125 protein-coding genes and 4 tRNA genes (2 of these 129 only partly in view) are annotated in these 108,495 nt (G+C 53.4%); 44 read left to right on the top strand and 85 right to left on the bottom strand.

The features are described from left to right. The 3 genes from PYCH_RS09395 to psmB form a co-directional block, all read right to left on the bottom strand. On the bottom strand, positions 1–1,186 hold the 5' portion of the coding sequence (locus tag PYCH_RS09395; RefSeq protein ID WP_013906628.1) for a hypothetical protein. 239 nt of this gene lie to the left of the window's left edge; the window shows 1,186 of its 1,425 coding nt (coding positions 1–1,186); its start codon is at positions 1,184–1,186; its stop codon lies beyond the left edge, outside the window. Positions 1,187–1,266: 80 nt separating this feature from the next. Continuing rightward, positions 1,267–2,322: a hypothetical protein gene (locus PYCH_RS09390; RefSeq protein WP_013906627.1), complete on the bottom strand. Its 1,056-nt coding sequence runs from the start codon at positions 2,320–2,322 to the stop codon at positions 1,267–1,269. Next, a complete protein-coding gene (gene psmB, locus PYCH_RS09385) occupies positions 2,307–2,900 on the bottom strand; it encodes an archaeal proteasome endopeptidase complex subunit beta (RefSeq protein ID WP_013906626.1) in 594 nt (197 codons plus the stop codon). The genes PYCH_RS09390 and psmB overlap by 16 nt, the downstream gene beginning before the upstream one ends. A gap of 70 nt (positions 2,901–2,970) precedes the next feature. On the opposite strand from psmB, the gene PYCH_RS09380 reads away from it, so the two are divergent. The 3 genes from PYCH_RS09380 to PYCH_RS09370 all read left to right on the top strand — a co-directional run bounded on the left by PYCH_RS09380 (position 2,971) and on the right by PYCH_RS09370 (position 6,325). After that, positions 2,971–4,338: a TldD/PmbA family protein gene (locus PYCH_RS09380; protein WP_013906625.1), complete on the top strand. Its 1,368-nt coding sequence runs from the start codon at positions 2,971–2,973 to the stop codon at positions 4,336–4,338. Beyond that, on the top strand, positions 4,335–5,627 hold the full coding sequence (locus PYCH_RS09375; protein ID WP_013906624.1) for a TldD/PmbA family protein: 1,293 nt from the start codon (positions 4,335–4,337) through the stop codon (positions 5,625–5,627). The genes PYCH_RS09380 and PYCH_RS09375 overlap by 4 nt, the downstream gene beginning before the upstream one ends. Before the next feature lie 92 nt (positions 5,628–5,719). Next, positions 5,720–6,325, top strand: coding sequence for a DUF257 family protein (locus tag PYCH_RS09370; RefSeq protein WP_048058421.1), 606 nt, complete (start codon positions 5,720–5,722; stop codon positions 6,323–6,325). On the opposite strand, the gene PYCH_RS09365 is transcribed toward PYCH_RS09370, so the two are convergent. Beyond that, the gene (locus PYCH_RS09365) at positions 6,322–6,879 is read right to left on the bottom strand and encodes an ECF transporter S component (RefSeq protein ID WP_048058317.1); all 558 of its coding nucleotides are present in this window, start codon (positions 6,877–6,879) and stop codon (positions 6,322–6,324) included. The genes PYCH_RS09370 and PYCH_RS09365 overlap by 4 nt on opposite strands. Positions 6,880–6,995: 116 nt before the next feature. Here PYCH_RS09365 and PYCH_RS09360 point away from each other — a divergent pair, with 116 nt between their 5' ends. After that, complete coding sequence (locus PYCH_RS09360) at positions 6,996–8,192, top strand: cysteine desulfurase (protein ID WP_013906621.1); 1,197 nt, start codon at positions 6,996–6,998, stop codon at positions 8,190–8,192. A gap of 90 nt (positions 8,193–8,282) precedes the next feature. Then, on the top strand, positions 8,283–9,110 hold the full coding sequence (locus tag PYCH_RS09355) for a hypothetical protein (RefSeq protein WP_148236240.1): 828 nt from the start codon (positions 8,283–8,285) through the stop codon (positions 9,108–9,110). An 87-nt stretch (positions 9,111–9,197) separates the two neighbouring features. Here PYCH_RS09355 and serK read toward each other — a convergent pair whose 3' ends face one another. Further along, entirely contained in the window at positions 9,198–9,926 is a 729-nt protein-coding gene (gene serK, locus PYCH_RS09350) for an L-serine kinase SerK (protein ID WP_013906619.1), read from the bottom strand. Between the two features lie 152 nt (positions 9,927–10,078). Between serK and PYCH_RS09345 the strand changes: the two genes are divergently transcribed. The 5 genes from PYCH_RS09345 to pfdA are packed head-to-tail and all read left to right on the top strand — an operon-like array spanning position 10,079 to position 11,957. After that, the gene (locus PYCH_RS09345; RefSeq protein ID WP_013906618.1) at positions 10,079–10,234 is read left to right on the top strand and encodes a 50S ribosomal protein L39e; all 156 of its coding nucleotides are present in this window, start codon (positions 10,079–10,081) and stop codon (positions 10,232–10,234) included. 10 nt (positions 10,235–10,244) lie between these two features. After that, positions 10,245–10,526, top strand: coding sequence for a 50S ribosomal protein L31e (locus PYCH_RS09340; RefSeq protein ID WP_013906617.1), 282 nt, complete (start codon positions 10,245–10,247; stop codon positions 10,524–10,526). 22 nt (positions 10,527–10,548) lie between these two features. Then, a complete protein-coding gene (locus tag PYCH_RS09335) occupies positions 10,549–11,232 on the top strand; it encodes a translation initiation factor IF-6 (protein ID WP_013906616.1) in 684 nt (227 codons plus the stop codon). Between the two features lie 10 nt (positions 11,233–11,242). Next, entirely contained in the window at positions 11,243–11,479 is a 237-nt protein-coding gene (gene rpl18a / locus PYCH_RS09330) for a 50S ribosomal protein L18Ae (RefSeq protein ID WP_013906615.1), read from the top strand. 37 nt (positions 11,480–11,516) lie between these two features. Next, on the top strand, positions 11,517–11,957 hold the full coding sequence (gene pfdA, locus PYCH_RS09325) for a prefoldin subunit alpha (RefSeq protein WP_013906614.1): 441 nt from the start codon (positions 11,517–11,519) through the stop codon (positions 11,955–11,957). A gap of 4 nt (positions 11,958–11,961) precedes the next feature. Here the strand turns inward: pfdA and PYCH_RS09320 are convergent, their stop codons facing one another. Together PYCH_RS09320 and PYCH_RS09315 are read right to left on the bottom strand one after the other, a co-directional pair. Next, a complete protein-coding gene (locus PYCH_RS09320; RefSeq protein WP_013906613.1) occupies positions 11,962–13,155 on the bottom strand; it encodes a redox-regulated ATPase YchF in 1,194 nt (397 codons plus the stop codon). 51 nt (positions 13,156–13,206) lie between these two features. Then, positions 13,207–14,175 carry a metal ABC transporter solute-binding protein, Zn/Mn family gene (locus PYCH_RS09315; RefSeq protein WP_013906612.1) on the bottom strand — a complete coding sequence of 323 codons (969 nt, stop codon included), beginning with the start codon at positions 14,173–14,175 and terminating at the stop codon, positions 13,207–13,209. 62 nt (positions 14,176–14,237) lie between these two features. Here PYCH_RS09315 and PYCH_RS09310 point away from each other — a divergent pair, with 62 nt between their 5' ends. Next, on the top strand, positions 14,238–15,017 hold the full coding sequence (locus PYCH_RS09310) for a BtpA/SgcQ family protein (protein ID WP_048058420.1): 780 nt from the start codon (positions 14,238–14,240) through the stop codon (positions 15,015–15,017). Here PYCH_RS09310 and PYCH_RS09305 read toward each other — a convergent pair. Both PYCH_RS09305 and PYCH_RS09300 read right to left on the bottom strand, forming a co-directional pair. After that, positions 14,998–15,504 (bottom strand): MogA/MoaB family molybdenum cofactor biosynthesis protein, encoded by a 507-nt coding sequence (locus PYCH_RS09305; protein WP_013906610.1) that lies wholly within the window; start codon positions 15,502–15,504, stop codon positions 14,998–15,000. The genes PYCH_RS09310 and PYCH_RS09305 overlap by 20 nt on opposite strands. A gap of 139 nt (positions 15,505–15,643) precedes the next feature. Then, positions 15,644–15,937, bottom strand: a complete 294-nt coding sequence (locus tag PYCH_RS09300; RefSeq protein ID WP_013906608.1) for a hypothetical protein — start codon at positions 15,935–15,937, stop codon at positions 15,644–15,646. 118 nt (positions 15,938–16,055) lie between these two features. Between PYCH_RS09300 and PYCH_RS09295 the strand changes: the two genes are divergently transcribed. Beyond that, a complete protein-coding gene (locus tag PYCH_RS09295; protein WP_013906609.1) occupies positions 16,056–16,421 on the top strand; it encodes a hypothetical protein in 366 nt (121 codons plus the stop codon). 82 nt (positions 16,422–16,503) lie between these two features. Here the strand turns inward: PYCH_RS09295 and PYCH_RS09290 are convergent, their stop codons facing one another. Genes PYCH_RS09290 through PYCH_RS09280 form a run of 3 tightly spaced genes read right to left on the bottom strand, consistent with a single transcriptional unit; the run spans position 16,504 to position 19,307 of the window. After that, the gene (locus tag PYCH_RS09290; RefSeq protein ID WP_013906607.1) at positions 16,504–17,268 is read right to left on the bottom strand and encodes a sulfite exporter TauE/SafE family protein; all 765 of its coding nucleotides are present in this window, start codon (positions 17,266–17,268) and stop codon (positions 16,504–16,506) included. Between the two features lie 28 nt (positions 17,269–17,296). Beyond that, positions 17,297–18,292 carry a M42 family metallopeptidase gene (locus tag PYCH_RS09285; protein WP_013906606.1) on the bottom strand — a complete coding sequence of 332 codons (996 nt, stop codon included), beginning with the start codon at positions 18,290–18,292 and terminating at the stop codon, positions 17,297–17,299. Between the two features lie 13 nt (positions 18,293–18,305). Further along, positions 18,306–19,307: a 2-hydroxyacid dehydrogenase gene (locus PYCH_RS09280; RefSeq protein ID WP_013906605.1), complete on the bottom strand. Its 1,002-nt coding sequence runs from the start codon at positions 19,305–19,307 to the stop codon at positions 18,306–18,308. Between the two features lie 128 nt (positions 19,308–19,435). On the opposite strand from PYCH_RS09280, the gene PYCH_RS09275 reads away from it, so the two are divergent. The 3 genes from PYCH_RS09275 to PYCH_RS09265 are packed head-to-tail and all read left to right on the top strand — an operon-like array spanning position 19,436 to position 22,508. Beyond that, positions 19,436–20,314: an ABC transporter ATP-binding protein gene (locus PYCH_RS09275; RefSeq protein WP_013906604.1), complete on the top strand. Its 879-nt coding sequence runs from the start codon at positions 19,436–19,438 to the stop codon at positions 20,312–20,314. Then, complete coding sequence (locus PYCH_RS09270) at positions 20,307–21,014, top strand: hypothetical protein (protein ID WP_013906603.1); 708 nt, start codon at positions 20,307–20,309, stop codon at positions 21,012–21,014. The genes PYCH_RS09275 and PYCH_RS09270 overlap by 8 nt, the downstream gene beginning before the upstream one ends. Before the next feature lie 51 nt (positions 21,015–21,065). Then, a complete protein-coding gene (locus tag PYCH_RS09265; protein WP_013906602.1) occupies positions 21,066–22,508 on the top strand; it encodes a bifunctional ADP-dependent NAD(P)H-hydrate dehydratase/NAD(P)H-hydrate epimerase in 1,443 nt (480 codons plus the stop codon). Here PYCH_RS09265 and glnA read toward each other — a convergent pair. The 5 genes from glnA to pcp all read right to left on the bottom strand — a co-directional run bounded on the left by glnA (position 22,505) and on the right by pcp (position 26,936). After that, positions 22,505–23,827: a type I glutamate--ammonia ligase gene (glnA, locus tag PYCH_RS09260; RefSeq protein WP_048058419.1), complete on the bottom strand. Its 1,323-nt coding sequence runs from the start codon at positions 23,825–23,827 to the stop codon at positions 22,505–22,507. The genes PYCH_RS09265 and glnA overlap by 4 nt on opposite strands. 172 nt (positions 23,828–23,999) lie before the next feature. Beyond that, on the bottom strand, positions 24,000–24,272 hold the full coding sequence (locus tag PYCH_RS09255; protein ID WP_013906600.1) for a hypothetical protein: 273 nt from the start codon (positions 24,270–24,272) through the stop codon (positions 24,000–24,002). A gap of 6 nt (positions 24,273–24,278) precedes the next feature. After that, on the bottom strand, positions 24,279–24,686 hold the full coding sequence (locus PYCH_RS09250) for a DUF61 family protein (protein WP_013906599.1): 408 nt from the start codon (positions 24,684–24,686) through the stop codon (positions 24,279–24,281). A gap of 3 nt (positions 24,687–24,689) precedes the next feature. Further along, a complete protein-coding gene (locus tag PYCH_RS09245) occupies positions 24,690–26,297 on the bottom strand; it encodes a hypothetical protein (RefSeq protein WP_013906598.1) in 1,608 nt (535 codons plus the stop codon). Between the two features lie 21 nt (positions 26,298–26,318). Beyond that, complete coding sequence (gene pcp / locus PYCH_RS09240; RefSeq protein ID WP_013906597.1) at positions 26,319–26,936, bottom strand: pyroglutamyl-peptidase I; 618 nt, start codon at positions 26,934–26,936, stop codon at positions 26,319–26,321. A 65-nt stretch (positions 26,937–27,001) separates the two neighbouring features. Here pcp and PYCH_RS09235 point away from each other — a divergent pair, with 65 nt between their 5' ends. Both PYCH_RS09235 and PYCH_RS09230 read left to right on the top strand, forming a co-directional pair. Then, entirely contained in the window at positions 27,002–28,117 is a 1,116-nt protein-coding gene (locus tag PYCH_RS09235) for a geranylgeranyl reductase family protein (protein WP_013906596.1), read from the top strand. 10 nt (positions 28,118–28,127) lie between these two features. Beyond that, a complete protein-coding gene (locus PYCH_RS09230; protein ID WP_013906595.1) occupies positions 28,128–28,466 on the top strand; it encodes an ASCH domain-containing protein in 339 nt (112 codons plus the stop codon). Between the two features lie 20 nt (positions 28,467–28,486). On the opposite strand, the gene PYCH_RS09225 is transcribed toward PYCH_RS09230, so the two are convergent. The 9 genes from PYCH_RS09225 to PYCH_RS09180 all read right to left on the bottom strand — a co-directional run bounded on the left by PYCH_RS09225 (position 28,487) and on the right by PYCH_RS09180 (position 34,423). Next, on the bottom strand, positions 28,487–28,864 hold the full coding sequence (locus PYCH_RS09225; RefSeq protein ID WP_013906594.1) for a type II toxin-antitoxin system VapC family toxin: 378 nt from the start codon (positions 28,862–28,864) through the stop codon (positions 28,487–28,489). Beyond that, positions 28,837–29,073 (bottom strand): antitoxin VapB family protein, encoded by a 237-nt coding sequence (locus PYCH_RS09220; protein ID WP_013906593.1) that lies wholly within the window; start codon positions 29,071–29,073, stop codon positions 28,837–28,839. Before PYCH_RS09220 ends, PYCH_RS09225 begins: the two co-directional genes overlap by 28 nt. A 915-nt stretch (positions 29,074–29,988) precedes the next feature. Beyond that, positions 29,989–31,488, bottom strand: coding sequence for a carboxypeptidase M32 (locus PYCH_RS09210; RefSeq protein ID WP_013906590.1), 1,500 nt, complete (start codon positions 31,486–31,488; stop codon positions 29,989–29,991). A gap of 115 nt (positions 31,489–31,603) precedes the next feature. Beyond that, on the bottom strand, positions 31,604–32,173 hold the full coding sequence (locus PYCH_RS09205; protein WP_013906589.1) for a site-2 protease family protein: 570 nt from the start codon (positions 32,171–32,173) through the stop codon (positions 31,604–31,606). Continuing rightward, positions 32,170–32,358, bottom strand: a complete 189-nt coding sequence (locus PYCH_RS09200; RefSeq protein ID WP_013906588.1) for a KH domain-containing protein — start codon at positions 32,356–32,358, stop codon at positions 32,170–32,172. Before PYCH_RS09200 ends, PYCH_RS09205 begins: the two co-directional genes overlap by 4 nt. 9 nt (positions 32,359–32,367) lie before the next feature. Then, positions 32,368–32,934 carry a nicotinamide-nucleotide adenylyltransferase gene (locus PYCH_RS09195; protein WP_013906587.1) on the bottom strand — a complete coding sequence of 189 codons (567 nt, stop codon included), beginning with the start codon at positions 32,932–32,934 and terminating at the stop codon, positions 32,368–32,370. Between the two features lie 11 nt (positions 32,935–32,945). Continuing rightward, entirely contained in the window at positions 32,946–33,347 is a 402-nt protein-coding gene (locus PYCH_RS09190; RefSeq protein WP_013906586.1) for a type II toxin-antitoxin system VapC family toxin, read from the bottom strand. Continuing rightward, positions 33,331–33,612: an AbrB/MazE/SpoVT family DNA-binding domain-containing protein gene (locus tag PYCH_RS09185; RefSeq protein WP_237698666.1), complete on the bottom strand. Its 282-nt coding sequence runs from the start codon at positions 33,610–33,612 to the stop codon at positions 33,331–33,333. Before PYCH_RS09185 ends, PYCH_RS09190 begins: the two co-directional genes overlap by 17 nt. Positions 33,613–33,652: 40 nt before the next feature. Further along, positions 33,653–34,423 (bottom strand): SAM hydrolase/SAM-dependent halogenase family protein, encoded by a 771-nt coding sequence (locus PYCH_RS09180; RefSeq protein ID WP_013906584.1) that lies wholly within the window; start codon positions 34,421–34,423, stop codon positions 33,653–33,655. Positions 34,424–34,476: 53 nt separating this feature from the next. Between PYCH_RS09180 and PYCH_RS09175 the strand changes: the two genes are divergently transcribed. Genes PYCH_RS09175 through pgsA form a run of 3 tightly spaced genes read left to right on the top strand, consistent with a single transcriptional unit; the run spans position 34,477 to position 37,164 of the window. After that, complete coding sequence (locus tag PYCH_RS09175) at positions 34,477–36,066, top strand: transglutaminase domain-containing protein (protein ID WP_013906583.1); 1,590 nt, start codon at positions 34,477–34,479, stop codon at positions 36,064–36,066. Between the two features lie 5 nt (positions 36,067–36,071). Further along, positions 36,072–36,629: a tRNA (cytidine(56)-2'-O)-methyltransferase gene (locus PYCH_RS09170; protein WP_013906582.1), complete on the top strand. Its 558-nt coding sequence runs from the start codon at positions 36,072–36,074 to the stop codon at positions 36,627–36,629. After that, entirely contained in the window at positions 36,601–37,164 is a 564-nt protein-coding gene (gene pgsA / locus PYCH_RS09165) for an archaetidylinositol phosphate synthase (RefSeq protein ID WP_013906581.1), read from the top strand. Before PYCH_RS09170 ends, pgsA begins: the two co-directional genes overlap by 29 nt. 76 nt (positions 37,165–37,240) lie before the next feature. On the opposite strand, the gene PYCH_RS09160 is transcribed toward pgsA, so the two are convergent. The 5 genes from PYCH_RS09160 to lonB are packed head-to-tail and all read right to left on the bottom strand — an operon-like array spanning position 37,241 to position 44,551. After that, complete coding sequence (locus tag PYCH_RS09160; RefSeq protein ID WP_013906580.1) at positions 37,241–37,948, bottom strand: TIGR02253 family HAD-type hydrolase; 708 nt, start codon at positions 37,946–37,948, stop codon at positions 37,241–37,243. A gap of 13 nt (positions 37,949–37,961) precedes the next feature. Continuing rightward, positions 37,962–39,926, bottom strand: coding sequence for a glyceraldehyde-3-phosphate:ferredoxin oxidoreductase (gene gor, locus PYCH_RS09155; RefSeq protein WP_048058316.1), 1,965 nt, complete (start codon positions 39,924–39,926; stop codon positions 37,962–37,964). Between the two features lie 47 nt (positions 39,927–39,973). Continuing rightward, on the bottom strand, positions 39,974–41,014 hold the full coding sequence (locus tag PYCH_RS09150; protein WP_013906578.1) for a glycosyltransferase: 1,041 nt from the start codon (positions 41,012–41,014) through the stop codon (positions 39,974–39,976). After that, positions 41,004–41,291, bottom strand: a complete 288-nt coding sequence (locus PYCH_RS09145; protein WP_013906577.1) for a hypothetical protein — start codon at positions 41,289–41,291, stop codon at positions 41,004–41,006. Before PYCH_RS09145 ends, PYCH_RS09150 begins: the two co-directional genes overlap by 11 nt. 5 nt (positions 41,292–41,296) lie before the next feature. After that, positions 41,297–44,551, bottom strand: coding sequence for an ATP-dependent protease LonB (gene lonB / locus PYCH_RS09140; protein ID WP_013906576.1), 3,255 nt, complete (start codon positions 44,549–44,551; stop codon positions 41,297–41,299). Between the two features lie 48 nt (positions 44,552–44,599). On the opposite strand from lonB, the gene PYCH_RS09135 reads away from it, so the two are divergent. Continuing rightward, positions 44,600–44,965 (top strand): Mov34/MPN/PAD-1 family protein, encoded by a 366-nt coding sequence (locus PYCH_RS09135; RefSeq protein ID WP_013906575.1) that lies wholly within the window; start codon positions 44,600–44,602, stop codon positions 44,963–44,965. On the opposite strand, the gene PYCH_RS09130 is transcribed toward PYCH_RS09135, so the two are convergent. From PYCH_RS09130 to PYCH_RS09700, 4 genes are read right to left on the bottom strand one after another with little or no spacing between them, the layout of a single operon-like run. Beyond that, positions 44,962–45,534 carry an ASCH domain-containing protein gene (locus PYCH_RS09130; protein ID WP_013906574.1) on the bottom strand — a complete coding sequence of 191 codons (573 nt, stop codon included), beginning with the start codon at positions 45,532–45,534 and terminating at the stop codon, positions 44,962–44,964. The two genes, PYCH_RS09135 and PYCH_RS09130, sit on opposite strands and share 4 nt — an antisense overlap. Beyond that, the gene (locus tag PYCH_RS09125) at positions 45,521–45,871 is read right to left on the bottom strand and encodes an ASCH domain-containing protein (RefSeq protein WP_013906573.1); all 351 of its coding nucleotides are present in this window, start codon (positions 45,869–45,871) and stop codon (positions 45,521–45,523) included. The genes PYCH_RS09130 and PYCH_RS09125 overlap by 14 nt, the downstream gene beginning before the upstream one ends. A 30-nt stretch (positions 45,872–45,901) precedes the next feature. After that, the gene (locus PYCH_RS09120; RefSeq protein ID WP_013906572.1) at positions 45,902–47,098 is read right to left on the bottom strand and encodes an A24 family peptidase C-terminal domain-containing protein; all 1,197 of its coding nucleotides are present in this window, start codon (positions 47,096–47,098) and stop codon (positions 45,902–45,904) included. Positions 47,099–47,107: 9 nt separating this feature from the next. After that, the gene (locus PYCH_RS09700) at positions 47,108–47,272 is read right to left on the bottom strand and encodes a class III signal peptide-containing protein (protein WP_013906571.1); all 165 of its coding nucleotides are present in this window, start codon (positions 47,270–47,272) and stop codon (positions 47,108–47,110) included. A 73-nt stretch (positions 47,273–47,345) separates the two neighbouring features. Between PYCH_RS09700 and PYCH_RS09115 the strand changes: the two genes are divergently transcribed. Further along, a complete protein-coding gene (locus PYCH_RS09115) occupies positions 47,346–48,017 on the top strand; it encodes a Kae1-associated kinase Bud32 (protein WP_013906570.1) in 672 nt (223 codons plus the stop codon). On the opposite strand, the gene PYCH_RS10325 is transcribed toward PYCH_RS09115, so the two are convergent. The 4 genes from PYCH_RS10325 to PYCH_RS09095 all read right to left on the bottom strand — a co-directional run bounded on the left by PYCH_RS10325 (position 48,014) and on the right by PYCH_RS09095 (position 52,703). After that, complete coding sequence (locus PYCH_RS10325; RefSeq protein ID WP_013906569.1) at positions 48,014–49,297, bottom strand: methyl-accepting chemotaxis protein; 1,284 nt, start codon at positions 49,295–49,297, stop codon at positions 48,014–48,016. The genes PYCH_RS09115 and PYCH_RS10325 overlap by 4 nt on opposite strands. A gap of 70 nt (positions 49,298–49,367) precedes the next feature. After that, positions 49,368–51,062, bottom strand: a complete 1,695-nt coding sequence (locus PYCH_RS09105; protein WP_013906568.1) for a MutS family DNA mismatch repair protein — start codon at positions 51,060–51,062, stop codon at positions 49,368–49,370. A 23-nt stretch (positions 51,063–51,085) separates the two neighbouring features. Continuing rightward, positions 51,086–51,910, bottom strand: coding sequence for a translation initiation factor eIF-2B alpha/beta/delta subunit family protein (locus PYCH_RS09100; RefSeq protein ID WP_048058418.1), 825 nt, complete (start codon positions 51,908–51,910; stop codon positions 51,086–51,088). 37 nt (positions 51,911–51,947) lie between these two features. Further along, positions 51,948–52,703 (bottom strand): molybdopterin-binding protein, encoded by a 756-nt coding sequence (locus PYCH_RS09095; protein WP_013906566.1) that lies wholly within the window; start codon positions 52,701–52,703, stop codon positions 51,948–51,950. 163 nt (positions 52,704–52,866) lie between these two features. Here PYCH_RS09095 and PYCH_RS09090 point away from each other — a divergent pair, with 163 nt between their 5' ends. Continuing rightward, entirely contained in the window at positions 52,867–54,243 is a 1,377-nt protein-coding gene (locus tag PYCH_RS09090) for an alpha-amylase (RefSeq protein WP_013906565.1), read from the top strand. Positions 54,244–54,289: 46 nt separating this feature from the next. Here the strand turns inward: PYCH_RS09090 and PYCH_RS09085 are convergent, their stop codons facing one another. Beyond that, positions 54,290–56,407 (bottom strand): alpha-amylase family glycosyl hydrolase, encoded by a 2,118-nt coding sequence (locus tag PYCH_RS09085; protein ID WP_013906564.1) that lies wholly within the window; start codon positions 56,405–56,407, stop codon positions 54,290–54,292. 97 nt (positions 56,408–56,504) lie between these two features. On the opposite strand from PYCH_RS09085, the gene PYCH_RS09080 reads away from it, so the two are divergent. Both PYCH_RS09080 and PYCH_RS09915 read left to right on the top strand, forming a co-directional pair. Next, entirely contained in the window at positions 56,505–57,278 is a 774-nt protein-coding gene (locus PYCH_RS09080; RefSeq protein ID WP_013906563.1) for an alpha/beta hydrolase, read from the top strand. A gap of 231 nt (positions 57,279–57,509) precedes the next feature. Beyond that, positions 57,510–57,695: a zinc ribbon domain-containing protein gene (locus tag PYCH_RS09915; protein ID WP_148236238.1), complete on the top strand. Its 186-nt coding sequence runs from the start codon at positions 57,510–57,512 to the stop codon at positions 57,693–57,695. A gap of 59 nt (positions 57,696–57,754) precedes the next feature. On the opposite strand, the gene PYCH_RS09075 is transcribed toward PYCH_RS09915, so the two are convergent. The 5 genes from PYCH_RS09075 to PYCH_RS09055 form a co-directional block, all read right to left on the bottom strand. Continuing rightward, complete coding sequence (locus PYCH_RS09075) at positions 57,755–58,774, bottom strand: adenylosuccinate synthetase (protein ID WP_013906562.1); 1,020 nt, start codon at positions 58,772–58,774, stop codon at positions 57,755–57,757. A 63-nt stretch (positions 58,775–58,837) separates the two neighbouring features. Next, positions 58,838–59,860: an L-threonylcarbamoyladenylate synthase gene (locus PYCH_RS09070; protein ID WP_013906561.1), complete on the bottom strand. Its 1,023-nt coding sequence runs from the start codon at positions 59,858–59,860 to the stop codon at positions 58,838–58,840. Positions 59,861–59,899: 39 nt separating this feature from the next. Further along, positions 59,900–60,922, bottom strand: coding sequence for a glycosyltransferase family 4 protein (locus PYCH_RS09065; RefSeq protein WP_013906560.1), 1,023 nt, complete (start codon positions 60,920–60,922; stop codon positions 59,900–59,902). An 11-nt stretch (positions 60,923–60,933) separates the two neighbouring features. Further along, positions 60,934–61,332: a tRNA (N6-threonylcarbamoyladenosine(37)-N6)-methyltransferase TrmO gene (gene tsaA, locus PYCH_RS09060; RefSeq protein ID WP_013906559.1), complete on the bottom strand. Its 399-nt coding sequence runs from the start codon at positions 61,330–61,332 to the stop codon at positions 60,934–60,936. A gap of 23 nt (positions 61,333–61,355) precedes the next feature. Continuing rightward, on the bottom strand, positions 61,356–62,630 hold the full coding sequence (locus tag PYCH_RS09055) for an adenosylhomocysteinase (protein WP_048058314.1): 1,275 nt from the start codon (positions 62,628–62,630) through the stop codon (positions 61,356–61,358). 89 nt (positions 62,631–62,719) lie between these two features. Here PYCH_RS09055 and PYCH_RS09695 point away from each other — a divergent pair, with 89 nt between their 5' ends. After that, complete coding sequence (locus PYCH_RS09695) at positions 62,720–63,304, top strand: cyclase family protein (RefSeq protein ID WP_013906557.1); 585 nt, start codon at positions 62,720–62,722, stop codon at positions 63,302–63,304. On the opposite strand, the gene PYCH_RS09040 is transcribed toward PYCH_RS09695, so the two are convergent. The 18 genes from PYCH_RS09040 to PYCH_RS08955 all read right to left on the bottom strand — a co-directional run bounded on the left by PYCH_RS09040 (position 63,283) and on the right by PYCH_RS08955 (position 75,430). Beyond that, positions 63,283–63,360, bottom strand: a tRNA-Arg gene (locus PYCH_RS09040). The two genes, PYCH_RS09695 and PYCH_RS09040, sit on opposite strands and share 22 nt — an antisense overlap. A 68-nt stretch (positions 63,361–63,428) precedes the next feature. Beyond that, a tRNA-Gly gene (locus PYCH_RS09035) sits at positions 63,429–63,506 on the bottom strand. 48 nt (positions 63,507–63,554) lie between these two features. Further along, positions 63,555–64,277 (bottom strand): tRNA-binding protein, encoded by a 723-nt coding sequence (locus tag PYCH_RS09030; RefSeq protein ID WP_048058311.1) that lies wholly within the window; start codon positions 64,275–64,277, stop codon positions 63,555–63,557. Beyond that, positions 64,225–65,346: a hypothetical protein gene (locus PYCH_RS09025; RefSeq protein WP_013906555.1), complete on the bottom strand. Its 1,122-nt coding sequence runs from the start codon at positions 65,344–65,346 to the stop codon at positions 64,225–64,227. The genes PYCH_RS09030 and PYCH_RS09025 overlap by 53 nt, the downstream gene beginning before the upstream one ends. After that, positions 65,343–65,678 (bottom strand): hypothetical protein, encoded by a 336-nt coding sequence (locus PYCH_RS09020; RefSeq protein ID WP_013906554.1) that lies wholly within the window; start codon positions 65,676–65,678, stop codon positions 65,343–65,345. Before PYCH_RS09020 ends, PYCH_RS09025 begins: the two co-directional genes overlap by 4 nt. A gap of 41 nt (positions 65,679–65,719) precedes the next feature. Beyond that, positions 65,720–66,712 (bottom strand): DHH family phosphoesterase, encoded by a 993-nt coding sequence (locus tag PYCH_RS09015; RefSeq protein ID WP_013906553.1) that lies wholly within the window; start codon positions 66,710–66,712, stop codon positions 65,720–65,722. Continuing rightward, positions 66,709–67,023 (bottom strand): DUF3194 domain-containing protein, encoded by a 315-nt coding sequence (locus PYCH_RS09010; protein ID WP_013906552.1) that lies wholly within the window; start codon positions 67,021–67,023, stop codon positions 66,709–66,711. The genes PYCH_RS09015 and PYCH_RS09010 overlap by 4 nt, the downstream gene beginning before the upstream one ends. Positions 67,024–67,045: 22 nt before the next feature. Next, on the bottom strand, positions 67,046–67,396 hold the full coding sequence (locus PYCH_RS09005) for a prefoldin subunit beta (RefSeq protein WP_013906551.1): 351 nt from the start codon (positions 67,394–67,396) through the stop codon (positions 67,046–67,048). 72 nt (positions 67,397–67,468) lie between these two features. Next, the gene (gene pcc1, locus PYCH_RS09000; RefSeq protein ID WP_013906550.1) at positions 67,469–67,717 is read right to left on the bottom strand and encodes a KEOPS complex subunit Pcc1; all 249 of its coding nucleotides are present in this window, start codon (positions 67,715–67,717) and stop codon (positions 67,469–67,471) included. After that, entirely contained in the window at positions 67,698–68,354 is a 657-nt protein-coding gene (locus PYCH_RS08995; RefSeq protein WP_013906549.1) for a ribosomal biogenesis protein, read from the bottom strand. The genes pcc1 and PYCH_RS08995 overlap by 20 nt, the downstream gene beginning before the upstream one ends. Positions 68,355–68,406: 52 nt before the next feature. Beyond that, positions 68,407–68,556, bottom strand: a complete 150-nt coding sequence (locus tag PYCH_RS08990; RefSeq protein ID WP_013906548.1) for a DNA-directed RNA polymerase subunit P — start codon at positions 68,554–68,556, stop codon at positions 68,407–68,409. Positions 68,557–68,567: 11 nt separating this feature from the next. Continuing rightward, a complete protein-coding gene (locus PYCH_RS08985) occupies positions 68,568–68,825 on the bottom strand; it encodes a 50S ribosomal protein L37ae (protein WP_013906547.1) in 258 nt (85 codons plus the stop codon). Between the two features lie 58 nt (positions 68,826–68,883). Beyond that, a complete protein-coding gene (locus PYCH_RS08980; protein WP_013906546.1) occupies positions 68,884–69,228 on the bottom strand; it encodes a DUF1667 domain-containing protein in 345 nt (114 codons plus the stop codon). Next, entirely contained in the window at positions 69,225–70,457 is a 1,233-nt protein-coding gene (locus tag PYCH_RS08975) for an NAD(P)/FAD-dependent oxidoreductase (RefSeq protein ID WP_013906545.1), read from the bottom strand. Before PYCH_RS08975 ends, PYCH_RS08980 begins: the two co-directional genes overlap by 4 nt. Next, positions 70,457–71,944 (bottom strand): NAD(P)/FAD-dependent oxidoreductase, encoded by a 1,488-nt coding sequence (locus tag PYCH_RS08970; protein ID WP_013906544.1) that lies wholly within the window; start codon positions 71,942–71,944, stop codon positions 70,457–70,459. Before PYCH_RS08970 ends, PYCH_RS08975 begins: the two co-directional genes overlap by 1 nt. A 57-nt stretch (positions 71,945–72,001) precedes the next feature. Continuing rightward, on the bottom strand, positions 72,002–73,483 hold the full coding sequence (gene glpK, locus PYCH_RS08965; protein WP_013906543.1) for a glycerol kinase GlpK: 1,482 nt from the start codon (positions 73,481–73,483) through the stop codon (positions 72,002–72,004). Positions 73,484–73,526: 43 nt separating this feature from the next. Further along, positions 73,527–74,684, bottom strand: coding sequence for an MFS transporter (locus PYCH_RS08960; protein ID WP_013906542.1), 1,158 nt, complete (start codon positions 74,682–74,684; stop codon positions 73,527–73,529). Next, on the bottom strand, positions 74,681–75,430 hold the full coding sequence (locus PYCH_RS08955; protein ID WP_013906541.1) for a glycerophosphodiester phosphodiesterase family protein: 750 nt from the start codon (positions 75,428–75,430) through the stop codon (positions 74,681–74,683). The genes PYCH_RS08960 and PYCH_RS08955 overlap by 4 nt, the downstream gene beginning before the upstream one ends. 111 nt (positions 75,431–75,541) lie before the next feature. Here PYCH_RS08955 and PYCH_RS08950 point away from each other — a divergent pair, with 111 nt between their 5' ends. From PYCH_RS08950 to PYCH_RS08940, 3 genes are read left to right on the top strand one after another with little or no spacing between them, the layout of a single operon-like run. Then, positions 75,542–76,873 (top strand): SLC45 family MFS transporter, encoded by a 1,332-nt coding sequence (locus PYCH_RS08950; RefSeq protein ID WP_048058310.1) that lies wholly within the window; start codon positions 75,542–75,544, stop codon positions 76,871–76,873. Positions 76,874–76,884: 11 nt separating this feature from the next. Next, entirely contained in the window at positions 76,885–78,195 is a 1,311-nt protein-coding gene (locus PYCH_RS08945; RefSeq protein WP_013906539.1) for an MFS transporter, read from the top strand. Between the two features lie 9 nt (positions 78,196–78,204). Beyond that, complete coding sequence (locus PYCH_RS08940) at positions 78,205–79,071, top strand: alpha/beta hydrolase (RefSeq protein ID WP_013906538.1); 867 nt, start codon at positions 78,205–78,207, stop codon at positions 79,069–79,071. Between the two features lie 197 nt (positions 79,072–79,268). Here the strand turns inward: PYCH_RS08940 and gcvPB are convergent, their stop codons facing one another. From gcvPB to PYCH_RS08915, 5 genes are all read right to left on the bottom strand, one after another. Beyond that, the gene (gene gcvPB / locus PYCH_RS08935) at positions 79,269–80,774 is read right to left on the bottom strand and encodes an aminomethyl-transferring glycine dehydrogenase subunit GcvPB (protein WP_013906537.1); all 1,506 of its coding nucleotides are present in this window, start codon (positions 80,772–80,774) and stop codon (positions 79,269–79,271) included. Between the two features lie 75 nt (positions 80,775–80,849). Continuing rightward, on the bottom strand, positions 80,850–81,050 hold the full coding sequence (locus tag PYCH_RS08930; RefSeq protein WP_013906536.1) for an antitoxin family protein: 201 nt from the start codon (positions 81,048–81,050) through the stop codon (positions 80,850–80,852). Further along, positions 81,050–82,396 (bottom strand): aminomethyl-transferring glycine dehydrogenase subunit GcvPA, encoded by a 1,347-nt coding sequence (gene gcvPA, locus PYCH_RS08925; RefSeq protein WP_048058309.1) that lies wholly within the window; start codon positions 82,394–82,396, stop codon positions 81,050–81,052. Before gcvPA ends, PYCH_RS08930 begins: the two co-directional genes overlap by 1 nt. A 44-nt stretch (positions 82,397–82,440) precedes the next feature. Next, positions 82,441–83,103, bottom strand: a complete 663-nt coding sequence (locus PYCH_RS08920) for an HAD family hydrolase (RefSeq protein ID WP_013906534.1) — start codon at positions 83,101–83,103, stop codon at positions 82,441–82,443. Positions 83,104–83,123: 20 nt separating this feature from the next. After that, positions 83,124–83,201: transfer RNA gene (locus tag PYCH_RS08915), tRNA-Arg, on the bottom strand. Positions 83,202–83,249: 48 nt separating this feature from the next. Here PYCH_RS08915 and dcd point away from each other — a divergent pair. Next, positions 83,250–83,720: a dCTP deaminase gene (dcd, locus tag PYCH_RS08910; protein ID WP_013906533.1), complete on the top strand. Its 471-nt coding sequence runs from the start codon at positions 83,250–83,252 to the stop codon at positions 83,718–83,720. 5 nt (positions 83,721–83,725) lie between these two features. Here dcd and rpl12p read toward each other — a convergent pair whose 3' ends face one another. From rpl12p to PYCH_RS08860, 10 genes are all read right to left on the bottom strand, one after another. After that, a complete protein-coding gene (gene rpl12p, locus PYCH_RS08905; RefSeq protein WP_013906532.1) occupies positions 83,726–84,052 on the bottom strand; it encodes a 50S ribosomal protein P1 in 327 nt (108 codons plus the stop codon). Between the two features lie 44 nt (positions 84,053–84,096). Then, a complete protein-coding gene (locus tag PYCH_RS08900) occupies positions 84,097–85,125 on the bottom strand; it encodes a 50S ribosomal protein L10 (protein WP_013906531.1) in 1,029 nt (342 codons plus the stop codon). A gap of 5 nt (positions 85,126–85,130) precedes the next feature. Then, positions 85,131–85,781, bottom strand: coding sequence for a 50S ribosomal protein L1 (locus PYCH_RS08895; protein ID WP_013906530.1), 651 nt, complete (start codon positions 85,779–85,781; stop codon positions 85,131–85,133). Between the two features lie 88 nt (positions 85,782–85,869). Next, positions 85,870–86,364, bottom strand: coding sequence for a 50S ribosomal protein L11 (locus PYCH_RS08890; RefSeq protein WP_013906529.1), 495 nt, complete (start codon positions 86,362–86,364; stop codon positions 85,870–85,872). A 13-nt stretch (positions 86,365–86,377) separates the two neighbouring features. Beyond that, positions 86,378–86,833, bottom strand: a complete 456-nt coding sequence (locus PYCH_RS08885) for a transcription elongation factor Spt5 (RefSeq protein WP_013906528.1) — start codon at positions 86,831–86,833, stop codon at positions 86,378–86,380. Positions 86,834–86,848: 15 nt separating this feature from the next. Next, the gene (locus PYCH_RS08880) at positions 86,849–87,034 is read right to left on the bottom strand and encodes a protein translocase SEC61 complex subunit gamma (RefSeq protein ID WP_013906527.1); all 186 of its coding nucleotides are present in this window, start codon (positions 87,032–87,034) and stop codon (positions 86,849–86,851) included. Positions 87,035–87,083: 49 nt separating this feature from the next. After that, the gene (ftsZ, locus tag PYCH_RS08875) at positions 87,084–88,202 is read right to left on the bottom strand and encodes a cell division protein FtsZ (protein WP_013906526.1); all 1,119 of its coding nucleotides are present in this window, start codon (positions 88,200–88,202) and stop codon (positions 87,084–87,086) included. A gap of 66 nt (positions 88,203–88,268) precedes the next feature. Then, positions 88,269–88,691 (bottom strand): hypothetical protein, encoded by a 423-nt coding sequence (locus PYCH_RS08870; protein ID WP_013906525.1) that lies wholly within the window; start codon positions 88,689–88,691, stop codon positions 88,269–88,271. 49 nt (positions 88,692–88,740) lie between these two features. Further along, a complete protein-coding gene (locus PYCH_RS08865) occupies positions 88,741–89,007 on the bottom strand; it encodes a hypothetical protein (RefSeq protein WP_013906524.1) in 267 nt (88 codons plus the stop codon). 45 nt (positions 89,008–89,052) lie between these two features. Further along, a complete protein-coding gene (locus tag PYCH_RS08860) occupies positions 89,053–89,871 on the bottom strand; it encodes a D-aminoacyl-tRNA deacylase (RefSeq protein ID WP_048058308.1) in 819 nt (272 codons plus the stop codon). Between the two features lie 88 nt (positions 89,872–89,959). Here PYCH_RS08860 and PYCH_RS08855 point away from each other — a divergent pair, with 88 nt between their 5' ends. From PYCH_RS08855 to PYCH_RS10215, 5 genes are all read left to right on the top strand, one after another. Then, positions 89,960–90,658 (top strand): nucleotidyltransferase domain-containing protein, encoded by a 699-nt coding sequence (locus PYCH_RS08855; protein WP_013906522.1) that lies wholly within the window; start codon positions 89,960–89,962, stop codon positions 90,656–90,658. A 44-nt stretch (positions 90,659–90,702) separates the two neighbouring features. Continuing rightward, positions 90,703–90,780, top strand: a tRNA-Pro gene (locus PYCH_RS08850). A 73-nt stretch (positions 90,781–90,853) separates the two neighbouring features. Then, positions 90,854–91,477 carry a TIGR00296 family protein gene (locus PYCH_RS08845; RefSeq protein WP_013906521.1) on the top strand — a complete coding sequence of 208 codons (624 nt, stop codon included), beginning with the start codon at positions 90,854–90,856 and terminating at the stop codon, positions 91,475–91,477. A 30-nt stretch (positions 91,478–91,507) separates the two neighbouring features. Then, complete coding sequence (locus PYCH_RS10220; RefSeq protein ID WP_237698665.1) at positions 91,508–91,819, top strand: AAA family ATPase; 312 nt, start codon at positions 91,508–91,510, stop codon at positions 91,817–91,819. A 235-nt stretch (positions 91,820–92,054) separates the two neighbouring features. After that, on the top strand, positions 92,055–92,600 hold the full coding sequence (locus PYCH_RS10215) for an ATP-binding protein (protein WP_237698664.1): 546 nt from the start codon (positions 92,055–92,057) through the stop codon (positions 92,598–92,600). A gap of 167 nt (positions 92,601–92,767) precedes the next feature. On the opposite strand, the gene PYCH_RS08835 is transcribed toward PYCH_RS10215, so the two are convergent. Both PYCH_RS08835 and PYCH_RS08830 read right to left on the bottom strand, forming a co-directional pair. Beyond that, positions 92,768–93,268, bottom strand: coding sequence for a CDP-2,3-bis-(O-geranylgeranyl)-sn-glycerol synthase (locus PYCH_RS08835; RefSeq protein ID WP_013906519.1), 501 nt, complete (start codon positions 93,266–93,268; stop codon positions 92,768–92,770). Further along, positions 93,265–95,490, bottom strand: a complete 2,226-nt coding sequence (locus tag PYCH_RS08830; protein WP_013906518.1) for a DHH family phosphoesterase — start codon at positions 95,488–95,490, stop codon at positions 93,265–93,267. Before PYCH_RS08830 ends, PYCH_RS08835 begins: the two co-directional genes overlap by 4 nt. 177 nt (positions 95,491–95,667) lie before the next feature. Here PYCH_RS08830 and PYCH_RS08825 point away from each other — a divergent pair, with 177 nt between their 5' ends. Then, positions 95,668–95,952 (top strand): hypothetical protein, encoded by a 285-nt coding sequence (locus PYCH_RS08825; RefSeq protein WP_013906517.1) that lies wholly within the window; start codon positions 95,668–95,670, stop codon positions 95,950–95,952. Beyond that, positions 95,913–96,251 carry a type II toxin-antitoxin system VapC family toxin gene (locus PYCH_RS08820; protein WP_013906516.1) on the top strand — a complete coding sequence of 113 codons (339 nt, stop codon included), beginning with the start codon at positions 95,913–95,915 and terminating at the stop codon, positions 96,249–96,251. Before PYCH_RS08825 ends, PYCH_RS08820 begins: the two co-directional genes overlap by 40 nt. On the opposite strand, the gene PYCH_RS08815 is transcribed toward PYCH_RS08820, so the two are convergent. The 5 genes from PYCH_RS08815 to PYCH_RS08795 all read right to left on the bottom strand — a co-directional run bounded on the left by PYCH_RS08815 (position 96,248) and on the right by PYCH_RS08795 (position 99,901). Then, positions 96,248–97,243, bottom strand: coding sequence for a TIGR01177 family methyltransferase (locus tag PYCH_RS08815; RefSeq protein WP_013906515.1), 996 nt, complete (start codon positions 97,241–97,243; stop codon positions 96,248–96,250). The genes PYCH_RS08820 and PYCH_RS08815 overlap by 4 nt on opposite strands. A gap of 31 nt (positions 97,244–97,274) precedes the next feature. Beyond that, positions 97,275–97,850: a TasA family protein gene (locus PYCH_RS08810; protein WP_013906514.1), complete on the bottom strand. Its 576-nt coding sequence runs from the start codon at positions 97,848–97,850 to the stop codon at positions 97,275–97,277. 62 nt (positions 97,851–97,912) lie between these two features. Next, positions 97,913–98,917, bottom strand: coding sequence for a DUF1616 domain-containing protein (locus tag PYCH_RS08805; RefSeq protein WP_013906513.1), 1,005 nt, complete (start codon positions 98,915–98,917; stop codon positions 97,913–97,915). 10 nt (positions 98,918–98,927) lie between these two features. Then, positions 98,928–99,170 carry a hypothetical protein gene (locus PYCH_RS08800; RefSeq protein WP_013906512.1) on the bottom strand — a complete coding sequence of 81 codons (243 nt, stop codon included), beginning with the start codon at positions 99,168–99,170 and terminating at the stop codon, positions 98,928–98,930. Beyond that, complete coding sequence (locus PYCH_RS08795; RefSeq protein WP_048058307.1) at positions 99,161–99,901, bottom strand: hypothetical protein; 741 nt, start codon at positions 99,899–99,901, stop codon at positions 99,161–99,163. The genes PYCH_RS08800 and PYCH_RS08795 overlap by 10 nt, the downstream gene beginning before the upstream one ends. Positions 99,902–99,961: 60 nt before the next feature. Between PYCH_RS08795 and PYCH_RS08790 the strand changes: the two genes are divergently transcribed. From PYCH_RS08790 to PYCH_RS08760, 7 genes are all read left to right on the top strand, one after another. Beyond that, complete coding sequence (locus PYCH_RS08790; protein ID WP_148236236.1) at positions 99,962–101,629, top strand: Ig-like domain repeat protein; 1,668 nt, start codon at positions 99,962–99,964, stop codon at positions 101,627–101,629. Positions 101,630–101,700: 71 nt separating this feature from the next. Further along, on the top strand, positions 101,701–102,696 hold the full coding sequence (locus PYCH_RS08785) for a DUF4350 domain-containing protein (RefSeq protein ID WP_158306797.1): 996 nt from the start codon (positions 101,701–101,703) through the stop codon (positions 102,694–102,696). Beyond that, a complete protein-coding gene (locus PYCH_RS08780; protein WP_013906508.1) occupies positions 102,654–103,577 on the top strand; it encodes an AAA family ATPase in 924 nt (307 codons plus the stop codon). Before PYCH_RS08785 ends, PYCH_RS08780 begins: the two co-directional genes overlap by 43 nt. Positions 103,578–103,580: 3 nt before the next feature. Beyond that, positions 103,581–104,873: a DUF58 domain-containing protein gene (locus PYCH_RS08775; protein WP_013906507.1), complete on the top strand. Its 1,293-nt coding sequence runs from the start codon at positions 103,581–103,583 to the stop codon at positions 104,871–104,873. Beyond that, entirely contained in the window at positions 104,870–105,430 is a 561-nt protein-coding gene (locus PYCH_RS08770; protein WP_013906506.1) for a hypothetical protein, read from the top strand. Before PYCH_RS08775 ends, PYCH_RS08770 begins: the two co-directional genes overlap by 4 nt. Beyond that, entirely contained in the window at positions 105,430–107,745 is a 2,316-nt protein-coding gene (locus PYCH_RS08765; protein WP_013906505.1) for an STT3 domain-containing protein, read from the top strand. Before PYCH_RS08770 ends, PYCH_RS08765 begins: the two co-directional genes overlap by 1 nt. Positions 107,746–107,831: 86 nt before the next feature. Then, positions 107,832–108,495 carry the 5' portion of a glycosyltransferase family 2 protein gene (locus PYCH_RS08760; RefSeq protein WP_013906504.1) on the top strand. Its footprint extends 212 nt past the window's final position, so the window shows 664 of its 876 coding nt (coding positions 1–664); it begins with the start codon at positions 107,832–107,834; the stop codon falls past the right edge of the window.

Here is a 108,495-nt window from a genome sequence, read left to right as displayed (position 1 = left end):
TGAGTGTGCTAGCCAGTTTTCCAAGCCTCGGGCTTACTCCAGTAAGATACTTTCCGGCGGCATAGCCTATTGGAATGCTCAGGCTGGAGCTCGATGAGAAGACATCACTTTGAGATTGTCTAACATAAACGGCACTTTTCCAACTCCCAGCACTTATCCACTTCCTTCTCCACTCCGCTTCTTTTGAAATGCTCCAGATGTTGGGGATTGTGGTGATCCTTGGGGGATTATTCCCCCGCGACTCTGTGAAGTAAATGCCCCTTGTTGGAGACTCCCATATCGTGTACTTTCCGGTGCTGTGGATTTTGATGGGGTATGTTTGGACTATTTCTATGTCAACGTATTTCTTTGTGAGCTTATCATATGCGGGAACTTTGGCGTGAACCACGATATACTCAACCCTAATGTTCAGATACCTCTCCCAGGTGTTTGAATTGACTGTTAAGGGTCCCAATGATTGATAGCTTACATCAAGTGCCCATCCTTCGAAGTTGTGTCCTTTAGATACGCTGAGGACTGTAAAAGGCCCAACGTCAATTCCAATCGTCCAGTAGCTGTAGGTGCTCCTGCTGAGTAGGAGATCCCAGTCAAAATCAATCTCTTCTGCAACTCGATTTTCTATTTTTAGCCCCATCACTGAAACCCACTCGTCAAAAGTCTTTGCCTTTGCCCTGCTTTCAAAGTAGAAATCCCAGTTTGAGGCTAGGCAGTACCTTCCCCCAAAGTCCATGTAACCATTTGGACAAGAGCCCGTTGCCTGAACATTGTAGCTTCCCTTCAAGTCGAGAAATTCGCCTTCAAGCCTGATCCTGCTTGAGGTTACGCTTTTCACTCCAAGCCTTCCGTCTTTGGTTATGTAGAGGATTAGGGGAGTTGGTGGGGCGTAGAGAGCTTTCTCAGTAGTTGAGAATTCCTTTATCCATTCCTGCCTGGGCACTTTGACGAAGACTGGGAAGAATCCGCCAGCTTTTCCGATTTTCAGTACTTTAACACTCCCATTGGGCAGAGGGTAGTAGATAACGTAGTTGCCCGAACCTTCAATCTTGTACACATCGTAGCCGAATATTCTACTTACGGAGTCCTCGTTATTCACCATGTAGTTCAAGGCCCCCACAATAGTTCCTCCAAAAAGAATCAATAACCAAACTACCAACAAAAATTCCCTACTCACCATAGTTATTCCCAACAACAATCACCCCACACAAACTTATAAAATTTACTTTTCAATAGATGAATTTGTTGGAACCCCCGCCCTTCAGAGGAATGTCATTTCTCCGCCTCAAGAATCGCGTAGCTTCCCTCAACTCTGATAGAGAACCGTGCGTAATCCTTACCCTCAGCCAGCTCCTTTAGGACGGAAGCGAACTCCCTGGCCCTCTTCTCCGACGAGAAGAGAACCTTCCAGACGAGGGCGTGCCTTCCTTCTTTCTCATACAGTACGGCTTCATCTCCCATCCACGTTCGGGCGAGCTCCATAGCCTTCCCCCAGTTCTCAACCCGCCAGGCTAGGAGGAAGACATAGTAAGCCCCAAGCCGTTCTCTAAGCAATACACGCCCCCGAACTTCAAGGGTCACGTTCTCGGGCTCCCACCCCTCAAGGTACAGGGCCGGGAACATGACAACTTTTGTCGAGATCGGTGGCCTATCGTAAGCCGAGTTCACGAGGGCCCACCCGCCCCTCTCGTAAAGGAACGCTACGAAGCGGTCTCCGAAGACGTAGGGGAAGACGTTAAGGCTCCAATAAGAGTTATCCCGGCTGATGTTCGTTATCTTGACTATCTCTAGGCCGTTCTCCCTGCAGAAGATATCTGCCACGATGTCGGCATCTCCTTCTACGAGGGCCCTCAGGGCGAGGGTCTCGTCGAGGGTATTTCCCACGTATTTCGCGTCGAACCATTCCCTCTGGAGCACGTGGACGAGCTCGTGGGCAGTTGCCCTGAGGGCGATGGAGCCTGAGGAAAGGAAATTCTCTCGTATTACGTATATTCTGTCGCCGACCGTAGCCGCTATCCATCCTGCCTTCCTGTCCCTCTCCTTCCTAAAGAGCTCCACGTCTGGGGGGAGCAGGAGCGTCATCTTGTAGAGTTCTTCCCTTAGGCGGATCTCCTCCGTTACCCTTGTGGGCGCGAAGAGAAGGAGGGCATCCTCCCTCGTTATCACAATGACCTTAGGTCTCTCCTTAAAATCCAGGCCCCGAATCCTTTGAACCTGCTCCATGATCCAGTGGACGTTTTTGAGAACCTGACCCGTGGGCGAGAGGGCGGATGAAGTTGAGAAGAGGAGAAGGAGGGAAAAAAGTATGGCTGCTACTCCTCGAACCAATACTCCCTCATCCCTTCCTTTGTTATTGTCACAACCTGAACCTTTCTGCTTCCCGTGTAGACGTCCCTCTTTCCTGCTACCTTCACAGCCTTGACGGCGAGCTCCTTGGCCTCTTCAATGCCCATATCCTTCCTGTAGCCGTCCTCCAGCACAGCAATCGCGAAGGGGCTTCCTGAGCCGGTGGCGGTGTAGTCGTCAAATATCAGGCCGCCGAGGGGATCGAGGTTCGCTATTACAGGTTCTTCAACGTAACCGCCGATGACTATCTGGACGAGGTAGGGGAACCACTTGTTTTCGTTGAGTATGTTGCTGAGCAGGTTGGCCATAGCCCTGGTGCTCATGGGCCTGCCCCACGTGAATTGATAATATCGAGCTTCCACTTCTAGGATGCGGGCGAGCATCTGGACGTCCCCCACGCTTCCCGCAGTCGTTATCGCTATCCTGTCGGTGATTGGGATTATCTTCCTAATGTTTAGCGTTTCAACCATGTGGTCGAGAGATGCCTGAGTATCGGCCGCCAAGACTACACCCTCGTCAACCCTTATTCCCACGGTAGTGGTTCCAGTTTTCTTCTCCATGCCCACCACCTAAATTGGCCTTCGGCCCCAGACTTTTAAAGGTTGGCTATGAGTTCTTGTAGGGTCGAGGATGGACGTCGAAAGAATTCTGAGGCTTGCCGAAAGGATGGCTGAGAGGTATGGGATTGAATACTTCGAGGTAAGGGTGGCGAGGACGAGGGCCGTCCTTATCGAGATGGAGAACGGGAGCCTCGAAACGCTTGAAGACAACTTAGAGGTCGGCATAGGGGCTAGGGCCTTCGCGGGGGCTTGGGGCTTCTCCTCCTCCAGCGACCTCTCGAAGGCCGAGGAGGTAATAAAGACCGCCATGAAGATAGCGAAAGTTTCAGGGGGGGACTCCAAGATATTCATCGGGGATCCAGTTGTGGATAGGGCTGAGATGCCCGTAAGGGAGCCCTTCACGGATATCGAGATAGGGGACAAGGTGGCCCTAGTGAGGGAGGTGGATGGTCTCCTGAAGGGAAAGGGTATAAGCGCTCGGCGGGTCGTCTATGTGGATGGCCTAAAGGAGCAGATATATTTGAACTCAGTCGGGAGCGAGATACAGACCGTCGTCCCGAGAATAAGGCTGAGCTTCTCCGTGACGGCTAAGGGAAACGGGGGCATGCAGGCATACTGGAAGACGTTCGGCGGAACGGTGGGTTGGGAGCTCGTCGAAGGTATTGACTTCCCACATTGGACCTTCTTCGTGAAGGAAAAGGCCCTTGAACTCCTCAGGGCGAGGACACCGCCCTCGGGCGAGTTCGATGTCATAATGGATCCCGAGCTGACCGGAGTGTTCATTCATGAGGCTCTCGGTCATGCGGCTGAGGCCGACTCCGTGAAGAACGGGGAGAGTATCCTGGAAGGGAAGCTCGGCGAAAAGATAGCCGTAGATGGATTGAGAGTGGTTGATGACCCTACCCTGCCCGGAAAGTTTGGCTCCTACGTCTACGACGACGAGGGAATCAGGGCGAGGCGGGTGGAGATAATAAGGGATGGTATCCTCGTGAACTACCTCAACGACAGGGAAACTGCAGCATTGCTTGGCCTTGAGCCCAACGGACACGGGAGGGCTCAGAGCTATGCCCACCAGCCCCTCGTGAGGATGTCCAACACCTACTTGGAGCCGGGGGATTGGTCCTTTGAGGAGATGGTCAGCGAGGTGAAGCGCGGTCTTTATATGATAGGGGACAAGGGTGGTCAGGTTGATACTGCCAACGGCACCTTCACCTTTGGGGCTAAGGAGGGCTACATAATTGAGAACGGCGAGATAAAGGCTCACGTTAGAGACGTGGCCCTCTCTGGCAAGATACTCGACGTGCTGAGGAACATAAGGGCGATAGGAAAGGACCTCAGGATAGAGTTTCCGGGCTACTGCGGTAAGGGGCAGTGGGTGTCCGTGGATGACGGTGGGCCCCACGTGCTTACAAGGGCAATCGTGGGGGGATTAGGATGATAAATGCAGTGGAGGAGCTCGTCAAAATCCTTGAGGGCAAGAACATCGAGTGGGAGATTTACTGGGAGGAGAGCAGGAGCACGTCCTTCAAAATTGAGAAGGGGAAAATTGAGAGGGTTCAGCAGAAGTTCTCGGCTGGCATAGGACTGAGGGTTGGAGTCGGGGGAAAGCAGGGCTTTTCCTACATAACTGGCTTGGAACACGATAGGAAAACGCTCGAGGAGTTCGTGAAGAGGACGGTGAAGCTGGCGAGGGTCGGGGAAGTAGAGTTCGTGGGCCTTCCGACGCCGAAGGGAGTGCCGAGGGTCAAGGGGCTCTATGACCCCCAGATAGCTCGGCTCGGCTTCGAGGAGGGTCATGAGATGGCGGAAGCCTTCGTCGAGGGGATGGCCGGGAAGGATGCCACCTTTTCGGGGAGTCTCGGCTACGGCGTCGGCAGGGATGGAATAGTCAACTCCAATGGAGTTGAGTTGGAGTGGGAGGGGACCGCATTTACCCTTCACGCCTATGCCGTGAGAAAGGACGGGAGGACGGGAACCGGGAGCGAGTACAAGGCCCTGAGGGAGCTTCCGGGAGAGGAGGTCTTCGATGAGGTCATAGAGAAGGCCCTCTGGGAGCTGGAGCTGAGCTATCAGGCGGGAAGGCTTGATTCCTACGAGGGGGAGATAATCTTTGAGCCCCACGCCCTTGCATCAATCCTCGACGTTCTCCTGCCGAACCTCCATGCGAACACCGTTTACCACGGGAGGAGCAGGTTCAGGGAGACGGATGTCGAGGTTGCCTCCGAGGTCTTTACCCTTCTCGACGATGCGACCCTGCCCGGTGGCGTGGCGAGCTATCCCTTTGACGGCGAGGGCAATCCGGGTCAGAGGACCGTGCTCATAGAAGGCGGAATCCTGAGGAGTTTCCTCTACGACGAGAGGTATGCAAGGCTCATGAACGCGGAGAGCACGGGAAACGCCGTGAGGGACTTCAGGACGGCTCCCTCGATAGGGACTAGCAATGTCGTTGTCAGGGGGAAGGGGGAGAACCTTGAGGATCTCGACAGGGCGATCGTCGTGAGGAAGGTCTACGGGGAGCACACGGCGAATCCTGTCAGCGGGGACTTCTCACTCACCATCGAGCTTGGCTACGTTGTAAAGGGGGGTGAGGTTAGACCCTTCAAGGACAACATGCTTGCGGGAAACATCTTCGAGTTCCTAAAGGACATTGGGGCCGTTGGGAGGAAAGTGGAAGTCATTGGGAGCTTCGTCTCTCCAAGGGTGCTCTCCAGGGCAAGAATCGTATGATAATCTCCGTCCCTGAGGGTGAAGCTTTCAGGCCTATCAAAGCAAAAATCCTATATACTGTCTCATTGCCCCATATTTTGAGGGATGATGCCATGGACGTGCGGGAGTTTCTCTCGGCCTTCAAGCTCGGGGAAACAGTGCTTGTCGAGCACTCCTCCCGTTCGAGACCTGAACTATTGTTCTATCAGCTAGTGGTTGGGAGTTCCCTGCCAGTCGTGGTGGATGATATAATGGACACCCTCTGCGAATACCTCGCAAGGCTGAAGCTTGCAGGCTTTAACACATCCCCCTTAGAAGAAATTTCCGTGGTAAAGGCTGAGGGGTTCAAGAAAGTTGGGAACGTCATCGGGAAGATAGAGATGGGAAAGTACGTGATGGATGTCGGGGAATACAATAAGATTCTCTCAAAGGTAGGTGAAGGTCCATTCGTAAACCCGGTAATCGGCATGCATAAAATGTTTCTCCTTGGAACAATAAAGGAGGGCATGAGGTTAGTGAAGACGATATCTGAGCATGTTGGTAATGAAAGAAGGGTGGCGTTCTATTTTCTGAACATCGACGCGCTCAAACCGGTCCACTCAGAGATAATTGCCCTTCTCGAGGAAATAGCAACGTCGGTGGTTGTTCTAGAGGGTAGGGAAGTGAGGGTAGTTAAAACCATAAAAGAGGACCTGGAAGGTAGGAGCCTGAGGTTTTAAATGATGTGTCCGAGCCTCTTCGCCACAGGAGTAGCGATCCAAGCAGCTCCTAAGATGTCTACCACCGTCTGAATGGCGTTGGGGAGGACTATTGCCAGCCAGAAGGGGAGGCCAGTCATCTCTTCAACCTTTCTTATAAGCAGATCACCTCCAACCCCCAGCCATAAGGGGAGGGCAAAGTAGTAGTTGAGGACGAGCATCAGGGGGCCCCTTATTGCGACCGAGGTAGCATAACCTAGGGCGAAGAACTTTATTCCTACATCGTTGACAAGTCTCTTCGCAACTTCGAGGCCTAAAAGGACGCTTAGCGTCGCGGCGAACTTCATAGATGCCCCAAGGGGACCCGCCGTAGATACGAGGCTTATTCCAAGGGCGAGGACTGCGAGACCAAAGATGGCCGTTCTTAGGCCCGTGAGGAAGTAAAGAAGAACTATGGGCACGGCCACGAGGTCTATGTTCATTCCCCACGGGGTCTTGAACTTGAGAGGACTTACCTGTAGGACGAGCCCGGTGGCCGCCATGAGCGCCGTAAGGGCTACCTCCTTCGCGTTCATGACACCACCCGGGCCCGTATTTGTTCCGAAATTTTTAAGTTTTTGTTCCATAAATGGAACAAGATTCAATGAACAACAGTTTTAAGCAGGAGGTGCAACACCCTTCGGTGATTTCCATGAAGATTCCAGACGACGTGAGGAAGGACATCCCCCTGACAAACGAGGTTATATATTTCGATAACACCGCAACTTCCCTCACACCGAAGCCTGTAATCGAGGCTATGACTGAATACTACCTCAAGTACAGGGCGAATGTTCACAGGGGAGTTCACCGCCTCTCCCAGATGGCGACTCACAAGTATGAGGAGGCCAGGAAGGTCGTCGCAGACTTCATCGGAGCCAAGTTCGAGGAGATAGCCTTCACGAAGAACACGAGCGAGAGCCTAAACCTGGTGGCGCTTGGCCTCGAGCACATTTTCAAGAAGGGAGATAAGATAGTTACGACCCCTTACGAGCACCATTCCAACCTCCTGCCCTGGCAGAGATTGGCTAAGAAGCTTGGCCTAAGGGTGGAGTTTATCGAAGGGGATGACGAGGGCAACCTCGACCTGAGTGACGCTGAGAAGAAAATCAAAGGAGCAAAGCTCGTAGCCGTGCAGCACGTTTCCAACGCCCTCGGCGTCATCCATGAGGTTGAAGAGCTTGGGAAGATGGCAAAGGAGGAAGGGGCAATATTCGTCGTTGATGCTGCCCAGAGCGTGGGCCACATGGGGGTTGACGTTAATAAGCTCCACGCGGACTTCCTAGCTTTCTCGGGACATAAGGGGCCTATGGGGCCGACGGGTATAGGTGTGCTCTACATTAGGGAGGAGTTCTTCGACATCTTCGATCCTCCTCTCATAGGAGGCGGGACAATCGAAGATGTCGACCTCTGCTGTTACACGCTCACCGAACCACCTGAGCGCTTCGAAGCTGGAACGCCCAACATAGGTGGGGCCATAGGGCTGGCCGCAGGCATCCGATACATAGAGAGAATTGGGCTCGACAAAATCGAAAGGCAGGAGAAAAAGCTCGTCAAGAGGACGACGGAGGGCCTCGACGCTCTCGAAATTCCATGGTACGGGCCAAGGGATCTTGAGAAGCATGCTGGCGTGGTCAGCTTCAACGTTCCACCGCTCCATCCACACGATGTAGCTGCAATCCTCGACGAGCACAAGATAATGGTCCGCTCTGGCCATCACTGTGCCCTTCCCGTCATGAAGAGGTTGGGAATAAACGGCACCGTAAGAGCGTCATTCCACGTCTACAACAGCGTGGAGGAAGTCGAGACATTCCTCGGCGTCCTTGAGGACCTCGTCAGATCCCTCAGGTGATTTCTTTTTTCGTTTCTAATCGTTCCTTTCTGAAACCTTCGGAAACGAACGGGTTTCTAATAACTCGAGAGGTCGAAGCATCAATCGGTGATGTCCATGAGGATCGCCGCTGGACTGATGGTGTTGCTCCTGCTCGGCTCTATCGTGCCCCTCGCGACCGCGGACTCGACGGGAGACGGCAGGAACATCTGCATGAAGGCTTCTCACATCCTGGAGCACCTTGAGCGAGTCGATGTACTGACAGCCAGGGTGATGGGTAGGATAAATAACTCGGCGCTCTTGGAGGAATATAGGGCGGCAAAGGAGCTCCTCAAGGAGGCGAAAAACAAGTATGAGGCCGGCGAGTGCGAGGTGGCAGTTTCAACGGCCCTTAAGGCCATGAAGCACTATAGGGCTGTGCTGAAGGTGGTGAGGAAGGAAGGGGCCCCGCGCATATCCCTGAAGAGGATCGAGGATTATCTCAGGAAGGTTGACAAGTTCCTAGACTTTGCTGAGAGGGCGGGAATAGACGTTAGGAAGGCTCGAGAGACCCTTAATGAGCTTCGGAAGGTTTACGGGGATATGAGGGCCCACGCTAAGGAGAGGAATTGGAGGGCCCTCAGGAAGGACATAGAGAAGTTCAGGGAGAGGCAGGAGAAGCTTGAGAGGGAGCTGAGAGAGATAAGGAAGCAGCTTCTTGAGAGAAAGGCTGAGAGGATAGTCAAGGCGTTCCTGATAAAGGGAGGGAGGGCCATCGAGCTGGCCAAGAGTCTGAACGACCCGAACATTGTTGAGCCGCTGGAGGAGTTCTCAAAGCTCTACGAGAGGGTAAAGGAGCTGGCTGAGGCTGGTAAGTACGAGGAGGCCCTGAAGGAGATAAGGGAGAACGCTGCCGTTATTCGTGAGTTCTATCGGGCCCTTAGGGAAGCCCGGGGGTAGTCCTTATTCTTTTATCTTTCCGGCGAGCTTCGAGTGCTTCATGTGATCACCAAAAATTATAAGAAAGGAAGGAATTTACGCCTTTCGTCAGAAGAGGTCCTCGAGCTTGACGTCAATCTTGTCCGGGATGAATGGGAGGACGTGTCTGGTCGTCTTAGGGGAGAACACCTCTCCCCTCTTCACGAGTTCCATGACCTCCTCCTTCGTTGGGGCCTTCCTAATGAAGACGTAGTCGATTTCACCCTTGGCCATATCCGCTTTAGCGTCCTCCTTGAGACCGTAGTAGACGAGCTCGACTTCGCCTGCCTGATCCATCTCATCGAGGACCTTGCTGACCTTCTTCTGCTCCTCGAGCCCACCGGGTATGGCGAAGCTCCTCTTGCCCACGAGGGCGAAAGCTATCTCTCCGCGCTCGGCCTTCTCTTCGGCCTCAGGGTCCTCAACGACATCAAGACCTTCTGCCTTCAGCTTCTCGATGACCTTCTCAAGATCGCCCCTGAAGGCTGGGTACCACGTGTACACCTTGACGCCCTCATCAAAGTAGTCGAGTATCACGGAGGGGGCCCTCTTCGCTCCCAACTTCTGCAAGCCCGCCCACCTGTGGTGTCCATCGACTATAAGGTACTCGTCGGTTCCCGGAATCTTTGCGAGCAGCATCGGCTTCCAGAATATTCCTGAACCCGTGACGCTCTCTATGAAGTCTTCGAGCTCCCTCTGGACGAGTTGCTCATGGGGCTTCATCTTGTCGAGCTCCACGAAGACAAATTCTACTTTTTTAACGGGGATATCGTACTTTGGAACCTTCTCGACGCCCATGTCCACCACCCCAAGTTTCATACGTGTAAAAGTCCCCGCCGGTTAAAAGCTTTCCCTTTGCCTTCGGACGAAAGCCTTTTAAGGCTCCCAAGTGTAGGGAGAGCAGGCGATTTAGCCAGCTCATTCCTCTATCGCTTTAGGGAGGGATAGGCATGGCGAGGAACAAGCCCCTTGCGAAGAAGCTCCGGCTTGCAAAAGCCATGAAGCAGAACAGGCGCGTTCCGGTGTGGGTCATCGTTAAGACGAACAGGCGCGTTATAACACACCCTAAGAGGAGGCACTGGAGGAGGACCAAGCTCAAGGAGTGAGGTGGTGTAAATGATAGAGCCGGGGCAGGAGGTCGTGTTCACCGTCCCGATAAGGAAGATAAAGAAGATAGTTCCAAGGTGGAAGAGGGCTCCAAGGGCAGTTAAGTTCGTCAAGGAGTTCGTGAGGAGACACGCCAAGGTTCAGGAGGTCATAATAGACCCGAAGCTCAATGAAAAGATATGGGAGCGCGGCATCGAGAAGCCCCCGAGCAAGCTCCGTGTCAAGGTTAAGGTTGAGGAGGAGGAGCGCGAGAATGGCAAAGTCAGGATAGCCTACGTTTCCCTTGCCTGATATATTTTCGTGAGGTGGAGGAATGCACATCGAGAGGCTCGACTTTGAGAATTCCCCTTACCTCGGCGTGTTCGGAGTTGCCACGGATAAGGTAGTCCTGATTAGGGAAGGCCTCCAGGAAAAGAAGCTCTCCGTTCTTAGGGAGGTCCTAAAGGTCCCTCTCGTCGAGATTAGCATAATGAAGTCTCGGATAATCGGAATATTTATCGCCGCCAACTCCAACGCAATTGTAGTCCCATGGTACATATGGGACACTGAGCTGGAGGCCCTCAACAGGGCCCTTGACGAACTGGGCCTGGATATAAGGGTGGAGCTCTTCCAGAGCAAGCTGACGGCCCTCGGTAACTTGGTCCTCGTCAACGACAGGGCGGCACTGGTGAGCGCTAAGTTCCCGAGGGAGGAGGCCAAGAAGCTCGAGGACATCCTCGGCGTTGAAGTGGAGAGGGGTGTAATAGCGGGGCACCACGCCGTTGGAAGCGCGGGCGTTGTCACGAACAGGGGCGGTCTCGTGCATCCCGAGGCTACTGATGAGGAGCTCGAGTGGCTGAGGGACCTGTTTAAGGTTGACATCTACGTGGGGACCGCCAACCAGGGTGTTCCCTTCGTGGGCTCCTGCATGCTCGCCAACTCGAATGGCGTCGTCGTTGGCAACCTCACAACGGGTCCCGAAATAGTTAAGATTGAAGAAGCCCTCGGGTTCCTGTGAGGTGGTGGGGATGGACGTCAAGGTCTTCCGCGTTATGGGGTTCTATGAGAAGAACGGGAAGAAGTTCAAGTTCACGAAGGAATACAGGGCCCTCAAGGAGGAGCACGTGAAGGAGCTCGTCTACTCGGAGATAGGTAGCAAGCACAAGGTCAAGAGGAGCAAGATAGTCATCCAGGAGATTAAGGAGATACGCCCCGAGGAGGCCGAGGATATAATCGTCAGGCGCCTCAGCCTCGAGCTTGCCTAAAGCTTTCTTTTTCTTCCTAAACCTAGGGGTGATGGATATGGCCGATGAAAAGGAGCTTGAAAAGCTTGCCTATGAGTACCAGATGCTTCAGGCGCAGGCGCAGCTCCTCGCGCAGAACCTTGACCTCCTGACGCTCGCGAGGAACGAGGTTCAGGCGGTGAAGGAGACTCTCAAAGGTCTCAAGAAGGTCGAGGGCGAGCCCGAAATCCTCATACCGATAGGGGCCGGTTCTTTCTTGAAGGGAGTTATAGTGGACAAGGACAGGGCAATAGTTAGCGTTGGGGCCGGTTACGCCGTCGAGAGGAGCATAGATGACGCCATAACTTTCCTCGAAGGAAGGATAAAGGAATACGACGAGGCCATAAAGAAGACGCAAGAGACCCTGCACGGGCTCGAGCAGAGGATTAAGGAAGTTGCCGTGAAGGTCCAGAAACTCCAGCAGGAGCAGGCCATGAGCTTTAAGGTTCCGAAAAAGTGAAGAATCAGCGGGTCACCGCTACTATCTTTATTATGTCGTTGAACTCCAGCTCGTAGTCCTCGCCGACGCGCCTCTTCGTCTTGGCGTTCACCGCGTAGAGGAAACCCTCTCCGAGGTCTGTGTGGACCTTGTATGCCAAATCCCTGGGGGTGGAGCCTCTCTTCATCAAGTGGACGTGCGGCAGAACGTTGCCAAAGCCGTCGGTCAACTTATTCTCGTCCTCGACGGGATATACTGGTATTAGCCCAAGGAGCTCAAAGACTGCCCTGTTTATGACCTCCTGCACTCCGGTGCTACCGAACCTCTCGAGGACACGCTCTCTTATCAGCTTCAGAGCCTTTTCCTGCTTGGAGCTCATAGGTTTAAGGATTTTGAAGTCGCTTGAGCCCGGCACGTAGTCTATGAACCCCGCCTTAGCGGCCTTCCTCAGGGTAAGCTCGGCTGCTGCACTCGTTGGAACAACGATGTATCCCCTTCTCTCGCCCTCCCGCCTGAGCCTTTCTATCTGCTCATCGCTCGCTGCATCGGCCTTATTGGCCGCTATTATCATGGGCTTATTTATACGCCTGATGGCTGAGGCGAAGGCGAGTAAATCCTCGTCCCTCCACCCCGTTGGGTCGTCGCCCAGGCCGAGGTTGTGTATTGCTGCCCAAACGTCGTTTTCGCTTACGCCTATGCCGCTGAGATGCTCCGCTATTGCCCTCTCCAGGGGGATACGCTGGAGCTTTATCCTCTTGGCGAACTTGTCCCAGTTCTTCTTAAGGATGCCGTAAATCCAGTAGTTTATCTCCTTCTCGAGGAACTCAATGTCATCAACGGGGTCATGGTAATCGGTGGGCTGGCCCTCGGCGTCCGTCTTTCCGGTAGCATCAACGACGTGGATGAGGACAGAGGCCATCCTGAGGTCGTCGAGGAACTTGTTCCCGAGGCCGCGCCCTTCATGCGCTCCGGGAACAAGGCCGGCTACGTCAATCATTTTCACGGGTATCAGGGCGAGGCCGTTCCTGTACTCGTAGTTCTGTGGGTTGGGCTTGCAGCCCAGCTCCTTGCAGGGATGCTCCGCGATGACGTAGGTAACTCCGACGTTTGCTTCTATCGTGGTGAAGGGATAGTTGGCTATGTCAACGTCCACGAGGGTTGCGGCGGAGAAGAAGGTTGACTTTCCGACGTTGGGCTTTCCCACAACACCAATCTCCATGCAACCACCTGGGGAATGTTGGGGGTAGGGTTAAAAGGGATTGCCCTATCCTCAGATGGGGCACTTCCTAATCACGACGCCAATGGCCACCCCGAGTACAACCCCTACGAGAAACGAGAGAAGGGCATACTCGGTTCTCGAATCTTCGGTTGCCAAGCATATGACCTCCCCCTTAAGGGCCGTTACGATGCTCCTAGCGTTCTGGGCCAACACCTCCGTGTAAGGCTTTCCTGTCCACAGGACGGTAATGTTGGTTAGGGGAATCCCCATCCTCCCGGAGAGCTCCTTCGCGGCTCTCTTCAAGGCCTCAGGTGTATTCTCGTCATAAACCACGATGTTGGCGTCAAGGCTGGCGAGCTCGTCTAGGCTTCTCGCCGGAACCTCTGCCTCGGGCTTTATTGAGGCGATAACTTCGAGGCCCATCCATTCAAGGGCGTACTGCTGGGATGGAAGCTCCACGATTGCCCTCTTCCCAGTTGCTATACCTGAATAGGCTTCCATTATTCCCTCGACCTTAGTCTCAAATCGCTCGTAAGAGCCCCAAAGCTCCCCCGCCATCTCCGGGTGCCTTTCCGCGAGGGCCACTACAACGGCCTTCGCGATTGCGAGGGCGTTGGTAGGGTCCAGCCACATCCCGTGGGGATTTGCCTTGTGGCCGTACCATCTCTCGGGCAGGTAGTGGAATCCGAAGCGGGCATAATCCTTTACCCCGAGGACCCTCCCCCCTATTCTCCCCTCCTCCTTCAGCTCGAGTATCCTCTGCTCGGCCGGCAAGTGACCGGTAGTCACGATGACCTCCGCTTCCTCCAGCAACTTTACCTGGTCTGGGGAAAGCTGGTACTGGTGGGGCTCAACGCCGGGTGGAACTAGATAAACTACTTCGATTTGCTCACCTAGAGCCTCCTTGATAATTTCGGCGAGAGGAGGAAGGCTCACAACGACGAGGGGTTTCTCCGCACTCACGGGAGCTACAAATCCGAGTAGAAGGGCGAACATAAAGGTTACTAAAGCCTTCTTCACGCTATCACCCCTCCTCCCTCCTCGGATAATGTTAAAAACCTTCCCTCCCACTCAGAAACATGCTGGATTTTTCAAAAAAGCCCCTCATCGGGATGGTTCACCTCGAGCCCCTCCCCGGATCATACCGCTACGGGGGAGACTTAGAGACCGTGCTTGAGAATGCTCTTAAGGACGCAAGAACGCTGGAAGAGGCGGGCTTCGATGCTCTGATAGTGGAGAACTTCGGCGATGCCCCTTATCCCAGCAAAGCCGAACCTCCGACGGTGGCGGCAATGGCGGTTATAGCGAGGGCTATTGCGGAAGAAGTTTCGATACCCGTTGGCGTCAACGTCCTAAGAAACGATGCCGTTGCCGCCTATTCCATAGCTTATGCGGCAAGGGCGGACTTCATAAGGGTGAACGTCCTGAGTGGTGTCGCCTTCACGGATCAGGGGATTATAGAGGGGGTTGCCTGGGAATTAGCCCGCCTTAGGAAGCTCCTGCCATCGAAAATCGCGGTCTTCGCGGACGTCCACGTGAAGCATGCCGTCCACTTTGGCGACTTCGCTTCAGCCCTTTTGGATACCGTCGAGAGGGGCGGAGCCGATGCTATCATAGTCACTGGCAGGAGGACGGGGGAGCCCGTGGATGTAGGCAGGTTGCGACTCGCGAAGAGGATATCCCCGGTGCCTGTGCTAGTGGGCTCTGGCGTTACGCCTGATAATCTGGGAAAGCTGTGGAGGCACGCTGACGGCTTCATAGTTGGCACGTGGATAAAGGAAGGAGGGAGAGTAAGAGCGGAGAAGGCAAGGAGGCTTTTGGAAGCTACTAAGAGGCTAAGGGCTACTCCCTGGCGTGCTTGAGGATGTGGAACACCTCGGCCTTCAGTATTTCGAGACCCGTCCTCACGGCATTCATACTGCCCGGAAGAACAACTATCAGGACACTCCTGCTCCCTCTGATTATTCCGGCCGTTGCCCTCGTCAGAACAGCGGCCGTTCCGACCTCCTCGTAGCTCTTCAGCCTGAATACCTCGCCGAAGCTCAGCTCCTTATCGAAGAGGGGCCTCAGGCTCTCCACAGTAACGTCCCTGGACGTTATTCCCGTGCCCCCCGTCGTTATCACGACGTCAGCTCCAGCCTTTATTGCCTCGAAGACAGCGGCGAGTATCTCTATCTTGTCGTCGGGCACAACCTTGTAGTAAACATGCTCTCCAAGCCCCTTTAGGGTCTCGATTATCAACTGACCTGCCTCGTCCGTCCTCTCGCCCCTGCTGGCCTTGTCGCTAATTGTCACAACACCAAACCGGAAGCTCTTTGGTGCCTCCTTTCTGTGCTCCTCGACACCCATGATACCACCGGGAAGGACTCGACTTCTGCCTTTAAATCCCTGCCGGAAGGCTTAAATCGCTGGAGACCATTTCAGGTAAGGGGATGGAGGTGAGGAAGGCCCTTGTAATCCTTGCCCTGACGCTCATCATAGTTGCGGCTCAGTGCCTCGGAGGTGAGACGACAACGACTTCTGAGGCCTCTTCCCCAACGCAGTCTACAACTCCACAAACTACCGCAACGATGACGCTCTCAACTGAAACTGAAACCTCGACGATGCCCTCCTTCACCACTCCCTCTACAATCGAAACACCCTCTCCGACGGCGAGCCCAGAGCCAACACCCACACCAGTTACATCCCCCGCAACTACGACGACTACGACAACGATACCGCCCACACCGGTTACATCACCCGCTCCCACGACCACAACCACATCTTCAACGCCGACCGCCACCCCGGCACCAGAGGAGACCTTCCCAAAGCCCTTCCCAAAGTGGACGGGCCAGATAGACGAAGACCTGCTCCACTTTTACCTCTACGGGAGCGACAAATGTGGCAATTGCCTTGATACAATGAAGGCCTTGGCGGAGCGGTTCGGCAAGGACAAGGTTACCTGCTATCTAACCTACAAGGGCAGGAACGCCACGGTTCCCTACGTCTTTTACGAGGCTTACGGGTTTAAGGTAATTCCCGTCGTCGGAATAGCTTACAACGGGACAATAGTTGCCGTTTACAGCGGCAGGCTGGCTCCGGACACGGCTCTCCTCCTCGTCAGGGACGCCCTCAAAATGGGAAGGGTTATAATAATGGGGAGCACGTATTCGACGTCCACGGCGGACCCCGAGGACAGGGAGATATTTGACAGGATATTCATCCTGAACGAGGCGCCCGAGACATACGATGATATCCTAGAACTCGCGGAGGAGCTGAGGCGATGAGGAGCCTCACGGAGCTGAGAGGGTGATGTGGGGCATACTGGCCGAGCCCTTTTCTTTCTCTCTCTCCTTCAAGAGTAAAACATCAGGGGGCCGGATATCCCAGTCCCTTCAGCACCATCCTTAGTGCGAGGAGGGCCATGACAACCGCGAAGGCATTCTTGAGTTGCACCGCCTTCAGCCTCTTTGCCAGCCTCGCACCGAGTTGGGCTCCGAGGATTAGGCCGGGCACGAGTAAGGGTAGCCATTGCACCTCGACGTTGCCGAGAAGGTAGTGCTTTATCGCCCCGCTCGTCGACGTGAAGACTATGGCGAAGCTTGAGGTGGCGACGGCGTAATGTATGGGTAGGCCGAGCCACGTCAGGAACGGCACGTTGATTATCCCTCCGCCGACGCCGAGCAACCCGCTGGCGATTCCCGCGAAGAAGCCGCCGATTGGGACGAGCCTGTAGTCAACCTTCACATCCTCAAGCCTGACCTCTGTAGGCTCCACCGGCTTCTTTCGATAGATCCTCACCGCGACGAGTATCAGCGTCAGTCCGAAGATTATCTTGAGCATCTCGGCGCTGATTAGACTCGTCAGCCAGGCACCGATGTAGGCCCCCACTATGGCGGTGCTCGCCAAAAGAAGGCCTGCCTTGTAGTGTATCCTTCCCTGCCTGTGGTAGGCGTAGGCTGAGCTGAGCGAGGTAAAGACGATTGCCGCGCTCGACGTTCCGACGGCCTTGTGGATTTCAACGCCGAGGAGGTTGAGCGTTGGGACTATCAGGAAGCCTCCTCCGAGGCCGAAGAGAGCCGCTAGGGTCCCAATAACGATGCCGACAGCGAAGTACCCGAGGTATTTGAGCAAGGGATCACCTCCGGTGGAAGTCTAAATTTCAGAGCTCAAAGACTACTGCCTCAATGAGCTTTATCAGGGCCTCGAGGTCGGCGAGATGGAGCATCTCGACCTCGCTGTGGAGATACTTGATGGGAATGCTGAGGGCTAGGACCTCACTCTTGCTCTGGAAGACAGAGGCATCAGTTCCTCCGCCCGTCACGCCTATCTGGATGGGTATCCCGTTCTTCTCCGCAATTGCCCAGACCCTTCTGGCGAGCCTCTTGGTGTAGATTGCGGAGTTGTCAACTGCCCGTATAACGGGTCCGCTTCCCAGCTTAACGTCATCCGTTAGGGATGAGCAGCAGGCGAATGAATCCACGGCGAAGGCATACCTCGGATTATAATGCTCCGCCAGGAACTTGGCTCCCTTCAGCCCTATCTCCTCCTGAACGGTGAAAGCGAAGATGTATTTGCAATCAAGGTCGTGATCCACGAGGTCCTTTATGGCTTCGACGAGGGCGACGACGCCGAAGCGATCGTCGAGGGAGCGAGTGGAGACATAGCGGTTGTTCAGCACGGCGAAGTGCTTCTTGAAGACCGCGAAATCTAAAACTTTAACGCCCATCTCGAGAGCCTCTTCCTTGCTCTCGGCACCGATGTCTATGGCGAGCTTGTTCCAAGGAACGATGTCTCTCTTTCCATCTATGTTGAGGTGCGGGGGAATGGCCCCTATGACGCCATCCAGCCTGCCGCCCTCCGTTATCACGTCGACGTGCCTTCCGTAAAGCAGGCGGTCATCTATACCACCAACCTTCCGGAAGACCAGTTTTCCGTCCTCCCTGATGCCCGTTATCAGGAGCCCAATCTCGTCCATGTGGGCCATGAAGATAGCTTTAAGCTCTCCATCTCCTAGCTCGACGATTAGATTTCCAATTGCATCAATGGTAGCATCGGCATATGGATCGAGCCACTCCCTGAGCTTCTCCCTGACCTTCTCCTCGTAGCCCGAAATTCCGGGGATGGAGGTTATTTCCCTAAGCATTTCAATGAGCATTCCAATCACCTCCTCAGAGCATCTTAACCTCCTCGGGAGGCCTAACCTTAAGAACTTCTCGGTTCACGAGATCCTTTGGCACTTCACCGCGAAGCACGGCGAGCAGGTTCCTAACGGCCTGGAATCCCATGTCCTCCATGGCCTCCTTGCTTAGGCCGGCGTAGTGCGGCGTTAAGACGGTGGTCCACTCCATCCCAAAGAGCTCGTGCTTCGTGACGGGTTCCCTCTCAAAGACGTCGGTTGCATAGCCCTTGAGCTTGCCTTCCTTTAGGGCCCTGACGACGGCCTTCTCGTCCACGAGGGTTCCACGCCCTATGTTGACGAGGTACTTCCCCTCCATAAGCTTAAGCCTCTCCTCGTTGATTATGTGGTAAGTTTCAGGCGTCGCCGGAAGTGCGAGGACGATGATGTCAGCCCTTTGGAGAACCTCTTCTAGGGGAAGATACCTGGCCCCAACATCCTCTTCGATGTCAGGCTTCCTGCTCCTCGACCAGTAAACGACTTCCGTACCGAGGGCCTTGACGCGCCTTGCTATGGCCTTACCTATGGCTCCCATTCCCAGTATCCCGACGGTCTTCCCGTAAACCGTTTCTATCTCCTTGAAACGACTCCACACTACGCGATGACTTTTCCATTCTCCCGCCCTAATAAACCGGTCGGTGTGAGGGATTTTCCTAAGGAGAGCTATCATTAATCCAACGGCGAACTCGGCAACGGCCTCACTCAACCAGCCGGAAACCTTTGTGACGTAGATTCCCCTCTCCGTCGCGGCCTTCACATCAACGTGGTCGTAACCGGCCGAGTGGCAGCTTATCACCTTCAGCCTCTCAGCCTTCTCGATAACCTCGCGCGGGATCGGGTTCAGCGGAGAAACTATTATTCCGTCGAACTCGGCAATCTTCTCCCCGAGCTCTTCAACGCTCGGATAGAGGAGAATTTCAACATCCGTATACCTCTCCAGCTCCTTCAGGGGGCCGCTTTTCATCTTGAAGAGCACAGCGACCTTAGGGCGCATGGGACCACCGTTAAGATATCCGTCGAAAAGGTATAAGAAAGTTGAGGTTGGCCTCAAACCGAACATCCTTGACTCTCGGAAGGAAAGACATCAGGCTTATAAGTTCTCGCATACTCTAAGGGTGTGTCATGCCGACGGTGGAAGTTTACGGTCTAACTAAGCGGTTTGGAAGCGTGACAGCCCTCGAAGACGTTACCTTCGAGGTAGATGGGGACATAGTAGGCCTCATAGGCCCCAACGGTGCCGGGAAGACGACGCTCATAAAAATCTTAACCACCCAGCTGAAGCCCACCTCTGGAACGGCGAGGGTTCTTGGCTTTGACGTTTTAAAGGAGCCAATGGAAATCAAAAGGAGAATCGCCCTCCTGCCCCAAGAGGTCAGAGCGCACTTCTACACCCTCACGCCGAGGGAGTATATCTACCACTACCTCAGAATGCGCGGCCTTCCGAGGAGCAAAGCGAAGGGAAAGGCCAGCGAGTGGGTGGAAAAGCTTAACCTCTATTACGCGGACAGGCCGATCGTCGAGCTCTCGAGTGGGATGGTTAGAAAGGCCCTTCTCGCGATGGTTCTGGCCTACGACGCTGAGCTCTACTTTCTGGATGAGCCGACGGTTGGCCTCGACCCCTCTGCGAGATTCGAGCTCTGGGACGTTCTGAGGGAGAAGTCCGAAAACGCCACGATTTTTCTAACAAGCCACTACGTGGACGAGATCTCCAGGGTATGCGATGAGGTGATGCTCCTCAGGAGGAGGGTTCTCCTGAAGGGGAAGCCGGAGGAGATAGCCAGGCTCTACCTTCCGCACTTCAGAAAGAAGGTGGTGCTCTTTGAGAGCTTTGAGCTAGAGGGTTTCACATCAAAGCGCGCCGGGAGGTACACCTTCGTCTACCCCGCGAGCGAGACCGAGCTGAGGGAGCTTGAAGGCCTTCTCCTCGATAAGGGCGTTCCCTTCAGGGTGGAGGAGCTCACAATCGAGGATCTCTTCCTGATGGGGTGGGAGCATGATTAGCATGCTGGAATACTATGCGAGGGCCTTAACTAAAAACCGCTCCTCTCTCCTCAGCTTCGCGATTCAGCCGCTCTCGTTTATCTTCCTCTTGACAGTCATCAGCGGTGGACGGCTCCTTCCGAATGCTCTAATCGGTGCGATGGTGAGCTTTATCGCCGGCGTCGGAATAACTGACCTGGCCATAGAGTTGGCCGGTCTTAAAACCCGCTCGAAGTTCTACGACATTCTCATAACCCTCCCAGTGCATCCACTCAAGCTAGGACTCGGCATCTCCATTGGAATGAGCCTTCCCGCGCTGCCTTACCTGGTTCTGCTCGTTCTATCCCTGGCTTACCTCGAAGGTCTGTCATTCCCCAAGGTTCTCTCGCTTCTCGCGGCTCTTGCCCTGCTATGGCTCTGGAGCGTCTTCGTAGGCCTTTACCTGGGGGTGAAGCTGAAGGAGCCCATCGTTATTATGCGCGCCTCAAACATAGCGCTAACGCTCCTCACGGTCTTCCTGCCCGTTTACTATCCCGTCGAGGTCCTGCCGAGCGTTCTCCAAAAGCCTCTACTACTGCTCCCCACGAGCGCCTCCGCTTATCTAATAAGGTCGCTCTACGAGCCCCTGCCTTACTGGAATCTCTCCCTCGTCGCCCTGCTCACGTGGGCTGTCCTCTCTGGAATGCTGGCTTTTCGGGAGGGGATTTTCAGGGAGGAGTAGTTCTGTGTTACCTTTTTATTATCAAAGACGGAGTTTCCACTGGTGGTGCCCATGAGAATCGAGGACGTATATATCTGGGACATCAACGCTAGGTGGCTTGGCATAACTCCTCACCAGCTCATGGAGAATGCAGGCGCGGGAGTGGCAAGGGTTATAGAGGAGCGCTTTGGAAGGGGCCTCAGGATAGCCGTCTTCTCTGCAACTGGCAACAACGGCGGCGACGGCTTTGTTGCTGCCAGACACCTCAGCTTCGAGAACGACGTCACGCTCTTCCTCGTCGGTGATGAGGCTAAGATAAGGAGCGAAGAGGCAAAGCACAATTGGGAGATCCTCAAAAGACTGGACTTTGTGAAGATAAGGGTTCTCAAGGATTCGGCTCACATCAAGGAGCTCGATCTCTCCGGCTTCGACGTCATAGTTGATGCCCTACTCGGTGCTGGCACGAAGGGCGAGCCAAGAGAGCCGATAAGGAGCGCGATAGAGAAGATAAACGAATACGCCGGAAGGGCCAAGATAGTGAGTATAGACCTGCCAAGTGGCTACCCATCAACCGTTCGCGTCAAGGCGGATTTTGCCGTCACGTTCCAGTGGGACAAGGATGAGTATGAGGGGTTTGAGAGGGTGGTCGTTAAAATTGGCTATCCGAAGGAGCTCTACAATATCGTTGGGCCTGGTGATGCCAAGTTTGCCCTGAGAAAGAAGGGCGAACACAAGGGACAGAACGGAAGGCTCCTGATAATCGGCGGTAGTGAGGATTATTTCGGTGCCCCCTACTTAGCGGCCAAGGCCGCCTCCTATCTGGTGGACCTGGTCTTCCTAACCATGCCTGAGTACTCGGCCCGGCGCATAGGGGACCCCAATCTAATCCTGAGGCCCGTTGAAGGGAGCAACTTTGCCCTGAAGCATCTTGAGAACGTTCTGACCATTGCGGAAAAGGTCGATGCAGTGGTCATAGGGCCCGGCATTGGCGTCGACGAGAATACGAAGGCCTTTGTCCGAGAATTCATTAGGCGCTGTGGAAGGCCTATGGTTATTGATGCCGACGCTCTGAAGGCTATAGCTGGGGATTTGGACGCCCTAAGGGGGAAGAGGTTCGTTCTAACTCCCCATGCCGGTGAGTTCAGGATGCTCTTTGGTGAACTTCCACCGGCGGGCCTGAAGGAGAGGGCCGCCACAGTTATGAAGAAGGCTAAAGAGATCGGTGGCGTGATACTGCTCAAAGGCTCCTACGATGTCATAAGCGACGGAAAAACGTGGAAATATAACAAAACCGGCAACAGGGGGATGACGACAGGGGGAACCGGCGACGTCCTTGCGGGTATCGTCGGGGCTCTCTTGGCGTTAGGCAACGAGCCGCTAAGGGCGGCTTCCGTTGGAGCTTTCCTCAATGGCCTTGCGGGTGACATGGTGAAGGAAGAGAAGGGGGAGAACTTCACGGCCTTGGATGTTGCGGAAAAGATACCTAATGCCACGAGGTGGGCCTTGGAGTTTTAGACGTGGAAGTATCTTTCCAGCTCCCACTCCGTCACCCTCTTCGTGTCTTTGGGCAGGTGGTTGGCCTCTAGATAGGCAAGGTACTCCTCCCACTCCCTCTCCTTGTACCTCACGAAGTTCTCGTAGGCTCCTCCAAGGGCCTTCCTGACGATTTTATCATTCTTTAGGGCCTCGAGGGCCTCGCCGAGGCTTTCAGGCAGGGTTTCAATGCCGAGCCTTTTCCTTCTATCATCGCTTATCTCATAGAGGTTCTCCTCGACGTAGGCCGAGGGCTCAACCTTGTGTCGTATTCCATCAAGGCCGGCCATGAGAATGGCCGCGAAGGCGAAGTAGGGGTTGGCGCTCGGATCTGGGCACCGATACTCTATCCTTGCTCCATTGCCCCAGAAGGCCGGCACCCTTATTAGGGCGCTCCTGTTCCTGTAGCCCCAGCTCACGTAAACTGGTGCTTCATAGCCGGGGACAAGTCTCTTGTAGCTGTTCACCGTCGGGTTTGTCACTGCAGTTAGGGCCTTGGCGTGCTTAAGCAGGCCGCCTATGAAATATAAGGCAGTATCGCTGAGGCCATCTTCGCCAATGAAAAGATTCTCTCCCTCTTTCCAGAGGCTTATGTGGAGGTGCATTCCGTTCCCGGGCATTCCGTGGAGTGGCTTTGGCATGAAAGTCGCGTAGAGGCCGTGCCTCTCGGCGACGGCTTTCACAACGTACTTGAAGCTGATGATGTTGTCGGCTGTTCTCAGGGCCTCGTCGTAGCGGAAGTCTATTTCATGCTGAGCGTTTCCGACCTCGTGGTGCAGAACCTCTGGTATCAGGCCAAAGGCGGGCATGTACTCTGCGATTTCCCTCTTTATTTCCCTTGCCCTGTCGAGGGAGAGAATGTCAAAGTAGCCGCCTCCATCGGGAAGGTGAAGCTCCCAGGACCCGTTCCTCCGGAGGAGGTAGAACTCAGGCTCCGGCCCTATGTAGGCGGTGAGTCCCTCTTTGGCGAGCTCATCAATAACCTTCTTCAGGACGCCCCTAGGATCCGCGGCGTAGGGCTTTCCGTCTTTGTATATGTAACCGTAAACCCTCGCGATGCCCTCCCAGGGAACTTCGGCGTAGGTGCTCGGGTCGGCCTTGAATATGAGGTCGCTATCCTCTATTCCCTGGAAGCCAGGGATTGAAGAGCCGTCGAAGGATATGCCGTCCTCTATGGCCTCCTCGTATCTCGCTGCTGGAATCTCCATGCCCTTGGGGACACCGTTTATGTCCACGAATATCAGCTGGACGAACCTGACCTTCCTTCCGAAGCCGCTTTCAATCGCTTTGAGACTGTTCATCATATAGCCCCCCTTAATGAACATTAGTTCAATTTCACAACGCAACTGTGAACAAATGTGAAATTTAAACTTTTTGAACTGAACTTTGAACCAATGACAAAAGGGAAGCCGCCGGGCGGACTTTTTGACAAAAATAAGTTGATTTGTGGTGATCAAGCAGGGAAAATTGACATTAAAATGGCAAATACTTGAGGACGATTATAGCTCCAAAGGCCGTGAGTAAGAGGAAGGAAGCGAGAGATATCTTGTAAAGCCAAAGGCCCCCGAAGTGCTCCCTGACAATTAGGGCAATTATCGTGAGCATGAGTCCGTAGAGGAGGGAGAATATTCCGGCGGCTAACCTTATGTCAACCCCCATAATCAGGAGGAGGCCGAAGAGGGTCCCGACAAAAATCGTCACATGGGGGACGGTGAGAGCGTAGTATCTGAGGAGGGTCTCCTCCATTTTCCATCACTCCAGTATGAAGGCGTAAGTTGTGGTCGTCGGGAGGGCTCTCCTAACTTTGGCTAGCAGGTAGCGGGGGAGTTCGAGGACGGATCTCTCCTCAAGGTCCTCTTCGATGCCGAGAACATTCTGTATGACCTTCACCTCAGTCCTTCCCCTGACCCTGAAGTGCTCCCTTGTGACGGTGCTTATCTCAAGGATTATGGGGAGCCTGAGCGTTTCCCTCTCGCCCTCGTCGAGGAGGGACGCTATGAACTGAAGCTCTTCTCGCCTGAAATAGTGCTTGCTTCCATCCTTGAGAGTTATTGAAGGCTCTTCCTCAGAGAGTAGCTGGGCAAGCGTTTTTCTGGCCCTCGGAAGATGGGAGTTTATCCTTGCCACTTCGACCTCTATTATTCTTGTGGCCCTCTCCAAGGCTCACCTCCTCCTAGGGAGCTCCCTCCTCTCCACGGACTTGGGGGGCTTTGGGGGCTTGAACCTGCCCAGAGGTGACGACCTCTTGGGCCTCGGCCTCTGTCTTCTTTTCTTTCCTCTGCCCCCCCTTCCCATGAGGAGAACAACTATCGCGGCAAGTATCACAAAGGCGAGGAGTATCAGGTATTCATATCCTCCCTTCTCCCCTTCAACGGTCTCCGTGACGGTTGTGTTTGTTCCAGGCACCTTGCTCCTGGTTTCGGTTTCGCTCTTCGTAGGAGTGGGTGTAGGGGTCTCGGGAGTTATCTCTATGGTTCCCTTGACCTCTATGGTCTTTCCAAGGGCATCAAGGGAAAGCTCGTAAGTTACGTTTCCGGGCTCCTTTGGCAGGGGGATAACTAATAGGCTCTCTCCTGGCGGTATTCTTACCTCCTCCGTTTCCTTGTAGATTCTGCCGTTTTCCCATGAGAGTCTATAGCTCAGAAGGGCGGCAACCTCGGCGTTATTCCTGTTCTCCACGGTGACTATTAGCTGGGGTCCTTTCTCGTCGAACTCAACATTCTCTATCCTCGGATAAGCTATAACGGTGTACCATCCGGTAGCCGACCCTAGATTAACGTTCCCATAGCTCACCTCAACTTTCACGGTGTTCTTTCCTGGAGAAGACGTGGGAAGAGAGACCTTTATCATGTTAGGCCCCTCGACGAGCAGATATTCCTTTCTCTCGCTCCACACATTGCTCCCGTCTTCTCCATAAACCTCCACGGTTACGTTAACTTTTATCGTCCTTTCGGAAATCACCGTGACGTATCCTACGTTCTCCTCACCTTCGAAGGTAGATGTGCTCTCTACCGAAAATCCCTCAACGCTAACACCGAACTCCACCCAGTATTTTTTCGAATACCTATACTCACCCTTCTCATACCTCAGCTCATAAACGAGCTCGTATTCACCTGCAGGCAGGTCGTAGGGGATTCTAAGCTCAAAGCGTATCAGATTGTCTCCTGGCTCGAGGCTCAGAACCCTTTCCTCTTTCAAGACTACCCCTTGAAAACCAACCAGATATGCTTTGGCCCTAAGGGTAACGTTAGAGCTCTTAAGGTTCGTGACGTGGGAGTAGACCACTATACTCTCGCCGTTGAGGGCGACGTCGGAGAAGGGCCTCTCCTCGATGTAGGAAGTGGCCTCGTGGAAGACCAGGGACTTGTCGGAGACAACAAGGGGAATATTTGCTTTTATCACGTAGATCTTGCCGCCGACGAAACCCCACAGGGTTAAGCTAACGGTGTAGGTGCCCGGGGGAACGTCGGCCTCCGCGAAGGCGATGTACTCCAGCTCCTTGGCTTCTCCCGTTCCCCACGCTCCGAACCTCGTCCTTCTGAAGGTAACGTAGATGCCTTCAACCTCTTTGCCCTCAGAATCGAGAATCGAGTGCTTCCTTATGATGACATAGTCAAAGTTAACGGACAGGTCGTTCTTGAGGAGGACTGAACCCTCGTGGAGGTCGCCCGCTAAAACCCAGATCTCACCCTCAACATCGAAGACAGCGTACTGGGCGGAGACGGCCGGAATGAGGAACAGGAGCAGGAAAAATATCAGGATCCTCTTCACAGCTGAACACCTCTGTATCATTCACCTCTCCGGCCTATATAATTTGTGCTCCACGCTGACCCGCACGGCTATTTCGATAGCTTTGACAATCATATCGAGGGGCATGGAGGGTGCTCCCTTCTCGAGCACCTGCTCCGGAATGTAGGGAACATGGATGAACCCCGCTATGGTGTCCAAGCCGTGCGTCTTGACGGTATGGAGGGCGACGTACATGGCGGTGTTGCAGACGTATGTGCCGGCTGTGTTTGAGACCGCCGAAGGGATTCCGGCATTCCTGTGGGCCTTTATGATGGCCTTAATGGGCAGGGTCGAGAAGTAGGCATCGGGCCCGCCCTCTACCACGGGCTCGTCCTCGGGCTTGTAACCATCATTGTCATCCATCCTCGCGTCCATGACGTTTATGGCCACGCGCTCCACGGTGATGTTGGGCCTGCCTCCCGCGAGTCCAGTTAGTATTACAACATCTGGCCTCTCTTCGAGGATTATGGCGGGTAGTTCCCCCCTTACCCGCTTGAAGCTTACGGGAAGCTTCCTTTTAACGAGCTCAACTCCCTCGACTTCTACTTTTTTCACAGCTTCCCAAGAGGGGTTTATACTCTCACCGCCAAACGGCTCGAAACCTGTAAGCAGGACCTTCATGCCATCACCCCGGGAGGTTAGGTTTTTAGATTTTAAAAATCCACTCAAAACGGTGGGGAGATAATATGAAGTACGACGTGCTCATAATAGGTGGTGGGCCCGTTGGGAACTACCTCGCCTACCTGCTCGCCGGCGATTTCAGGGTCGCAGTCGTCGAGAAAAAGGGTTCTTTTGGGGGAAAGGCTTGCACCGGCATAATTGGGGCCGAAAGTTTTGAGAGGCTGGGGCTCCCGAAAGACGCCATTTTGAACAAGTTCAGGGGTGCGGTCTTCTACTCCAGGATAAGGAGCTTTGAGGTCGAGAGAAAGGCTCCTCAGGCCTATCTCGTTGACAGGAAGATCCTTGAGAAGACATTAGCGGAGAAGGCCATAAGGAGGGGGGCGGAATACTACATGGCGACGACGTTCATCGGCTTCAGGAACGGCAGGGCCGTTCTTCAGCACCTTGGAAAGGAGTTCGAGGTTGAGGCCACCTTTTATATTGGGGCGGACGGCGTGAACAGCGCTGTGGCTAAGGCCATTGGGGCCAGAACTAGGGCCGAGTTCCTCACTGGCTTTGAGGTCGAGGTCGTTGGGGACTTCTCGAGGAAGGACTTCGTGGAGGTCTGGGTGAACAAAGATATGAATCCCGACTTCTTCTTCTGGGTTGCGCCGGTGAATGAGGGCCTAGCCAGGGTGGGCACCTTTGGTAGCGTCGATGCCCTCGCCCGGTTCTTGAAGGTTCGCATGCTAAAGCCGGAGGCCGTCGTGGAGTTTAAAAGCGGTGTCGTGGGCTTTGGAACTAGACGGCCTTGGGTAAGGGGAAATGTGGCCCTCATAGGGGATGCCGCCCTCCAGATTAAGCCGACGACGGCGGGCGGCATAGTCTTTGGAATGGTCTGCGCCCACGCCTTAAAGAATGCCCTCCTCGAGGATAACCTTGACGCCTACGAGAAGGCCTGCTCCTGGATAAGGCGCCAGATATCCTTCGGTCTGAGGTTTAGGAGGTTATTCCGCAGGCTTTCCCAGGACGCTATCGAGGAAATCTTCGACGTACTCGGGAGCGAAGAGGCGAGGGCCATAATAGAGGCACAGGCGGACTTCGACGACCACCTAAAGACCGCTAAGGCTATACTTAGGAGGCCTAGGCTCCTGGCGAAGCTTATAAGGATAAGCCCAAGCATCGTGAGGGCACTGCTATGAGGTGGTGAGCATGGAGTGGGAAATGGGGCTCCAGGAGGAGTATATAGAGCTGATAAGGACCGGGAAGAAGAAGATTGAAGGAAGGCTATACGACGAGAAGAGACGGCAAATAAAGCCGGGCGACATAATTTCCTTCGAGGGTGGGAAGTTGAAAGTCAGGGTGAAGGCCCTACGCGTTTACTCCTCATTCAGGGAGATGCTGGAGAAGGAGGGTTTGGAAAACGTTTTGCCTGGGGTTGATAGCATAGAGGAGGGCGTCAGGGTTTACAGGCAGTTCTACGACGAGGAGAGGGAGAAGAAGTATGGCGTTGTCGCGATAGAGGTGGAGCCGATAGAGGAAGATAAATGACGCTGTCCGTTGAGGGTGGCTTATTGCCTCCTAATTATGTGAACCTCAAGCCCAAAATCTCTCAATATTTTGAAGTCTTCATCGAGAGTTACGAGCGGAATATCGTTGACGAGGCATATTGCCGCTATGAACAAGTCCCTGAGGCTGAGCATATTGCCCATTTCTTTAAGCTTTTTGTGGAGGTAGGCCGCGATTTCAGCGGCTCGCCCCTCGAAGGGCAACTCCTCAAGAATGTTGAACCATAGGAGCTCTTTCTTTCTTGGAATACCGATAAGAATTTCGAACTTCGTCACTGAAGTTATATAAAACGTGCTGTCAATGGAAAGAACATCCCTAAGGACAGTCTCGTTTCCTCGTGCAACTTCAATTATCACATTTGTATCAAGGACTGCCCCCATTTCTCAAACTCCTCCTCAAGCTCTTTCAATTTTTTCTTAACTTCTTTGTATTCCTTCTCATTGAGTATTCCGAATATCCTGAGAAGAACGTGAGAATTTCCCTTTCTCTCCTTCAGCAGCTCCCTCAGAATTTCCGAGAACGACTTGTCTCCTTTAATCCTCACAAGCTCTCTGTAAACATCATCTGAAATCGTTATGGTTTTCGCCATAGCAAGCACCAATACACTGAACACATGCATCATATTTAAGCATTGCCCCCAACATAAAAACATTAAAAACTATTATGCTTTAACCCAAGACGGGGAGCTAAATGACCATCAAGTTAGAAAACGAACATCTTATAGTGAGGGAAACTCACAAAAGCTCCAGAGAAGAGAACACTTTGGATAACGCACAAGGACCTGTCAACACTAGTAAGAAGCAATTTAAATCTACCACTTACTGTGTGGCACCAGTTCTCAATAAAAGACTGGACTGAGGTAGTGTGGGACTATTTCTGGCCAATAATTGACGAGGTCACAAAGAGAATAGCAAACGGCGAGTACGAAGAGGCTGAGAAATTATTGGAGTAAAACTACCCAGAAGTTCTGCGAAAGCTATGAAAGTTCTTGCATCGATGCGTTCTTCCAAAAGAATCCATGTGAAACCTGACATCATGATTTTCAGGGGAGAGTACTACTCAAGGAGGGATATCCTCAAAAATCCACCTAATAGAGCAGTTCTAATAGACGCAAAGGTTGAGATTACACAGAACGATCTAAAACAGCTTTTGGAGTACACATCGGGGCGGCACTCGAAAGAATACCCACGCATTACAGATATGAACTTGAATAGGGTAATAGAGTAGGTGTTCCCAGACAAGCCCGGTGAAAAAGAGTTCCAAGAAACCATCCGGAGTATCATTGGAGCATGGAAGCAGTAAAGAAAACGTAAATATAGGCTTTGCAAAGTCTCTCTTCTATCACTCTCAAGATTTCCTGGGGCATGTTCTTACCTGTAAGCGCTTTGTAATATCCCTGAACCCAGTTCAATGTACTTTCAATAACTTTATCCTCCCTCTCAGGATAACGATTAAGACATTCCTTTGCCCATGCAATTGTGCCCTAGCAAAAAAATAGGAGAAGTCACAGATACCTCTCCTTCACCCACTTCACGAAGTATTCCGGATTTAGGTCTTCGCCGATGGCCTTCTTTATGAGCTCCTTAGGCGAGTAGATTGAGCCCCAGCGGTGTATCCTCTCGCGCAACCAGGCCTTTATGGGTTCGAAATCGCCCTTCGCAATCCTCTCCTCGAAGTCTGGAATATCCCTCTTTACGTGGTAGTAGAGCTGGGCCGCGAGGAGGGTTCCTATGCTGTAGGTTGGGAAGTAACCTATTGTTCCGTGGGCCCAGTGGATGTCCTGGAGGATGCCCTCCCTGTAAGTCTTCGGCCTTATGCCCAAAAGCCTCTCCATCTCCTCGTTCCAGAGCTCCGGCAGATCCTTTGCCTTAACTTCCTCGCTGACCATAATCCTCTCAAGCTTGAAGCGAAGCAGGATGTGGAAGTTGTAGGTGACGACATCCGCCTCAGTCCTTATGTAGTCGGGCCTGACAATGTTGAAGTAAAGGTAGACGTCCTCTGGAGTATAACCAGACATGAAGGGCAGGTTCTCCTTGAGGATTGGATATATCAGCTCGGCAAACTCTCTGCTCCTTCCAATGATGTTCTCCCAGAAGCGGCTCTGGCTCTCGTGAACTCCTAAGGAAACTCCGCCCGCTATTGGGCTGAACATGAACCTGTCATCTTGCTGGAGCTCGTAGAGTGCATGACCGAACTCGTGGACCGTGCTCAAAATAGTTCTCCTGAAGTCGTAGCCTTCGTATCTGGTGGTTATCCTAACATCTCTTATACCAAACTCGGTTGTGAAGGGATGTGCCGAAACATCGAGCCTTGCCCTAACTCCCAGTGGGAAGCCAAACTTCTGGAGAATCCAAATGTTTACCCTCTCCATCTGCTCCCTCTCATACTTCTCCTTCTCAAGTATATGACTTTGTGGAACTTTGCCCTCCTCCATTATCTTTTCGAGGAGCGGTTTGAGATCCTTCTCAAGCTTCTCGAACATTCTCTCAACTTCCCTGGTTGTTAGGCCCTCCTCGAAGAGGTCAAGTAAGGCGTCATAGGGCTCCTTCTCGTAGCCAAGGTACTCGGCGGCCCTTTTAGCGAGATCGATGATTTTGTCGAGCCAGGGCTCGAACTTGGAGTAGTCATCGTCTTTCTTGGCCTCTTCCCAGGCCTTCGTCGCTTGGCTCGTTACCTCGCTCCTCTCCCTGAGGAATTCGGGTGGGAAGGCCTTGCTTATCCTTATGGAGCGGTCTAGGACCCTAACAATTCCGCGCTCGTACTCGTTGAGGTCTTCGATTCCCTTCGCTTTCTCGACAAGCTCGACGAAGTCCGGCTTTAGAAGGAACTCTTGGCTGAGAACGGAAAGCTCTCCTTGAGCTACCGAGCGCTCTAGGATGCCTTCCTTTGGCATGTTGACCTCCATGTCCCAGCCAAGGACGCTCTGAGCATGCCCTATAGCCCAGATACGCCTATACTTAGCGAGAATCTGCTTTATAATCTCGTTCTGGAAAATCCCCTCCATCTTTACCACCCCTTATCTCTACGCCCTTCCTTCGATTGCACGCTTTTAATCTTTTCGATGAATATCTAAACGATATGTGGGTAAAAATAATTACCCAGGCCGCCCCGGGATTTCTTCAGGTGATATTGTAAAGTAGGAAAGCAACGCCCATACCGACGGCCCAGTACGCTAGATTCCACCTCAGAACCTTGAAGCCGTCAAGGGGAGGGACCGGAAGGAGGTTGAAGAACGCCAGCCACGCATTGATTAGGGCGGTGTACCAAGCGATCAGGCCGAAAAATCCACCAAAGAGTTTAGATATCAATAGGCCGATGGTAGCCACCGCGATGTTCGCCAGGGGACCCGCGAGGGATATTAATCCTTCCGCGTACCTGTCCTCCCAGTACTGGTAGGGGGCGTAGATGTGGACCGCTCCAAGGGCGGCGAAGATCCAAGCCCTTCCTGTGGTTAGCTTGGTCAGGACGCCGAGGAGAAGTGCCAGAATTATGCCGGTGTCCCATCGCCTGTAGAAGGCCACGTAGCCGAAGTGTCTCGCAACTTGCCTGTGGGCAATTTCGTGAAAGACGAAGGCGGTGAGAATAGCTGGGGCCACGTAGGGCATTTTAACGGGCTCGAAGTCTGAGAAAAGGAGGAGTAGGACCGCGTATGAAAGTATTAGGTCTTCGAGCTCGCTCCTTCTCGTCACCTGGCTCTCACCTCAATCTTCTTCCTCAGCACGAGCTCTGCCGCCCTGACGGCGCTTCCTCCGGTGCCAACGGCAATTCTGACCTGATCCTTTGGAACATAGACGATTATCTTGTCGCCGTCGAATTCCACGTCGATTATCTCTGACCTAAGCATTTTCCTGAGTTTTTCGTAAATTTCGTCCATGGGCACCACCTAATACTCGGGTATCCTTATCGGCGCCTGTAGCTCCTTCTCGTTCTTCTCAAGGTTCGTGGCAAGCATCTTTATTCTCTCGACACCCTTTATCTCCTTTATGTACTCGGCCACGCTCCTCGGGACGAGCTCCTCCCAAGGTTCCCCTTCAATCATCCTCCTCCTTATTTCGGTGGCGGAGAGGATATCCTTCCTGAACATGGGCTGGACGATGACCTTGTAACCCCTCTCCCTAAAAAGCTGTGCGACGAGGGAATTACCGGTGAAGACCACATGAAAGCGGGGGACCATGCTCTCCACGTAGGGAACCCATATGGCGTTGAAGTTTATGTCGGGAAGCGGGACTAGGTAGTAGCGCTTCTTCGTCAGGCCGGCTTCGTCGAGGGCCCTTATTAGCATCTCCATCCTCTCACCGGTAGTGAAGGGATTCTTGAGTGTGTGGCTGGCCTGGGCGCTTCCAATGCCTATTATAACCTCGTCAACTTGGTCGAAGACAAACTCGAGGGCCTTTATGTGGCCGTTGTGAACAGGTTGGAACCGGCCGACGAATAATCCTCTTTTCGGCATCTCGACCACCCTTAAATCCATATCCTCTTTACAGGCACGTCATCGAAATCACAGTCCTCGGTTACTATGGCCTGAATACCGCTGTTCTCGATTACCGCTAAGTGAAGGGCATCCGATGGCCTGAGCCCGTACTTAAGAATGTTCTGCCGGGCCTTGAGATATTCCATCAAACCTACCGGAAGAACGCTTACATAGGGAATTATTATATCGTCCAGCATGTCAATCGTCTCCTCGTACGGAATCCGATATTTCTTCCATAAGACGTAAATGACCTCATCCAATACGAGGGGGTCCGTGTAGAGCTCTTCATTTTCAACTAGCCTCTTGTAAAGGGCATCTATTTTCTCAGCATCCTCCTCGGGTAGATCAACGTTGAGGTAAATGATAAAGCTGGCATCAAGGAACACCTTCATCGAACTCATCCTCCAGGTCAACACTCCTAAGATCGCCGAGCTTGGCCCGTACACCTCTTCCCTTCATCCTCTTCCTCCTTTCTCTCAGCTTCTCCATGAGCTTTTCTGCGTCCACTGGCGCTCTTATTACAAGGCCTCTCTCGGTTGGCTCTATTATGACCTCCTTTCCCTCCTTAATCCCGTACGCCTCCCTAAAGACCTTTGGAATAACGATCTGCCCTTTGGGTCCGACCTTCAGCCTTATGCTAACCACACGTATCACCATGTTAGACTTGTTGTTTTACTGTTTAAAACCTTGAGGACTACTAAAGGAGCTTCACTCTCACCTCATCCCCAACCTTCAAGTTAAGTCTTTCAGCTGCACTCCCCTGGTTGACCGCTATCTCAAGATAGTCATGACTCCCTGGAAGGGCCAGAAGCTCGCCAGGTTCAACGAGGCCGTAGGTGTCAAGATAGGGAATCGTCAGGCCAAAGTCTGGGAGCTCTACCGCTCTCGGCCTTTCGTAGTTCTCAAGGTTCAGAATGACGTTGCCGAAGTCGTCCACGTATATAACCCTCAGCCTCCAGATGTCCCCTTCCATCCTCGGCTCAAGGTCAAGCCTAACCAGGGAGTCGAGGTCTATCTCGTTGCCGAACTCTTCGGGAGCGTGGCCCGCGTCCAGAAGAGCTCCAACGGGCCCGAATACATCCCGGCCGTGAAACGTGGAGCTTATAGCCCTCCTCGTAAACTTCCTCACCCTCTCGAAGTCTATCTCGTAGGCCCTTCTTGGGCGAAGGTGTTTCAAGGGGAGCGTTGCAAGGCCGTTATCGGGCACGACAAGTAACTGCTCTCCCTCGATTATCACGGCCCTCCTCTTCGTCCCGACGCCGGGGTCGATTACCCCCACGTGGACGGTCCCTTTTGGGGAGTGCTTTACGACCTGCTCCATGACGAAGGAGCCTTCCAAAACAGAGTGGCGGGTTATTGAGTGCGTAACGTCAATTATGATGGCCTTGGGATTGAGTCCCAGCATGACAGCCTTCATCTCCCCCACGTAGGGCCCGCGCAGGCCGAAGTCCGTTGTTAGAGTTATCATCTCTCCCACCCGTAAGGTTAATTAATCCCGGTTTTAAATAACCTTTGGTGGACATGAGGTTCAGGGTATTGCCCTTGCTCCTCCTTTCAGTGGTCCTGCTCTCGGGCTGTCTGATAAAGCCCCCGGCCCAGGTAAAGTTCGAGGTCGACAGGAGTGTTGTTCAGCCGGGGGGTACCTTCCACATAATCGTTACCATAAACAACACCGGGAAGGTAGGGATAAAAGACGTTTACCTCTGGATAGATGATGAGAGGTTCGTGGTCGTGAAGAGCCCTTCTTTTCCCGATGTTCTGAAAGTTGGGGAGGCTAAGAAGCTCGTTTGGATGGTGAGGGCGCCCCTAGTCCCCGGGGACTACCAGCTTAAAGTTTACCTCGAGATAACGGATGAACTTCACAGGGTCTGGAAGGGATTTACCTATGAGACAAGGATAAAGGTTATTGGAAAGCCCATTACCTCTGAGCTGTCCATATACCTTGACGCTCCCAAGGAGGTCCAAGGGGGGACCGAGTTCAAGGTAGGAGTAACCATCGTCAATGGCCTTGGAAAACTCGCTAGGATAACTTCCGTTGAATTAATCCCAGGCCGCTTTGAAGTTGTAGAATCCCCCAAGTTCCCGGAATTTCTAGAAACTAATTCAAGCGTTTCCCTGACCTATGTTTTGAAGGCTCCATATGCCTCGCTTTCTGAGAGGGTTCTCGTTGTAGTGGAGTATTTGACTGCCGGCGAGTCGGGGCGGGCCGTTGCCGAGGCAACCTTTAAGAGCGTGTGGCGGCCCTGGGAGATGAGCAGTGAAGTCCTGAAAACCGCTTACGGGAATAATTCGGAATGGATATGGCTAGACAGGGTCGTGGACGGTTACTGGGAGTGGGTTTATAGAAGTGATTCATCGTTCAACAGGACCGCCCTTAGAGAAGTCGTTCTCCCCGTAGTGAATGAAGCCGAGTCGGATGTTGACGCGGCCAGGGCCCTCTTTAACCTTATTCTCACCAAACACACTCTCGACACAAACACTACAACTCTTAATCCCTCCGATATACTTGAAAGGTCCTCGATAAGCCCGACGGAGGCCAACATACTTATGGTTGCCTATCTTCGCTCCCTCAATATCCCGGCTAGACTTGTAACCCTCTATGATGGCTTCGACTGCACCAGAAAGGCATTCGTCGAGTTCTACGCTTCTGGAAGGTGGTACGTTGTGGACTTCGATACGTCCTTCTTCGGGACGAGGGAAGATTTCATCGCCAGCAGGTGGTTCCCAAGGATCTACCAGCTCATCACGAGGAATGGATACTCCCTGGTCGCCCAGAGGCCGAAAGGGGCTGGCCATGGTCATGTTGATGTTGCGAAGGAGTACGTTGGAAACATTGAAGATGTTCTCCTTGACGTCCTCTCTGAGAGGCTTGACCGTGAGGCCTTCACGAGGCTAACGATACTGGTGGCCGAATTCTCTCCGGAGGAAAAGAGGTTTGCACTCTTCCTATTCGCCTCGGCACCTCCGGAGGAGGCGTCCACTATCCTTAAAAAGCACAACCCTGCCACCCTTAGGGGCAGTGTTGACGCCCTTTACAAGTTCTACGGGGACATGGACTGGGCGGAGGACTTTAGGGCTTATTGGGAGAAGTTCAGTAGCATCTACAGGTGATAGCCATGATAGTGGTGCTCCGTCTTGGTCACAGGCCCGGGAGGGACAAGAGGATAACCACCCACGTGGCGCTGACAGCCAGAGCGTTTGGAGCTGATGGGGTCATAATAGCGGGAGAACCGGACGAAAAAGTCAAGGAGAGCGTGGAGGACGTCGTGGAGAGGTGGGGAGGTCCATTCTTCCTCGAGTTCAACAAAAACTGGAGAAGAGTCATAAGGGAGTGGTCCGGCATCGTCGTTCATCTAACGATGTATGGCCTCCATGTCGATGACGTCATCGAGGAGATAAGGGATGCCTACAGGAGGGGGGAGGATCTCCTGATTGTCGTCGGTGCCGAAAAGGTTCCGAGAGAAGTCTACGAGCTCGCCCACTACAACGTTGCCATAGGAAACCAGCCCCACAGCGAGGTTGCGGCCCTCGCCGTCTTCCTCGACAGGCTTCTTGAGGGGAAGGGTCTCAGGAAAGAATTTAAGGATGCGAGGCTCAGGATAATCCCGCAGGCAAGAGGAAAGAAAGTTGTGGAGGTCAGAAAGGATGCTGAGCAAGCTGAGGCCGGGCATTAGAGGGTGGCTTGAGGCAGCCGCAAGACCCCTTGTCCGTCTTGGCTTTTCCCCTAATCATCTCACCGTTCTGGGTCTTTTACTCTCCCTGGCCGCGGCTTACGCCTTCTACCGCGGTGATCAGAGAGTAGCTGCCTTACTCCTTGCCATTGGAGCATTTTTCGATGCTCTCGACGGCTCTCTCGCGAGGCTCACGGGCAGGGTTACCCGGTTTGGTGGTTTCCTGGACTCTACCCTCGACAGGCTTAGTGACGCCGCTATACTCTTTGGTATAGCCCTCGGCGGCCTTGTTGAGTGGCCCATAGCTTTCCTGGCCCTAATCGGGTCGTATATGGTAAGCTATGCGAGATGCAGAGCAGAGCTGGCCGGTTCTGGGACGCTGGCCGTTGGGATAGCGGAAAGAGGAGAAAGGCTCATAATAATCACGATTGCGGCCCTCGTTGGGAGGGTTTGGCTGGGCGTTTACCTCGTAGTAATCCTTGCTTGGATAACCTTCTTCCAGAGGGTCTGGGTGGCGAGAAGGCTTTTAAGGGGATAGCAGAAGAAGAAAAGAGGATGACGAAAATCGCTACCTCTGAGCTGTGATGAGCCCTGCCGTTACCGACCCTGGAGAGTTAGGATCTGCTTAACTCTTCCAATATCTTTAGAATCTCCCTGAGGTCGCTCACGACGAACTCGCACTCCTTCCAGAGCTCCCTTTTTTCTCCTGTTCTGTCAAGCAGCACGGAAAGCATGTCGAGCTGCCTGGCGCCTCTGCAGTCCTTCAGGGGATTGTCCCCGACATAAAGGGCTTCCTCACCCTTTACTCCTGCCTTCTTAAGTGCAAGCTCGAATATCCTCGGGTGCGGTTTGAAGAAACCTGCATCTTCGCTGGTCGTTATGGAATCGAAGAGCCCAGCTATTCCAAGAGCCTCTAGATGGGCCCTGAGGTAGTCATTGTCCGAGTCCGTTATAAGGCCCACGTGGTAACCCTTTTCCCTCAGCTCCTTCAGGACGTCAATGGCCTCAGGGTACAGCCTTCCGTAGGTCTGGTGCATCCGAAGGTGAATCTCCCAGAAGTCGCCGGGGAGCTGGAAACTGTACCTCTCAGCGAGCTCTTTCATAACCTCAACCTCTATGTCCCTTATGGGCCTGAAGGGCTTGCCAGCATATTGCAAGAATGCCCTCGAGGTCATGGCCTCGTATTCCCTAAAGAGCTCCTCGGGGTATACGTTAGCACCGGCCTTCCTCACGACCTCCTCCATTATCTTGAGGTGCGTAATTTCCTCCGACTCCTTGCTGAGGAGGGTTCCAACGAAGTCGAAGAAAACCGCCTTAATCACCCTTCACACCCCCTTAAATCTCCCACTCAACACCCAGTAGCTGGCTGTAGGTCCTGAGGACCCTCTTCAGGTATTCCTTGGCGGTTCCAATCTTGTCGGCCTTAAAGCGCTCGGCCCACGCCTCATTGCCGAACTCCTCGGCGCCGGCAGCCACGAGGTCTATGACCCTCATGGAATCCCAGAACACGGGCTCGTAGCCAGCCTTCTTGGCGTACTCTATGAGCTTCCTCATCTGCTTCTTCGCGTGCTCTTCCATATCCACGTTGACGCCGTATGCCTCCATGAAGAGGACCTTCAAAACGGGCTTCATCCATCCCCTGTGGAATCTACACCACCCGACGTTGTCATACCAGAACTCCCAAATAGCGCTCGCCACTATCTTCTGGGCCAGCTCCTCGGGCTCAAGGAAGACGCCGAATTGATAAAACGTCCAGTACCGACCCTGAATCGGGAGTGGTATGTAGTTGCCTATGGCCCAGTACATCGTTGGAGTTATCTCACCATCCTCTCCCAGCGGCACAAAGACGCCGTAGTCCTTGAAGCTTTCCCCGTAGGCGAGTCTGTCCTTGAACTTCTCATCGAGTATCCTGCTGGCCTTCCTCTTGCCAAGTCCGATTATCTTAGCTATCTCGTTTTCGGCGAAGGCAACCCTGTGAGCTAACTCGGCCACGAGCTTCGCGTTCACCTCGCTGGTCTCGACGGGCTTCTCGAGCAGGGCCTCTTTGGTGAACTCTGGCTTCCCACTTAGACCCACCTCTTCGGGCTTAAGCAGGCCTCTGTGGACCAGCTCAAGGATCCAAGCGGCGGTTCCTCCGAACTCTATGGCATCAAAGCCCATGGCGTCAACGGCGTGGACGCTTATGTCGCTCGCCCTTAGGCTTATGCTTCCGCTCAGTGGACCGTTGGCCTCGTAAGGCTCGTACTCGACGTGATGGCCCCTACGGTGCTTCTTACACACGACCGGACAAGGCTCACCGCAGGTCGTCCAATTCTTGGTTTTGATGGCCTCCTCGTTGAAGGGCCCCCAGTAGTGCTTCATTATGTTTTCATGAATCCTTATGCGGTCCTCCTTCGGGATGTAAGGCATTTGCCAGTTCAGGATGGGCACGAGGTCGCCCTCGGCCGGATAGTTGCCGCCGAAGGTTCCCCCCGTGTTAAGCTTGGGATTGAACCTGTACTTGACGGTCTTCTCGCTCACGACCTCGTTGTAGGGCTTCTTGTGGACGCCCTCCACTATGCCTTTGGCGGTCTTGAAGCTCCCGATGTCCTCCCCTGGGAAGGCCTTCTTCCTCGGCTTTCCACCGAAGGCTATTGCAACGACATTATGAGCTCTTAGCAGAACGCTACCGGGACCGCCGCGTGCCGCCCAGTCCTCGCTTCCAACCATACGCTTTCCGTTCCTCAGCGCCTGAGAAAATATGGCTCCGTAGTTTGTGTTGAGGGCCGCGGGCCCCACGACGGCAATCCTGAATTTCATTCCCTCGAACTCCTTTCCTAAGGTGTCGAGGAGGTATTGGGTGAGTGCATAGACACCTTCTTCACCCTTGTAACCTCTCCAAATCTCGATGACCTTATCAAGCTCCATCTGAAGAAGGTTCACCTCGAGCCTCTCACCATCGTTCTTGAGCACGACGACGGTGGGCTTCTCCGCCCTCCCCTCCACGACCACGAAGTCCACTCCAACGTGCTGGAACTGGTACGCGGCCCCTCCCATCGCCGAGGGCATAAGGACACCGTAGAGAGGTGATCGGAAGAAGAACATAAGCCTGTGGGACCCGGGGAGCGCGGAGCCGGCAAAGGGTCCCTTACCGAACACAACGATGTTCCTTGGGTCATAGGGCTCGACCTCGTAGCTCTTGTAAACCTCTGAGTGGAGGTGGATTCCATAGTCAATGATTCCGAAGACGTCTTCCTTCTCGAAGTCTTCCGTTGAGATTTCCCTCTTACCGACGTCGAGCTTAAGCACCCGAAATCTCATAGCCATCCCTCCATACCACTCCCAGTGTTGGAATTGGGCTCCGAGACTTAAAAGGTTTTGTTCCTGAGGGTTGTCACGTAGCCGTAGATGTGAACGGCGAGGTAGAAAACGGCCCAGAACCAGAGGAAAATCGGGAAGAGCAGCCCTTCAACTATATTCCCTCCCTCGAGCCTCAGGGGGATAAGTATGGTCAGGATTTCAAAGACTAAGAAGAGTGCGAGCAGGGAAAAGTTGCCTTCGAGGATTAGGAGTAGAGGGACGATTATATCCAAGAAAGTTATGAAGTCGCCAAGGAGGAGTCTGGCGAGATCTTTAATGCTCACATGCCGCAGATCTCCAAGAAACCACCTAGTTCTCTGGGTCCAGAGGGCTTTCAGGGAGGTCGGCATCTTCGTGAAGACTTTGGCCTCAGGAGCATAAACTACGTGACCCAACTGCTTGAGTGCCTTCGTTGTGGCGTAGTCCTCAACGGTGCTCTCCACTATCCCCCCAATCTTCTCTAGGGCCTCTCTCCTGAAGGCGGAGAGGGGGCCCGGTGCAAGGCTCAGGTTCTCGAGTTCCCTCGCCCTACGATACATCGCTATCCTCAAGTGCTCCACGTCTTGGGCAAGGGATAGGAACGACTCGGGAATGACCCTTATCTGGCCACCTACAGCAACCACGTCCTCCGAGTAGAACCTCTCCACGAGCTTTTCTACGGCCTTTCGGTCCATATAAGAATCGGCGTCCGTTGTAACGATAATTTTCCCCCTAGCCTTTGCTATACCAAAGTTTAGGGCCTTTGCCTTTCCTTCATGTTCCTTCCTGAAGACCTTAAGGCGGGGGTCGTTTATGCGAGCCACCCTCTCAAAGGTGTCGTCCTCGCTACCATCGTCAACAACTATAACCTCGAGAACAGGGTATTCCTGCTCGAGGGCGGCCCTCACGGCTCTCTCTATGTTCTCGGCCTCGTTATATGCCGGTATGATGACACTCACAGAGGGCATCCACTTCTTCGTTCTGTAGCGCCTCAGGAGGCTGAACAAGTAGCTGAAGAAGTAGTATCCATCCCAGAGTATGATGAAAATTAGAAGGAGTTCAATCCTCAACCCTTACCCCCGCAAGCTCGTATATTATCCGGGCTATTCTCTCTCCCTCCTTGGTGTCCTTGAGATCCTTTATTATGATCTTCCCGCTCGGGTAAACGCTGACGTTGAAGCCATCAATAACCGCTATTAACATGATTCCCGGTATGAGAGTCTTAACTTGATAGCCCCTTTCCTTAAGCTTCTGGGCCACTTTTTTGAGGTCAATTTTCACGTCTTCCCACAAGTAGAGCTGGACAAGGATTCCTCCCATACTTGTGCAGGGTCTCGCCACGAGCAACCTCCTCACCCCTTCCCCGTTATCGGGAGACTCCTCCTTATCCTCTCTATTAACTCCCTCTTCTTCTCGCTCTCCTCGAGGGCTACCTCGAGAACCTCATCTATCCTCTCGACGGCAATTATGTTTATCTTCTCGCGTTTATCTGGGCTCAGGAAGACGTCCTTTTCGTTGGCCTTCGGGATTATGACGGTCTTTATGCCAGCCTCTATCGCGGCCTCAATCTTCGGTGTCACCCCCCCTACGGGCAGAACCTCACCACGAACGCTTAAAGAGCCCGTCATAGCGACATCCTGCCTCACAGGAATTTCCTCGAGGGCTGAGATGACGGCGGTCGCGACGCTTATGCTTGCCGAATCCCCTTCGATGCCCTCGTAAGTCTGAAGGAACTGGACGTGAATGTCGTAGCGACTTATGTCCTCACCCTTGTAGCGCTTGATTATCGCGGATACGTTTTGAACTGCTTCCCTCGCTATCTCGCCGAGCTTGCCCGTTGCGATTATCTTGCCTTCCTCTCTGCTCGCCGCCGGCGCAACCGCCGCCTCGATTGGCAGGACTATACCGCTTTGCTCTCCTATTACGGCAAGGCCGTTAACGCGGCCTACCTCGCCGCCCTCTGTCAGGATAACCTGGTACTCCTTCTTTCTCTCGATGTACCAGTCAGCCAGCTGCTTCTCAAGGGGCCTCGCGAGCTTGAGGGCCTCTAGCACATCTTCCCTATCCACGTACTTCTTGCCCTTCCTTACGGCTATGTCACCTGCAGCCCTAATTATTCCACCGAGGTCCCTGAGTCTGAGAGTCAGGTGGCCCTTTCTCCCAGCCCTCTTTTGAGCTTCTCTTACGATTTCCTCGACTGCATCGCGGGTGAAGTGGGGTATCCTGCCGTCCTTCCTGACCTCTTGGGCTACAAACTGAACGAGCTTGCGCCGGTTCTCTATCGTGTCCGGCATCGTCGTCCTCATGTAAACTTCGTAGCCATAACCCCTTATACGGGAGCGCAGGGCGGGGTGCATCTTCTCTATTGTATCGAGATTGCCCGCCGCAACCAGAATGAAGTCGCAGGGCACGGGTTCTGTCCTCACCATGGCTCCGCTCGAAAGCTCGCTCTGGCCAGTTATCGGAAACTTCTTCTCCTGCATTGCCGTGAGGAGGCTCTGTTGCATCTTGAGGCTGAGCGTCGCAATCTCGTCGATGAAGAGGACGCCCTTATGAGCCCTATGAATCATGCCGGGCTCGACACGCTCGTGGGCTGGTGTGCCTAATCCACCGGAGTTCTTGACGAAGAGGCCGTTGGTGAGCAGGTTGCCCTTCTCGGTGGTCAGGTTGTAGGTTACCTCAACCTCTTCCCAGGTCTCAACGAACGTTCTCCTCTCGCCTTTCTTCACGCGCTCAAGCCACTTCCTGAGCTCGTCGAGCCTGTTTGAGTGTCTTGAATCGCCTGCCCCATTTAAGTACTTCTCAACCTCGTCGAGGAACTTCTCCCTCTTCACTGGGGAGAGGCTTATCCGGACGAACTCAAGGAAGGTTAGAACGTTGTCCACCGACTGGGAAAGGATAAGCCTGACCTTGTGCTTGCCCTTTGTCCCGTCAACCCTGACCCTGGCGTTTATTCCAAAGAGACCGAGGTGCCAGGCGAGTTCCTCGAAGAACGGCAGCTTTTTGTCGAGTTCATCGGTTAGCTGGGCCACCTCAAGGGTTCCGTTGAACTTTATGCCGTCTTTATAATTAGCAAACTTTGGAACGCTACCATCGCCGCTGTAGAGGCCGTCGAAGAAGGCCAAAAACAGCGATGGCCTCAGCTTGACCCACCACGGGAGTTCAAGCTTGACTTTCGTCTTGTTGCCAACTGGAGCGCCGAGGGCCACGAAGAACCTTATAATCTTTCTGTCCCACGTCCTGAATAGAACGCTCCTTCCCCTTGCCTCGCAGTTCTCCTTGATTTCGTAGTTGAACTCGCCAAAGAGCTCCTTGAGGGCCTCAACAAACCTTTCAACGGCCTCCCTCTCGCTTGAGATGAAGCTCAGCGTGTTGAGGTTCTTATCTATGCTCCCGTCGCTGAAGAGCGCTCCCATCAGGAGGGCAACTTTCTCAAGCCTCTCGTCGTCGCTCCTGAGCGGTAAAAGACCACACTTTCTGAGCTCCTCTGCCATCTTGAGGGACCTGAGCTTCGCCCCCTTATAACCATAGCCGATCCTTTCGCGGTGCTCCCTCCAGCGGAGGCAATCCCTCAGCCTGTCCTCCTCGCCGTAGGTTCTGGCGATATCGAACTCGTCGAGAACAGTGACGGGGACGCTGATGAGTTCATCCTTTTCTGTAAGCTCCCCGACTTCCTTAAGTCCACTGGCGGTGTAGACCTTGTGATCGGGCGTTAGGGCGAGCCAGTAGTCCTTCTCAAGGTTAACTATCCTCCTCAGCCTCTGCTTTCCAACCCTCTTGTTGGCGTAGAGGAGCTTTGTGAAGCCCTCTCTCGTTAGAACCTCAACGCCCTCATCCCTGAAGTCGTGGTAGATTATTTTAACGTCTCCGTCGGTTCCTTCTCCCGATGGGTTCTTTAGGGCATTTTCAACGAAGTCCCTGAGCTTTACAGCCCTTGTCTTTCCATTCTCCCTGATAATAACGCTCTCGTTTCCACTAAAGCACTGGAACGGGTCGTGACGCACGTCGCCAAGCAGTGCTCCCGCGTGCGCTCCAGTTGCATCAACGAAGGGGGCCTTCTTCCTACCGCAGTTGTCCACGAGAAGCTTGGGGACGAGGACTTGGGTCTTGAAGCGGAGATTTGATACGGCCATTATACTAACTATTATCACGAAAAGGCCGAGAAGTAATGTGTTTGGATCGCCGCGGCTCATGAGGACGGCCAAGGCAACGACGAAGAAGACGAAGAGGAGAAGGTACGATTTAACGTTTTCCTGCTCTCTCGCCCTCTTCCTGTACTCCTCAACTATCTTCCTACCCTGACAGGCGGGCACCGTCTTTATCCTAGGCATGTTCTCGTCTTCGGGGTTCGGGAAGACAAGGATGTCTTCAAGGTTCTCCGTTGGCAAGAGCTCGGCCATCGCCTGGCCCAGCATGGACTTGCCCGTTCCCGGCTCTCCAATGAGAAGGACGTGCCTCCTTTGTTTGGCGGCCGTCTTTATGACCTCGACGGCGTGATCCTGACCTATAACCTGATCTATCAGCCTCTCGGGAACGGGAATCTCCTCGGTTGTCTCGAACTCTATTCCAAGGTCGAGCCTCTCCTCGTCCATCTCACCCCTCGCCATGGGACGTTTAGCCGGTGGTCTTATAAAGTTTAATCTCGAAAAAAATCCATGCGAATTAAAATTCGAAAGGAGCTCCTTGAGTACCTCCTAGAGCTTGCTAGGGGCTTTCATCCAAACGAATTTGCAGGCTTCCTTCGGGAGAATAACGGAGTCTTCGAAGAGGTCCTCATAGTTCCCAAGGGTTACTTCGGCAGGAACTCGGTGTTCTTCGACCCCTGGTTACTTCCCCCCGACGAGAGCATAAAGGGCACGGTTCACTCCCATCCGATACCTAACGCGGAGCCCTCCAAGGCGGACCTGGGGTTCTTCTCCAAGTTCGGTGGCGTTCACGTGATAATAGCGTTCCCTTACACCGAGGAGGACGTAAAGGCATATGGGAGCGACGGGAAGGAGCTAGAAGTAGAGGTCGTCTAAATCTTGGGCTCCATAAGACCCCTCTTCTTGAGTTCCTCATAGGCCTTTCTGAGGACCTCTCTTATCTTATACCTCTTGTTGAGACCTCCGAGCTTCATGGCGGCCTTCCTAAGGCTACCCTCCCTGAGAAACAGCTTCAGTAGGGCAACCTCCTCGAAGGACAAGTTTTCAAGATGCCTCAAGGCCATTTCCGCTATCTCTATGGGGTTGTTGCCCTCGTATGGGAAATCCGCGGAGAGTATCGGCTTGTCTAGCTTCTTGACAAGCTCGAACTCAATTATCGTGGCGGGGGAATCAGGTCTAACGAACTTATAGTGCTCCCTGAGGGCCTGAATAAGCTCCTCCCTGCTCGAGAATCCATCCTTTCTCGCGTCCTCATCAGTGAGCTCGGCAACGGGCTTCGTCTCCACCCTCGTTATCCTCGCCTTCCCGAGAACGTAGCCCCCAGCGTGTATAAGAACCTCCTCGCCGGGCCTTAGGTTGACCTTCCTACCAAGTCTTATGGTGGCCCTCTTCCGTCCAGCCAGTATGTCCTCCTTGTAGCGGCCGTCGAACTTAAGGTTCTTCATCCCTCTCCCTCCCCAACAGCCTGAACCTTATGGCGATGACACCGTAGCGGTTCTCCTTCCACCTGGGATAGAGATTGTGAAATCTTCTGAGGGCCCTCTCGAAGCTTGGTCTGTCGGGAAATATCTTGTCTATGGGCTCCTCTCTGAGAACCTGCCGAAAGGTCTCGTAGAGCTTAACCGATATGACCTCGGCGGGTATCTCGTCGTTGAAGATTATCTTGTCGCCTCTCTTCATCCCCCTAAGTTGTGGGTACGCGACCCTAACCTCTATCCGCTTCTTCCCGCTCCTCACCATCTCGAGGTACTCGTCCTTCAGGTAAAGCCTGTACACCTTCATCGTCTTCAGCTACGGGTCTTTATTAAAAATCTATGCCCCCACAACCTTCAGCATAAGCCACCAGAGGACGTCCCCAAAGAAGGCTGAGATCAGGAAGCCGAGGAAGAGAGCGGGGGCAAAGGGCATGGCCTTCCTGACGAGGAACTCGTTTTCCAAGCGCCCCTCGGCCACGAGCCTCTTGAGCTCTTCAATCTGCTCTCTCGTGAGCCCTTCGACTGTTGGTGATGCTATGATTCTGCCCTCGGGCCCCTTGAGAACCCTCGGATCCGCTATGGCCTTCTTCAGCTTCGAGAAGAAGTCCTCCCTGTCCCGGACTATTCCCTCGGATGTTTCTATTATGGCCTCGCCGAGCACGTCCCACTCCCTCAGCTCCTCCACCCTCTTCTTCTCCACGAGCACCTCTGTCCTAAGAACCTTCACGGCCGAGAAGAGTACCTTTACGGCGTAGAGGATTAGGAGCATTCTCCCGAAGACAAAGAGGTAGGCTGGTCCCACGAGGTATACCAGAACCGCTAAGGATGCGAGGCCGAGAACGTCCCCCACGAGCCGGAACTTCCCGAGGATTGCTAAGATGAGCACCATCCCTATCCACCTGAGGAGGGAGGGAACGGAGATTCTAAGCCCTACTGTGAGGAACAGGAAAAGTCCTAAGGCGAAGTTTATCCAGAGGGCTATCTCCACGGTAAACCTTGCACCCTCCCTGAAAACCGCCAGAAGCCTCCCGAACTTTCCCCTAATGATTAGTACCCCGAGGGCGTAGATTAGAATAAAGGGGAAAATGGCTATCAGACCGTCGAAGAATATCGAGAGAGCGTTGAGGGGATATAGGGTAGCATAGGGGGCGGCATATTGAGCTGAAGGGGGTGCGTAGGGGAGTATCGCTGAATAGGCCCCTAATATGAGGACATCCCCACTTGCCCATCCGCCTGTATAGTAGAGGAGTGCCCCAAGTCCGAGTCCAACGAGGAGCCCTATAAGGCCGGAGAGGGCGTGGATAGAATTCCCCGTCTTGATACTCTCATAGGCGTAGTAGAGGATTGCAAGCTCGACGATCGGTATGTACGGGCCCTTAACTTCGTATTCGCATCCTCTCCTCCGGCACCAGATCTTTGAGAGAAGGGAGAACGTTGGGAAGAACTGCTCCTCATAGATAAACCCGCTCCTTAGGTCCGTGTAGGAGGTGAAAAGACCCACAATAACCCCGAGGAGAAGGGGGACCATTTCCATGGTTTCACCTCACAGGTTCTCCAGTATCTCCCTCCTGACTTGCTCTGCCACTTCCTTAACGTTCGAATTGATTTCCCTTACGCTGTAGCTCACAACCCTCACCACGACGGCCACGAGCACGAGGGTGGCCGCGAGGAGCATGAGGTACTCAAGTGCTGTCTGGGCCCTCTTCATTTCTCATCACATATTATCCTTGGGGCCGTAAAGATATAAGGATTTTGTGCTTCCAAGACTTTGGGGATCGAACATGAGGCTGATTAAACAGGGGGCTGAGGCGAAGATATACGTTGCAGACTTCGCTGAGCTGTACTTCCCCTTTCCGGGAAAAGTCATCGTGAAGCACAGGATTCCAAAGCGCTATCGCATACCCGAGATAGACATCAAGCTGAGGAAAGAGAGGACGGTGAGAGAGGCCAAAATACTGCACAAGGCTAAGGCCCTCGGCGTTAACGTTCCTTACGTTTACGAGGTCGACACGAAGAACATGATTCTCGTTATGGAGTTCATAGAAGGCGAGAGGCTTAAGGAGCTTCTTGAGAGGATTCCGATGGAAGAGAGGCTCGAGCTATGCCGGGAAATAGGAAGGCAGGTGGGCAAACTCCACGAAGGAGGCATAGTCCACGGCGATCTCACGACGTCGAACATGATACTCAGGGAGGGGAGGGTTTATCTAATCGACTTCGGCCTTGCCGACTTCGACGACACCCTCGAGGCCCAGGGCGTTGACCTGCACCTGCTTAAGAGGGCCATGGAGAGCACCCATTACACATGGTTCGAGAAGGGCTTCGAGGCTGTTCTGGAGGGCTATGCCGAGGTCAGGGGAGAAGAAAAAGCTGGAGAGGTTAAGAGGAAGATAAAAGAGATAGAGCTTAGGGGCAGGTACAGGGAGAGGAGCTGGACTACTGGGAGGGAATATTAAGTTTTTACTTGTTCTTCGTGTTCTTTCGAAAGCTTAAAGACACTTATGGTTTCCATGAGGATGTCTACAAGCTTATCGAATTTCCTCATGCTCTCCCTGACCTCGCTCAGGGCCGAAGTCTGCTGCTCTGCAGCAGCACTAACTTGTTCCGCGGCGGCCGTCGTCTCTTCCGCCGAAGCCGCTAAGTTTTCGAGGAACCTCAGGCCCTCCTCTATCTTCTCGCCCTCCTGGATAACTTTCTCCTTGAGCTCGGCTGCCTTAGCCTCCATCTCGGTCATCATCTCGGCAATCTGCGTTAGGTAGGCTACGCTCTCCCTTATGACCTCCGTGGACGTTCCGACAACCTCGGCGCCCTGCTGGGTGACCTCAACGCTTTCCTGTATCCTGCTCCCAATCTGCTTTATTAGGTCCCTTATATCCTCAGCCGCCTTCTTACTCTCCTCCGCAAGCTTCCTTATCTCATCGGCAACGACAGCGAAGCCCTTTCCTGCCTCACCTGCCCTTGCTGCCTCTATGGCGGCGTTTAATGCCAAAAGATTCGTCTGCTCGGCTATGCTGCTTATGACGTTGGTTATGTTCTCTATGCTCTTGCCCATCTCAGCAACGCCGCGGACGGTCTCCTCTATCTTCGCCATCATGTTCTTTATTTCCTCTATTTGAGCGAGAGCTTCCCTTCCCTTGTCACCGCCCTCCTTTGCAAGGGAGGCCATCTCCCTCATAGAGGCCTCGAACTCCTCCATCGTGGACGCGGTTTCCTTGCTTATTTCGTCTATGTATCGCATCGTCTCCGTCATCTGATTGATATTTTCCTGCTCCCTTTGAGCCTCTATGCTGACCTGGTTTATGGCTTCGGCAACCTGGTTTATCGCATCGGCTATCTGCTCTATGTTTTCTCTGATTATTTTTGTCTGATTGCTGACGTCTGTAGCGGCGTTCTTTATGTTCAGCACAAGCTCACTGAGCCTCTTCCTCATCTTCTCTATGGCTTCCCTAATCCCCGCGAGCTCCCCACTTATCTCGGTGTCCTCGATGCTGAGATCCCCTTCGGCTATCCTTTCGAGTATCTCCTCAATCTCCCTGACTCTCTGCTCTATGCGTCTCTTGTACTCCTCGATGTCCCCTCCCCTAACCTCCTTTGGACTCTCCTTAAGGTTTATGTAGGCCGCTATTCCAACGCCCACGAGTCCGCCTATGGCCGCCACTGTAACGTTACCTATAGCTGCCGGCACGAGCGTCAATATGAAAGGTATCGCGGGTGTAGTTACCGAAACTCTCACCATTCACACCACCTCATCCTATAACCTTGGTAACAATATGTATATCTTTTTTGTGTAGGTGTTTATGTATATTTCATCTGAATCTCCGTAGTATTCGCTCGAAGACCTTCCTCTCCTCCCCCCTGCTTGTTCTAACGAGCCTCTCAACTATGAGCTCCGGAGTGCTTTTTCCTATCTGTCCGAACTTGGGTTGTCTATCCACGATAAGATTTAGGTTCTCGTCCAGTCCGCTCGCTTCTATTCCGTCCACGCGGGCAAATGGAAGCTCCCTCTTGAGGTTCTCCCCCAAGTGAGAAACTATGACGACGTAGAAGCCTTTCTCCTGTGCTATCCTTAGGAGCTCGGCGATTATTTTCACAGCCGCCCCCGGCTCCGTTATGGCCTCGAACTCGTCTATAAGTATCAGCTTCCTGCCACTTCCCTTTAGGGCCTTTACGAATCCCTTCAGCGCCGTCTCAAAGGCTCCCGCCCCGTAGCTTGACCTCTTCCTTCTGAAGAAGAAGAGCTCCCCTAAGGGTTCCACCCAGGCATTTCTCGCGGGCACCGGCAGGCCCATGTGGGCCAGTATTACCACCTGGGTCATCAGCTCCAGCAGGGATGTCTTTCCGCCGCTGTTGGCTCCGGTGAGTATGAGGACGTTGGCCTCCATAACGCCCTCGAACGGCTTTCTGGCCTTTCCAACGAAGTAGCTCACGGGCTGGGGGTTCTCTATGAAGAGGTGCCTCCCCTCAACGAAGCCCACGCCTCCCTCCACGATCTCCGGGAACGTGAACCCCTCCGAGAACTCTTTCACGGCCCGGAGGAACTCCAGCTCTTCGGCCCTCTCAATATCCCGCCTGAGTCTCGGAAGTAGGGGAAGAATCCTCTCGATGATCCTCCGGCTCTCCAGGTAGAGTTCAAGCTTCAGCTCCCTTTCCAGGGCCTCCCGCAGGGCCTCGATCTTTTCAGAGGGAACCTCTATCGGATATCCCGCATCCCTTGGGAAGAGTTCCGCGTCGATGCCCAACCTCTCTGAGAGCCTCTTCTCAGCTCTCCTTATCTCCTCAAGGATTTCCTCGCTGAGCCCCGAGAATCTTGCGAGGAGATCGTCTATGTCCCCTTCCTTCAGGCTCTTCAAGAATTCAATGAGCTCCTTACCGCTGAGCGTGAGTTGAAACTTCTCGAGTCTCCTTTCAATTGCCTCGTTAAGCCGTCTCTCCTCCTCAGCAACAAGCTCGTCTAGGGTCTCGACAAGCTTAAGTTTCTCCATAATGGGTTCAATTCTCTCCAACTCCCTTAAGATTTGGCCGGCAACGCTCCCCTCGCCTGTCAGCTTACCTATCCTGTCTAAGGCTTTTAAGGTGTCTCTGTTCTCCCAGAGGGGTAGCACATAGAGCTCCGGAGCCACGTGGTGAGGTTTGAGCTCGACGTCGATTCCCAAGCCTACCGTGCTGAGGACGAGAGGATAGTCGAGGGGCTCCGTGGAGACCTCGCAGAGCCCGAGCTCCTCGGCCTTCTCAACCTCGTCTTCCTCCACAATGAGAACGCGGTCGTGGAGGAATTCCTTCCTGAACCTTATGGGCCTAACAATTTTCAACAGTTCCCCCAAGCCCGGTTTTATCTTCGAGAAGCCTTCTCTCAGATAGGCCTGCCTCCTTAGAATCTCCTCCCTCCTCGATATAAGCCTAAATTCCTCCAGGAACCTTAGGGCTCCGTTCATCCTAATCCTTCGCCGGAGCTCATTGAGGATGGCCCTGTGAATATCCCTAGCGTCTGCCCTAAGCTTCATCGGGTGATGGTGTTCGGGAGGCTTTAAACGTCCTTCGGTTGGACGAGGATACCGAGCTCGGTAACTATACCCCGGATGTACTTCCAGGGCGTAACGTCGAAGAGGACATTCCTGACGAGTCGGCCACCCCTCACGAGTGGCCTCTCTAGGAGTTCAACTTCCTCAGCCCTAGCCTCAGGGTGCAGCTTAAAGGTCTCGGCCGCGACGTAGAAGGGAACTCCCTGCTCATGGCAAGTCAGGGCTAGGAGGTATGTGCCTGCTTTGTTGATGACCGCGTCTTTTGTAACGTTGTCAGCCCCTACTATGGCCAGGGTGGCCTTCCTCGCGAATAGACCTATTTGGGCGTCGGTTATTATCTCGAAGGGGATCCCAAGAGACTCAAGTTCCTCGGCGAGGGCTAGACCCTCGTAGTCGGGGGCGCTCTCCGTAAGAATGACCCTGAAGCGTTTTCCCTTTCCCTTGGCGGCCTTAAATATCTCCAGGACCGTTGAGGAGAAGGAGTGAGTTATGATAACTTCCCCATCGTCTATCAACTCGCTTCCTATGTTCCCTATCTCCCTCTTAGCCTCCTCTGCGAGCCTTATGAACTCCTCCGCCCTTGCCCTTACAAGGGAAGCATCTCCAGTTATCGGGACGAAGCGGACGAGATTGTACAGGGACGCCATCGTTGGGTTTACGCCTATTATCTCCCTCCTTATTTCCTTCAGGGCCTTCCTGAGTTCCTCGCCGCTCAACAACTGAGCGAGCTTTACGTAGGCTTCGGCTCCCCTTTTTGCCAGGTAGCTCGCGCCTCTTATCTGCTCGGCCCTCATCTCTTCGATTATAGAGCGAACCTCGGGAGGAAGCATGCTACAGAATTCCCTCCACCCCTTTATCACTCTTTCGCTATAGCTCCTCGAAGCGGACACCCTTGGCCTCCATGAAGGCCTTTGCCCGTTCAATCTCCTCCTCGTCCTCGGCAAAGATTATTATTCCGATGAACTTCCCGAAGCCCTTGGGCGAGGAGTGGATCCTTACGGAGAAGCGTTCGAGGGCCTCCTTCAAAATAGGGGCGAGCTTGCTTTCGTCGGTTATCTCCGCCAAGAACTTCTTCTGAATGAACTTCCTCTTCCCGAGCCTTGAAAGAACTTCCCTTTCGAGCATCGCCTTCATCTCGCGGGGCATTCCTGGCAGGACGAATATCTTAACGCCCTCATGCTCAATGAAGGCTCCGAGAGCTGCTCCTTCCGTGTTCTCCAGAGGCTCGGCCCCTTCTGGAAGGTAGGACATCTTTCTCCTGCCTTCGTTTAGGTTAGGGTCGTCTATGTGGCCTTCTCTGTAAAGCTTCTCGTAGAAGGCCTTAATCTTCTCAAGGCAGGGCTCACAGAGGATGAGCTTTCTGTTCAATGCTTCGGCAACGGCCAGCATCGTAACATCGTCATGCGTCGGCCCCAGGCCGCCGGAAATTATTAGCACCTCGGGCTTTCTCGCGAGAGCCTCCCTGACGGCGGTCTTTATTTCCTCTACATCATCCCCGACCGTCGTTATCCTCCTTACCCAGTAGCCTCTTTCCGTGAGCTTTTTGGCTATGAAGGCGGAGTTGCTGTCCACGGTGTTGCCCGTCAGCAGCTCATCACCAATTGTTAGTATCTCGGCGAACATGGATATTCATCCCCCGAATTTTACCTGTTTGTGGCTTAATAACGGCTTTGGTCGGGGTTCCCTTGTCGATGAACAATCACGTTCTTTAGTGTCCAATAGTGGAAAAACTTAAATACTTCACCAACGGTGATACATCATGGTTAACATCGCATGGGGTGACCCCATGCCAGGAAATAAAACTATTGCAACCTTCGCAATACTCCTGGTTTTTCTAAGCCTGCTGACAGTCCCAGTGAGCGCAGAAACCCTCGAAAACGGCGGCGTTATACTTCAGGCCTTCTACTGGGACGTTCCAACGGGCGGAATCTGGTGGGACACGATAAGGGCTAAGATACCTGAATGGGCAGAGGTAGGCATAGCCGCTATCTGGCTTCCGCCACCCAGCAAGGGTATGGGCGGTGCATATTCGATGGGCTACGACCCGTACGACTACTTTGACCTAGGTGAATACTACCAGAAGGGGACCGTGGAGACTCGCTTTGGCTCGAAGAGTGAACTCATAGCCCTCATAAACACGGCCCATGCCTATGGGATTAAGGTCATAGCAGACGTCGTCATAAACCACCGCGCTGGCGGGGATCTCGAGTGGAACCCCTTCGTCAATGACTACACTTGGACCGATTTCTCCAAGGTGGCCTCCGGTAAATACACCGCCTGCTACCTTGACTTCCACCCCAATGATGTCAGCTATGCAGACGAGGGAACCTTCGGCGGCTTCCCGGACATAGACCACGACAAGGAGTGGAACCAATACTGGCTCTGGAAGAGCAACGAGAGCTACGCCGCCTACCTGAGGAGCGTAGGATTCGATGCTTGGCGCTTTGACTACGTTAAAGGCTACCCGGCGTGGGTTGTCAAGGATTGGTTGGACACGTGGGGTGGCTGGGCGGTCGGTGAGTACTGGGACACCAACGTCGATGCTCTCCTCAATTGGGCCTACGCTAGCGGTGCCAAGGTCTTCGACTTCCCTCTCTACTATAAGATGGACGAGGCTTTTGACAACTATAACATCCCGGCCCTCGTGGAGGCTATACTCAACGGCCAAACGGTTGTTTCGCGTGACCCATTCAAGGCCGTGACCTTCGTGGCAAACCACGACACTGACATAATCTGGAATAAGTACCCGGCTTACGCCTTCATCTTGACGTATGAAGGTCAGCCAGTGATATTCTACAGGGACTTCGAGGAGTGGCTTAACAAAGACAAGCTGATAAATCTCATCTGGATACATGATCATCTCACCGGTGGGAGCACGACCTTTGTATACTACGACAGCGATGAGCTCATCTTCGTCAGAAACGGGTATGGGGACAAGCCGGGCCTCATAACTTACATAAACCTGTCGAATAGCTGGGTTGGAAGGTGGATTTACGTTCCAAAGTTTGCCGGAGCATGCATCCATGAGTACACGGGTAACTTAGGCGGCTGGGTGGACAAATACGTCGATTACAGCGGCTGGGTCTACCTCGAGGCTCCACCTTACGATCCGGCCAACGGCTACTATGGCTACTCAATATGGAGCTACTGCGGGGTTGGTTGATTCCTGATTCTTAATTTTCTTCTTTTTGCACCCGAAATAAAAGAAATCATGAGTGGCCTCTTCTTAGGAGCAGGAGGAGAAGAGCGGTAGCAACCACCGCAAGGCCAGCGTAGGTAAAGGGGTTCAAACCTCCAGTTAATGCATCTCTAGGTGGCTCGGAGCTTAAGATGACGGTTGAGCCTGCCCTACCATAGAGGGTGATGTTGAGGGCCTCAAGCTCGTCCCAGGGCAGGCCGCGATAGAGCTGAACCGAGAATATAGTGCCGTTGGGAAGTGGCGCCACCGTGAAGTAATAGCCCGTGCTCGATTTTATGAGTGGTCTCGGTTCGGCTAGCTCAGGAATATTGCCCTTTATCCAGAGGAAGCCAGTTAAGTTACTTCCGTTGACCACGAGTAGAGCTGGAATATCATTCCCTGAGTAATAGCGCAGCTTCATTGTGTTGCTTCTCTTCCCGTTCGCCTCGACGTAGACCGGAACCCAGGTTTCGGAGGTCTCCAGCTCGGGAACTTCTACGAGTATCTTGTCGTTGCTCCAGGAGAGAACCTTTGCCCTCTTGCCGCCGATATAGACGTGGCCATCATTCCCAAAGCCAGCACCAGCTATTAGAACCTTCTGGCCCGGTTGAGCGACGTAGGGTGTGAGCGAACCTATCAATGGTTCTTTCTGCTCGCCCTCTACGTGGAAAACGTAGAAGCTGTTTCGGGGGAGGGTCAAGATGGCCTTTCCGTCCTTGACCTCCATAACGGCCCCGTAGAGGACGTCAGTGTAAGAACCGTCCTCCCAGTCTAGGGTTAGCGTCAGGTTCTTCTCCTGTCCTTTATTCATGACAACAAGGATCCTATGAGCACCAAAGGTTCTCTCAAAGGCCCAGACGTTGTAGTCGGCATAGAGCGTCCTGAAGTCACCGAAAGCTAAAGCGTCATTAATCTTTCTGAGCGCGGCGAGGGTTCTAATTATCCGTGCCGCCTCGGTGGTATTGTCGAAGACCATCATAGGTCTGTTGTACGGGTCCCCCTTTCCGTCCCTGCTCACCAGATAGCTCTCATCGCCATAGTAGATTACAGGAATCCCCGGAAGGGTCATAATTAGGGCTAGTGCCATGTGGTAGCGTTCTTTGTTTTTACTTTCGTTGAGGAAGCGGACCATGTCGTGGCTGTTGAGGAAGTTGACCTGCTTGTCGGGGTGGACAAAGCGGAAGTAGTATTCCTCCAGCTCAGCCGCGAGATTTTTCAGACTCCCACCGTAGGCGAAGACTCTCACAATATCGTTTCTTATCGGAATGCTCAGCAGCGATGAGACGTTTGAGTAGCGGTAGAATTCGTAGAGGTCGTCCGTCTTTTCAGGGTTAGGCAGATAGTATTCGCCATATATGAAGAGCGGCTCCTCAGCACGGCCGTAGAGATACAGGTAGAAGCTCTCGAGCCAGCCCAGCTCCATGTGCCTGATGGCGTCGATTCTAAAGCCGCAGACGCCAGCCTTTATAAATAGTTCTGCCCCCTCCTTCAGGTAGGAGTCTACCCAAGGGTTGAGCTGGTTGAAGTCGGCCAGACCAAAGAGGTTGGCGTACTTGAGCTGAAAGCCGAACCAGTCGTATATGTTCCCGTTATGGTGGTATATCAGCTCCCTGCTGCCTGTGTAAGGGTTCACCGTCGCATTTTTGGCGTCGTAGTAGTAGGTTGTAATCAGAGTTCCGTTGTCGTAGAGGGAGCCGAACTCACCTTCCGTCGCCGGGTTGGAGTGGTTAGGGACGTAGTCGACGATTATACAGATGCCACGCTTTTTCGCTTCCTCGACGAGCTGCCTGAAGGTTTCCCAGGTTCCAAAGTGCTCCTCGATGCTCTTGAAATCTCGGGGCCAGTAGCCGTGGTAGGGAGCGCTACCGCTGGCCATCCTGTTTATGTTATCGTTCACCGGAGAAAGCCATATCATTGAGACGCCCAGGCTCTCGATGTACTCGAGCTTCTCAATTATGCCCTCTAAATCACCGCCCCAATAGAGCCGGTAGTTGGTGTGCGTCGGATCGTAGAAGGGCCCATTGTTGCTCTCGTTTCCGTCGTAGAAGCGGTCGACCATTATCTGATATATGACGCCCCTCTCGGGGACGTTATAGGCCCCGACCGGGGGGAGGATAAGCATTAGGATAAGGACCACAGCGATCCTCATGGTATCACCGGTGGTGATAGGTTTGGCTCCTATAAATGTTCTCCCCTCCGACAACGTTTTATCCCGTTTTGTTCAGACTTTCACAGGTGTAATGTGGATGATATACAGGGTAAAATTTGGAACCCCTGAGAGGGGATGGGTGATTCTTGTCCACGGCCTCGGGGAGCACAGCGGCAGGTACGGGAAGCTTATCAGGATGCTCATCGAGGCAGGCTTCGCCGTTTACACCTTTGACTGGCCTGGCCACGGCCGGAGTTCCGGGAAGAGGGGACATACAAGTGTCGAGGAGGCTATGGAGATAATAGACGGCATTATAGACGAGATTAGAGAAAAGCCGTTTCTCTTTGGTCACAGCCTCGGTGGACTGACTGTGATAAGGTACGCCGAGACGAGACCAGACAACATACAGGGTGTGATCGCTTCATCGCCCGCCCTAGCTAAGAGCCCGAAGACGCCCTCCTTTTTCGTGATTCTCGCGAAGATTTTGGGTAGGATATCGCCTAAGATAACCCTCTCCAACGGCATAGATCCAAAGCTGTTATCGAGGAACCCTGAGGCCGTCGAGAGATACGTGAAGGACCCTCTTGTGCATGACAAAATTTCGGCCAAGCTAGGAAAGAGCATATTCGAGAATATGGAGCTGGCCCACATTGAGGCTGAGAGGATAAAGGTTCCAATTCTGCTCCTCGTGGGCACGAATGACGTCATAACCCCTCCTGAGGGTGCGAGGAGACTCTTTGAGGAGCTTAAGGTTAAAGACAAGACGCTGAAAGAGTTTGAAGGAGCCTATCACGAGATATTTGAGGATCCAGAGTGGGGGGAGGAGGTCCACAAGGTCATCATCGAGTGGATAAAGAGACACGCGGGTTGAAAGCACTCTTTGGAAGCGATTGATCCCCTGCTCCGGTTATTCGCTACTTTTGGCAGGGGTGAAACTTCCGTGCTACTCGTAGTGGATAACCTTCCCTTGGAGGGCTTACCATACTAAGTGACGGACGAGCAGATTGCGGAGAACGGGAAAAATTCTCGCTGGAGGATATCGCGAAGCTGAACGGAGAGATTCACACAAAACCTTTATACATAATTTAGTCAAATTGAACCGGTGGTCATCGTGGAGAGAAGACACCTCAAGTGTCCCCTGTGCGGCGGAACAAGCTTCAGGGTGGAGGAGGGAAAGCTAGACAGCAAATGGGGGTTCACTGCCCACAAGGTGAAGATAGTGATTTGCGAAAACTGCGGCTACGTGATGTTGTTCTACAAGGGAAGGACCATTTGGGACTTCGATTAGTGGAAGCGAGGATCGTTCGAAGCTGAAGCATCTAAAAAGGAAAGTTTATAGTGGAGAGCCTAAATGTTCTCTCTCAGGTCTATTATGTGCTCAAGCTCGGGACCCGTCTTGATGAATCCAACGGGAACACCGACGCGCTCCTCAATCTCCTCGATGAACTCCTTCGCCCTCCTCGGGAGCTTATCGTAGTCTGTGACGCCGAAGGCTTCTTTATCGTACTTATCTAGCATCGTCACGGCGAGCATCGTGGCGCCGTTAATCCTTGCGGAGTAGCGTGCCATTTCAAAGTCGAACCAACCTACCCTCCTCCTTCTGCCGGTAACGGTTCCATACTCGATGAGACCCATCCTCTCGGCTTCCTCGGGCGGCATCTCAGTGGGAAATGGACCAGCACCAACCCTCGTCGGGAAGCTCTTGAAAACGACTATAACCTCATCGACCCTCGTAGGGCCTATCCCGACATCGCTCGCTATGGCTGAAGCGGTGGTGTCCTTCGAGGTAACGTATGGGTATGTGCCGTAGTAGAGGCTCAGTCCAAAGCCCTGCGTTCCTTCAACGAGAACCAGGGCTCCTTCGTCAAGGGCATCGTTGACCTCGGCGGCAACGTCAGTTAAATAGGGAGCCAGCTCCTTCACTTCCTTCGCCTGCTTTGCCCTTCTCATAACCCTGTCAGCATTGGCCGGACCGCAGCCTGAACCGGTAGTCCCTATCTTCCCGTGCAGATGGCCATTAGTTCTATCGAGCTCCTTGTGCCTTGGTTCTATTATGGTGCAGCGATAATCTATCCCAACTCTCTCGGCGACGTTGAAGTCCTTTAGGTGCTCGAGCTCGTAGAAGAAGACTTCGGGGTCTACGAGGACGCCAGCGCCGACCAGAAGCCTTGCATCTCTCTGCATGAAGCCAGTTGGGAGCTGTCTTACGGCGTACTTCTTGCCGTTTATAAAAACGCTGTGTCCGGCGTTCGTTCCGACACCGCCTCTGGCTATTATCTCAGGCTTATCTTTCAGGGCAAGGTAAGCGATTATCGAGCCCTTACCCTCGTCCCCCCACTGTCCTCCAACGACTATAACGCTTGGCATGGTCCTTACCCATAGCTGAGTCAGTTCCCCCTTTAAAACGGTTGCGGCTTTACATTTTCATGTTCACACCCTAATTATCTTGTAACCCGCCGCCTTCCTGAGTCTGTTCATGACGGCCAACCCAAGTCCCTTCTCTTCGACGCCTTCGGCAACTATCACGTCAACCCCCCTCTTGTCCATCTCCCTTAACGCCCTGAACAAGTTCCTCGCAACCTCCTCGACGGTTTCTCCTAGGTGGTAGAACTCGTCCGCACCGTAGCTCTCCCTTCCAATAACTCCCACCCTAAGACCCTTTCTCTTAAGTTCCTCGACGACCTCAGCAATTTTTGCCTCGACTCTCTCCCTGGAACCCTCTACAACTATCACTTCCGCCCTCGGTGCATAGTGCCTATACTTCATACCGGGAGCCTTTGCAACGTCAGTTTTCTTTCCAAATACGGCCGGATGAATCCTGACTTTTCCTATAACGGCCTCGATATCCTCAAGGGGCAGGCCGCCGGGCCTGAGGAGCACTGGCGGCCGCTCCGTCAGGTCTATGACCGTGGATTCTACTCCTATCCTTGTCTCTCCACCATCAACGATGCACTCTATCTTGCCATATAAGTCCTCCGCCACATGCTCCGCCGTCGTGGGACTTGGACGGCCGCTTATGTTTGCTGAGGGGGCGGCTATCGGCTTTCCGCTGAGCCTTATAAGGGCAAGGGCTATCTCGTGGGCTGGCATTCTCACGGCAACTGCGTCAAGGCCACCCGTCGTAACCCTCGGGACGTTTTCGGCCTTTAGTAGGACGAGGGTGAGAGGACCGGGCCAGAACCTTTCGGCCAGCAGCTTGGCCTCCTTCGGTATCTCCTGGGCGAGCTCCTTCAGTTGCTCGAAGTCAGCTATGTGGACTATGAGGGGATTATCCGCGGGTCTATTCTTGGCCTCGAATATCCTCCTCACGGCCCTTTCGTTCAGGGCGTCGGCACCGAGGCCGTAGACGGTCTCCGTGGGGAACGCTACCAGCTTTCCCTCCCTTATTAGCCTCGCCGCAACCATCAACTTTCTCTTATCCAAACCACGCCTCATGTTGATGACTATGGTCATTTTCTCACCCCTTGCCATCAATGTGGACCGGGTATAAAATTATCCTCGTCCGGCGACTTCCTCATAGACTTTCTCCACCTTCCTGCAAATTGCCTCCCACGAGTATTTTCTGGCAATTCTTTGTCCAGTAACGCCCATCTTTTTGTTATCCTTCGGTTCGAGGAGTTTCCTGAGGGCCTCGGTGGCCTCATCAACGTCCTTGAATGTTAGCCCGTTCTTTCCTTCCCTTATGAGCTCCTTTATTCCTCCCACCTCCCTGCCGAGAACTGGAACATTGAAGGAGTTTGCCTCAAGTATCACGAGACCGAATCCTTCCCTCTGGGAGGGTAGCACGAGGGCTTTTGCCCTTTCGAGTATTGTCGCGACGTTATCCATGTAGCCGAGGAACCTGACATTTATGGGGGCCAATTCCTTGAGCTTTCCCATTAGAGGTCCATGTCCAACGACCCAGAACTCCTCCTCAGGAAAGCGCCTCGCGAGCTCTATGAAGTCTTTCACACCCTTGTACTTGGCCAGTCTACCGATGAATATCACGGCTTCTCCCCTTTCCCGGTTTCCCTTCGTGTCAACGCCGTTGGGTATTACCCTTATGCCCTTGGCCCCCAGCGAGATCGCCCTTTTGGCAAGGTAATGGCTGACCGCTATGACGGCATCCGCCTCCAAGAGGCTCCTTCTGACGAAATAATTGCCGAGGGGAAGCTCGGACATGTGGTCAAGGTCACTACCATGCGCCGTGACAACGAGAGGAAGGCCCGTTCTCTCCTTGGCCAACACACCGGCAAAGCTCGTCGTCCCGACGTAGTGGGCGTGAACAACGTCGAAATTAAATCTCTCGTGCAGTCTAACTATCTTCCTTGATGCCAAGAGGGCGAAAGAGGTTCCTCTGAGGCCGAAGGTTCCCGGCACTCTGACTTGATGGACAAAGGGCTCCAACGTCTTCACGGGTCCGTAGGTAAGGACGTGAACCTCGTGCCTTTCCCTCAAATGTTCAGCGAGAGCCTTCACATGCTTGGCGACGCCACCCCTGTGGGGGGGATAATGGCCCACCAGGAGCACTCTCATGTTTCCTCCCCTTATCCTTCTGGGTCTTCTGGGCAGTCTAGGTGGGGCACGAATATCTTGATGTCCACTATCGGCGTCCCATCGTAGGCATCTATGTCCTCTACAAAAATCCTTGTTCCTTCAATACGTCGTATCCTGACGGTGTAAAGGGCGAGCGGATTTGGCCTAACTGGTGAGCGTGTCGCGAAAACTCCTCTGAGCGGGTTGCTCGGATCCCCGCGCGGATGGACCTTCAGCGTTCTTCTCTTCTCAGGCGTGTCACTCTTGTGGAACCAGAGGATGAGCTTTATCCAGTCGCCCTCGCGCAGGCTGTTGAGGCCCTCCGCGAACTCGGGCCTTATCTCAAGCCACGTTCTGTTCCCCTTCCTCACAACTCCTATGGGGACGAGCTTGAAGGGCTCGAAATCCATTGAAATCACCAAAAAATGGAAAGTCAGGTGCCGTGCTCCCAGCTCTCCAAATACCTCTTCTGCTCCTCCGTGAGCTCTTCAATTTCTATGCCCATTGCCCTGAGCTTAATGCGGGCCACCATCTCGTCTATCTCCCTCGGCAGAGTGTAGACCTTCGGCTCGAGCCGCTCGTGGTTCTCCTTTATGTACTCGGCGGCCTTCGCCTGAAGGGCGAAGCTCATGTCCATTATCTCCGCTGGATGGCCGTCTGCAGCGGCGAGATTAACTAACCTGCCCTCCGCTAGGAGGTAGAGCCTTCTACCATCCGCCAGCCTGTATTCAGTTATGTTCGGCCTCGGTTGGCTTATCTCGACCGCCAGGGCCTCAAGGTCGGGCTTGCTTATCTCGACGTCGAAGTGGCCGGCGTTGGCGAGGATGACCCCATCCTTCATGACCTCGAAGTGTTCCCTCCTAATGCAGTTTATATTTCCGGTGGCCGTGATGAATATGTCTCCAATCTTTGCCGCCTCGCGCATGGGCATCACAAGGAAGCCGTCCATCCTTGCCTCTAACGCTCTAATCGGATCAACCTCAACGACTATCACCGTCGCCCCGAGACCTCTGGCGCGCATGGCAATTCCCCTACCGCACCAGCCGTAACCTACGACGACAACGTTCTTGCCGGCAATGAGCAGGTTGGTGGTTCTTATTATTCCATCCCAAGTTGACTGACCGGTTCCATAGCGGTTATCGAAGAGGTACTTGGTGTAGGCGTCGTTCACGGCTATGACTGGGAACCTCAGAACACCGTCCCTCTCCATGGCGCGGAGCCTTATGACGCCCGTCGTAGTTTCCTCGCTGGCGCCCCAGATTTCGTCAATGAGCTCCTGCCTCTCCCTATGAACCACGCTTACCATGTCGGCACCGTCGTCGATGATTATGTTTGGGCCGATGTCGAGTGCCCTGTGCATGTTCTCGTAGTACTCCTCCCTGGTTTCGCCCCTTATGGCGTAGACCTTGATGCCTGCCTCTGCCAAGGCCGCCACAACGTCGTCCTGTGTTGACAGGGGGTTGCTTGCCGCGGCCGAAACCTCAGCTCCAGCCGCCTTAAGGGTCAACAGGAGAAAGGCCGTCTTCATCTCGAGATGGAGCGTCGCCGCTATCTTCACGCCCTTGAAGGGTTTCCTCCTCTCGAAGTCCTCCCTTATCGCCCTCAGGACGGGCATGAAGCGGGAGACCCAGTCTATCTTCTTCCAGCCCTCCGGAGCCAGCGATATGTCCTTGACGCAGTAGTCCTTGGTGCAGTCTACCACGAGCATCACCAGAAGGTATTTGGTAGAGGGAATAAAAAGGCATTGATGAGGGCAAGAATTTTATCCATAAAACCTTGCAAGTAGTTGGTGAACCCATGATAATCGATCTCTCGATGCCGCTTGGAAAGAACACTCCTGTCTATCCTGGCGATCCTCCCGTTGAAGTAATGGCTTGGGCCTCCATCGAGCGGAACGGCTACTACATGAACGCCCTCAGGCTCGGGGAGCACAGTGGGACTCACGTGGATGCACCTGTCCACTTCGTCCCTAGAGGGCCGACGATAGAGGAGATACCTCTCGAGAGGTTCATCGGGAAGGGGATCGTGATAGACGTTAGGATGGGTAAGGGGAGGGTGGAGCCAGGGGAGCTTCCGAGTGCAGGGCTGGAGGGTGTGATAGTTCTCCTCCTGACGGGGGGAAGGGAGTTATCTCCCGAGGCGGCCGAGAAGCTCGTTGCCCTTGGCGTCAAGGCCGTTGGAACGGACGGGATTAGCATCGGGGACGAGGATGTCCATAGAATCCTTCTGGGGGCGGGAATTCCGGTGTTTGAAAACCTCATAAATTTGGAACTTCTCTTGGGGAAGGAGTTCACCTTCATAGGCCTTCCGCTTAGGATAGAGAAGGGCTCGGGAAGCCCCGTGAGGGCGGTTGCCGTTGTTGGCGCCCCGGCGGGGATTTGAACCCCGGACCTCGAGGTCCGCAGCCTCGCGCCCTATCCAGACTAGGCCACCGGGGCACCCATCCCTCCCTCGATTGGTGCCCTTAAAAGCTTTTTCTTGGGATGAAGGTTGGGAAGAAAAATTGTGGTGCGGTGGCCGGGATTTGAACCCGGGTCTCCACCTTGGCAGGGTGGCGTCCTAGACCAGGCTAGACTACCACCGCACGGGCCGTTATTTGGTGTGTGGAGATGGGTTTATAAGGTTTTCGCCACTATCCTTTGAGGAAGGCCTCCACAAGGTTCCGGGTCTCGTTAAGCGCTTCTAAGGGGATTCCCTTTGGAAGGCCTCCTATCTCTCCTTTCACGTCCTTGAGAACTCCGTCTCCAGTTCCGAGGAACATGCCCTCACTAACTATTCCAAAGAAGCTTCTTGGTGGAAGAAGCGCCACGGCCACCCTGTTGCCCTCTTTAACTGTAAGATCGTTCGTCACGACGGTTACGGCTCTTTCACCTATGTTCACGTTCGTCACGAGTAGTCTGTCGGCCCTCGGATGCTTAGAAACGCTCATAACCTCTCCGACGACTATATCCACGGCCACGACGGGGTCGTTTATCTTTCCAAGCTTGAGCCTTCTCTCAAGGCCAAGTATCGTGTTGAGGAAGAACTTTATCTTGGCGACAGCTTCTTCGACCTTCTCCCTGTCCTTGCCAGCAGCCTCAAGAAATTTCCTGTGCCATTCCTCGCCGCCTAAGGCCTCGATTATCCCCCTGGCCTTTTCCCTAAGGGCATCCATTTGGGGAGTCTCTACGAGCTCCGCCGGATTAAGATAGCTGTAGCGGAGGGCCTGCAGGTCAGGGAGCATCTCCTTAGCGAGCTGGATTGCCCTCTTCTTGTCCCAATTACCCCTAAACTTGGCCCCCTCGATGGTCTTCAAGAATAACTCAACGCTTTTCTCCGCCACCAGAAGTCTGTAGTCCTTGCTCGTGTCCCACATGTTCCTCACCACCTAGCTCCTCAAGCTTCCTCAGGAGCCTCCTCTTCACGAGCTCATTCTTAATTCCTTCGGCCATGTTAAGGGCCTTTCCGATGTCCCCCCTCTTGGCGTAGGCTAGGGCTATCCGTGAGAGGAGCCTGTCCACCTTCTCCCTGTCCTTCAGCAGACCCGTTAAGGTGAGGGCCTCCTCCAGAGCACCGAGCTTCAGGAACTTGTAGGCCACCCTCTCTATTTCAGTCTCATCAGGCCTGACTTTGTAGAGGAGCATGGCGTCATAGGCATCCTCAAGGACTGCCACGGCCAGATCAGACCTGTTATGGAGGAAGAGCCAGTAGGCTATCTCGAGGAGGGCCCCTATCCTGTCCTTCGGCTCTAGGTACCTCACGCCCAGGATTGCCCTGTCTATATCTCCCATCTCCAGGAGCTTAACGATTTGGACGTTCTTTTCCTTTAGCACGCCCTCCACAAAGGCTATCTTCTCCTCGATGACCTTCGCCCTCATCCTCATGTTGAATTCCATGTAAAGGTCCCTTGCCAACGAATACATCTCGAGAGCCTTCTCGTTAGAAGTCTCGTCCCCGGCGGACACAATTAGACCAGCCAGCCTTATGGCCGTTGAGACAAGCTCGGAGTAGGGGCCCCTGCTCCTTAACAGGGTCAGCACGGCCTTCTCAAAGAACCTAAGGGCTTCGCTCGGGGGCTCGGCTAAGGCTAAGTAGTAGCCAATATAACCAAGGGCCAGGGCCCTCCAGGGCAGGTAATTTATCCGGTTAGCGAGGGTCTCGGCGTCGGAAAACGCCTTGTCGCCAAGCCTCACCTTTCCGACCCAATAGGCGGTGTAGCCTATGAGGGAGAGGGCCCTGACTATTTCCACTTCCCCCCTTATGCCTTTGAGAGCCTCAAACATCCTCGATATGGTGAGCTCTATTGTTTCGTCGTCCTCTATCCTCTTGGCGATGAAGGAGTATGCCCTAAGCTTCGAGAAGGGGTCCCTTATTCCCTCCGCTATTTTGAGGGCGAGCTTAGTGTTGCCTTGGCGAAGGGCCTCACGGATGCTCTCGAATGTCATGGGGCACGCCTCTTAACCCTCCTATCCCACTCCTCAAGCATGACCTCAAGGGCAAGGAGGTTCGTGAGCTTTAACCTAACCACCTTCCTCTCGTAGTCTATGCCCTCCTTAAAATCGTTCAATAGCTCGAAGACCTTCTCGGCCTCGCCCCTGGGAAGGGTCCTTCCGTAGAACTCCTCCTTACACTCAGGGCACTTAAAGACGAAGTCCTCGAGGGTCTTCAGGAAGGTCTCCCTGTCCTTGAGGAGCTCCCTGAAGTTTGGTAGGATAAGCATCTGTTCTATGAGGGTCTCCCACTTGAGGGGCCTCCCGCATACGGGACACTTCGCCATGGCACGCACCTTGAAAAACTCCCCTTCAGGCGGCTAAAAACTTAGCGATTGGTTGCGCTCTTTAGGAACTTCTGAACTTCCTTTACGAGGAACTTCATGGCCTCGTCGAGGTTCCCCTTTCCGTTGGCACCGGCCGCGCCGGCGTGTCCCCCACCGGAACCCTCTATTATGGGTCCGACCTTCTCCATGAGCTTTCCGAGGTGCAGTCCCATCCTTACGAGATGCTCCTTGGCCCTCGCCGATATCCTGACGCCGTCCTTCTCGCTCCCGACTATGGCCACGTCAGCTCCTAGCTGGAGGAAAACCTTACAGACCAGGGCCTCATAGGCGGAGACCTTTGACGTGACTATCACGAACCTCCGGAACTTATGAATCTCCATCCTCTGGCAGGCCTTCAGTATCGCCATCCTCTTGGAGGAGTCTATGTTCTCGTCGCTCACGGGTGCGATGAGGGCGTATATCTCCCCCATAGGGATATCATAGAGGGAGAGTATCTCCCCAACGGTCCTGAAGGTTTTAGAGTTCGCGTACCTGAAGTTGGCCGTGTCCGAGGTTATTCCAGCTAGCAGAACTCTCGCGGAGAGCTCATCGTGGAACCGGAACTTCTTAAAGAGCTCCCAAACTATTTCGGCGGTTGAGGTCCTTGAGGAGTCCACGACCCTTACCTCGGCCCTTATGGGCATATCCTTCTCGACGTGGTGGTCTATAACGACGACCTTTGCACCCTCGGGCAGGATAACGGGCTCCAGCTGTTCGAGGGACGAAGTATCGAAAACGAACACTACGTTCTCTTCCACATGAGGGTTTCTAACTATCTCAATATCCGATAGGGAAAGGAGCCTCTTGGCGTAGCTGGCCACGCTCTGGGCGACGCCTATTCTAACCCGCTCGAACCCGAGCCATCTGAGAAGCCGAGAAAAGGCTATGGCAGAGCCCAGGGAGTCGGGATCAGCGTTGTGGTGACAGAGGAGGAGCATTGACGTGTCCCGGGGCAAGTCAAGGAGAAACCTTTTGAGCTTCCTCTCCCCCTTCATTCAACCATCCCCGACTTACCGGCGAGCTCCCTGAGCCTTCTTTCCACGGCCTCATAGGCCTTGTCGAGGGCTTCTTCTATTACCCTCTCAACGTCCACCTTGACGAATATCGGAATCTCCAGATAAACCTCCAGCTCTAAGTCGAGGGTATCCTCCCTGTTTATCCTCGCGGTTACCTCCAAGTCCTTCACGTCGCTTTTGTTAAGGTATTCAAAGATGTGGTCGATTATAACCCTCTGGGCGATGTCCCCTATCTCGATAAGATCCTCCTCACTGAGCTCCGGCAGGCCTATGTGGATGACCTTTTTCATGCCGACCACCAAAAAATTAGAATCAGCCGGCGGCCGGCCTAAGGGCGGCCTGTATCTTCTGTGTCAGCTCCTTAATCTTCTCGTTCACTTTCTGTTCCTGCCTGTTTAGGGCGTTCAGGCGGACCTCTAAAGTTTCTACCTTTTCTTTCAGCTCCTCCACGGCCTTGCTCTTCTCTGTTTTCACGATGAGGGTTCCGATGGTCTTGTAGATCACCGCATCGTCGGGAAGCTTTTCAATTTCCTCAAGGGCCTTCTTTGCCTCGGTGAGCTCGGCCTGGATTCTCTGCTTCTGCTGGATCACGAGCTGGAGCTGTTGCTGGTAGCTCTCGAGCTGTCCCAACATGGCTTGGACCTGGGGCGGAACGTTCTGCATGACAACACCTCCGTAATCGTGATGCCGGGTTAGAATAAGGACCCTCATTTAAGAACCTTATGGAGGAGCCGTTCAAATCTCAACAGCATCTATTGCGACCTTTATCCAGCGGAGGTAGGAATTGAGGGTTCCTCTCAGGGCCGAGCTGTCATCAGCTCTCAGCTCTATTACGATTCTCCTCCCATCCAGCCGAAATTCAATCTCGCTCCTCCTGTAAGGAACCGTCAGGTGCTCGTAGAGGACGGCCTGGTAAACGACCTTTGCAACGTCTTCGCTCGGAAACTCGAGAACGAGCCGGCCCTCAATCTTCCTCGGCTTCACAGCCCTTCCCTCGCGGCCTCACCTTTATACCAAAGGCCTCCTTGTAGTCCCATCTTCTCCCGTCCTCCATTATCCATATCTTGACGCTTATGAGCGGTCCGACCGGCCTCTCCTTCGTAACGTCAAGGCGGTAGAAGTTTATCGCCATTCCTCTCGGATGCCTCTCGATAACGCCTAAGACGTCTGTGTTGTATCTATCCGCAATTGCCATAAGGCTCTTCTCTCCGCGGGGCACGAACTTCCCATTGGTCAGCTCGGCGAAGACTTGGGCGAAGGCTATGTGGTCAAGGCCAACGCGCTTGGCCGTAGTTACCACGAGCGGCATCTCTTCCCTTATTGGGTTGAGGCCTTTGAAGCCGATTTCCCTCTGAAGCTTTATGCCGTGTAGGTAAAGGTAGCCGAGGTAGCCCCAGTCGTCGGGGGAGACCTTGATGAACGTCATCTTCAGGGGATTGCCCTTCCAGACGTTGATTATTAGCAATCTTTCGTAGCCCCTGTCGTAGGCCTCCATGAGGAGGTCTTGGATGGTCTTCTTACCGCGCGTTACGTAGAGGGAGTTAGGGAAAACCCTCTCTAAGTCATGGCCAAAGCTCCTTGTCCTCCTGGTGGGCCTATGGGACGTCGTTATGAGCATCATGCTTGCTCCCTTGGAGAATAGCGGCGGGAAGTTAAAAATGTTTGCCAGAGAATCAGATTGCCTTTACCCTTCTGGCAACCTTCGGCCTCGGCTTGTAGAGGATTTTGCTCCCGCAGTAAGGACAACGGAGGTCCCTGGTTATGGATAGATCGAGCTTGACTTCACGGCCGCACTTGGCGCACCTGTAGACGGCTTCAACCATCGAGACCACCGTCACTCAGAGCTCGTAACCCTCTTGGCGACCTTACCTGCTGGAGTGACGGGCAGGTATGCACCGCCCGCAAAAGTTGCCCCGCACTTCTGGCACTGCCATATTCCCGTGCTTATCCTCTTGACGGCGTTCCTGCCGCACACCGGGCAGGTGTGCTTCTGCCTCATCTTGGCCTCAACAGCGGCAACTCTCCTCCTTATCTTAAGACCATACCTTGCCCCAAACCTTCCGGCTGAACCGACCTTCTTAGTTCCGCTCATGAGCATCACCCCTGAGCCGCGAGCTGAAGGGTTTAGCCTTTCCACCCTTTATAAAGCTTTAGGCCTCCCTCGTCGCCACTATCTTAACCCCATCAAACTCTGCAACGACTTCCCCTGGTCTCACGGGAGCTTTGACCTTGAGGCGAGCGAGGAACCTCATAAGCTCGGAAATCTTCTCCTTCGGGACTGGTTCCGCCGTCTTGACGCTCACCGTCGGTAGCCTTCCTCCTTCAACAGGAATAACGCTCATGACGACCCTCTTTGGATTGGTTACCTCTTCAATGGCCCACTCCTTTCCCCGTTGGCAGGTGTGGCCCCTAACAGCCTTGACCCTGTCATCATCAACCTCGACCTCGATTGTGCAACCGAGGGGGCAGACTATGCAAGTGAAGCGGTATATCATAGGGGCACCACCTCCATCGTGATGGCTCCCTTGGCCCTCGCTATCTCCTTCTTCCTCAGCCTTATCCTGAGCATCTCGGCCGGCTTCACGACCGGGAGGCGGATTCTCTTGCCTATCTCTGGGAACTCCACGGCAACGTTCTCCATGGGTTTAGAAACGCGTGCGTAAATCCAAACGTCCCGCTCGCCGCTGAGATAGTGCGGAGCCAGAAGCCTGACGTTCTGTCCCCTCTTCAGCCGAATCCAGCGCTTCGTCCCAATCCCCTCGTTCTCCACGAACTCCTTGGCTCCTTCAGCGGCAAGCTCGCCCTGCTCGGCCACGTAATCCACGAGATCGTTTATTACGAGGGCGTTTCCGGCCACGAAGATTCCGGGAACGCTAGTCTCTAGCCTGTCGTTGACCACTGGGCCGCCGGTTGCCGGGTCTATCTCAACACCCACCTCTTTGAGAAGCTTTACGTTCGGAATTAGCCCGGCGGAGATTATCAGAGTATCACAGCTTATCCAGAACTCTTCCCCGGTCTCCCTGAGGTTCTCATCGACCTTGACCACTTTCACCCTCTTAACCCTACCTCTTCCCCTGACCTCAACCACTTTGTGGCTCAGATAGAGGGGGATGTTGAAGTCCCTAAGTATCATGATGTTCCTCGCAAGGCCGCCGGGATAAGGCATTAACTCTATGACGGCCTTGACCCTTGCACCTTCGAGGGCGAAGCGACGTGCCATTATCAATCCAACGTCGCCCGAGCCAACGATGACTATCTCCTTACCGGGCATTATACCGTAGATGTCCATGAGTGTTTGAGCTTCTCCCGCCGTATAGATGCCTGCAACCCTATCACCGACGATGCCTATCTCGAATGCGTGCCTTTCCCTTGCACCGGCGGCGTAGATTATGGTCTTCGTCCTCACGTCGAAAATGCCCTCGGGCGAGACGAACGTGACGACCTTCTCGAGGTCGGAGTAGTTCTCTATGGAAAGTACTCTCGCGTTCCCCTTCACTTTTACCCTTAGCTCCTTGAGCCTCTCCTTAAGGCGGTGAGCGAACTCCGGCCCCGTCAGCTCTTCCCTGAAGTAATGGATTCCAAAACCCGGGTGTATGCACTGTGGCAGAATTCCGCCCAGATAGTCGTTCTCGTCCAGAAGGAGGACGTTCAGGCCGAGCTCCTTAGCTTTTATGGCGGCGGCCATTCCCGCAGGCCCGCCCCCGATTACCACAACGTCGTACATCACGCCTCCCTCCTGAGCAGAACCTTGACGTCGCCTATGCCGATTTCGCTGCCCTTCCCCTTCAGGGTTACCTGCCAAGGTTCAACGCCGTATTCCCTTGCGAGTATCTGGATTATGCGTGGCCTGCAGAAGCTTCCTTGGCACGTGCCTGTCGTCGCCTTTGTCCTAAACTTGACGGAATCGACGCTCGGCGTCTTAATGGCAAGGAATTTCATTCTCTCTATCGCCTCAAGTACATCGCCCTCGCTAACCTTATTACAGCGGCAGACTATCCTTCCGTAGGCCGGGTTTCTCTTTATGAACTCATTTGCCTTCTCCCTTGGGAGGGCGAAGAAGTGAGTTATATCCCTGCGATAGGGATTCCACTTTTTCTTCTCAACGAGCTCTATCCCGAGGTCCCTCCGGATTATCTCGACGACCTCGTAGGCTATGGCTGGGGCGCTGGTTAATCCCGGAGAGCGTATTCCGGCGACGTTTATGAAGCCCCAGACCTCCTCAGCCTTTATTATGAAGTCTCCACCCGTCGGCTCAGGCCTTAAGCCGGTGAACGTCCTTATTACCTTGTCCCTTGGCGGAAGGTTGGGCCAGAGCTTTTTGGCCCCTTCCCAAACCTCTTCGAGGCCTTCCCTCGTCGTCGCAAGGTTGTCCTTCTCTTCAGCTGGCAGATCCTGAGCGTTGGGTCCAATCATGAGGTGGCCGCTTATCTCGGTGGTAACGACTATACCCTTGCTTATCGGCGTCGGAGTTGGGAAGAGAACTCTTCTCGGCCCGGGAATGCCTTCGTCGAATATCCAGTATTCACCCTTCCTCGGGTGTATCTCGAAGTAGTCGACGCCTACCATCCTCGCTATCTCGTCAGCATAGAGGCCAGCGGCATTTATCACGATATCCGCCTTAATGAAGCCTTCATTAGTTTCAACGCCCTTGACCTCGCCCCTCTCAACCCTTATTCCAGTCACTTCCGTCTCGAGATGCGTCTTAACGCCGTTTGCCACAGCGTTCTCGGCGATTGCTATAACAGCTGAAATTGGCCCTATTTGACCTACTATCGGCACCCAGAGGGCTCCCAAAGCTTCTTTCGTCAATCCTGGCTCGAGGCGGAAGAGTTCCTCCCCTTCAACTATCCTCATCTCGGGAACGCCATTCCGTCTCCCGCGCTCTAGTAGCTTCTCCAGCTCATCGAAGTCCTCCTCCTTCAGGGCGACCACGAGTGCCCCGTTCCACACGTGGGGTATCTCCAGCTCCTTGACCCACTGATGCCAGAGGCGGTTACCCCTCACGCACAACCTTGCCCTCACCGGGTACTTGTCCGGATCATCGTCATATCCCCCGTGTATTATCGCCGTGTTTGCTTTGCTCACGCCCCAGCCAACGTCGGGGTTCTTGTCTATTAGGTGCACCTCAAGGTTTTCATAACGGCTCAGAACGCGTGCTATGCTGGCCCCGGTTATTCCGGCCCCAATTATGGCAATTCGGAGCTTTTTCATGCTCATCACCACTTGCCAGCTAATGGAGAAAGAGGCTAGATTTAAGGATTTTCGTCATCAAGCCGCCACGATTTTCGCCCAGCCCATTGCCCTCTTCACGGCCTCCTTCCATCCGCGGTATAGTCTTTCCCTCGTTTCCTCATCCATGCTCGGCTCGAAGACCCTCTCGGCCCTCCAGAGTGCCCTTATCTCATCCAAGCTCTCCCAGTAGTCAACGGCGAGACCCGCCAGGTAGGCGGCTCCAAGGGCTGTTGTTTCCTTCACGACGGGCCTTATCACCCTCTTGTTCAGGATGTCAGCTTGGAACTGCATGAGGAAGTTGTTCGCGGTTGCCCCTCCATCAACGCGGAGCTCCTTAATGGAGATAAGCCTCTCCATTTCCTCGATGACGTCCCTCGTCAGATAGGCTATCGCCTCGAGCGTTGCCCTCGCGAAATGCTCCCTGCTCGTTCCACGCGTTATGCCGATTATCAAGCCCCTCGCAAACTGGTCCCAGTAAGGAGCACCGAGGCCCACAAACGCTGGAACGAAGTAGACGCCTTCATTTGAGGCGAGCTTTGTAGCCAATTCTTCCGTCTCGGAAGCACTCTTGATTATCTCAATCCCATCGCGGAGCCACTGGACGGCGGCGCCCGTAATGAACACGCTACCCTCGAGGGCGTAGGTTACCTTTCCGTCCAGTCCCCAGGCTATCGTCGTGAGGAGGTTGTCTGAGTAAAGTATCATCCTGCCAGTGTTCGCTAAGATAAAGTTGCCGGTTCCGTAGGTGGCCTTAACCGTGCCCTCCTCGAAGGCGGCCTGGCCAAAAAGTGCCGCCTGCTGGTCGCCGGCGTCTCCGCTCACAGGGATTTCGGCCCCTAAAAGTTCCTTCTTAGTGTAGCCGTAAACCTCGCTCGACTCCCTAACCTCTGGCAGAATGCTCTCAGGAATTCCGAAGATTTCTAGGAGCTCCTCGTCCCACTCCAGCTTTTTGATGTTGAAGAGCATTGTTCTGGACGCGTTCGAATAGTCCGTTATGTGCTCGCCCGTGAGGCGGTAGATGAGGAACGTATCAACCGTTCCGAACATGACCTCGCCCTTCTCGGCCCTCTCCCTAAGGCCGGGAACGTTGTCGAGGACCCACTTAAGCTTGCTCGCCGAAAAGTAGGCGTCGGGAACGAGGCCAGTCTTCTCTTTGATAACGTCGCCGTATTCCTTCTTTATCTCCTCGACGATTTCGGCCGTCCTCCTGCACTGCCAGACTATGGCGTTGTAGAGGGGTTTTCCTTTCCTGTCCCAGACTATTGTCGTCTCGCGCTGGTTTGTGACTCCAATTGCCGCTATCTGACTAGGCTCCACCTTGGCCATCTCAAGCGCCGTTTTTATGGCCCTGAGCTGTGCGTCCCAGATTTCCTCAGGGTCGTGCTCCACCCAGCCGGGCCTGGGGTAGTGCTGGGGGAACTCGTACTGTCCAAAGCCGAGAATCTCACTGTTCCTGTCGAAGATTATAGCCCTTGCTGATGTGGTTCCTTCATCTAGGGAGAGCACAAACTTCTCCATGAGGGCCACCTGAGAACTGTTAGGGCGGGATGATATAAAGCCGTTATCTTCGCTTGTGCACCTTCGTGGCGATTCCAAGGAGCAAGAAGGATGCGGGAGCGAAGAGCAGGGGAGCCACCTTCAACACGACCCCGAGGACTACGATCTCCCCCAGGGGATACGCCGCTCCGAAGAGGAGCTGACCTGCTGTTGTTGAGATGTTGGCCACGGCGTTAACGGCTCCTATGGCTGCCGACGCCCTCTTCGCGGACACCAAAACGCTCCTAACAACCGGCCTGAACGCCTGGGCCGCGAATATCCCGAGGAAGATTCCGAGGGGTACCGTCCAGATGCTCTTGATAGCTACCAGCAGGGGCGAGATGCCGGCCAGTAAGGCGACCACCGCGATTACCCTTCTCTCGCTTCCCAAATCCGCGAACTTGGACGGGATGTAGGACAGGAGCGTTGCGAGGAACCCAACGGTTCCTATGAGAGTCGCGACTTTTCCCCTCTCCATATCAAGTGTCTCGGCCACGTAAATGTAGGTCACCTCGCCCGAGGTGAAGGCCGTGAGGAGTGACACCAGGGCGGAGGCCGTCAATGCCACCCGTGGATTTATGGGTGGTGCCTCCCTAGCTTTTCCCTCCCTCCGCGGCGTTATCCCCTCGTAGAGGAGGTGGTAGGAGGTCATCATGAGGATGGCCGTCAGGAGGAAGAAGGTACTTGCGATGTGCATTTGCACTCTCAAGCCGAGCCTCTGGGTTATGGCGTAAGTGTAGTTGCCTAGAAGTCCAGCCAGGTTGCCAGAAATGAAGTATACGGCGGTCACCCTACTTCGAACATCCCTTGGCGAGGTTACCGCCACGACAAACTGGGCGATCGGCCATGCTATCCCGTTTAGGAGACCGTTGAGGAGCTTTATGCCGGTCACCTGAAGCCACGACGCCGCCATCGGGTAGAGATTCACCGCGAAGGCGTTACCGGCCATCGCGAGGGCCCCGAGGTACACGAGCTTCTTTCTTTTCTCCACCAGCAGGCCTGAGAAGAGGGCCGAGAGAGAGCGGGCAAGGATGAAGGATGCCGAGATTATCGAGATGTGGACCATGGCCGATCCTAGGACGTCCCTCGTGTAGAAGGCTACTGCTGGAGTCACTAGCCTAAAGGCGAGCGTGCCCGTGAAGGCGGAAAGCACGAGGAGAGCGATTCCAAGGTTTCTCCTCATCTGAGACCCAGCTCCTTCAGGTACTCAATAATCCTCTCCACGTCGTTCGCTATGACGACCTCGAACATTCCCTTGAGCCTCGCCAGGTTGTCATTAGTGTAGAAGAGCTCATCGTTCTCCGTCCAGAGGACGACCCTCAGGTCAAGGGAACGGGCCCAGGCTATGGCCTTTGCGGTCCGCTCGAACCCGATTATTGGTATGGCCTCCATAGGGACGTTGACGGACCAGAGGTTCAGCTCCTCCTTGAGCTTGGGGATTAAGGGAACGATGTCTTCCCTGTCTATTAGCAGGCCCATAATCGTGTCCCTATCGTATTTGCGGTACCTTCTCAGGGCCTCTATATGGAAGGAGGATATCATAATCCTCTCGGGGTTGTTCTCCCTGACTATCCCGGCGACCTTCTCGGCGGCGTCTGGATCTTTGAGCTCGATGTTTACGAGCACGTTTTTTGGAAGGAGCCCAAATACCTCTTCAAGCGTGGGAATGCGCTGACCCATGCCGAGCTCTGCCTTCTTGAGCTCCTCAAGCGTCATGCCCTTCTGCCTGCCCCGCATGTTGCTCGTTCTGTCTATGGTCTCGTCATGCATTATTATAACATTTCCATCCCTCGTGAGCCAGACGTCGAGCTCTATTCCATCGGCACCGGCTTCAAGAGCCTTTTGAAAGGCTAAGAGGGTGTTCTCGGGGTATCTACTCATGTATCCCCTATGTCCAAGGACTATGACGTCGTTTCTCTTCCAATACATAAGACACCGCCGGTGGGGTGTAGGTGTTGGGAGTTAAAACGTTTAACTTCGAAAAACCCTTAAAAATTCCGACGCACAGTTCTATCCATACGAGACTAAAATTAGGTGGTGATGAACGTGAAGGAGTTCAAGTACAGCAGGATATTCCTTCTTGGCTTCGGCTTCTTCGGAATAAGCATCATCTGGGCCCTCTACAATGCCTATGTCCCAATATTTCTCCAGGAGACCTTCAAGCTCAACAAGACTATCACGGGCTTCATTATGACGATTGACAACCTGTTCGCCGTTCTGCTCCTTCCTTTCCTCGGTGCTCTGAGCGACATGACGCGGACGAGGCTTGGAAGAAGGAAGCCTTACATCCTGCTCGGTGCCCCCTCCGCCGCCCTGATGTTTGCGCTCATCCCCCTTGCCCGGAGATATGAAAACCTTTCCCTGTTCATGGGGACGATAATCTTTATGAACTTCTTCATGGCTCTCTTCCGCTCTCCCGTCATCGCTTTCATGCCTGACATAACCCCAAGCGAGAAGAGGAGCCAGGCCAACGGTATAATCAACTTTATGGGTGGCCTTGGCGCTCTGCTGGCCTACTTTGGTGGAAAGATTCTTTACGACATAAATTACGCTTATCCTTTCTACTTCGGTGCCGCGATAATGCTGATAGCGAACATGCTCGTCGTCCTTTTCGTTCCCGAGCCTGAGGAGTACCGCGTTCCAGGAGGAAAGCTTGACATTGGGAGTATCATCAGGGAGACGGCAAGGAAGAGCTTTGGTGAACTGAAGGAGAACCTCAAGGACGTCTTCGCGAGCAAGGAGAGAAGCCTTCTTGCAATACTCCTGGCGATATTCTTCTGGTTTATTGCCTTCAACTCGCTGGAGACCTTCTTCACGAGCTACGCCAAGTATCGCTTAGGCATCGAGGAGAGCACCGGCGCCTTCATGCTTGGTGTTTTCTCGCTGAGCTTCATGCTCTTCGCAATCCCGGCAGGGTTAATTGGCGGGAGGATTGGAAGAAGGAAGACGATAATCCTCGGCCTGCTCATCGTGACGGCAGTCGTGCTTTTGGCGTATCAGCTTGGTGAAAGCTCGAGGCCTACCAGCAGCTCCCTTAACGATCCCGTCGTCATGAGTTTCATGGGGCTCTTCTTCGTTGGTGGCATAGGCTGGGCGATGATAAACGTTAATTCCCTGCCGATGGTCGTTGACATGACCACGGAGGAAAAGCTCGGTGGCTACACCGGCCTCTACTACTTCTTCAGCCAGGCGGCCAACCTCGTAGCACCGCCCCTCGCCGGAGCCTTCATAGATGTTTCTGGCTATAAGACGCTCCTGCCCTTTGCGGCGGTGTTCTTCCTGCTGGCCCTCCTAATGGTGAGGTTCGTCAAGAGGGGGGATATCGTGGGAGAAATTGCCAAGTCCTATGAATACGTCCCGGATGTCGATTGAAGGAGGGTTGGATGATGAAGAAGGGATTCAGCTGGGGGGTTGTGCTGGGTCTCGCCTTACTCGGCTTCAGTAGGAGCGTAGGCTGGGCCTTGAATAAGGGGCTTTCCTTTCCCCTCCTTTCCAGCTACACTCAGTCAGCCTTCGTTAAGGGAACAATCTTAGCTTTTGAGGGAATAATAGGACTCCTCATCCCGCCCCTGCTCGGCTATTACAGCGATACGCTCAAGTCGAAGCACGGGAGGAGAAGGCCCTTTATCATGGCCGGTGGCGTTTTAGCGGGAACGGCAGCTCTCATGATATACACGGCCTACGCGATGGGTGCTCCCCTCTGGGGTTTCGCCCTAACGTTAGCGTTCTTCTATCTCTCTATGCACCTATACACAGCTCAGTTTAGAGCTCTAATGCCCGATACGATTGAAAGCGGTCAGAGGGGCAAGGCGAGCGGCGTCATAACTTTATTAGAGTGGGCTGGCAACCTCTTCCTCTTTGGACTGGCTGGCTATCTAATTGCCAAGGCCGTCGCCGAAACCGGTGAGAGCGAAGGGATAAAGGCGTTGGCCCAGACTCCCTATCTCAAGATACCCTTCATAGTTACCGCCGTATTCCTCATAAGCGCGGCACTCTTCGTTTACCTAATCGTCCGTGAACCCAAGGCACCTGAAATCGGAGAGGACGAAAGGCTCAAGGACTACCTCAAGAGCATCGTCGAGAATCGCGACTTTCTAAAGTTCTACGCCGCCCAGACGCTCTGGTGGATGAGCTTCGAGTTCGTGGCAATCTTCCTCTATGGTATCTTAGCCTACATTCTCCACGGAAGTGCCAGCGAAGAGAACGTTAAGGCCGTGACCTCCCTCGGGCTCTACCTCATGGCCCTCTTCAACGTCACAGTCCTCATTGGGGCCCTGCCCGGCGGTATAGTCTATGACAAGCTAGGAAGGAGGCTCAGTATAATAATTGGGGGTCTGGTCTTCGCTCTTCCTCAGCTTTGGGGCTGGTTCATAACGAGTCAGGCTGAAATAGTCATAGCCCTTGCCATAGCTGGACTTGGGTGGGGAATGCTTATGGCGGCCTCTTACCCGGTTATCGGCGACCTGTTAACTCACTACGAGAAGGAGGCATTCACCGGCAGGTATTATGGCTTTTTCGAGGCAACGCGCTCCCTTCCGGTGCTTCTCGCTGGAGTCATCGGCGGTGCCATAGTTGACCTGGCTGGCGGAAACTACAAGATCCTCTTTCCGATAGGTGCGGTAATGGTTCTTCTGGCGATGCCGATGATATGGCATATGAAGAACCTTGAGGTTCAGACGAACCGTCTGGGGTGAGGTGATAGAATGGGCTGGCTCGTTGCCCTTGCCTTTGTTATCTTCCTTTTCCTAGCCTTCAGCGCCGTCGTTGGCTACAAGATGGTAAGACCATCGCGACTTATCGAGAATTGGACGCCAAAGGACCTTGGCTTCGAATACGAGGATGTAACAATAGAGACGCGCGATGGTCTCAAGCTGAGCGGCTGGTGGATAGACAACGGAAGCGATAAGACGGTGATTCCGCTTCACGGCTACACCGCAAGCAGGTGGTATTCCCTCTACATGAAGCCCACCATAGAGTTCCTGCTCAGGGAGGGCTACAACGTTTTAGTCTTCGACTTCAGGGCACATGGAAGAAGTGAAGGCAAATACACGACCGTTGGCGATAGAGAGGTAATAGACGTTCTCTCTGCGATAGACTGGCTGAAGGAGAAGCACCCTGAGAGGGCTGGTAAGATAGGGCTAATAGGCTTCTCCATGGGGGCAATGGTTACCATCAGGGCCCTCGCTGAGGATGACAGGGTCTGCTGTGGAGTTGCTGACAGCCCGCCGATTTATCTTGACAAAACAGGGGCTAGAGGGCTTAGTTATTTCGCTAAACTGCCGGAATGGCTCTACACCTTCGTCAAGCCTTTCACCAAGCTCTTCAGTGGTGCAAAGGAGCTGAACATGCTTGAATACGCTGACAAAGTTAGAAAGCCCCTCCTCCTGATAGCGGGAGAAAAGGACCCTCTCGTGAAGGTTGAGGAAATCAGGGAGTTCTACGAGAGGAACAGGGTGATAAATCGGGAGGTTGAGCTCTGGGTGACAGATGCTCCCCACGTGAGAACCCTGAAGCTCTACCCGGAGGAGTGGAAGGAAAGGGTGGGAGAGTTTCTGAAGAAGCACCTGTGAACTTCACTTCCCCTTTCCATGGAGGTTTTATTAAGGGCCTCGGCTAACCCTCTTCTCATCATCTTCAGCGTGGCTAACGCTCGTCATTGGCCAAATGTACTTGGCCCAAGACCTTAAAAAGAATCCTGTGAATAAGAATAGGGGAATGAGGAACGTTTACCGGTCTGAGCAATGATGACATCGGCACTGACCGACCCTCAGTAATCCACCTCTCCCTTCTCCTTCAGCTCCCTGTACATTCTCCACGTGATCACGGGCTTCTTCGTCGCGAGGACGTCATCCACCCTTCTGACGGCCGTGTTGTGCGGGGCGCTCTTGACTACCTCAGGATTGGTGTATGCTTCCTCGCTTATCCGCTTGAGAGCCTCGACATAGGCGTCGAGCTCCTCCTTGGTGACCGTTTCGGTGGGCTCTATCATTAACGCCTCCTGCACTATCAACGGGAAGTACATCGTTGGCGCGTGAAGGCCGAAGTCGAGAAGTCTCTTGGCAACATCAAGAGCTTTAACGCCCGTCTCCCTCTTCATAGGCTCCGCCGAGAACACCACCTCGTGCTTTCTAAGCTCCTTGTGTGGGAGCTCGTAGCCCTTGGTTCCCTTTAGCTTCTGCGTCAGGTAGTTCGCGTTGAGCACCGCCACCTCGCTGACTTCTCTGAGCCCATCCCTGCCCATTATCTTCAGGTACGTTAAGGCCCTGACGAGGACGGCGAAGTTGCCGTAGAGCTCCTTGACCTTGCCTATGCTTTTTGGAACATCGTAATCGAGGTAGTAGCCCTTTTCTTCATCGTAGCTCACGAGCGGAACGGGCAGGTAGTCTTTCAGGAAGTCCTTGACGCCAACGGGACCAGCGCCTGGGCCGCCGCCACCGTGCGGGGTGGAGAAGGTCTTGTGGAGGTTCAGGTGCACTATGTCGAAGCCCATATCGCCGGGCCTCACCTTGCCGAGGAGGGCGTTGAGGTTAGCGCCGTCGTAGTAGAGAAGACCACCGGCCCTATGCACGATTTTCGCTATCTCAAGTATCTCGTCCTCAAATATGCCGAGGGTGTTGGGATTCGTGAGCATCAGACCGGCAGTTCTCTCGCCAACCGCGTTCTCAAGGGCCTCCAAATCAACCGTTCCATTCTCGTTAGAAGGAATTTCAATGACCTTGAAGCCGGCCATGGCAGCCGAGGCGGGGTTAGTTCCGTGGGCTGAATCCGGCACGAGGATTTCGTCTCTTTGAGACTCGCCGCGGTCGAGATGGTAGGCGCGGATTATCATGACTCCGGTGAACTCGCCGTTGGCACCTGCCGCCGGTTGTAGGGTAAAGCGGTCCATTCCAGTTATTTCCTTAAGCCATTGCTCCAGCTCCCACATTATCGCAAGGGCACCCTGCACCGTCCTCTCGTCCTGATAGGGATGGATGTAGGCGACTTTTGGATGGCCAGCAAGCTCCTCGTTTATCTTGGGATTGTACTTCATTGTGCATGAACCGAGCGGGTAGATGCCGGAATCTACACCGTAATTCATCTGGCTCAGCCGCGTGTAGTGCTTCACTACCTCGGGTTCGCTCAGCTCGGGGAGGTTGAGGGGACTCTTCCTCCTTATCTTCTCGGGAACCTCGACCTCAATATTTTCAATCGGCTTGGGAAGGGTGTAGCCGACTCTACCGGGACGAGAAAGCTCGAATATGAGGGGCTCATCCCACCTAGCCTGGCGGAACATGATCATCACCTCATTCCTTCGGCTTTTATAATCTCCACTAAACCGAGATCAAGGGGCTCCACGATAACGTTGTTGTCAATCAGCACGCGTTCTCTCAAGGAGGTACTCATGGTAGGCTTCCTCCAGCTCTTTGAGGTTAACTTTCAACTTAACTATCCCAAAGCTGTCCTCAATGAAATCGCCCATAATCTCTATCCTGATTTTCTGTCCCTCTTTCAAGTTTAGAGGCTTCAGGGGCTTGATTACTCCTCCCTCATAAACGGCCTCTATGGGCATTAACTCACCTCCTTCAGGGCCTCAATAAGGGCATCGACCCACTCTTTTCTCGTCGTTTCGGTGGCCGCGAAGAGTGCTGCCTCACCGAGCTCCGGGAAGTGGGGCTTAACGTAGTAGCCGCCGTGTATGTTCCTCTCTAAGAGAGCCTCGTGTATCTCCGGATAGGGCTTCTCGAACCTGACCAAGACATCCTTGAAGTTGACGGCCTCGAAGGGTATCTCCCCAACTTCACTCAGGCGCTTCTTCAGGTAGGCGGTGTTCTTGAGGATGACCTCGCCAAGCTCCCTAATGCCCCTCGGGCCGAGACTTGCGATGTGTATGGCTGCAGCTACAGCAACCAGTGCCTCGTTAGAACATATGTTAGAGGTCGCCTTGGCCCTCCTTATGTGCTGTTCCCTTGTCTGAAGTGTCATGACGAAGGCCCTCTTTCCTTCGGCATCTTTTGTCATTCCGATGATTCTTCCGGGCATCTGCCTTATCAGCTTTGGGTCATTCCTGACCGCGAAGATTCCAGCCCTCGGCCCGCCGAAGTTCATGGGGTTGCCGAAGTATGCCGCCTCACCGACGACTATATCAGCACCAAGCTCTCCCGGTGCCTCAACTATTCCTAGAACGGTTGGGTCAACGCCGACTACGAAGAAGGCCCCGGCGTCATGGGTTATCTCGCCTATCGCCCTTATCTCCTCTTCGAGGATTCCGAAGAAGTTTGGCATCTCGATGTAAACGCCTGCAGCCCCCTCTACTTTCTCCTTTAGCTCTTCGAGGTTGAGCTGGCCCTTCTCGTTCCATCCAACGGTCTCTATTTCGATGCCGGGCCCCGCTCCATAAGTTCTCAGGACGGCCATCCTCTCCGGGTGGGTGTACTTAGGGACCACGAACTTTTTCCTTTTGCCCCTGAACAATCTGACCGTCATCAGCGCGGCCTCGGCCATCGCGGTTCCCCAGTCGTACATGGAGGCGTTCACGACGGGAAGGCCCACGAGCTCGGCTATGAGGCTCTGATATTCGAACAGAGCCTGAAGTATGCCCTGACTTATCTCGGGCTGGTATGGGGTGTAAGCTGTTAGAAACTCGCTCCTCTCGATGAGGTATTTGACGTGGGCAGGGACGTAGTGAAAGTATGTTCCAGCCCCAAGGAAGCTCGGCATTTCAAGGACAGTCTTGTTCTTTGATAGAACCTCGTTGAGCTCAAGGAAGACCTCGAACTCGCTCTTGCCCTCGGGCAGGTTGAACTCCTTGACCATGCCCTTTGGAACGTCGGCGAAGAGGTCTTCTATGGAGGAGAAGCCGATTTCCCTCAGCATCTCCTCCTTGTGGGCGGAGTTCGGAATGTAATGCCTCGCCATGCGCATCCCCAGAAGGGTTTTGCCTGTGTAAAATATATACTTTTTCATGGAGGAGAAACGTTCCTGATAACGTCAAAAATGCTCCAGAGGTCATGGATGACGTGGAGGTGAGGTATCCGGGCAAGTATCTCCTCGGTAACGAAGCGGGCCGTGATTGGGAAGTAGAACCAGACGTATTCGGTTTTCTCGTCCCCAATACCGATGAACCGCCAGGGCTTGTCGTCCACCCACACGAAGGTCTCATCTCCGTATTTTTCTCTCACGAACCAGAAGGCTTCGCAGATGGTCATCTCACGGCCGAAGATTATAACGTCGTCGAATAGCTCATAGAGGCCGCTCTGCTTCAGCCGGTACTCTTTCATACCTGGAATGAAGTCCTCGGCCGAGAAGGAGATGACCACGTGTCCCTCCTCCCTGAGCCGCTTGAGAACCTCTGAGGCACCCTCTATAGGCCTGGTCAGCTTTGCCCTCTCCTCGAACCACGTTTTGGCAAACCTCCCTTTGAAGATGTTGGGGACCCCAATCCTTCCCCTGTGGATCCCGAACTGGGGTCTCTCGAAGTGCATCTCAACCCTCGTTAGGAACCTCGCCACCAACCGCTTCCCCGGCAGCCAGGGATAGTGCCTTCGGAGGGCCCTTTCGAAGGCTTCCTCAATACCTGAGTAGCTATCCACCAGCGTTCCGTCGAAATCAAAGGCCACTATCATGGGATCCACCTCAAAGAATGTGGCGGGCCCGGCGGGATTTGAACCCGCGACCTCCGGCTCCGAAGGCCGGCGTTCTATCCTGGCTAAACTACGGGCCCCTGGGAAGAGCTTTAAGGGGAGCGATAATAAAGCTTGCGGTGGTTCCGATGTTGCTCCCGGATTGGAAGATAAGGAAGGAAATACTGATCGAGCCCTTCAGTGAAGAATCTTTACAGCCCGCCGGCTACGACCTGAGGGTTGGAAGGGAAGCCTTCGTCGAGGGGAAGTTCATCGACGTTGAGCGGGAAGGGGTCTTTACGATACCGCCTGGAAAGCACGCCCTCATTCTGACGCTCGAGAGGATAAAACTCCCCGATGACGTCATGGGAGACATAAGGATAAGGAGCAGCCTGGCCCGAGAAGGTGTACTTGGTTCCTTCGCTTGGGTTGACCCTGGATGGGATGGAAACTTGACGTTAATGCTCTTTAATGCCTCTCAAGAGCATATTGAGCTCGTTTACGGAGAAAGATTTGCCCAGATTGCCTTCATAAGACTTGAAGGACCCGCAGAAAGACCGTACCGCGGGAACTATCAGGGTAGTAAAAATATTGTCCTCTCGAAGAGAAGAAGAAAATAGGGGCCTCAGCCGAAGAGCGCGCTGAGGCCAGCGAGAGCCTCTTCTTCAGAGGCCTCCTCTTCCTTCTCCTCCTCTTCCTCCTTCTTCTCCTCCTCGGCACCGGCCGCTTCACCCGCTGTGGGAGCGGCGGCTGGGGCCGCGGCCACTGCGACCGGCATGGCGGCCTTCTCGATGACCTCGTCGATGTTCACACCCTCGAGTGCTGCCACGAGGGCCTTTATCCTGGCCTCATCGGGGGTGATACCAGCGGCCTCGAGGACGGCCTTCAGGTTCTCCTCGTTTATCTCCTTCCCAGCCGTGTGGAGGAGCAGAGCAGCATACACGTACTCCATCCCATACACCTCCCAATCAGCTTTAAGTAATCTATCCGCGTGATTCATCCGAACAGAGCACTCAGTCCCGCGAGGGCCTCCTCCTCGGAAGCTTCTTCTTCCTTCTCTTCCTCAACCTTCTCCTCCTTCTTCTCCTCGGGCTGAGGCCGGGCCGCGACTGCAGCTGCAGCTTGGGCCTGAGCGTTTAAAAGCTCTTTGGTCCTCTCATCAAGCAGGTCCTCGGGTAAGTTCTGGGCTATGAGCAGGACGGCGCGGATGGCCCTGCCGAATATCTCCTCCGCGGTTTCCTTGGTTATGTAGCCAGCCTCGACGGCGACGGCCTTGGCGTTGAGGAAGGCCTTCTGGATTATCGCGTCGATGGTCTGCTTGGTCGGATACGCTACGTTCACGGACAGGTTGAAGGCGTGCATGTAGGCCTGCTGTAGCATGTTGATGTACTCTTCCTCGTCGATGGCGAGGACATCCGGCGTGTATACTATGCCATCCTCGTAGACGGCGAGCAGATCGAGACCTACCTCGAGAGGCTCTATGCCGAGGGCGTTGAGTATGTTGGCGAGCTCGGGCGTTATGACTTCACCTGCCTTTAGGACGACGGTGTCCTTCTGTATCGTTACCTTACCTCTCTCTATTCTCGCCGGTATTCCCATGGCCTGCATCTGGCCCACGAGGGGGCCTGGTGAAAGTGGAGTGGGTCCCGCGGGAATTACTATGTCCTTAGGTGCTACAGCTCCGGGCTTCGCCGGTGCGGGCTGTCTGTTCTGCTGGAGGAACTTGTAGAGCTTGAATGGGTTCATTTCGGTGACGAGGATTCCGGCCCCGCCCTCTATGTAGTTTATAAGCTTCTCCAGCTCTGGCTTTCCAAGTTCCTGAGCGGCCTTCTTTATGGCGAGCTCTATGAGGGTGTTCTTGGAGACCCTGAGGAGCCCCTTGTTTTCCCTGATGAGCCTTCTCATCTGGGAGAGCGGGTAAGCGGGCATGCTGGAGACGTCTACAAGGGCGATGACAGGATAGCTCTTGATGAGGTTGGCGAGCTCCTCAACTTCCTTCTTCTTCCACTCGGCGACGTGGGCCATCTACCTCACCTCTCTATCTTGACGGCAGGCCCCATTGTGGTCTTGACGTACACTGACTTCACTTGGTTTTCGCCGCGCTCGAGCTTGCCTATTATGGCGTTGAGGACGGTCTCGATGTTCTCGGCGAGCTCCTCGTCACTCATCTTCTCAGTGCCCACGGGAGCGTGGACGACGGGGTTGTTCTTGAGCTGTATCCTAACGGTCTTCTTGAGCTTCTCAACTATGGGCTCGATATTTGTCATCGTGGGTGGCACAACGACGGGCATCTTGTTTCTGGGGCCGAGGTACTTACCGAGGTATCTACCTATCTTTGGCATCAGTGGGGCCTCTGCGATGAAGAAGTCGTATTTCTTCGCGATCTTTCTGGCCTGTCTCGGACTCTGAGCTATCTCCTCCAGCTCGGCACCGCTAATAACATCCAGCCCGAGCCTCCTCGCCGCATCGGCAACGGCACCATCACCGATGACCGCAATCTTAACGTCCTTCCCGCGACCGTGGGGTAGCACGACCTCAAGCTTAAATCTGTTTTCCGGTTTTCGAAGGTCTATATCCTTGAGGTTCACTGCCACCTCGACGGTCTGTGTGAAGTTACGCGGCTTGGCCCGGGCCTTAGCCTCCTTCACCGCTTCCACGATTTTCTGTCTGTCGAAGGCCATTTGCAGCCCTCCCTTCTTTTTCTTTTAAAAGGGTCGATTTAATTAAAAATCAGGAGGGGGTAAAAGGGGCCACTTTTAAACTTTTCCCTCACTCCTTCTCGGCCTTCTCAAAGAGCTCGTCGTAAACCCCTTCGTCTATTTCCCTCTGGACCTCCCTTGGGTCCTTGCCCTCAACGGTGACTCCCATGCTGAGGGCCGTTCCGATGACCTCTTTGGCGGCGGCCTTGAGAGTTAGTGCAAGCATCTGGGCCTTCTTCATCTTAGCTATCTTTATCACCTGCTCCATGGTAAGGTTTCCGACTATGTTGTGCCTGGGCTCGCCCGAGCCCTTCTCGAGGCCGAGCTCCTTCTTGATGAGCTGGCTCGTGGGTGGGACTCCGACCTCTATTTCAAACTCCTTCGTGACTGGGTCGACGATTATCTTGACGGGCACCTGCATTCCTGCGAAGTCCTTAGTGGCCTCGTTTATCTTGTCAACGACGAGTTTGACGTTAAGGCCGAGGGGTCCTATGGCTGGGCCGAGGGGAGGACCGGGAGTGGCTTTTCCTCCCTCGACAAGCACCTCAACTACTTGCTTTGCCATCTTCACTCACCCCTCACTCCTTTTGACGTTTGCTTATAAGCCTAACGTATTCGCCCCTGACGGTAACGGGGATGGGAACTATGGCACCTATGAGCTCCACGACTATTTCATCCTTGCCTTCATCCACCCTGACAACTTTGGCCTTCTCGCCCTTGAAGGGTCCGGAGATTAGCTCGACGATGTCTCCTGGCTCTAATCCACTGACGGCTGGCTTCTCCTCGAGGAAGTGCTCTATCTCCTTGAAAGGAATGTCCTTGGGCAGGACGCCCCTTGCGTGTCGTATCCCTCTTATGGCCTCGTCAACGGCACTCTTATGAGGAGCCTCGACGAATATGTATCCCTTGACCTTGGAGGGAGCTAGGATGGCATAGAGGGGCAGGTTATAGGTTCTAGCCTTGCTGTATATCAGCCTCGCGGTGTTCTCCTCCTGCCCCTGCGTTACGCGAACGGCGAAGATTTTTCCTGCCACCTCGCTCCCCCCACTTCACTGCCCAAGTGCGAGAATCCCTATTATTCTTATTAGCATTCCGATAATACCTATTAGGAGGATGCCTAGGCCGGTTATCTTCGCGGCCATCTTATACTCCTTCCAGCTGGGCTTCTTCGTTACCAGGAACACCCTTTTGGACTCTTTTAGGAACTCTCTAACCCTGTCCAGCGAGACCGCCATAGCTTAACCCCCATGGCTTCGGTGTGTCAAAAAAGTTTGGTTTAGGTTATCAGAGCTCGGCGAGGTCCAGCTTTATAACCTTTTTCTCCCCTTCTTCAGGTAGCTCGGGTTCCTCTTCGGCAACTGCATACGGCGAGGTGACCCCCGTGACTATGACCATAACACGAATGGTCTTCTCAAGCTCGGGCTCGAGCTGTATTCCCCAGATGACTTGAGCCTCTGGATCAAGCTTGCTGGTGACGAGCTCGATTATCTGCTGGGCCTCTTCGAGCCTGACGTCGGCGCCACTTATGCTTATGAGGGCCCCCCTGGCACCGCTTATGTCGACATCCAGAAGCGGGCTGTTCAAAGCTTGTTGGGCGGCCTCCAGAGCGCGCTTCTCGCTGTCGCTCTCTCCAATGCCTATCATTGCCACACCGCCGTCCTTCATGACGGCCCTAACGTCGTTGAAGTCGAGGTTGACAAGACCTGGCTTGGTGATGAGCTCCGTAATCCCTTTCACGGCCTGGACAAGTATCTCGTCCGCAACTTTAAAGGCCATGTGGATGGGCAGGTTTGGAGCCACCTCCATGAGCTTGTCGTTTGGGATGACGATAACGGTGTCCGTGTTCTTCCTAAGCTTTTCGAGGCCGTACTCGGCGTTTTTAATCCTTCTTATCCCTTCAACTGTGAAGGGAAGTGTTACTACGGCGACAGTAAGGGCACCCATTTTCTTGGCGATTTCAGCTATAACTGGGGCGGCACCCGTTCCCGTTCCCCCACCAAGACCGCAGGTTATGAAGACCATGTCCGCCCCTTCGAGTGCATCCCTAATCTCCCTCTCACTCTCCTTGGCGGCTTCTTCACCTATCTTGGGATTGTTTCCAGCACCAAGGCCGCGGGTAAGCTCCTTACCTATGAGTATCTTCTGGTGGGCTCTCACCTTGAGGAGGTCCTGGGCATCGGTGTTCACGGCTATTATCTTGGCCCCCTGAACGCCTACCTCCATCATTCTATTGACCGTGTTACAGCCAGCTCCTCCGACTCCAACCACGTATATCTTCGCCTGGATCTGCTCCAATATCTTTTTAAGCTCTTCTTCGATGTCGGATTGTGGAGCTTGAACCTCGGGAACCCTATTGTTCTCCGCGGAGGTCCGTTCAACGACGTTTTCAACAAGCTTCAGCATTACTCAACCCTCCTAGTGGCGGATGACATTCTGAGTAGGGATTTGGAGGGAGGACGTATATAAATTTCACCCCTCTTCTTTCCTAACCGCTATCCTTGGGACGGGAATTGGGTAGGGAATCTTCATTTCCTTGGCTATGGCTATGAGAAGTGGCATGAGTTCCACTGTAGTGAAGTTTACCACTTCGGTGAAAAGCTCGGGGGGAATCTTTTTCTCACTTTCCCACATGTCAAGTATCTCGTCGACTTTGTCCCTGTCCCTGGGCAGGTAGAATACCATGAGCTTTACGCGCCCGGTGGCGATATTGGGAGAATATTGAACTTCGTAATTGAGGGCTACTTCAATTCCGTTTACCTTCCCGTTGGGGAAAATCATCTCCCCCAGGCGCATGTCCTCAATCTTGGGATTCAGGGACACCTCCACCCTGCCAATTACGGCTCCTTTCTTCTCATACTCGACTTTTAGCACGTTAATCCCAAGCACTGGCACAGTCGTTCACCCCCACTAAACTCCCGGCCCTCCTATAAAAACCTTGGCACTACCTGGAATGCTTTCTGATCTTGATGTCCCTAAGCACTTCCTCCTTGCCCTTTTTGGCATCTTCTAGATAGATGTCGTGAATGTCTTCCAGGATGTACGTCAACTTTTCAATGATGTCCTTTCCGGTGTTCCAAGGCGTGGCATACCTAAACTCAAGGAGCTCAGCGAGTTCATCGGAAGTAAACTCCTCGATAATGTTCGTTGGGCATCCTTTAGCTACTAGAATGCGCCCTTTTTTGAAAACGAGAAAGACTTCGTCCGTCATGGTTCATCAAAGTATATTGGACATCGTGGCTAATTAACTTTGTGCTCAGTCTTTTATGAATTCCAGTCCAAGCTCCTCGGTGAGGCTTCTAGCTAGTTGCCTCGTCTCGCCTCTACTTCCCTTCCAGTCCACGTATATGGCCTCAACAGGCTCGGCCGTCCTCTCTATGGCCCTTAATAGCATTTCCTTCGGGACGGGCTGAGCGTACTTGGGCAGTATGTGGCCGAAAGCAAGCTCGGTTTCGAGAGCCCTCTTTGTCTGCTTGGGTGCGTAGTGGCCTCCACCTATGCCAATGGCGACCTTGAATTTTTTCTTGTCGTAGTTTTCAAGGATGTGCATTATCGTCTCGGCGATTATCTCGCCGGCCCTCTCGTTGATCCACTCCTCTTCACTGGAGCCGATTTCTATGAACAGGCTTGGAACCTCGAGCTCGCTCGGCCCGTGGTGTGTTGCCTCGTAGCACACGGTCCAGCCTAAATCGTTGAGTTCGTTCATTTTGAGGAGGGCTAGCTTCATAGCTCCCGGAATTGCTATTGCAAGGTGTCCGTCCTTCCCTCCATAAAGGGCCTTTCCCCAATTACCCGTCACGTGGGTCGTCAAGGCCGGCAATTTCTTCTCGCTTGAGTGCCTTGAGGCGAAGACAATCACTTCGGGTTTTAGGCCAAGCTGATTTTCAATGGCCCTATCGAGGCCGTCGTAGTAAATCATCTCGTCATTGGTCGTCAGGATGAGGGTATCGCCCTTTTCGTAAACCGGGTTCCCGTCAAAGCTCTTCTCCGTCTCCTTAAAGCCGAAGCCCTCAATTAGATGCCTCCTGATGTTCATCGAGGCTAGATCGATCTTCGTTGTCATGATAACCTTCATGGCACCACCCGGGCCCATTGGGCTGGACTGCTAATAAGGTTTTCCCGAACCCGAAAGGGTATTAACTTCCCCTCCTAACCCCTTCCATATGCCACGCGAGAAGGTCGTGAGAGTCTGGGACGAGAGGGAAGTCATTTATCCGCCGAAGCGCTGGCGCTACCTTTGGGAGAAGAGGGAGAAGGCCCTGAAGATAATGGAGCTCCTCAAGGACTTCGACCCTCACGTCTACGGGAGCGTTGCGAGAGGGGACGTTAGGAAGGGCAGCGACATAGACATAGTAATCCCCTACAGGGTGTCGAGCTACCTCATAGAGCTGGCCCTTGGAGACTTAGTGGAGAGGAGGCGCATAGTAATGGCAACCCCCTGGCACCTCATAAAGGGCCACATAGAGATAGACGAGGAGACGACGGTGACTTTCTTCCTCGTTGACCCCACGGACAGGGAGCTGGAGTTCTACAGGTGGGGCGGCATGCTCGACCTCTGGGGCGTTAAAACCAAGCAGAGGGTCCCGGGTGTGAACAAGAAGCTCATCTTGATAATCCCGACGGAGAGGGGCCACATAGAGAGGGAAGTCGTCGGCAGAGAATCTGAGGTTGCCAAGATACTCGGCGTGAGCGTTGACATCGTGGAGGAGCGTGTGAAGGTCCTGACGAGGCGGGACAGGATAGGAAGGACTGGGATATACCTTGACGAGGAAGTTCCGGACTGGAAGAGCTTTGAAGAATTTCTGAAGGAGCTGGCCGACAGGGATCCCAATATAAGGAGAAGGGTCAGGGAAAGCATTTGAGCGTAAGGTTTATAATGGGGATGGCCGTGATGATGGGCGGGAGCGGGGCCGTGGGGTAGCTTGGCCTATCCTTCCGGCTTCGGGAGCCGGGGACCCGGGTTCAAATCCCGGCGGCCCCACCACAGTGAATTTACGTTTCTGCGACTGCCCGCAACATCTTTAACCTCTTCCTCCAACAGTTCTCCGGTGAGCTCAATGTATCGGATAAAGGACGAGTGGGGCGAGTTCCTCGTCAGGCTCGCGAGGAGGGCCATCGAAGAATACCTGAAAACGGGTAGGGAGATAGAGCCACCAGAGGATACTCCACCTGAACTTTGGAAGAAAATGGGAGTCTTCGTAACCCTAAATAGACATAACGTCCCGCCGCAGATGGCGCTAAGGGGATGCATAGGGTTTCCCCTACCCCTATATCCGCTCGTCAAGGCCACGATAAAAGCCGCAATATACGCGGCCGTCGATGACCCCAGATTTCCCCCCGTTAGGTTGGAGGAGATGGATGCAATCACGGTTGAGGTCAGCGTTTTAACACCTCCAGAGCTTATTGAGGGTCCCCCTGAGGAGAGGCCGAAGAAAATAAAGGTGGGCAGGGACGGCCTCATAGTGGAGAAGGGCATATATTCGGGCCTATTACTTCCGCAGGTGCCCATCGAGTGGGGCTGGGACGAGGAAGAGTTCTTAGCGGAGACCTGCTGGAAAGCTGGCCTTCCTCCCGACTGCTGGCTCGACGAGGACACAAAGGTTTACCGCTTCACTGCCGAGATTTTCGAGGAAGAGTATCCACGGGGTCCTGTGAAGAGAAGGTCATTGGTCTCTCCATAGAACAATCTTTTTAAGTTCTATGTGCAGAACATGATTGACAGGGCTATGTGGGAGGAGGTTTTGGCAGATTATCTTGAGCTTAGGGTCGACTACATAAGACGAGAAATTAACTATTCAGTTCCTTCGGTGAGCAGGGCGCTGGCGGTGATAGGACCCAGACGGGCTGGGAAGACTTACTTTCTTTTCCAGATCTGGGACGATGTTGACCCTGATAGAGAAAGGAGCTTCTACGTGAATTTTGAAGACCCTCGCCTCATTGGTGCCGATGCAAGGGACTTGATGGAGATGCTCCGTGTTTACTACTCCATAAAATACCGAGAGAAAGATTACCGTTTTTCTTGATGAGGTCAGACCGTTGATGGCTGGGAGCGCTTCGTCCGCTATCTTCTCGACAGAGGTGATACGGTAATTATCACAGGTTCTTCATCTAAAGTTATTATCTAAGGTATTAAGGAAATATCGACGGTTCTTAGGGGGAGAAGCGTTCCGCTAACGGTATATCCATTCTCCTTCCCAGAAATTCTTCGAGCTAGGGGAATCATGCCTAAAAAGGTACTCTCTTGCGAAGAAAGGAGCAATGCTTGGTCTTCTAAGGGAGTATTTGGAATGGGGAGGTTATCCTGAAGTCGTCCTCGAACAAAGGCTGAGAAGGAATATACTTAAGGAGATACTCGATGCAACCATTTATAGGGACGTCGTTGAGAGGTGGAAGGTTTCAAACCTCAAGGCGTTCCGCCTTCTTCTTCACTTTCTTGCAAAGTCGAGTCACACCTCCGCAACAAAGCTACACAAGACTATGAAAAGCCTTGGTATAGATGCGGGAAAGGGGACGATAATAAATTATGTCGAGTACCTTAGCGATGCCATGATTCTGTTCCCCCTCAGGGCGTTTGAAAAGTCCGAGAAAAAGAAGGAGCTCCTTGGCTTCAAGCCCTACTTCGTCGACACGGGTCTGCTAACTGTTCAAGGGGTTAGTGATATGGGCAGACTCCTTGAGAATCTTGTCTTTGTGGAGCTTCTTAAGAGGGGATTTGAACCTAACGGGGATTTCTTCTATTACAGGACGCTTAGCGGAAGAGAGGTCGATTTCTTAATACCTGGAAAAAAGAGCTCATTCAGGTAACTTGGAACTTAACGGAAGAGAACGGAGAGCGTGAGATCAACACTTTAGTGGAAGCCTCTGGAGAGCTGGGAATAGAAAAGTTAACAGTTATCACCTGGGGTTTGAGAAAAGAGCTTGAGCTCGAGGGAAGAAGGATAAGGATTCTTCCCGTGGAGGAGTGGGTTTAGCTACCAGGGGACATCTTTCCACCCCATTTTGTATGCGAAGACGTTGGCCGCCCAGTGGATTACCGGTGTGATGGCAAGGAGGAAAAGAACCTGTCCAGTCGGGATTGTCTTAACGGGGTACGCGAAGATTAGGGCCGTTATTAGAAAGCCCCACTGGTCGAGACCGACCGCAGGATAGCCCCTTGGCATGTTTAACCGTCTTTTTATGAAGCTTCCGATTAAATCGCCTACAAGGGCTCCAAGCGCCAGAAGAAAAGACAATTTGATTGCCAGTTTGAGGGAGCCGTAGTAGTATGGCCTCAAAAAATACTGGATTATACCTATCAGCGTTCCTGCTGTTAGGCCGCCGAAGAATCCCCTCCATGTCTTTCCGTCGCCGAATATTCTTCTTCCGTCCACGAAGTTCCTGCCGAAGTCTATTGGAGCCCCACCGCCGAAGATGACCGGGGAGGAGTTGGCTAAGTATGCGGGGAGGATGTACCAGAGGGCATCGAGGATCATTGGGCAACCCTCTTCAGCTTGAGCACCTCTTTCGCGAGGGCCTCGAGGACCTCTTTACGCTTACCCTCGAAGAACTTTATGGAGCCAGCATAGCTGTGGCCGCCTCCCTCGACGCCCGCGTCCGGAAGGCGCTCCTGAAGGACCTTGACTATGGCGTTTAGGTCGAAGCCATACAGGGCCATACCGTCGGATGCCCTGACGACGGCAAAGTCAGGTCCGTAGGCGAGGGTTAGAATTGGGCTGTCTTCACCGTACTGGTCCTTGAAGTGGTCATGTATGAGGCCGGACAGCTTGCCGGGGCTCGGGTAGTCGAATTTCGGGGCGTAGAGCTCGACGTCTATCGTGTTGAACCTTATCCCGTTCGGAAGGACGACGCTCTTGACGTGCGGGAGAACCGCCCTCAGGACGCGCTCCTGCTTCTCTTTGACTTCTGGGTATATGCCGTTCACGAGCTTCCTATGCCTTTCGAGATTGCCCGTGATGAGGAGTATCTCCTCGATTATTCCGCGGCCGTCCATGAACTTCCAGAAGTAGGCCTCGTGGTCTATCACCTCGGATATCCTCTTCAGGTCCTCCTCGTCAAGGCCCTTTTCCTTCGCGTACTTTAGGTACTGGTAGAACTCTGGGGCTTTACTCCTGTCTCCGGTCCCAGCTATGGCTGGAAGGTGCTTTATCTTGTCTTCAACGGCAGGATTCACGTAGCGAGCCACCTCCGTAGCCAGCATCCCTGCTGTGAGCTCGTAGTAGCCGCGCTTGACGTGGTGCGGATTCACGTGGACATCTATGTATTCGTCTACTGCAGCCCTGTCATTGCTTATCCAGTCCCGGGGGTCGTGGTGGTCTATGACGACAATCTGCACCCCATAGGCTTTCAGTCTCTTGTATGCAGGTATGTCCTCGCTCGTTCCCCCGTTGTCAACGATAACTATTAGGGGAAGCTCGTCGCCGAACCGCATGTGGTCCTCCATCATGAAGATTATGTCCTTGAGCACATCCTCAAGCTCGTAGAAGGGGGCCCTGCTCGGTCTCCTCTTGAATAGGTGCCACCTGGCGTCTGGATCGGGTGCCACGCTCTCTATGAGCGGGACTATTGCAGTTTCAAGGGCTACCCCTGCGGTGTAACCATCAGTGTCCGCGTGATGCCTCAGGAGTATGGGCCTTCCCTCGAATATAGCTCTCCTAATCATGAAGGCAGCCTTCATAATCTTGGGCTTGAGTTTCTCTAAAACCTCGCTCTGGACGAGGAAGCCGATATCTTCAGGCTGGGCCTTCCTGTCGAGTTCCTCTTCAATCTTCCTCTTGACTTCCGCGGCCTCTGGCCCCCAGAGTCTCGCCATGTCTATGACTTCTATCTGGATCTTGCCCGCATGGAAGGAGACCTTTCCTATGACCTCGGCTATGTCTCCCACGTTTATGTTAGGATAGGCCCTCACTCCTGGCGCTTCAAAGGCGGCCGCCCAAGTTATGCCCGTTCCATCTGTTAGAGTGAAGACCGTTGGACCGCCGGTCACCTGTATTTGTGTAACCTTGCCCCTTATCTTAACGGTCTTGCCGGCCATTCCCTCGTTGAGCTGGCTGATTTCAGTGACTGGGAGTTCTTTCTTGACATGGACTTCTCTGTATTTCGTCAGCGGGGCCTCCAAGAAGTCTATCTCCCTCTTGTCGGGCCTCACGTCGAGGACCTGGACGATTATCTCCTGGCCCGGGACGTACTCCCTCTTGCCTAGGAGGTCCTTCTTCTTTATCAGGCCGAGGACGTGCTTGTTAAGCCTTACGAAGACGCCGAACCTCTCCACCCTGTCGATTATGCCCTTGTAGTAGCTCCCTATCTCGACGTCCTCGTAGTCGCAAGCGTTGTCCAGGACGTAGACCACCTTGAACTTCCTCTCGCACTCAGGACAAACCCATGTCGTCTCCATGCCCGGCTCCCAGGGCTCTTTTACGCGGCCACAGATGTCACACGCAAGAACCTTACCCGTCCCACCGCATGTGGGGCAGGTATCGTAAACTGGGACGACTCCCTTGCCGTGGCATTCTGGACAAGGTATCTCGTCGACTTGCTCGTCCACACCGAAGTGTTCGAGGTTGCGGTAGCCCTTCAAGTGCTCCGAGAGCTTGAAGTCAGCGGGAACGTACCCCCAGCCGCCACACACTTCGCACTCCTTCTCGCCCACCTTGATTTTGCCCGCCCCGTCGCATTCAGGGCAATCCTTGACTGCCATGAGCTCACCTCCCCACCATACTCACGCTACACCTGATGGGATGGGGCAAATATTTTAATCTTTCCCGATTCGGGTACTGGGGCCATGGGTAGGTGATGAGCCCTTGCGGCCTTGACATCAGGTAAAAGAAAAAACACTTAAATGTGTGGGCACACAGTAAATATGTGGGTGTGTGTCATGCCAAACATAACGCTGTCGATTCCGGAGGATGTGTACGAGAGGATGAAGAGGTACAAGGAGATTAAGTGGAGCGAGGTTGCGAGGAGGGCGATAGTGGAGTATTTAGAAATGTTGGAAGAAAGTAAGCTTGAAGAATCAAGTGAGGAGTTTCTTGAGGAATTTGGGAAAGAGTTCCTAAAAGAGCTTGAAAGCATACCTGACGAGAAGGCTGAGGAATACTATAAAAAGATGAGGGGGGCGGAATGGAGGCGTTTAGCAAGCTTTACGACACGAACGTCCTGATAGAGGCTAAGAAGAAAGGAAAGCTCCTGTTGGAAGGTTGCACGACGGTGATAAACCTTGTTGAGTATCCTAAGGGGGCCTTGCTCGGCCTCAAAGTTCTGTATCCCTCGAAGAAAGAATACAAACTTGCGTTCAGAATTTCAGAAGAGTTGATGAAGAGGGGCACCCCGATTCCTAGGGTTGATATTATCGTTGCGGCAGTTGCTATTAGAAGGGGTCTTGTTTTGGTCACGAAAGATAGACACTTTGAATACATCAAGGAAGTTGTTCCAGAGCTAAAACTTGAGCTCGTTGATTAGGTCTTCATCACGTAGAAGTACCGGGCTAGGGAGGAGTGAACCCTCTGGTAAAACCTCTCGATAACCTTAAATCCAATGTCCTCGGCGGCGCTCACGGCATCGAAGTCCGCGGGAAAGGCTATCGCGAGGTAACCTTCTAGAACTTCGGCCATGCTCTCAAGGGCTCTCCTGTAGAGTTCGTCCCTGGCCATGGGAAGGGTCGTTGAGGAGCCATAGGGAGGATCGGTTGCTATGGCCTCGAAGGTCTTGTCTGGGAATAGCTCTTTGAGCTTTGTTGCGTCCCCAACCTTCAGGACGTGATCCTTTATACCATAGTGCTCTAGGTTAATTTTGGCCCCCTCGACCATGTCGGGCCTTATGTCCACCCCGTAGACCTTTAGCCCCATGAGACCCGCCTCTATAAGCATTCCACCGGTCCCCATGAAGGGGTCGAGCAGTTCTCTTTTGGCCCTGCTAAGGTTCACCATCGCCCTGGCGAGTCTCGGCGGGAGGGCTATGGGCCTCGAGAAAGGCCGCCTGTCCGCCTTTCTCGTGTCGAACTCCTTTCCCTTGAAGAGCCGGGCCCTAACGCCAAGCCAGAGACTTTCACCGCAGTAGACTCTGACTGTGGTGTCGGGTTTTGAGAGGTTCACGCTAAGCCCCTGCCCGTGTATTATCGCTCCAAGCTTTCTTTCGATTCCTTCGACATCGTGACGGCAGTTGATCATGATTTCCCTGCGGACGGCGAAGGTGCCCTTTATCAGGGCAGGCCATTCTATCTCTCTGGCCTTCGAGAGGAGTTCCTCAACGTCCCCGGCCGAGAATAGCAGGAGGCCGTATTCGTGGGCCATTCCGAGCCTCTCCAGAAAGGGAAAGAGGGAGGAGCTACCTTTAAGGGCAAGGAGGAGGTAGTCCCTCCCGACTATCTGGCCCTCTCCGGCGATTTCGAGGAGGGCCTTTACTTCTGCCCTTGCCATGTCGGGTAGGAGGCCTAACAGCTCCACGTAGAGCATGTTGGATGGTGGGTTGGCCTGCTTATAAGCGCTACTGCTCGGCTATCAGCTTTATGTCCACATTAACGCTGTCCGTCTGGCACTCATTCCCCGCGTTCTCGTCCAACTTTACTTTTATGATGACCTTTAGTATCTCCTCTTCTTCCAGCCTGCCTGAGAATATGGTTATTGGCCTTCCCCTGATTTCGGCGAGTGTCTTGCCTTCGACTTCTGGGAGTCTGGTGTTTCCGGCGAGGAAGCTGGTTATCCTAAGGTGTTTGCTCAGCTCTCCAACGTCGGGTGTGTTGTCTACTTCCTTCTCGGCTGGTGACATCTTATTCTCGATGTCCTGCACGGTTATGTTCATGATTATTCTGGACACGGGGATGTCTCCCTGGTTCTTCACGTAGAAGGTTATTGTAGTTTCGTCTCCGGGCTTTAGTGCCTTCACCGTGAAGAGCCTTAGGTCGTCGTAGAACCTTTCACCGCTCTTGCTTATCTTGATGTTGAATTCTCCCGTGGAGATGGTGTTGCCCTCTGACTTTGCTACATCCCTGAAGGTTGCCGTTCCCCAAGAGGCCGCAAGAATGATAGTCAGCACCACCATTAAGACTAACGACTTTTTCATTTTTACCCCTCCAGGAACTTTCTACTATAAGTAGTCGTAGGGGTTTAAAAAATTTTCGTAATTCAGCCAAGTTCCTTGACATTGACGTTAAGTTTCAGGCTTTGTATCGTTCCGTTTATTGCCTCGAGGATTCTCCAGGATTCCGTTTGGGCGCAGTTTTCACCTTTGAGGCACTCCATTGGGATCGCGGGTTCTCTATCCTTAAACAGCAGGAACCAGACTTGCCATTTCCCTGGCCTATTTATAGAAAATGTGTAGTTAGTTTCGAATTGAGGAGTCCAGTTGCCTTCGATGTTGACTGGGACATTGGGAAGGGTCACGTTAAATCGGTGCATGAGGTACATTTCGTGGATGAACGTTTGGTTGGTCGTGAAATTGTAGGTCAGGTTGACGAGCCATATCTCGACGTAGTAGGTGACGTTGCGGTGCTCGTGGTTCACTATGCCAATTATAACCGTACCGTTCTCCCCGACGAATAGTTCGGTGGGGTAGTCGGCCGCTTTGCCTTTTGGTCCAAGGATGTAAAATTCTGTGAATGCTTCTCCAGGTTTGGGATTGGTTATTACGTAGGAGAGGACGCCGAAGGAGGCTATTATCGCTCCGATTAAGATTACCGTTAAGGCCTTGTCCAGCTTACTTGCCTCCTCCCATTCGAGCTCCCTTTTGATGTCCTCGATGGTTATCCAAGGTATCCATGGGTTTATGGCGTTCTTTCTCCTGTGTATCGCTATGAGGGCGAAGGTGACGTTGAATATGGTCAGGCTGACTAGTATCGGGGTTAGACGTATTCCCCAGGGCGTGTAATTCAGGGCTAGTCCTATGAGGGGGACGAGGGCTATGCTGAGGCCGAAGCTGAGGGCCAGCCGCTCTAGGTTGTCGAGCTCCTTTTTCTCGGGGAATAGGGCCGTCACGAAGACGTAGCCCGGGAAGAAAAGCACGAAGGATAGGCCGAGGGCTTTTCTGAGGAGACTCTCGGGGGCTAAGACTATGATCAGGTCGAGGAGGAGCGATAGGCCGATTATCGTCAGCAGGTCCCAATAGCTCTTCCAGCCTTCTGGCTTTCCCATAGCTACTCCCTCACCCGGCGAGCACGTCGTAGACTTTCTTCATGACTATGAGGGCGAATATCACAAGGAGTAACTCGATGAGGGGCTTTAAGCTTTCCTTCTGCTCCTTAGAGAGGAAGAGGCTTCCGACCTCGAGGGTTATCAGGAGGCCTATGAGGGTTAGGGTGAGGAAGACGTCTACGGTCTTGGCTGTTAGGGTAGACGTTAACGTCCAGATTGCTAGGAAGAGCACTATGTAGTCCTCTACATCCATTTTTCTATCCCTCCGAGCTTTCTGGCCATGATCTCGATGCCGTAGTCCTTTTTTTCGATTGCCCCAACGGTTATCACGTTTCCGGTGGCCTTGGTGAGGCCTAGGAGGATGGAAGAGCATATTGGACAGGCCACTTTCGTGCAGGCTTCTGAGAAGTGGCATTGTTGGGGTTGGATTATGATCTTTATGGTTTCTTCCCCTTCCTCTATGTACACCCTGTCCGCTAAGCCAAGTGTCTTCAGCACGGCTCCTGCTGCCCCTTCAAGTTCTGCTATACTCGTCACTGGGCCTTCAAGGTGCTCCTCGAACTTCTCCAAGAGTTCAGCACCGGGCGGCTTCAGGAGAAGGCCCATTTGTTTCTCCGTGGGGACGTTCGTGACGAAGGGTTCATCCTCAGAGAGCCTTGCTGGATCAAGGTCAAAATCCTCTCTAAGCGGAACGAAGAGGCCTCCCTTGGGCAAGTTCCCGTAGGGAGGAAGATAAACTGCGTTTCCCTCAAGCGAGAGCCCCCTCAGAAGGTTTGTCATCGTCTCATGGTATCCTGAGAGGAGGAGGGATGCGGTTTCGGCTTTCACTAGGTTGGAGGGCTTTATGGTAGCTACGACGAGCCCCAGTATGACGGCCGCCAAGCCAAGGTTCTCCCATCTAACCTCGGCCTTCAGAAAGCCTGTCACGGTAAGGACGAGGCCAAAAGCTATTAGTATTCCCGAGATTATGTCTTTTCTCTTCACATTTCCTCCCGCCCCAGATAGACCAACAACCTTAAAAGGTTTGTCCGGATGGCACATATGATGAGGCGAATCGTCCCGTTCCTCCTCATCTTGGTAGCCTTTTCGGGAGTTTCCGAGGCACTCGATGAGGGTCTGAAGGACTATTTCGGTGAGATGCTGGTTCGAGTAGATGGTGTTCTCGCGGCGCTTGCCGAAGGGGAGGATGCTCTCCCCCTAGCCCTTAATCTCAGCATGATTGCCAACGCCACTTACCGGGAGGTGTATCTCTATGGGGGAAGCCCTGACGCTATGGAACTCGCTGGAAGGTTCGTTGACTTGTCCGATGAGCTTTTGGAACTGTCTTTCGCAGTTAGGGGGATGAAGGAGGCCGTGGATGCGGGGGATTATGTGAGGGCGAGGGCATACTTGGAGGTCGCGAGGGCGAGTCTTGGAAGACTTTTCGTCCTTTTGAGAGCCCTTCCCCTTAATACGAGCGAGGTTCTTGACACGGTGGGAAGATTGTCCGCTTTCTTGGATAAGTATGAATCAATCATGAGGGCTAAGATGGAGGTCTCGGAGTTCAGGGTGTTTATTTATCCTCAGGAACCTGTGGTTTTCCAGAACGTTACCATTATAGTTTACGCGGAGGGTCTCAAGGACGTTCAGCTTTTTGTCGACGGTGGCGAGGTGGAAGCGTTTCCTAAGGGTGGGGTCTTGAATATCAATTACGCTTTCCAAGAGCCTGGCGTTCATGAAATCTTTTGCACGGCCGTGAACGGTAGTAAAACGGTGAGGTCCAATACTCTCTATGTTAACGTCTCGAGGCTCGGGACCTACTTTCTAATCTCGGGAGCGACGGATTCTCAGGTTTTAGGGTTCTTGATGGACGAGCTTAACAGGCCTGTCCAGGGTGCTCCCGTGTACTTGATTGCCCCAGGAGAGAATAAATCCACGGTAACTGGGGATGATGGTTCTTTCTCCTTCCAGTTTGAGGGTCTTCAAAGGGCAATGGACGTTATTCTTATCTTTCCGGGGAACGAAATATATGAGCCCACCTCGGCAAATGTGACGGTTTATCCGGCCAAGCTTTGGCTCCCCCTATCGATATCTGCTCCGGAGTCTGTGCACGTTGGAGAGAGCTTTCGGGTCATAATAACGGTAAATGCCTCTGGTTCTTACCCCATAACCCTCTATGTGAATGACGAGCCTTATGAGAGCGTGTTTGTGAATGGAAGGGCTGAGATATTCGTTACGCCAAGGGTTCCGGGTCAGCTTAAGCTTTATGCCATTTTCAGGGGGAACGATGCTTATATGCCGAGCACTTCGAACACGGTAATCGTGGCAGTATCACCGATAAACTATGCCTCACGAATTGGCATTGTTTTAGTGGCCCTATTTGTCATTCTGCTCGCTAGGCGGCTTTTGAGGGGTAGGGATCTGCCAGGAGAGGTGGAGGTTGGAGGGAAGGTTGAGCAGTCGAGCTGGGAAGTGTCCCCTGAAAATGTTCCAGTCATTCTCCGGGTTTACAGAGTTGTCTACTCCTTTCTAATCAGAATGGGCGCTCTCCCGAGGTCTACGACACCGAGAGAACTCCTCGATATGTTTAGGGGGGCTTCTTTCTTCGATGATCTAAGTGTCTTAACGAGGCTCCACGAGCTGTACTTCTACGCTAAGAGGAGAGTGTCTGAGTCGGGAGTCTTTAGAAAAGCGGCTCGTGTCATAGTGGCTTCGTTGGGTGGTGAGTTATGAATAGGGCTTTTTATGTCATTCTGCTAATTATTGGGGTTGGCTTTCTTTTGATGCCTGCTTCGATTCCTGTGATGAAGAGTTCCGCCGATTACAGTTATCTCAACACTGGGCCTAGGGGTGCGTCAAGCTTTGCTAAGCTTCTCTATTCGAGGGGGGAAATAGTCCCAGTTCTCACGACTTATGATTCAATTGGTCTTGGTCAGGAATCTGGTGTTCTCGTGGTTATTGGCCCTAATGTGCCCTTTACGCCTGCGGAGGTAGGGGAGTTGAGGGCGTTCTTGGAGGGAGGTGGTGTTGTAATACTTGCGGCGGATGATTTTCGGATAATCCGCGATCTCTTTACGGAGCTCGGAATTGAGAGTAGCATATCGAGGGCTCAGATAATTAGTCCCGTCTGCCTTGGGAACTCCACGAGGCCACTCGCCGTTTGGGTGGCTCCTGAGCTTGCTGCGGGTGTTGATTTCGTTGTCACGGAGAGGCCGAGGGCGGTTTTTGGGGGCACGCCAATACTCATGACGTCAAATGCTTCCCTTCTTGGCAACTCCTTCGGTTCTTATGCTGTGGGGGCTGTGTTTGAATATGGGGAGGGTCGCTTATATCTCTTCTCAGACCCGGACATCTTCTCAAACGCCCTCTTCCCTTATAATCGTCGCTTCATTGAGAACTTCCTTGAATCATTGCCGGAGAAGAGGTTTATGGCTGATGAGGCTCACCATGCCGACTTTAATCCTTACTCCACTGGCACGTACCTAGTCAGGAGGGTCGTAAGAAGGGAGTATATCCTTCACTATGTGCTTTTCGTTGGCCTCTTGTATGTGTTTATCGAGAGCGGCGCGTGGGTTGTCATACTTGAAAAGGTGCTTGCGCTCATCTTCAGGATTCTCGATAAGTTCTTTGGTGAGGAGGATGGGAAAGACATAATAAGGATTCTTGCCGAGAAGGGGCTGGATGAGGATGTGCTGAGAAGGATAGTGAGGGAGATAGAAACAGGTTCGAGGCTAAAGTCGGAGCTGGGGGGTAAGGGATGGATGGTAAGGAGTTCATCGAGCATCTCAAGGCTGAGATAAGGAAGATGGTGGTTGGAAAGGAGGATGCGATAGAGCTACTTACGATAGCATTGCTGACGGAGGGCCATGTGCTCTTGGAGGGAATCCCCGGAGTTGCAAAGACGACGCTCGCCAATGCCTTCGCTAGGGCTATCGGTCTAAGCTTCTCCAGGATACAGCTAACGCCGGACCTTATGCCCGCTGACATACTCGGGACCTTCTACTTCGACGGAGGCGAGTGGAAGTTCAGGAAAGGACCAATATTTGCTAACGTTGTCTTGGCGGATGAAATAAATAGGGCTCAGCCTAAGACGCAGAGTGCTTTGCTGGAGGCTATGCAGGAGAGGCAGGTGACGATAGAGGGCAGGACTTTCGAGCTTCCAAGGCCCTTCCTTGTCATAGCGACGATGAATCCCTTGGAACATGAGGGTGTGTATCCACTGCCCGAAGCTCAACTTGACAGGTTCATGCTGAAGGTTGAGATGGGTTATCCACCAAGGGATGAGGAAATGGAGATGTTGAGGAGGAAGAGCAAGGGCGAGTTCAGGGATGTTGAGCCTATCCTCTCAAGGGAGGAGCTCGTGAAGGTTATGGAGGCTGTTAAGGGTGTGAATGTTGGGGATGAAATCATCGGCTACATCCACGATATACTTGTGGCCACGAGGAACGATGAAAGGGTGCTCTTTGGGGCATCGCCTAGGGCTGGTGAGCATCTGCTCTACGCCGCTAAGGCGAGGGCCTTCCTTGATGGTAGGGATTATGTAGTGCCTGACGACGTTAAGGGTGTTGCCGAGGCCGTTCTCTCGCATAGGATAATTCTCAAGGCCGAGTACGAGCTCGAGGGCATTACGGTGAAGGACATTGTAAGGGATGTTCTCAAGGAAACTCCCGTGCCGGTGTGAGAGATGAGGAGGGACGAGTTAATACTGATGACGGCCTTTCTGCTCCTTCTGGAGGGTTATTTAATCCCCTCGGCTGCCCCTGCCCTCGCCGGATTATTTCTCGTGCTCTACGTGGCCTCTGTGAGGTTCTCAACGAGGTTGGCGGTTGAGGCTGAAAGGGATGTTCCCGAGAGAGAGGTTGAGGAGGGGAAAGAACTCGAGGTCATTGTTAGGGTAAGGAATCTGGGAACGGATTGCATCGTGAGGATAAAGGATGGAGGAGGAGCATTCTCTCCGGTAACGATGTTAGTACAGCTGAGGGAGGGAGAGGAAAGGGAAGTTCGCTATGCTGTTATTCCGAAGAGGTGGGGTAGGTTCAAACTTTCCCCCGCTAGCCTCATTTTGGAGGACGTTAGGGGTCTATATTTTGAGGAAGTTAGCGTTGGGAAAGGGGAGGAGGTAAAGGTCATACCTTCTCTTGGAGCTCTCAGAGAAGCCGCAAGGGTCGAGGCCAATCTCAGGTTGCTTGAGAAATATAGGAGAAGTTTCCACGGAGGTGAAATTCCTGAAATAAAGGAGCTCAGGGAGTTTCAGCCTGGAGATGATATCCGGAGGGTTGACTGGAAGGCCACGGCAAGGCTTGGTGAGATAATCATTAGGGAGTTAGAGAGGGAGAGTGAGGCGGACGTTTACATAGTCGTAGATAACACGAGGGAGATGAGGAAGGGAGTAAGGATGGCCAAGGTTGACTACGCTTCTATCCTCGCCCTCCAGCTGGCTTACAAGTTGGGGGAGAGGTTTAAGGTTGGGTTGGCGATTTACGATGAGAGAAAGGCTAAGGTGCTCCCCCCCGACAAAGGGCTCCTGCAGGTTGAGAGGATGAGAAGGTTCTTGGAGTCTAGGTGGGAGCGTGGCATTATGTCGCTCCGCTTCTCCTTCAGCTTCTTTGGGGATAGGGGGAGAGAGTTCCTGGCAAAGGTGTTCCCATTCGTAAAGGGTAGAAAAGGTGTCAAGGGAATTTATGAGGCCTTTTCCCTCATCAAGAGGCCATCTGTAGTCCTGCTAATAACTGACCTCAGCAATCCATTGGATGTTTACAGGGCCGTCAAGCAGGCGGTGAAGGTTCACCGGGTGATTATTCTCTCACCTAATCCCGTGCTCTTTTACGCGGGCTCCCTCGACGAAGGAACCCTTGAGAGGCTTTACAGGGCCTACTTGGAGAGAGAGGAGATAATCAGGCGGTTTCTGGCAATCGCCCCCACCATTGACCTCGGCCCGAGCGACTACCTGAGGGAGATAGCGGGGGTGGCGAAATGATTGGGATTATAGCGAGCCTAATCGTCGGCTACGAGCTATCAAATCCCGCGTTTCTTCTATCGTTGCTACCTTTTCTGGTCTCCCGGAGAAGCAGGGATGTGGGCATTATAACGTTCCTCCTATATTCCCTCTACACTGGGAAGTCGGTTTACGTTAGTACACTCTACTCTTACACAACAACCGTGACATCCTTAACCTTTGCCCTCTCCCTTGTTCTCCTGTTGGAGGATATCCTGAGGGATGGTTATCTCCGCAGGGACGAGCTCCTGCCTATGCCTCTCATTCTGGGCGGTATTATTATCCCTGAGCTTCTCATCGCAGGCGGATTCTTATATCTCTTTAGAATTCTAGACCAACGGCCCTATTTGGTGCCCCTCGCCTTAATTCCAGTATTCCTGACCTTCCGGAGTACTTTTGATGTTCCGGGTGGTGCCACCTTCCAGGTGGGGGCAATTATCGCCCTATCATTCCTGTCACTAATTCTCATCTTTTTAAGACCGCTACGGAGCCCCGATGTCTGGGGAAACGTTAAAAAGTTTGAGGAGGAGGGAAGGTGATGAAGGCGCTGGCAAAGATACCCAAGCCCAGGTATGCAATTCCCATCCTGCTTGTTATAGCAACTATCTTCCGAATTGTTACATTTAGGCTTTCCTACCTACTTGGCTTTGACCCTTATTTCCATCTCGCCTACATCGAAGAGGCCCTCAAGGCTGGAAAGTGGTTCAACTTCTTCACCCTTGCCTTTGGCCCGTGGGGCTTTCAGATTAAGAATTTTCATCCCTTGGGTCTCTGGATGACTCCCGCATACATATACAAGCTCCTGTCCCCCCTGGGAGTCTCGCTCTACGACGCCTTCCGCATCACGCCCGTTATCTTTGGAGTTCTGACGGTGCTATTCTTTTATTTAGCCCTCCGCAGGCTTTATGGAGATGGGCCAGCGTTCCTTTCTTCTCTCCTGCTCGCCATGAGCTTTGGTCATATATTCAGGTCGATGGCCAACTATTATAGGGGCGACAATTACATGCTCTTCTGGTACTCTGTGGCGTTGCTCGGCATCGCATACGCCCTCACCCTGAAGGTTAAATGGAGGTACTCCCTTTACATCATCCCAGCCCTGGCTACAGGTTTTTCCTCGGCCTTCTGGCAGGCCTACTACCCAATCTTCGTCTTCGTGCTGGCCTCTGGGCTCTTCCTTTCGATTTGGGGGTATCTAAGGGAGGAGAAATACTTCCCAGATGCTACCCTTCTCGTGCTATCCACAGTCCTTGGTGCCCTCATTGCGAACTGGATAGGAGGAATGCTCAACTACGGGATGCTCGGGCAGGATCATGGATTTGGGAAGGCCGTGGCCAAGAAACTGGGCTTAACTTTTGGATTCGTGAAGGATGCTTACCTCCTCGTCCACCTGAAGTACCTAGTACTTTTAGCCCTTGCCTTCATCTTGGCACTATACTTAGCGAGAAGGTTCATCAATGACTTCAAGCAGAGAGCTATAATCCTCAGTATCTTTGTTGTCATGAGCATCGTGATTCTCTTCCTCCGCTTCCCGGCCCTTAGGGAGCTCCCGACGGGTTTTGGAATTTTCACAGAGGCTCCAATACAGGAAACCAGGCCTCCAACTTTTCACGACCTATGGGCGGCTTATAATGTCACCCTATTCCTTGCCCCCCTCTTCCTCCTCCGCCTGCGGAGGATATCGTGGGCAGACTTCCTAGTGCTTGGCTACGTTTTGCCTTCCCTATACATGCTCTCCATCTGGAGCAGGTTCCTCTTCATAGCTTCGCCGGCCATAGCCCTTCTTGCCGGTCTTGGCCTTCTGGAGGTTTATGGAATTATTGAGCCTAAGCTCTCTGGGAAGAAGCTTGTGGCAGCCACTCTGGTTCTCCTCGTCGTCTTCCCTGCCCTTTCCGGTGCCTTGGCGTTTAAGAAGGCTTGGGGTATGAAACCTTTTGTAAATGAGCACTGGATTAGGGCTTTAGAATGGTTGAGAGAGAATTCTAACGAGAATGACATCGTCCTTGCCTGGTGGGACTATGGCCACTGGGTTACCTACTACGCGAGGAGGGCTCCGGTTGCCCAGGGTATGCCAAATGCTTGGGTCGCCGCCTACCTCTTGGGTTTGCTCGACTGGAAGCGGGCCCAGAGTCTTGGCGTTGACTACGTTATAGTCTCCTATTACGACTTTCTAAAACTTCAGTCAATATTCGATACGGCCCGTCTAGCCAAGAGATGGGCCAACCTTACAGCTGAAGGATACGGCTTTGCCATGCTTCCCATGACGGTGAATCTCGGCGACGTCATGATGTTCGAGAACGAGCCTTATGCAGTTCTCGTTAAGCCCGGAAGAAATGCTTGGGATGTCTCAATTCGCGTTGGCAATGCCGTGGGGTACCCAAAGGAGCTCTTCGTTGAGAAGGGGGCAAAGGTTACGATAGTTCCCCTATCCAGATTCTCGAATTCGGGGCCTTACCTGTATATAAATCTCGACTACAACTACGCCTTTCTCATGACGGAGAAGATGTACAACACGACGATGGCGAGGCTGTTTGTGAGAAACGGTGATGAAAGATACCGCCTCGTATACTCGGATGGGGGGGTAATAAAGATATTCAAGCTGGAGCATCCGAACGTTGCCGTGGAAAGGGTGAACGGAACGGTCGTCCTGAGGTTCGAAAACGCCACGGGAACGGGCCTAGGAATTTTCGGCTTCCTTGACAATGGCACCCTTGTTTTTAGGAAGTGGTATCCCGTAAAGGGTAAGGAGGAGTTCCCCTTGCCCCTTGACCTGAATGGGAGCGTCGTCATCCGCTACACCTACGTTGAGGGGAGGGTTGTGGTGGATCGGGGAGTGTTCAGGTTGGATATGAATTGAAGTTTAATAATAATTATAAGATGTTGATTTTGCCTAACCGTTTGATTTTTAACTTATCAAACTTAAAGTTGGCAATGGTAGGGTGTATGAGGACGCTCATAGTTATTCCAGCGTACAACGAGGAGCTCACTATTGGGTCAGTCGTTGCCCTAGCCAAGAAGTACGGAGACGTTTTAGTCGTTGACGACGGCTCTACGGATAGAACCTCCGAGGTAGCCCAGAGGGCAGGGGCAGTTGTGATAAGGCATCCAACCAACAGGGGTAAAGGAGCGGCTTTAAAAACTGGCTTTGAATATGCCTTGAGGAATAACTACGATGCCGTGGTTTGTTTGGATGCAGATGGTCAGCACAATCCCGATGAAATACCATTGCTAATAGACCCTATAATCAGAGGCGAGGCGGATCTTGTGATAGGGTCGAGATATTTGAACAGTGCTTACAGAAATATTCCACTTTATAGAAGGCTCGGGCTTTGGGTTCTTAATAAAGCGACTGTAATTGCATCTGGTATTAACGTTAGTGACTCTCAAAGTGGATTCAGAGCCTTGAACAGGAAGGCCTTGGAGAACTTAAACCTGGATGCTGATGGATATCATATTGAAAGTGAGATGATACACGAGTTGGCTGGAAAAGGATTAAGGATTAAAGAAGTTCCGATAAACGTCAGGTACGACGTTCCTAAAAGACACAAGAAGAATCCAGTTTCACATGGAGTTGGGGTCTTAGCCAAGGTTGTGGGGCTGATTGGGT

Origin of the sequence: Pyrococcus yayanosii CH1, assembly GCF_000215995.1 — an archaeon.
Taxonomy (GTDB): Archaea; Methanobacteriota_B; Thermococci; order Thermococcales; family Thermococcaceae; genus Pyrococcus; species Pyrococcus yayanosii.
This window is presented reverse-complemented; position numbering and strand designations above follow the sequence as displayed.

Coding starts and splice junctions, on each gene's coding strand:
- psmB (WP_013906626.1), bottom strand. CDS start 2,900: ATGGAGAAGAAAACTGGAACCACTACCGTGGGAATAAGGGTTGACGAG.
- PYCH_RS09380 (WP_013906625.1), top strand. CDS start 2,971: ATGGACGTCGAAAGAATTCTGAGGCTTGCCGAAAGGATGGCTGAGAGG.
- PYCH_RS09375 (WP_013906624.1), top strand. CDS start 4,335: ATGATAAATGCAGTGGAGGAGCTCGTCAAAATCCTTGAGGGCAAGAAC.
- PYCH_RS09370 (WP_048058421.1), top strand. CDS start 5,720: ATGGACGTGCGGGAGTTTCTCTCGGCCTTCAAGCTCGGGGAAACAGTG.
- PYCH_RS09365 (WP_048058317.1), bottom strand. CDS start 6,879: ATGAACGCGAAGGAGGTAGCCCTTACGGCGCTCATGGCGGCCACCGGG.
- PYCH_RS09360 (WP_013906621.1), top strand. CDS start 6,996: ATGAAGATTCCAGACGACGTGAGGAAGGACATCCCCCTGACAAACGAG.
- PYCH_RS09355 (WP_148236240.1), top strand. CDS start 8,283: ATGTCCATGAGGATCGCCGCTGGACTGATGGTGTTGCTCCTGCTCGGC.
- serK (WP_013906619.1), bottom strand. CDS start 9,926: ATGGGCGTCGAGAAGGTTCCAAAGTACGATATCCCCGTTAAAAAAGTA.
- PYCH_RS09345 (WP_013906618.1), top strand. CDS start 10,079: ATGGCGAGGAACAAGCCCCTTGCGAAGAAGCTCCGGCTTGCAAAAGCC.
- PYCH_RS09340 (WP_013906617.1), top strand. CDS start 10,245: ATGATAGAGCCGGGGCAGGAGGTCGTGTTCACCGTCCCGATAAGGAAG.
- PYCH_RS09335 (WP_013906616.1), top strand. CDS start 10,549: ATGCACATCGAGAGGCTCGACTTTGAGAATTCCCCTTACCTCGGCGTG.
- rpl18a (WP_013906615.1), top strand. CDS start 11,243: ATGGACGTCAAGGTCTTCCGCGTTATGGGGTTCTATGAGAAGAACGGG.
- pfdA (WP_013906614.1), top strand. CDS start 11,517: ATGGCCGATGAAAAGGAGCTTGAAAAGCTTGCCTATGAGTACCAGATG.
- PYCH_RS09320 (WP_013906613.1), bottom strand. CDS start 13,155: ATGGAGATTGGTGTTGTGGGAAAGCCCAACGTCGGAAAGTCAACCTTC.
- PYCH_RS09305 (WP_013906610.1), bottom strand. CDS start 15,504: ATGGGTGTCGAGGAGCACAGAAAGGAGGCACCAAAGAGCTTCCGGTTT.
- PYCH_RS09295 (WP_013906609.1), top strand. CDS start 16,056: ATGAAGGCCTTGGCGGAGCGGTTCGGCAAGGACAAGGTTACCTGCTAT.
- PYCH_RS09285 (WP_013906606.1), bottom strand. CDS start 18,292: ATGCTCATTGAAATGCTTAGGGAAATAACCTCCATCCCCGGAATTTCG.
- PYCH_RS09280 (WP_013906605.1), bottom strand. CDS start 19,307: ATGCGCCCTAAGGTCGCTGTGCTCTTCAAGATGAAAAGCGGCCCCCTG.
- PYCH_RS09275 (WP_013906604.1), top strand. CDS start 19,436: ATGCCGACGGTGGAAGTTTACGGTCTAACTAAGCGGTTTGGAAGCGTG.
- PYCH_RS09270 (WP_013906603.1), top strand. CDS start 20,307: ATGATTAGCATGCTGGAATACTATGCGAGGGCCTTAACTAAAAACCGC.
- PYCH_RS09265 (WP_013906602.1), top strand. CDS start 21,066: ATGAGAATCGAGGACGTATATATCTGGGACATCAACGCTAGGTGGCTT.
- glnA (WP_048058419.1), bottom strand. CDS start 23,827: ATGAACAGTCTCAAAGCGATTGAAAGCGGCTTCGGAAGGAAGGTCAGG.
- PYCH_RS09255 (WP_013906600.1), bottom strand. CDS start 24,272: ATGGAGGAGACCCTCCTCAGATACTACGCTCTCACCGTCCCCCATGTG.
- pcp (WP_013906597.1), bottom strand. CDS start 26,936: ATGAAGGTCCTGCTTACAGGTTTCGAGCCGTTTGGCGGTGAGAGTATA.
- PYCH_RS09235 (WP_013906596.1), top strand. CDS start 27,002: ATGAAGTACGACGTGCTCATAATAGGTGGTGGGCCCGTTGGGAACTAC.
- PYCH_RS09230 (WP_013906595.1), top strand. CDS start 28,128: ATGGAGTGGGAAATGGGGCTCCAGGAGGAGTATATAGAGCTGATAAGG.
- PYCH_RS09225 (WP_013906594.1), bottom strand. CDS start 28,864: ATGGGGGCAGTCCTTGATACAAATGTGATAATTGAAGTTGCACGAGGA.
- PYCH_RS09220 (WP_013906593.1), bottom strand. CDS start 29,073: ATGGCGAAAACCATAACGATTTCAGATGATGTTTACAGAGAGCTTGTG.
- PYCH_RS09210 (WP_013906590.1), bottom strand. CDS start 31,488: ATGGAGGGGATTTTCCAGAACGAGATTATAAAGCAGATTCTCGCTAAG.
- PYCH_RS09200 (WP_013906588.1), bottom strand. CDS start 32,358: ATGGACGAAATTTACGAAAAACTCAGGAAAATGCTTAGGTCAGAGATA.
- PYCH_RS09195 (WP_013906587.1), bottom strand. CDS start 32,934: ATGCCGAAAAGAGGATTATTCGTCGGCCGGTTCCAACCTGTTCACAAC.
- PYCH_RS09190 (WP_013906586.1), bottom strand. CDS start 33,347: ATGAAGGTGTTCCTTGATGCCAGCTTTATCATTTACCTCAACGTTGAT.
- PYCH_RS09185 (WP_237698666.1), bottom strand. CDS start 33,612: ATGGTGATACGTGTGGTTAGCATAAGGCTGAAGGTCGGACCCAAAGGG.
- PYCH_RS09180 (WP_013906584.1), bottom strand. CDS start 34,423: ATGATAACTCTAACAACGGACTTCGGCCTGCGCGGGCCCTACGTGGGG.
- PYCH_RS09175 (WP_013906583.1), top strand. CDS start 34,477: ATGAGGTTCAGGGTATTGCCCTTGCTCCTCCTTTCAGTGGTCCTGCTC.
- PYCH_RS09170 (WP_013906582.1), top strand. CDS start 36,072: ATGATAGTGGTGCTCCGTCTTGGTCACAGGCCCGGGAGGGACAAGAGG.
- pgsA (WP_013906581.1), top strand. CDS start 36,601: ATGCTGAGCAAGCTGAGGCCGGGCATTAGAGGGTGGCTTGAGGCAGCC.
- gor (WP_048058316.1), bottom strand. CDS start 39,926: ATGAGATTTCGGGTGCTTAAGCTCGACGTCGGTAAGAGGGAAATCTCA.
- lonB (WP_013906576.1), bottom strand. CDS start 44,551: ATGGCGAGGGGTGAGATGGACGAGGAGAGGCTCGACCTTGGAATAGAG.
- PYCH_RS09135 (WP_013906575.1), top strand. CDS start 44,600: ATGCGAATTAAAATTCGAAAGGAGCTCCTTGAGTACCTCCTAGAGCTT.
- PYCH_RS09130 (WP_013906574.1), bottom strand. CDS start 45,534: ATGAAGAACCTTAAGTTCGACGGCCGCTACAAGGAGGACATACTGGCT.
- PYCH_RS09125 (WP_013906573.1), bottom strand. CDS start 45,871: ATGAAGGTGTACAGGCTTTACCTGAAGGACGAGTACCTCGAGATGGTG.
- PYCH_RS09120 (WP_013906572.1), bottom strand. CDS start 47,098: ATGGAAATGGTCCCCCTTCTCCTCGGGGTTATTGTGGGTCTTTTCACC.
- PYCH_RS09700 (WP_013906571.1), bottom strand. CDS start 47,272: ATGAAGAGGGCCCAGACAGCACTTGAGTACCTCATGCTCCTCGCGGCC.
- PYCH_RS09115 (WP_013906570.1), top strand. CDS start 47,346: ATGAGGCTGATTAAACAGGGGGCTGAGGCGAAGATATACGTTGCAGAC.
- PYCH_RS10325 (WP_013906569.1), bottom strand. CDS start 49,297: ATGGTGAGAGTTTCGGTAACTACACCCGCGATACCTTTCATATTGACG.
- PYCH_RS09105 (WP_013906568.1), bottom strand. CDS start 51,062: ATGAAGCTTAGGGCAGACGCTAGGGATATTCACAGGGCCATCCTCAAT.
- PYCH_RS09100 (WP_048058418.1), bottom strand. CDS start 51,910: ATGCTTCCTCCCGAGGTTCGCTCTATAATCGAAGAGATGAGGGCCGAG.
- PYCH_RS09095 (WP_013906566.1), bottom strand. CDS start 52,703: ATGTTCGCCGAGATACTAACAATTGGTGATGAGCTGCTGACGGGCAAC.
- PYCH_RS09090 (WP_013906565.1), top strand. CDS start 52,867: ATGCCAGGAAATAAAACTATTGCAACCTTCGCAATACTCCTGGTTTTT.
- PYCH_RS09085 (WP_013906564.1), bottom strand. CDS start 56,407: ATGAGGATCGCTGTGGTCCTTATCCTAATGCTTATCCTCCCCCCGGTC.
- PYCH_RS09080 (WP_013906563.1), top strand. CDS start 56,505: ATGATATACAGGGTAAAATTTGGAACCCCTGAGAGGGGATGGGTGATT.
- PYCH_RS09075 (WP_013906562.1), bottom strand. CDS start 58,774: ATGCCAAGCGTTATAGTCGTTGGAGGACAGTGGGGGGACGAGGGTAAG.
- PYCH_RS09070 (WP_013906561.1), bottom strand. CDS start 59,860: ATGACCATAGTCATCAACATGAGGCGTGGTTTGGATAAGAGAAAGTTG.
- PYCH_RS09065 (WP_013906560.1), bottom strand. CDS start 60,922: ATGAGAGTGCTCCTGGTGGGCCATTATCCCCCCCACAGGGGTGGCGTC.
- tsaA (WP_013906559.1), bottom strand. CDS start 61,332: ATGGATTTCGAGCCCTTCAAGCTCGTCCCCATAGGAGTTGTGAGGAAG.
- PYCH_RS09055 (WP_048058314.1), bottom strand. CDS start 62,630: ATGCTCGTGGTAGACTGCACCAAGGACTACTGCGTCAAGGACATATCG.
- PYCH_RS09695 (WP_013906557.1), top strand. CDS start 62,720: ATGATAATCGATCTCTCGATGCCGCTTGGAAAGAACACTCCTGTCTAT.
- PYCH_RS09030 (WP_048058311.1), bottom strand. CDS start 64,277: ATGTGGGACACGAGCAAGGACTACAGACTTCTGGTGGCGGAGAAAAGC.
- PYCH_RS09025 (WP_013906555.1), bottom strand. CDS start 65,346: ATGACATTCGAGAGCATCCGTGAGGCCCTTCGCCAAGGCAACACTAAG.
- PYCH_RS09020 (WP_013906554.1), bottom strand. CDS start 65,678: ATGGCGAAGTGTCCCGTATGCGGGAGGCCCCTCAAGTGGGAGACCCTC.
- PYCH_RS09015 (WP_013906553.1), bottom strand. CDS start 66,712: ATGAAGGGGGAGAGGAAGCTCAAAAGGTTTCTCCTTGACTTGCCCCGG.
- PYCH_RS09010 (WP_013906552.1), bottom strand. CDS start 67,023: ATGAAAAAGGTCATCCACATAGGCCTGCCGGAGCTCAGTGAGGAGGAT.
- PYCH_RS09005 (WP_013906551.1), bottom strand. CDS start 67,396: ATGCAGAACGTTCCGCCCCAGGTCCAAGCCATGTTGGGACAGCTCGAG.
- PYCH_RS08995 (WP_013906549.1), bottom strand. CDS start 68,354: ATGATGCTCATAACGACGTCCCATAGGCCCACCAGGAGGACAAGGAGC.
- PYCH_RS08990 (WP_013906548.1), bottom strand. CDS start 68,556: ATGGTTGAAGCCGTCTACAGGTGCGCCAAGTGCGGCCGTGAAGTCAAG.
- PYCH_RS08985 (WP_013906547.1), bottom strand. CDS start 68,825: ATGAGCGGAACTAAGAAGGTCGGTTCAGCCGGAAGGTTTGGGGCAAGG.
- PYCH_RS08980 (WP_013906546.1), bottom strand. CDS start 69,228: ATGATATACCGCTTCACTTGCATAGTCTGCCCCCTCGGTTGCACAATC.
- PYCH_RS08975 (WP_013906545.1), bottom strand. CDS start 70,457: ATGTACGACGTTGTGGTAATCGGGGGCGGGCCTGCGGGAATGGCCGCC.
- PYCH_RS08970 (WP_013906544.1), bottom strand. CDS start 71,944: ATGAAAAAGCTCCGAATTGCCATAATTGGGGCCGGAATAACCGGGGCC.
- glpK (WP_013906543.1), bottom strand. CDS start 73,483: ATGGAGAAGTTTGTGCTCTCCCTAGATGAAGGAACCACATCAGCAAGG.
- PYCH_RS08960 (WP_013906542.1), bottom strand. CDS start 74,684: ATGAGGAGAAACCTTGGAATCGCTCTCCTCGTGCTTTCCGCCTTCACG.
- PYCH_RS08955 (WP_013906541.1), bottom strand. CDS start 75,430: ATGTATTGGAAGAGAAACGACGTCATAGTCCTTGGACATAGGGGATAC.
- PYCH_RS08950 (WP_048058310.1), top strand. CDS start 75,542: ATGAACGTGAAGGAGTTCAAGTACAGCAGGATATTCCTTCTTGGCTTC.
- PYCH_RS08945 (WP_013906539.1), top strand. CDS start 76,885: ATGATGAAGAAGGGATTCAGCTGGGGGGTTGTGCTGGGTCTCGCCTTA.
- PYCH_RS08940 (WP_013906538.1), top strand. CDS start 78,205: ATGGGCTGGCTCGTTGCCCTTGCCTTTGTTATCTTCCTTTTCCTAGCC.
- gcvPB (WP_013906537.1), bottom strand. CDS start 80,774: ATGTTCCGCCAGGCTAGGTGGGATGAGCCCCTCATATTCGAGCTTTCT.
- PYCH_RS08930 (WP_013906536.1), bottom strand. CDS start 81,050: ATGCCCATAGAGGCCGTTTATGAGGGAGGAGTAATCAAGCCCCTGAAG.
- gcvPA (WP_048058309.1), bottom strand. CDS start 82,396: ATGGCGAGGCATTACATTCCGAACTCCGCCCACAAGGAGGAGATGCTG.
- PYCH_RS08920 (WP_013906534.1), bottom strand. CDS start 83,103: ATGATAGTGGCCTTTGATTTCGACGGAACGCTGGTGGATAGCTACTCA.
- dcd (WP_013906533.1), top strand. CDS start 83,250: ATGTTGCTCCCGGATTGGAAGATAAGGAAGGAAATACTGATCGAGCCC.
- rpl12p (WP_013906532.1), bottom strand. CDS start 84,052: ATGGAGTACGTGTATGCTGCTCTGCTCCTCCACACGGCTGGGAAGGAG.
- PYCH_RS08900 (WP_013906531.1), bottom strand. CDS start 85,125: ATGGCCCACGTCGCCGAGTGGAAGAAGAAGGAAGTTGAGGAGCTCGCC.
- PYCH_RS08895 (WP_013906530.1), bottom strand. CDS start 85,781: ATGGCCTTCGACAGACAGAAAATCGTGGAAGCGGTGAAGGAGGCTAAG.
- PYCH_RS08890 (WP_013906529.1), bottom strand. CDS start 86,364: ATGGCAAAGCAAGTAGTTGAGGTGCTTGTCGAGGGAGGAAAAGCCACT.
- PYCH_RS08880 (WP_013906527.1), bottom strand. CDS start 87,034: ATGGCGGTCTCGCTGGACAGGGTTAGAGAGTTCCTAAAAGAGTCCAAA.
- ftsZ (WP_013906526.1), bottom strand. CDS start 88,202: ATGCTGAAGCTTGTTGAAAACGTCGTTGAACGGACCTCCGCGGAGAAC.
- PYCH_RS08865 (WP_013906524.1), bottom strand. CDS start 89,007: ATGACGGACGAAGTCTTTCTCGTTTTCAAAAAAGGGCGCATTCTAGTA.
- PYCH_RS08860 (WP_048058308.1), bottom strand. CDS start 89,871: ATGAAGGTTATCATGACAACGAAGATCGATCTAGCCTCGATGAACATC.
- PYCH_RS08855 (WP_013906522.1), top strand. CDS start 89,960: ATGCCACGCGAGAAGGTCGTGAGAGTCTGGGACGAGAGGGAAGTCATT.
- PYCH_RS08845 (WP_013906521.1), top strand. CDS start 90,854: ATGTATCGGATAAAGGACGAGTGGGGCGAGTTCCTCGTCAGGCTCGCG.
- PYCH_RS10220 (WP_237698665.1), top strand. CDS start 91,508: ATGATTGACAGGGCTATGTGGGAGGAGGTTTTGGCAGATTATCTTGAG.
- PYCH_RS10215 (WP_237698664.1), top strand. CDS start 92,055: ATGCTTGGTCTTCTAAGGGAGTATTTGGAATGGGGAGGTTATCCTGAA.
- PYCH_RS08835 (WP_013906519.1), bottom strand. CDS start 93,268: ATGATCCTCGATGCCCTCTGGTACATCCTCCCCGCATACTTAGCCAAC.
- PYCH_RS08830 (WP_013906518.1), bottom strand. CDS start 95,490: ATGGCAGTCAAGGATTGCCCTGAATGCGACGGGGCGGGCAAAATCAAG.
- PYCH_RS08825 (WP_013906517.1), top strand. CDS start 95,668: ATGCCAAACATAACGCTGTCGATTCCGGAGGATGTGTACGAGAGGATG.
- PYCH_RS08820 (WP_013906516.1), top strand. CDS start 95,913: ATGGAGGCGTTTAGCAAGCTTTACGACACGAACGTCCTGATAGAGGCT.
- PYCH_RS08815 (WP_013906515.1), bottom strand. CDS start 97,243: ATGCTCTACGTGGAGCTGTTAGGCCTCCTACCCGACATGGCAAGGGCA.
- PYCH_RS08810 (WP_013906514.1), bottom strand. CDS start 97,850: ATGAAAAAGTCGTTAGTCTTAATGGTGGTGCTGACTATCATTCTTGCG.
- PYCH_RS08805 (WP_013906513.1), bottom strand. CDS start 98,917: ATGGGAAAGCCAGAAGGCTGGAAGAGCTATTGGGACCTGCTGACGATA.
- PYCH_RS08800 (WP_013906512.1), bottom strand. CDS start 99,170: ATGGATGTAGAGGACTACATAGTGCTCTTCCTAGCAATCTGGACGTTA.
- PYCH_RS08790 (WP_148236236.1), top strand. CDS start 99,962: ATGAGGCGAATCGTCCCGTTCCTCCTCATCTTGGTAGCCTTTTCGGGA.
- PYCH_RS08785 (WP_158306797.1), top strand. CDS start 101,701: ATGAAGAGTTCCGCCGATTACAGTTATCTCAACACTGGGCCTAGGGGT.
- PYCH_RS08780 (WP_013906508.1), top strand. CDS start 102,654: ATGGATGGTAAGGAGTTCATCGAGCATCTCAAGGCTGAGATAAGGAAG.
- PYCH_RS08775 (WP_013906507.1), top strand. CDS start 103,581: ATGAGGAGGGACGAGTTAATACTGATGACGGCCTTTCTGCTCCTTCTG.
- PYCH_RS08770 (WP_013906506.1), top strand. CDS start 104,870: ATGATTGGGATTATAGCGAGCCTAATCGTCGGCTACGAGCTATCAAAT.
- PYCH_RS08765 (WP_013906505.1), top strand. CDS start 105,430: ATGAAGGCGCTGGCAAAGATACCCAAGCCCAGGTATGCAATTCCCATC.